The organism is Duganella sp. CF458, from assembly GCF_900113115.1.
Lineage (GTDB): Bacteria > Pseudomonadota > Gammaproteobacteria > Burkholderiales > Burkholderiaceae_D > Rugamonas.
The window spans coordinates 229,365-321,309 of sequence record NZ_FOOF01000007.1; the positions used below are offsets into that span (position 1 = coordinate 229,365).

General features: G+C 63.0%; 90 protein-coding genes and 1 other RNA gene (1 of these 91 running past the window's edge). 37 read left to right on the plus strand and 54 right to left on the minus strand.

What is annotated here, in order from left to right; translation table 11 throughout:
• Together xdhA and puuE are read right to left on the minus strand one after the other, a co-directional pair.
• Positions 1-1,140, minus strand: the 5' portion of a protein-coding gene (gene xdhA / locus BM269_RS12940) for a xanthine dehydrogenase small subunit (protein WP_090437423.1). 327 nt of this gene lie to the left of the window's left edge; the window shows 1,140 of its 1,467 coding nt (coding positions 1-1,140); it begins with the start codon at positions 1,138-1,140; its stop codon lies beyond the left edge, outside the window.
• Positions 1,141-1,218: 78 nt separating this feature from the next.
• Positions 1,219-2,169, minus strand: a complete 951-nt coding sequence (puuE, locus tag BM269_RS12945) for an allantoinase PuuE (protein WP_090437424.1) — start codon at positions 2,167-2,169, stop codon at positions 1,219-1,221.
• Positions 2,170-2,262: 93 nt separating this feature from the next.
• Between puuE and uraH the strand changes: the two genes are divergently transcribed.
• Positions 2,263-2,616, plus strand: coding sequence for a hydroxyisourate hydrolase (uraH, locus tag BM269_RS12950; RefSeq protein ID WP_090437516.1), 354 nt, complete (start codon positions 2,263-2,265; stop codon positions 2,614-2,616).
• A gap of 1 nt (position 2,617) precedes the next feature.
• Here uraH and BM269_RS12955 read toward each other — a convergent pair whose 3' ends face one another.
• Both BM269_RS12955 and BM269_RS12960 read right to left on the minus strand, forming a co-directional pair.
• Positions 2,618-3,106: a NuoB/complex I 20 kDa subunit family protein gene (locus BM269_RS12955; protein WP_090437425.1), complete on the minus strand. Its 489-nt coding sequence runs from the start codon at positions 3,104-3,106 to the stop codon at positions 2,618-2,620.
• A gap of 80 nt (positions 3,107-3,186) precedes the next feature.
• Positions 3,187-4,140, minus strand: a complete 954-nt coding sequence (locus tag BM269_RS12960; RefSeq protein ID WP_090437426.1) for a helix-turn-helix domain-containing protein — start codon at positions 4,138-4,140, stop codon at positions 3,187-3,189.
• A 37-nt stretch (positions 4,141-4,177) separates the two neighbouring features.
• Between BM269_RS12960 and BM269_RS12965 the strand changes: the two genes are divergently transcribed.
• The 7 genes from BM269_RS12965 to yacG all read left to right on the plus strand — a co-directional run bounded on the left by BM269_RS12965 (position 4,178) and on the right by yacG (position 10,985).
• Positions 4,178-5,458, plus strand: coding sequence for an HlyC/CorC family transporter (locus BM269_RS12965; RefSeq protein WP_090437427.1), 1,281 nt, complete (start codon positions 4,178-4,180; stop codon positions 5,456-5,458).
• 131 nt (positions 5,459-5,589) lie between these two features.
• Positions 5,590-7,281 carry a type IV-A pilus assembly ATPase PilB gene (gene pilB, locus BM269_RS12970; protein ID WP_229204629.1) on the plus strand — a complete coding sequence of 564 codons (1,692 nt, stop codon included), beginning with the start codon at positions 5,590-5,592 and terminating at the stop codon, positions 7,279-7,281.
• A gap of 11 nt (positions 7,282-7,292) precedes the next feature.
• Complete coding sequence (locus tag BM269_RS12975; RefSeq protein ID WP_090437429.1) at positions 7,293-8,504, plus strand: type II secretion system F family protein; 1,212 nt, start codon at positions 7,293-7,295, stop codon at positions 8,502-8,504.
• A gap of 5 nt (positions 8,505-8,509) precedes the next feature.
• Positions 8,510-9,379: a prepilin peptidase gene (locus BM269_RS12980; RefSeq protein WP_090437430.1), complete on the plus strand. Its 870-nt coding sequence runs from the start codon at positions 8,510-8,512 to the stop codon at positions 9,377-9,379.
• 1 nt (position 9,380) lies between these two features.
• Positions 9,381-9,983: a dephospho-CoA kinase gene (gene coaE / locus BM269_RS12985; protein ID WP_090437431.1), complete on the plus strand. Its 603-nt coding sequence runs from the start codon at positions 9,381-9,383 to the stop codon at positions 9,981-9,983.
• 61 nt (positions 9,984-10,044) lie between these two features.
• Positions 10,045-10,800, plus strand: coding sequence for a cell division protein ZapD (gene zapD / locus BM269_RS12990; RefSeq protein WP_090437432.1), 756 nt, complete (start codon positions 10,045-10,047; stop codon positions 10,798-10,800).
• A 5-nt stretch (positions 10,801-10,805) separates the two neighbouring features.
• The gene (gene yacG / locus BM269_RS12995) at positions 10,806-10,985 is read left to right on the plus strand and encodes a DNA gyrase inhibitor YacG (protein WP_090437433.1); all 180 of its coding nucleotides are present in this window, start codon (positions 10,806-10,808) and stop codon (positions 10,983-10,985) included.
• Between the two features lie 75 nt (positions 10,986-11,060).
• Here the strand turns inward: yacG and mutT are convergent, their stop codons facing one another.
• Genes mutT through argJ form a run of 3 tightly spaced genes read right to left on the minus strand, consistent with a single transcriptional unit; the run spans position 11,061 to position 13,562 of the window.
• Positions 11,061-11,456 carry an 8-oxo-dGTP diphosphatase MutT gene (mutT, locus tag BM269_RS13000; protein WP_090437434.1) on the minus strand — a complete coding sequence of 132 codons (396 nt, stop codon included), beginning with the start codon at positions 11,454-11,456 and terminating at the stop codon, positions 11,061-11,063.
• A complete protein-coding gene (locus tag BM269_RS13005; protein WP_090437435.1) occupies positions 11,453-12,319 on the minus strand; it encodes an ATP-binding protein in 867 nt (288 codons plus the stop codon). Before BM269_RS13005 ends, mutT begins: the two co-directional genes overlap by 4 nt.
• A 4-nt stretch (positions 12,320-12,323) precedes the next feature.
• Positions 12,324-13,562 (minus strand): bifunctional glutamate N-acetyltransferase/amino-acid acetyltransferase ArgJ, encoded by a 1,239-nt coding sequence (gene argJ / locus BM269_RS13010; protein WP_090437436.1) that lies wholly within the window; start codon positions 13,560-13,562, stop codon positions 12,324-12,326.
• Positions 13,563-13,823: 261 nt separating this feature from the next.
• Here argJ and BM269_RS13015 point away from each other — a divergent pair, with 261 nt between their 5' ends.
• From BM269_RS13015 to BM269_RS13025, 3 genes are all read left to right on the plus strand, one after another.
• On the plus strand, positions 13,824-15,056 hold the full coding sequence (locus BM269_RS13015) for a porin (RefSeq protein ID WP_090437437.1): 1,233 nt from the start codon (positions 13,824-13,826) through the stop codon (positions 15,054-15,056).
• A 12-nt stretch (positions 15,057-15,068) separates the two neighbouring features.
• The gene (locus BM269_RS13020; protein ID WP_090437517.1) at positions 15,069-15,476 is read left to right on the plus strand and encodes a type 2 periplasmic-binding domain-containing protein; all 408 of its coding nucleotides are present in this window, start codon (positions 15,069-15,071) and stop codon (positions 15,474-15,476) included.
• 180 nt (positions 15,477-15,656) lie between these two features.
• Positions 15,657-17,633 carry an ATP-binding protein gene (locus tag BM269_RS13025; protein ID WP_090437438.1) on the plus strand — a complete coding sequence of 659 codons (1,977 nt, stop codon included), beginning with the start codon at positions 15,657-15,659 and terminating at the stop codon, positions 17,631-17,633.
• A gap of 97 nt (positions 17,634-17,730) precedes the next feature.
• On the opposite strand, the gene secA is transcribed toward BM269_RS13025, so the two are convergent.
• On the minus strand, positions 17,731-20,493 hold the full coding sequence (gene secA / locus BM269_RS13030) for a preprotein translocase subunit SecA (protein ID WP_090437439.1): 2,763 nt from the start codon (positions 20,491-20,493) through the stop codon (positions 17,731-17,733).
• Between the two features lie 145 nt (positions 20,494-20,638).
• Between secA and BM269_RS13035 the strand changes: the two genes are divergently transcribed.
• Positions 20,639-21,109, plus strand: a complete 471-nt coding sequence (locus tag BM269_RS13035) for a DciA family protein (protein WP_090437440.1) — start codon at positions 20,639-20,641, stop codon at positions 21,107-21,109.
• 47 nt (positions 21,110-21,156) lie between these two features.
• Here BM269_RS13035 and lpxC read toward each other — a convergent pair whose 3' ends face one another.
• The 4 genes from lpxC to BM269_RS13055 all read right to left on the minus strand — a co-directional run bounded on the left by lpxC (position 21,157) and on the right by BM269_RS13055 (position 23,856).
• Positions 21,157-22,092, minus strand: a complete 936-nt coding sequence (gene lpxC / locus BM269_RS13040) for a UDP-3-O-acyl-N-acetylglucosamine deacetylase (protein WP_090437441.1) — start codon at positions 22,090-22,092, stop codon at positions 21,157-21,159.
• 33 nt (positions 22,093-22,125) lie between these two features.
• On the minus strand, positions 22,126-22,968 hold the full coding sequence (locus BM269_RS13045; RefSeq protein ID WP_090437518.1) for a DMT family transporter: 843 nt from the start codon (positions 22,966-22,968) through the stop codon (positions 22,126-22,128).
• Between the two features lie 112 nt (positions 22,969-23,080).
• Positions 23,081-23,461, minus strand: coding sequence for a hypothetical protein (locus BM269_RS13050; protein ID WP_139232727.1), 381 nt, complete (start codon positions 23,459-23,461; stop codon positions 23,081-23,083).
• Positions 23,440-23,856 carry a HEPN domain-containing protein gene (locus tag BM269_RS13055; RefSeq protein WP_090437443.1) on the minus strand — a complete coding sequence of 139 codons (417 nt, stop codon included), beginning with the start codon at positions 23,854-23,856 and terminating at the stop codon, positions 23,440-23,442. Before BM269_RS13055 ends, BM269_RS13050 begins: the two co-directional genes overlap by 22 nt.
• A gap of 105 nt (positions 23,857-23,961) precedes the next feature.
• Here BM269_RS13055 and BM269_RS13060 point away from each other — a divergent pair, with 105 nt between their 5' ends.
• Entirely contained in the window at positions 23,962-24,516 is a 555-nt protein-coding gene (locus BM269_RS13060) for an SET domain-containing protein (protein ID WP_090437444.1), read from the plus strand.
• 9 nt (positions 24,517-24,525) lie between these two features.
• Here the strand turns inward: BM269_RS13060 and BM269_RS13065 are convergent, their stop codons facing one another.
• From BM269_RS13065 to rnpB, 20 genes are all read right to left on the minus strand, one after another.
• Positions 24,526-25,029 carry a peroxiredoxin gene (locus tag BM269_RS13065; protein WP_090437445.1) on the minus strand — a complete coding sequence of 168 codons (504 nt, stop codon included), beginning with the start codon at positions 25,027-25,029 and terminating at the stop codon, positions 24,526-24,528.
• An 81-nt stretch (positions 25,030-25,110) separates the two neighbouring features.
• Entirely contained in the window at positions 25,111-26,331 is a 1,221-nt protein-coding gene (ftsZ, locus tag BM269_RS13070) for a cell division protein FtsZ (RefSeq protein WP_090437446.1), read from the minus strand.
• Between the two features lie 103 nt (positions 26,332-26,434).
• Entirely contained in the window at positions 26,435-27,667 is a 1,233-nt protein-coding gene (gene ftsA, locus BM269_RS13075; protein ID WP_055932698.1) for a cell division protein FtsA, read from the minus strand.
• Positions 27,668-27,682: 15 nt separating this feature from the next.
• The gene (locus BM269_RS13080) at positions 27,683-28,447 is read right to left on the minus strand and encodes a cell division protein FtsQ/DivIB (protein WP_090437447.1); all 765 of its coding nucleotides are present in this window, start codon (positions 28,445-28,447) and stop codon (positions 27,683-27,685) included.
• Positions 28,448-28,462: 15 nt separating this feature from the next.
• Positions 28,463-29,422: a D-alanine--D-alanine ligase gene (locus tag BM269_RS13085; RefSeq protein WP_090437448.1), complete on the minus strand. Its 960-nt coding sequence runs from the start codon at positions 29,420-29,422 to the stop codon at positions 28,463-28,465.
• A gap of 4 nt (positions 29,423-29,426) precedes the next feature.
• Complete coding sequence (gene murC, locus BM269_RS13090) at positions 29,427-30,815, minus strand: UDP-N-acetylmuramate--L-alanine ligase (RefSeq protein WP_090437449.1); 1,389 nt, start codon at positions 30,813-30,815, stop codon at positions 29,427-29,429.
• Complete coding sequence (gene murG / locus BM269_RS13095) at positions 30,812-31,882, minus strand: undecaprenyldiphospho-muramoylpentapeptide beta-N-acetylglucosaminyltransferase (protein WP_229204630.1); 1,071 nt, start codon at positions 31,880-31,882, stop codon at positions 30,812-30,814. Before murG ends, murC begins: the two co-directional genes overlap by 4 nt.
• Positions 31,879-33,090, minus strand: coding sequence for a putative lipid II flippase FtsW (ftsW, locus tag BM269_RS13100; protein ID WP_090437450.1), 1,212 nt, complete (start codon positions 33,088-33,090; stop codon positions 31,879-31,881). Before ftsW ends, murG begins: the two co-directional genes overlap by 4 nt.
• Positions 33,090-34,595 carry a UDP-N-acetylmuramoyl-L-alanine--D-glutamate ligase gene (murD, locus tag BM269_RS13105; protein ID WP_090437451.1) on the minus strand — a complete coding sequence of 502 codons (1,506 nt, stop codon included), beginning with the start codon at positions 34,593-34,595 and terminating at the stop codon, positions 33,090-33,092. The genes ftsW and murD overlap by 1 nt, the downstream gene beginning before the upstream one ends.
• Complete coding sequence (gene mraY, locus BM269_RS13110; protein ID WP_057261926.1) at positions 34,595-35,764, minus strand: phospho-N-acetylmuramoyl-pentapeptide-transferase; 1,170 nt, start codon at positions 35,762-35,764, stop codon at positions 34,595-34,597. Before mraY ends, murD begins: the two co-directional genes overlap by 1 nt.
• Before the next feature lie 2 nt (positions 35,765-35,766).
• A complete protein-coding gene (murF, locus tag BM269_RS13115) occupies positions 35,767-37,221 on the minus strand; it encodes a UDP-N-acetylmuramoyl-tripeptide--D-alanyl-D-alanine ligase (RefSeq protein WP_090437452.1) in 1,455 nt (484 codons plus the stop codon).
• Positions 37,221-38,765 (minus strand): UDP-N-acetylmuramoyl-L-alanyl-D-glutamate--2,6-diaminopimelate ligase, encoded by a 1,545-nt coding sequence (locus BM269_RS13120; protein ID WP_229204631.1) that lies wholly within the window; start codon positions 38,763-38,765, stop codon positions 37,221-37,223. The genes murF and BM269_RS13120 overlap by 1 nt, the downstream gene beginning before the upstream one ends.
• Positions 38,766-40,553 carry a peptidoglycan D,D-transpeptidase FtsI family protein gene (locus BM269_RS13125; RefSeq protein ID WP_090437453.1) on the minus strand — a complete coding sequence of 596 codons (1,788 nt, stop codon included), beginning with the start codon at positions 40,551-40,553 and terminating at the stop codon, positions 38,766-38,768.
• Positions 40,553-40,825 carry a cell division protein FtsL gene (gene ftsL, locus BM269_RS13130; RefSeq protein ID WP_090437454.1) on the minus strand — a complete coding sequence of 91 codons (273 nt, stop codon included), beginning with the start codon at positions 40,823-40,825 and terminating at the stop codon, positions 40,553-40,555. The genes BM269_RS13125 and ftsL overlap by 1 nt, the downstream gene beginning before the upstream one ends.
• Positions 40,822-41,814, minus strand: a complete 993-nt coding sequence (gene rsmH / locus BM269_RS13135; RefSeq protein ID WP_373994390.1) for a 16S rRNA (cytosine(1402)-N(4))-methyltransferase RsmH — start codon at positions 41,812-41,814, stop codon at positions 40,822-40,824. Before rsmH ends, ftsL begins: the two co-directional genes overlap by 4 nt.
• On the minus strand, positions 41,801-42,229 hold the full coding sequence (gene mraZ / locus BM269_RS13140) for a division/cell wall cluster transcriptional repressor MraZ (RefSeq protein ID WP_090437456.1): 429 nt from the start codon (positions 42,227-42,229) through the stop codon (positions 41,801-41,803). The genes rsmH and mraZ overlap by 14 nt, the downstream gene beginning before the upstream one ends.
• Before the next feature lie 477 nt (positions 42,230-42,706).
• Positions 42,707-44,932 (minus strand): M9 family metallopeptidase, encoded by a 2,226-nt coding sequence (locus BM269_RS13145; RefSeq protein WP_090437457.1) that lies wholly within the window; start codon positions 44,930-44,932, stop codon positions 42,707-42,709.
• A 97-nt stretch (positions 44,933-45,029) separates the two neighbouring features.
• Positions 45,030-45,803 (minus strand): AraC family transcriptional regulator, encoded by a 774-nt coding sequence (locus BM269_RS13150; protein ID WP_229204632.1) that lies wholly within the window; start codon positions 45,801-45,803, stop codon positions 45,030-45,032.
• A complete protein-coding gene (gene glpK / locus BM269_RS13155; protein WP_090437459.1) occupies positions 45,800-47,284 on the minus strand; it encodes a glycerol kinase GlpK in 1,485 nt (494 codons plus the stop codon). Before glpK ends, BM269_RS13150 begins: the two co-directional genes overlap by 4 nt.
• Before the next feature lie 12 nt (positions 47,285-47,296).
• Positions 47,297-47,628, minus strand: an RNA gene (gene rnpB / locus BM269_RS13160) — RNase P RNA component class A.
• Between the two features lie 134 nt (positions 47,629-47,762).
• On the opposite strand from rnpB, the gene BM269_RS13165 reads away from it, so the two are divergent.
• A complete protein-coding gene (locus BM269_RS13165; protein WP_090437460.1) occupies positions 47,763-49,460 on the plus strand; it encodes a thiamine pyrophosphate-binding protein in 1,698 nt (565 codons plus the stop codon).
• Here the strand turns inward: BM269_RS13165 and BM269_RS13170 are convergent, their stop codons facing one another.
• Both BM269_RS13170 and BM269_RS13175 read right to left on the minus strand, forming a co-directional pair.
• A complete protein-coding gene (locus BM269_RS13170) occupies positions 49,461-49,940 on the minus strand; it encodes a hypothetical protein (RefSeq protein ID WP_090437461.1) in 480 nt (159 codons plus the stop codon).
• 62 nt (positions 49,941-50,002) lie between these two features.
• Complete coding sequence (locus tag BM269_RS13175; RefSeq protein ID WP_090437521.1) at positions 50,003-51,079, minus strand: porin; 1,077 nt, start codon at positions 51,077-51,079, stop codon at positions 50,003-50,005.
• A gap of 674 nt (positions 51,080-51,753) precedes the next feature.
• On the opposite strand from BM269_RS13175, the gene ftsY reads away from it, so the two are divergent.
• The 7 genes from ftsY to ggt all read left to right on the plus strand — a co-directional run bounded on the left by ftsY (position 51,754) and on the right by ggt (position 58,742).
• Positions 51,754-52,806 (plus strand): signal recognition particle-docking protein FtsY, encoded by a 1,053-nt coding sequence (ftsY, locus tag BM269_RS13180; protein WP_090437462.1) that lies wholly within the window; start codon positions 51,754-51,756, stop codon positions 52,804-52,806.
• Positions 52,807-52,817: 11 nt separating this feature from the next.
• A complete protein-coding gene (locus BM269_RS13185; RefSeq protein ID WP_090437463.1) occupies positions 52,818-53,477 on the plus strand; it encodes a cell division ATP-binding protein FtsE in 660 nt (219 codons plus the stop codon).
• The gene (ftsX, locus tag BM269_RS13190; protein ID WP_090437464.1) at positions 53,474-54,388 is read left to right on the plus strand and encodes a permease-like cell division protein FtsX; all 915 of its coding nucleotides are present in this window, start codon (positions 53,474-53,476) and stop codon (positions 54,386-54,388) included. The genes BM269_RS13185 and ftsX overlap by 4 nt, the downstream gene beginning before the upstream one ends.
• Positions 54,389-54,713: 325 nt before the next feature.
• Complete coding sequence (rpoH, locus tag BM269_RS13195) at positions 54,714-55,604, plus strand: RNA polymerase sigma factor RpoH (protein WP_090437465.1); 891 nt, start codon at positions 54,714-54,716, stop codon at positions 55,602-55,604.
• Between the two features lie 195 nt (positions 55,605-55,799).
• On the plus strand, positions 55,800-56,396 hold the full coding sequence (locus BM269_RS29810; RefSeq protein ID WP_229204633.1) for a PEP-CTERM sorting domain-containing protein: 597 nt from the start codon (positions 55,800-55,802) through the stop codon (positions 56,394-56,396).
• A 126-nt stretch (positions 56,397-56,522) separates the two neighbouring features.
• The gene (locus BM269_RS13205) at positions 56,523-56,969 is read left to right on the plus strand and encodes a hypothetical protein (protein WP_090437467.1); all 447 of its coding nucleotides are present in this window, start codon (positions 56,523-56,525) and stop codon (positions 56,967-56,969) included.
• A gap of 6 nt (positions 56,970-56,975) precedes the next feature.
• Positions 56,976-58,742: a gamma-glutamyltransferase gene (gene ggt, locus BM269_RS13210; protein WP_090437468.1), complete on the plus strand. Its 1,767-nt coding sequence runs from the start codon at positions 56,976-56,978 to the stop codon at positions 58,740-58,742.
• On the opposite strand, the gene BM269_RS13215 is transcribed toward ggt, so the two are convergent.
• Together BM269_RS13215 and BM269_RS13220 are read right to left on the minus strand one after the other, a co-directional pair.
• Positions 58,743-59,087 carry an antibiotic biosynthesis monooxygenase family protein gene (locus BM269_RS13215; RefSeq protein WP_090437469.1) on the minus strand — a complete coding sequence of 115 codons (345 nt, stop codon included), beginning with the start codon at positions 59,085-59,087 and terminating at the stop codon, positions 58,743-58,745. It abuts the gene before it with no gap.
• On the minus strand, positions 59,084-60,064 hold the full coding sequence (locus tag BM269_RS13220) for a cytochrome P450 family protein (protein WP_090437470.1): 981 nt from the start codon (positions 60,062-60,064) through the stop codon (positions 59,084-59,086). The genes BM269_RS13215 and BM269_RS13220 overlap by 4 nt, the downstream gene beginning before the upstream one ends.
• A 75-nt stretch (positions 60,065-60,139) precedes the next feature.
• On the opposite strand from BM269_RS13220, the gene BM269_RS13225 reads away from it, so the two are divergent.
• From BM269_RS13225 to BM269_RS13240, 4 genes are read left to right on the plus strand one after another with little or no spacing between them, the layout of a single operon-like run.
• Positions 60,140-60,817 (plus strand): ArsR/SmtB family transcription factor, encoded by a 678-nt coding sequence (locus BM269_RS13225; RefSeq protein ID WP_090437471.1) that lies wholly within the window; start codon positions 60,140-60,142, stop codon positions 60,815-60,817.
• 50 nt (positions 60,818-60,867) lie between these two features.
• The gene (gene lepB, locus BM269_RS13230) at positions 60,868-61,539 is read left to right on the plus strand and encodes a signal peptidase I (protein WP_090437522.1); all 672 of its coding nucleotides are present in this window, start codon (positions 60,868-60,870) and stop codon (positions 61,537-61,539) included.
• On the plus strand, positions 61,536-62,270 hold the full coding sequence (locus tag BM269_RS13235; protein WP_090437472.1) for an ABC transporter ATP-binding protein: 735 nt from the start codon (positions 61,536-61,538) through the stop codon (positions 62,268-62,270). Before lepB ends, BM269_RS13235 begins: the two co-directional genes overlap by 4 nt.
• A complete protein-coding gene (locus tag BM269_RS13240) occupies positions 62,267-64,609 on the plus strand; it encodes a CPBP family intramembrane glutamic endopeptidase (protein WP_090437473.1) in 2,343 nt (780 codons plus the stop codon). Before BM269_RS13235 ends, BM269_RS13240 begins: the two co-directional genes overlap by 4 nt.
• On the opposite strand, the gene BM269_RS13245 is transcribed toward BM269_RS13240, so the two are convergent.
• The 3 genes from BM269_RS13245 to BM269_RS13255 all read right to left on the minus strand — a co-directional run bounded on the left by BM269_RS13245 (position 64,606) and on the right by BM269_RS13255 (position 67,548).
• A complete protein-coding gene (locus BM269_RS13245; protein WP_211482689.1) occupies positions 64,606-65,652 on the minus strand; it encodes an esterase-like activity of phytase family protein in 1,047 nt (348 codons plus the stop codon). The genes BM269_RS13240 and BM269_RS13245 overlap by 4 nt on opposite strands.
• A 152-nt stretch (positions 65,653-65,804) precedes the next feature.
• Positions 65,805-66,503 (minus strand): TIGR00266 family protein, encoded by a 699-nt coding sequence (locus tag BM269_RS13250; protein WP_090437474.1) that lies wholly within the window; start codon positions 66,501-66,503, stop codon positions 65,805-65,807.
• Positions 66,504-66,507: 4 nt separating this feature from the next.
• Positions 66,508-67,548 carry a DUF475 domain-containing protein gene (locus BM269_RS13255; RefSeq protein WP_090437475.1) on the minus strand — a complete coding sequence of 347 codons (1,041 nt, stop codon included), beginning with the start codon at positions 67,546-67,548 and terminating at the stop codon, positions 66,508-66,510.
• A gap of 100 nt (positions 67,549-67,648) precedes the next feature.
• Here BM269_RS13255 and nhaR point away from each other — a divergent pair, with 100 nt between their 5' ends.
• Positions 67,649-68,539 carry a transcriptional activator NhaR gene (nhaR, locus tag BM269_RS13260; RefSeq protein ID WP_090437476.1) on the plus strand — a complete coding sequence of 297 codons (891 nt, stop codon included), beginning with the start codon at positions 67,649-67,651 and terminating at the stop codon, positions 68,537-68,539.
• Here the strand turns inward: nhaR and BM269_RS13265 are convergent.
• Positions 68,493-69,170: a TetR/AcrR family transcriptional regulator gene (locus tag BM269_RS13265; RefSeq protein WP_170860363.1), complete on the minus strand. Its 678-nt coding sequence runs from the start codon at positions 69,168-69,170 to the stop codon at positions 68,493-68,495. The genes nhaR and BM269_RS13265 overlap by 47 nt on opposite strands.
• A 76-nt stretch (positions 69,171-69,246) precedes the next feature.
• Between BM269_RS13265 and BM269_RS13270 the strand changes: the two genes are divergently transcribed.
• From BM269_RS13270 to BM269_RS13300, 7 genes are all read left to right on the plus strand, one after another.
• The gene (locus tag BM269_RS13270; protein WP_090437478.1) at positions 69,247-70,242 is read left to right on the plus strand and encodes an HlyD family secretion protein; all 996 of its coding nucleotides are present in this window, start codon (positions 69,247-69,249) and stop codon (positions 70,240-70,242) included.
• 2 nt (positions 70,243-70,244) lie between these two features.
• Positions 70,245-72,032: an ATP-binding cassette domain-containing protein gene (locus tag BM269_RS13275; RefSeq protein ID WP_090437479.1), complete on the plus strand. Its 1,788-nt coding sequence runs from the start codon at positions 70,245-70,247 to the stop codon at positions 72,030-72,032.
• A complete protein-coding gene (locus BM269_RS13280; protein ID WP_090437480.1) occupies positions 72,029-73,171 on the plus strand; it encodes an ABC transporter permease in 1,143 nt (380 codons plus the stop codon). The genes BM269_RS13275 and BM269_RS13280 overlap by 4 nt, the downstream gene beginning before the upstream one ends.
• A 7-nt stretch (positions 73,172-73,178) precedes the next feature.
• On the plus strand, positions 73,179-74,297 hold the full coding sequence (locus BM269_RS13285; protein WP_090437481.1) for an ABC transporter permease: 1,119 nt from the start codon (positions 73,179-73,181) through the stop codon (positions 74,295-74,297).
• 12 nt (positions 74,298-74,309) lie between these two features.
• Positions 74,310-75,767: an efflux transporter outer membrane subunit gene (locus tag BM269_RS13290; RefSeq protein ID WP_090437482.1), complete on the plus strand. Its 1,458-nt coding sequence runs from the start codon at positions 74,310-74,312 to the stop codon at positions 75,765-75,767.
• Positions 75,768-75,854: 87 nt separating this feature from the next.
• Positions 75,855-77,192 carry a hemolysin family protein gene (locus tag BM269_RS13295; RefSeq protein ID WP_090437483.1) on the plus strand — a complete coding sequence of 446 codons (1,338 nt, stop codon included), beginning with the start codon at positions 75,855-75,857 and terminating at the stop codon, positions 77,190-77,192.
• Between the two features lies 1 nt (position 77,193).
• Positions 77,194-77,979 carry a substrate-binding periplasmic protein gene (locus tag BM269_RS13300; protein WP_090437484.1) on the plus strand — a complete coding sequence of 262 codons (786 nt, stop codon included), beginning with the start codon at positions 77,194-77,196 and terminating at the stop codon, positions 77,977-77,979.
• Here the strand turns inward: BM269_RS13300 and BM269_RS13305 are convergent.
• Genes BM269_RS13305 through BM269_RS13330 form a run of 6 tightly spaced genes read right to left on the minus strand, consistent with a single transcriptional unit; the run spans position 77,976 to position 82,965 of the window.
• A complete protein-coding gene (locus tag BM269_RS13305; protein WP_090437485.1) occupies positions 77,976-79,019 on the minus strand; it encodes an AI-2E family transporter in 1,044 nt (347 codons plus the stop codon). The genes BM269_RS13300 and BM269_RS13305 overlap by 4 nt on opposite strands.
• Positions 79,020-79,038: 19 nt before the next feature.
• Complete coding sequence (locus BM269_RS13310; RefSeq protein ID WP_090437486.1) at positions 79,039-79,617, minus strand: SCO family protein; 579 nt, start codon at positions 79,615-79,617, stop codon at positions 79,039-79,041.
• Between the two features lie 5 nt (positions 79,618-79,622).
• Complete coding sequence (gene cyoE, locus BM269_RS13315) at positions 79,623-80,498, minus strand: heme o synthase (protein WP_090437487.1); 876 nt, start codon at positions 80,496-80,498, stop codon at positions 79,623-79,625.
• Between the two features lie 2 nt (positions 80,499-80,500).
• Positions 80,501-81,640 (minus strand): COX15/CtaA family protein, encoded by a 1,140-nt coding sequence (locus BM269_RS13320; protein WP_229204634.1) that lies wholly within the window; start codon positions 81,638-81,640, stop codon positions 80,501-80,503.
• A 10-nt stretch (positions 81,641-81,650) separates the two neighbouring features.
• Positions 81,651-82,202, minus strand: a complete 552-nt coding sequence (locus BM269_RS13325) for an SCO family protein (protein WP_229204640.1) — start codon at positions 82,200-82,202, stop codon at positions 81,651-81,653.
• Between the two features lie 37 nt (positions 82,203-82,239).
• Positions 82,240-82,965, minus strand: a complete 726-nt coding sequence (locus BM269_RS13330; RefSeq protein ID WP_090437489.1) for an SURF1 family protein — start codon at positions 82,963-82,965, stop codon at positions 82,240-82,242.
• Between the two features lie 40 nt (positions 82,966-83,005).
• Here BM269_RS13330 and BM269_RS13335 point away from each other — a divergent pair, with 40 nt between their 5' ends.
• Positions 83,006-83,206 (plus strand): DUF2909 domain-containing protein, encoded by a 201-nt coding sequence (locus tag BM269_RS13335; RefSeq protein WP_090437490.1) that lies wholly within the window; start codon positions 83,006-83,008, stop codon positions 83,204-83,206.
• Between the two features lie 59 nt (positions 83,207-83,265).
• On the opposite strand, the gene BM269_RS13340 is transcribed toward BM269_RS13335, so the two are convergent.
• From BM269_RS13340 to BM269_RS13365, 7 genes are all read right to left on the minus strand, one after another.
• Positions 83,266-84,129: a cytochrome c oxidase subunit 3 gene (locus BM269_RS13340; RefSeq protein WP_090437491.1), complete on the minus strand. Its 864-nt coding sequence runs from the start codon at positions 84,127-84,129 to the stop codon at positions 83,266-83,268.
• Between the two features lie 27 nt (positions 84,130-84,156).
• Complete coding sequence (locus BM269_RS13345; RefSeq protein WP_090437492.1) at positions 84,157-84,342, minus strand: DUF2970 domain-containing protein; 186 nt, start codon at positions 84,340-84,342, stop codon at positions 84,157-84,159.
• Positions 84,343-84,351: 9 nt separating this feature from the next.
• The gene (locus tag BM269_RS13350) at positions 84,352-84,900 is read right to left on the minus strand and encodes a cytochrome c oxidase assembly protein (RefSeq protein ID WP_090437493.1); all 549 of its coding nucleotides are present in this window, start codon (positions 84,898-84,900) and stop codon (positions 84,352-84,354) included.
• A gap of 1 nt (position 84,901) precedes the next feature.
• Positions 84,902-85,015, minus strand: coding sequence for a cytochrome oxidase small assembly protein (locus BM269_RS29670; protein ID WP_211482690.1), 114 nt, complete (start codon positions 85,013-85,015; stop codon positions 84,902-84,904).
• 4 nt (positions 85,016-85,019) lie between these two features.
• Positions 85,020-86,618 (minus strand): cytochrome c oxidase subunit I, encoded by a 1,599-nt coding sequence (gene ctaD / locus BM269_RS13355; RefSeq protein WP_055932535.1) that lies wholly within the window; start codon positions 86,616-86,618, stop codon positions 85,020-85,022.
• A 13-nt stretch (positions 86,619-86,631) separates the two neighbouring features.
• Positions 86,632-87,858, minus strand: a complete 1,227-nt coding sequence (gene coxB / locus BM269_RS13360; RefSeq protein ID WP_090437494.1) for a cytochrome c oxidase subunit II — start codon at positions 87,856-87,858, stop codon at positions 86,632-86,634.
• Positions 87,859-88,193: 335 nt separating this feature from the next.
• Positions 88,194-89,117 carry a methyltransferase domain-containing protein gene (locus BM269_RS13365; RefSeq protein ID WP_090437495.1) on the minus strand — a complete coding sequence of 308 codons (924 nt, stop codon included), beginning with the start codon at positions 89,115-89,117 and terminating at the stop codon, positions 88,194-88,196.
• A 60-nt stretch (positions 89,118-89,177) separates the two neighbouring features.
• Here BM269_RS13365 and BM269_RS13370 point away from each other — a divergent pair, with 60 nt between their 5' ends.
• Both BM269_RS13370 and trmL read left to right on the plus strand, forming a co-directional pair.
• Complete coding sequence (locus BM269_RS13370) at positions 89,178-89,915, plus strand: ComF family protein (RefSeq protein ID WP_090437496.1); 738 nt, start codon at positions 89,178-89,180, stop codon at positions 89,913-89,915.
• Between the two features lie 9 nt (positions 89,916-89,924).
• Positions 89,925-90,395, plus strand: coding sequence for a tRNA (uridine(34)/cytosine(34)/5-carboxymethylaminomethyluridine(34)-2'-O)-methyltransferase TrmL (trmL, locus tag BM269_RS13375; RefSeq protein WP_090437497.1), 471 nt, complete (start codon positions 89,925-89,927; stop codon positions 90,393-90,395).
• Positions 90,396-90,408: 13 nt separating this feature from the next.
• On the opposite strand, the gene BM269_RS13380 is transcribed toward trmL, so the two are convergent.
• On the minus strand, positions 90,409-91,146 hold the full coding sequence (locus BM269_RS13380; RefSeq protein ID WP_090437498.1) for a hypothetical protein: 738 nt from the start codon (positions 91,144-91,146) through the stop codon (positions 90,409-90,411).
• A gap of 114 nt (positions 91,147-91,260) precedes the next feature.
• On the opposite strand from BM269_RS13380, the gene BM269_RS13385 reads away from it, so the two are divergent.
• The gene (locus tag BM269_RS13385) at positions 91,261-91,719 is read left to right on the plus strand and encodes a DUF421 domain-containing protein (protein ID WP_090437499.1); all 459 of its coding nucleotides are present in this window, start codon (positions 91,261-91,263) and stop codon (positions 91,717-91,719) included.
• The last annotated feature ends 226 nt before the right edge of the window (positions 91,720-91,945 follow it).

Here is a 91,945-nt window from a genome sequence, read left to right on the forward strand (position 1 = left end):
ATCCTGGTCGAAGCGCTTGGCCAGCTTGTAGGTGCGGAAGCGCACGTCTTCGCGTGGCAGCGGCACGCGCACAGCCTGCACGAATTCGCCCGGCTGCAAATCCTTCTTCATGTAATCGAGATAGAAGTCTTCCAGCGCCAGCACCCGTTCGCCCGCCGCGCCGCACAGCACCACTTGCGCGCCGAGAGCGATCAGCCACGGCATGGAATCGCCGATCGGCGAGCCGTTGGCGACGTTGCCGCCCAAGGTGCCCGCGTTGCGGATCGGCAGCGAGGCGAAACGCTGGCGCAGCTCGCCCAGTTCATCCGGGTAGTGCCGGCACAGCGCGTTGTAGGCATCTTCCAGCGACACGCCGGCGCCGATTTCGATGGCGCCGTCGGCCACGCGCAGCACTTTCAGCGCATCGACGTGGCCCAGGTAAATGATATCGCCCAGGTCGCGCATCTGTTTGGTGACCCACAGGCCAACGTCGGTGGAACCGGCCAGCAGCACGGCGGACGGATTGGCCGCGCGCAACTGGATCAGTTCATCAAGGGTGCGCGGGGCCAGGAAGGTCTGGCCATGGGCGCTGTAGACAGCCAGCGAATCGCGTTTCAGCGCTTCGAGCTGTTGGGCCACGCTGGCGGCGTCGAATGCGACTTTCGGCAGTTCGACCATGCGCTGGGCAGCGTCGATGATCGGGCGGTAGCCGGTGCAGCGGCACAGGTTGCCGGACAGGCAGTCGTCGATTTCCTTGCGCGAGGCGCACTCGCCTTCTTTTTTCAGGTACAAGCCCCACAGCGACATGGCAAAACCCGGCGTACAGAAGCCGCATTGCGAGCCATGGCATTCGACCAGCGCCTGCTGCACCGGGTGCAGCGCGCCGTCGGCCTGTTGCAGGTCTTCCACGGTAAACAGGGCCTTGCCGTCCAGCGTCGGGGTGAGCTGGATGCAGGAATTGACCGATTTCAGCGCCAACTTGCCGTCGACCACACTGCCGAGTACCACGGTGCAGGCGCCGCAGTCGCCTTCGGCGCAGCCTTCCTTGGTACCGGTGCAGTGCAAGTCTTCGCGCAGGTGCTGCAGCACAGTCTGCGTCGGGACGGCGTCTCGTACTTCATGTACGGCGCCGCGATAGTAAAAGCGGATCGGTTCTGACATCTTGTCCTCGCAGGTCTCCTAGCTTGCAAGATAACATTACCGCACCCCTACCTTATAAGAAATCTCTGATTTTGAATATCAGGCGTTTCGCATATAAGGATGATGCTTGTGCCAATGCTCGGCAATGTCGATGCGGCGCGTGATCCACACCTTGTCATGGCTTTGCACATAATCGAGGAAGCGCGCCAATGCGGCAGCGCGCGCCGGACGGCCGACCAGGCGGCAATGCAGGCCGATCGACAGCATTTTTGGCTGGTTCAGGCCATTCGGGTCCCCTTCCTTATAGAGTACGTCGAATGCGTCCTTGAGGTAATCGAAGAATTGGGTGCCACTGTTAAAGCCTTGCATGGCGGCAAAGCGCATATCGTTGGTGTCGAGCGTGTACGGCACGATCAGTTGCGGCGCGACGGCCGGCTTGCCGTCGGCACCGGTATGCGCCACTTCCTGCCAGAACGGCAAGTCGTCGCCGTAATAATCGGCGTCATAGCGGAATCCGCCGTGCTCGACCACCAGGCGCCGCGTATTGGGCGAGTCACGGCCGGTGTACCAGCCCAGCGGCGCGCTGCCGGTCAGCTCCTTGATGATCCGTACCGCCTCCCGCATCTGTGCGCGCTCGGTTTCCTCATCCATGTTCTGGTACGTGATCCAGCGCAGGCCGTGGCAGGCGATTTCGTGGCCCAGTTCCTGGAAAGCGGCCACCGCTTCCGGGTGACGCTGCAGTGCCATCGAGACGCCGAAGACGGTCAGCGGCAGCTTGCGCTCCTCGAACATGCGCAGCAGGCGCCACAGGCCGGCGCGCGAGCCGTATTCGTAAATCGACTCCATGCTCATGTGACGGTTGGGGAAGGCCGCAGCGCCGATGATCTCGGACAGGAAGGTCTCCGAGGCCTGATCGCCGTGCAGCACGCAGTTCTCGCCGCCCTCTTCGTAATTCAGCACGAATTGCAGGGCCACGCGGGCCTGGCCCGGCCATTGGGGATGGGGTGGATTGGGGCCGTAGCCGACGAGGTCGCGAGGGTAGTTGCTCATGATGGTCCGTGATCAAAGGTATACGCACAATAATATATTGGCGTTATGGCACCGGTATATGATCTGCCGGATAAGCAAAATAAGGAATACAAAATGGGAAAACTGAGCACGCACGTACTCGATACCGCCAACGGACGTCCTGCCGCCGGCGTGCACGTGGCGCTGTATGCGCTGGCCGGCAGCGGCCGCACGCTGTTAAAGGAAGACGTGACCAATGCCGATGGCCGCTGCGGCGCGCCGCTGCTGGAGGGCGCCACCATGCAGCCCGGCCGCTATGAACTGGTGTTCGGCGCCGGAGACTATTTCGCGGCGCTGGGCGTGGAATTGCCGACGCCGCGCTTCATCGACCAGGTGACGATCACCTTCGGCATCGCCCATGCCGACCAGAATTACCACGTGCCGCTGGTGGTGTCGCCGTGGGCGTATTCGACCTACCGCGGCAGCTAGCCTAGTCGCGCAACATGACGGCGCGCTCGCCGCGCCGGGCTTTCCGCTGCAGCTGCACCAGGCCATACAGCAAGGCTTCCGGCGTCGGCGGGCAACCCGGCACATAGACGTCGACCGGCACGATACGGTCGCAGCCGCGCACCACGGAATACGAATAGTGGTAATAGCCGCCGCCATTGGCGCAGGAGCCCATCGACACCACATAGCGCGGCTCGGCCATCTGGTCGTAGACCTTGCGCATGGCGCGCGCCATCTTGTTGGTCAGGGTGCCGGCCACGATCATCAGGTCGGCCTGGCGCGGCGATGGCCGTGGGCACATGCCGAAACGGTCCATGTCATAGCGCGCCGCAGCGGCTTGCATCATCTCCACCGCACAGCAGGCCAGGCCGAAGCTCAGGTACCACAGGCTGTCGGTGCGGACCGTTTCCATCAGCGCATCGAGCGAAGTGAGCACGTACCCGTCGCGCTCCAGAGTAGCTTCCAGTTCCATGTTATTCCCTTTTCAGTAGCGTCGCTACGATAGCGGGGAGTGGTCGAAAAACATTGTATGGACGCGACACGCACGGCGGTCTAGTAATCCTCGCGGGTGACGATGGCGCGCGAGGCATCGTCGTAGCGCAACAGGCGCAGGGCACCGCTGGCATCGCTGGCCGCCGCCATCAACGCCTTGGGCGCAAGACCTGTGAACAGCACGAAGTCGCGCACCATGTGGGCCTGGTCGTGGTAACCGCAATCGACCGCCAGCCGGGTCAACCCACCGTGGCGCAACGGCACGGCCACCATGCGCGACAAGGCGCGGATGTAGCGCATCATGCGGCGGCCGTCGCGGATGCTCTGGCCATAGCTGGCCATCACGCGCCGTTCGAGCTGGCGCACGCTGATGCCGAAGCGGCCAGCTATTTCATCGGTAGGCAGTGCCAGCAAAGCCGGCGGCAGCATGAACGGCGCCGGTCCACGTGCCAGCCGTTCCTCACGCGCCGCGAGACGCTGCAACAGCCAATCGCACATCAGCGCGACCCAGGCAGCACTATCGCCGCCGGCACGCAACTGGTCCTCCAACGCCGCCGCGCCGCGCCACTCGGGCGCCGCGTCGGCCAGCGGCACCACGACATCGCGCAACTCGCCCAGCGGGATGTCGAACAGGCGGCCGAACTGGCCCGATTCGATCAGCGCGCTGATGAAGGTGGTGCCGGGCTCCCACACGGCGGGAAAGTGCTGCGTCAGCGGACCGGTGACGAAGGGCGCGCCGTACAGCCGCTCGCGGCCATCGGCTTCCACGAAGCGCGAACCGCCGCGGATGAAGAAGGTGACCATGGGACAGGGTGAAGCGGGCACCAGTACGGCGCCCGGGCTAGACAGCTCGACATGGAAATAGCGCACCACGCCCGCCAGCCTGGGCGGCGGGGCTATGGCCAGGCGCATCGGCGCCAGAATCGCATCCACATCACGCATGGCCAGCATTATAGGAGGCTTCGATGGTGCGTGCTGGCGGCGGGCCGGCGGCGCGGCCGGCGGGGTCGCCATGGTAGAATCGCCCTCTTACTGACTCGTCTTTACGACCTTGGATACCGTTCCCTTGTGGGCGCAATTTGCCGCCCTCGCCTTCCTGATTCTCGCCTCGGCCTTCTTCGCCATGGCCGAAACCGCCCTGATGGCGGCCAATCGCTTCCGCCTGCGCCACCAGGCCAAACGCGGCAGCCGCCGCGCCATCGCCACCTTGTGGCTGCTCGAGCGCACCGAACAACTGCTGTCGCTGGTCCTGGTCGCCAACACCCTGATCAACGCCATGGCCATCGCCCTGGCGACCGCCATCGCCATCACCCAGTTCGGGCTGGAACAGCATGTGATCCTGCTGTCGACCGTGATCGTGGTATTCATCCTGATCGTGCTGGCCGAAATCTCGCCCAAGATCGTCGGCGCGCGCTACGCCGACCAGATCGTGCTGCCCGCCTCCTTCGTGCTGCGTCCGCTGCTCTCGGTTTCCAAGCCGCTGCTATGGTTCGTGCACCTGTTCGTCAACACCTTGCTGCGCCTGTTCCGCATCAAGCCCACCGGCCAGATCCACGAAGGCACGCTGTCGCCGGACGAATTGCGTTCGGTGCTGCTGGAGAACGGCAGCTTCATCCCGAAAAAACACAAGAGCATCCTGCTCAACCTGTTCGACCTCGACACCATCTCGGTGGAAGACATCATGACGCCGCGCGCCCACATCGAGGCGCTGGACCTGGCCATGCCGGTGGCGGACATCATGTCCCAGCTCACCACCTGCTTCCACAACAAGCTGCCGGTGTATGACGGCGAGATCAACCGGATTGTCGGCATCCTGCACGTGCGCAAGGCCATCGCCCTGCTGAACGAGCAAGACGAACTGACGGTGGAACACTTCCGCAAGCTGTTGTCCGAGCCCTTCTTCGTGCCGCAGGACACGCCGGCCTTCGCGGCCCTGCAGAACTTCCAGGAAAACAAGGAGCGCCTGGCGATTGTGGTCGACGAATACGGCGAGGTGCAGGGCCTGGTCACGCTGGACGACATCATCGAAGAAATGATTGGCGAATTCACCACCTCCACCCCGAGCGCGGCACGGGCCGACAGCTTTGGCTGGGACGGGCACGGCGAATGCCTGTTGGAGGGCAGCACGGCATTACGTGACATTAACAAGCGTCTGGGTTTAAACTTTCCTCTTGATGGGCCCAAAACCCTGAACGGCATGCTGCTGGAAGTTTTACAAGATATTCCCGACGCCCCCATTTCCGTCAAAGTGGGCAATTGCATCGTGGAAGTGGTACAAGCACAAGACCAGGCCATTAAAGTAGTGAAATTGCGACGTCCGGAGTTCCGCTAGGCAGAGTGAACCGTGCGGACCTTTACAAAAATGATGCCTACAGGCATCATCCGGAGACTCACTCTTTCTTAACATTCTGATAGTGCGCTCCTATGGCAGCAGTCCAACCCACCTCGGCGTCCGGTTCCCCTATGTCGGGACTGGCCCGGGCCCTGATGCAAGCGGGGCGTCTTACCCCGCCGCAAGCGGACGCGCTGAATAAAAAGGCTATTGCCGAAAAGTCAACGTTTATTGATGTGCTGCTGGCTGGCGGCACCATCAATGCGCGCGAACTGGCAGTCTTTTGCGCGGAAACCTTTGCTTACCCGCTGCTCGACCTGAGCGCCATCAACCCGGAAATCCTGCCGCCGAAGGCGATTGATACCCGCCTGATGGCCACCCAGCGGGTGATTCCGCTGGCCAAGCGCGGCAACAAGATGTCGGTGGCGCTGTCCGACCCGACCAATACCCAGGCCCTGGACCAGATCAAGTTCCAGGCCGAATCGACCGTCGAACCGGTGATCGTGCAGCACGACGTGCTGCTCAAGCTGCTCGAAACCCTGACCAAGAGCTCGACCCAGACCGTCCTCGAGATGACGGGCGACGAAGGCGACATCGAGTTCGCCGAAGAAGAAAGCCTCTCGCAGGCCCAGGGCGCGGCGGCCGAAGCCGAGGTGGAAGACGCGCCGATCGTGCGTTTCCTGAACAAGATGCTGATGGATGCGGTCAATATGGGCGCCTCCGACTTGCATTTTGAACCATACGAAAAGTTTTACCGCATCCGCTTCCGGGTGGACGGCAACCTGATGGAGCACGCCCAGCCGCCGACCTCGATCAAGGACAAGCTGGTGTCGCGCATCAAGGTGCTGTCCAAGCTCGATATTTCGGAAAAACGCGTGCCGCAGGACGGCCGCATGCGCCTGATCGTCTCCTCCACCAAGACCGTCGACCTGCGGGTGTCGACCCTGCCGACCCTGTTCGGCGAAAAGACCGTGATGCGTATCCTGGATGCGACCCAGGCGCAGATGGGCATCGATTCGCTCGGCTACGACCCGGACCAGAAGGAAATCCTGCTGGACGCCGTGCACCGCCCTTACGGCATGGTGCTGGTGACCGGCCCGACCGGCTCGGGCAAGACGGTGTCGCTGTATACCTGCCTGAACATCCTGAACAAGCCGGGCATCAATATCTCGACCGCGGAAGACCCGGCCGAGATCAACCTGCCCGGCGTAAACCAGGTCAACGTCAACGACCGCGCCGGCCTGACCTTCCCGGTGGCGCTGAAAGCCTTCCTGCGCCAGGATCCCGACATCATCATGGTCGGCGAGATCCGCGACCTGGAAACGGCGGACATCGCCATCAAGGCTGCGCAAACCGGCCACATGGTGTTCTCCACCCTGCACACCAATGACGCGCCGTCGACCCTGACGCGCCTGATGAATATGGGCGTCGCGCCCTTTAATATCGCCTCCTCGGTCATCCTGATCACGGCGCAGCGCCTGGCGCGCCGGCTGTGTACCTGCAAGAAGCCGATCGACATTGCGCCCGATCTGCTGCTGAAAGCCGGTTTCAAGGATGAAGACCTGGACGGCACATGGAAACCTTACGGCCCGGTGGGCTGTGAGCGCTGCAACGGCTCGGGCTATAAAGGCCGGGTCGGTATCTACCAGATCATGCCGATCACGCCCGCGATCGAAGCATTGATCCTGGCACACGGTAACGCGATGCAGATCGCGGCACAATCGGAAGCAGAGGGCGTCAAGTCCCTGCGCCAATCGGGCCTGGTCAAGGTCAAGAACGGACTGACCAGCCTGGAAGAAGTGCTGGGCTGCACCAACGAATAGGAAATTAGGATATGGCTACTGCGGGCACCGCAAAAGAACAGGTTTTCACGTGGGAAGGCAAGGACAAGACTGGCAAGACCGTGCGCGGCGAAATGCGCGCCGGCGGCGAGGCTGTGGTCAATGTGACCCTGCGCCGCCAAGGCATCATGGTCACCAAGATCAAGAAAAAGGTCTACCGCTCGGGCAAGAAGGTTACCGAGAAAGACCTGACCCTGTTTACCCGCCAGCTGGCGACCATGATGAAGGCCGGCGTGCCGCTGCTGCAGGCCTTCGACATCGTCGGCAAAGGCCACGCCAATCCTTCGGTATCGAAGCTGGTGCTGGACCTGCGCGCCGATATCGAGACCGGTACCAGCCTGAACATGGCGTTCCGTAAATACCCGCTGTATTTCGACCCGCTGTTCTGCAACCTGGTGGCAGCCGGCGAGCAAGCCGGTATCCTGGAAGACCTGCTGACCCGCCTCGCGATCTACAAGGAGAAGACGCTGGCCATCAAGGCCAAGATCAAGTCGGCCCTGACCTACCCGATCGCCGTTCTGGCGGTGGCGTTCATCGTGACCTCGGTCATCATGATCTGGGTGGTGCCGGCCTTTAAAGAGGTGTTCTCCAGCTTCGGTGCCGACTTGCCGGCGCCGACCCTGTTCGTGATGGCGATCTCGGAATACTTCGTCAAGTACTGGTACCTCATCTTCGGCACCCTGGGCGCCGGGCTGTACTTCTTCTTCCAGAGCTGGCGACGCTCCGAAAAGATGAAGGCCTCCATGGACCGCTTGCTGCTCAAGGTGCCGGTGTTCGGCGACGTGATCCGCAAAGCCACCGTGGCACGCTGGACCCGTACCCTGTCCACCATGTTCGCCGCCGGCGTGCCGCTGGTGGAATCGCTGGATTCGGTGGGCGGCGCGGCCGGCAACCACGTCTACATGGAAGCGACCAAGAAGATCCAGACCGAAGTGAGCACCGGTACCAGCCTGACGGTGGCGATGCAAAACGCGGACGTGTTCCCGAGCATGGTGACCCAGATGGTGGCGATTGGCGAAGAATCCGGTGCGCTCGATTCGATGCTGGGCAAGGTGGCCGACTTCTACGAAGAAGAAGTCGATGAGGCGGTGGCACAGCTTTCCAGCCTGATGGAACCGATGATCATGGTGATCCTGGGCGTGGTGATCGGCGGCCTGGTGGTTGCAATGTACCTGCCAATCTTCAAACTCGGTTCGGTGGTGTAATCAGCATGCAAGACGTATTCATGCTGTTCTCGCCGCCGGCAACGCTGGCCGCCGCCGTGGTGGCCGGCATCCTCGGCCTGCTGATCGGCAGTTTCCTGAACGTGGTGATCCACCGCGTGCCGGTCATGATGCAGCGCGAAGTGGACAGCGTATGCGCCTGCGAGCGCGACGAACCGGAACCGCATCCGGAACGCTACAACCTGGTGGTGCCGCGTTCGGCCTGCCCGCACTGCGGCCACCAGATCACGGCACTGGAAAACGTTCCGGTGATCAGCTGGCTGCTGCTGCGCGGCAAATGCAGCGCCTGCAAGGCGCCGATTTCGGCCCGCTATCCGGCCATCGAAGCGCTGAGCGCCCTGCTGTCGGCCGGCCTGGTGTGGCACTTCGGCTTCGGCTGGGCCGGCATGGCCGCCCTGGTATTCGGCTGGCTGTTGATCGCGATGACCTTCATCGACCTCGACACCCAGTTGCTGCCGGACGACCTGACCTTCCCGCTGCTTTGGCTGGGCCTGCTGGTCAACGTGAAAGGCCTGTTCGTCCCGCTGCAGGACGCGGTGCTGGGCGCGGCCGCCGGCTATATGGCGCTGTGGACCGTGTACTGGGTGTTCAAACTGGTGCGCGGCAAGGAAGGCATGGGCTACGGCGACTTCAAGCTGCTGGCGGCCCTGGGAGCCTGGATGGGCTGGCAGATGCTGCCGGCGATCATCCTGCTGTCCTCGGTGGTGGGTGCGCTGGTCGGCATCGGCATCGTCATCGCCTCGCGCATGGGCTTCGACCACAAGATCCCATTCGGCCCCTACCTGGCCGGCGCCGGCATGCTGGCCCTGCTGTGCGGTCAACAGATCACCGGTTTCCTATACGGAGTACCGGGCTGACATGCCGGCGCGTTTCGTGGTCGGCCTGACAGGCGGCATCGGCAGTGGAAAAAGCCTGATCGCCAATATGTTTGCCGACCGCGGCGCCAGCATCGTCGACACCGACCAGATTGCCCACTCCCTGACCGGGCCCAAGGGCGCCGCCATGCCCGACATCCTGGCCGAATTCGGCCCCCACATGGCCGACAGCCATGGCGCCATGGACCGCGCCAAGATGCGCGAACTGGTGTTCCGCGAGCCGCCTGCCAAGCGCCGGCTGGAAGCCATCCTCCACCCCATGATCCGCGACGCCACCCTGGCCGCCGCCGCCGATGCCAGCGGCGGCTATGTGATGCTGGCCATTCCCCTGCTGGTCGAATCCGGCGCCTGGAAGCAGCGCGTCAACCGCGTGCTGGTGATCGACTGCCCGGAAGAAATCCAGGTGGCGCGCGTCATGGCGCGCAACGGCCTGGCGGAAGACCAGGTGCGCGCCATCATGGCGACCCAGGTGCCGCGCGCCGTGCGGCTGGCGGCAGCCGACGATGTCATCGACAACGGCGGTCGGATCGAAGCATTAACCCCTCAAGTGGACCGTTTGCATGGTTTTTATCAGCAATATTTGTAATTTTGCTTCGCATAGTTCAGAATCACGAGATTATTAATAGGTCTTCCACACGAGGGATGCTTTGATCGTTTACGAATATCCTTTCAATGAGCGCATCCGCACCCTGTTGCGCCTGGAGGATCTATACGAGAAATTCAAGTTCTTCGTGCATCAGGAACACCCGATGCAGCATCACGTCGCACTGGCCACCATTTTCGACATGCTCGAAGTGGCCGGGCGCGCCGACCTCAAATCCGACCTGTTGCAGGAACTCGAGCGCCAGCGCCAGAGCCTGCTGGGCTACCGCTCCAATCCGAACGTCCAGGCAGAAATGCTGGACGCCATTCTCTCCGAACTCGACAGCGTTTCCAGCGCCCTGGTTGCCTCGCAAGGCAAGACCGGCCAGAACGTGCGCGACAACGAGTGGCTGATGAGTATCCGTGGCCGCACCATCATCCCGGGCGGCGCCTGCGAATTCGACCTGCCGTCCTATTACGCCTGGCAGAAGCAGCCGGCCGAGAAGCGTTTCAACGATATCGTCACCTGGTTCAATCCGCTGGCACCACTGTTCGACGCCCTGGCCCTGGTGCTGCGCCTGCTGCGCGATTCCGGCGCACCGGTGAAGATGATCGCCAATGCCGGTAGTTACCAGCAAATGCTGCAAGGCAAGGTCTACCAGATGCTGCGCCTGTCGGTCGACGCCTCGCTGGGCGCGATTCCCGAAATTTCGGCCAACAAATACATGCTATGGGTGCGCTTCACTTCCCAAGGCGGCGACCTGAAACCCAAGCCGCTGGAAGAAGATGTACCATTCGAGCTCACCCTCTGTAATTTCTAAGCACCATGCCTACTGTCGTTGAATGCCCCACCTGCCAAGCCAAGGTAGAGTGGACGGAAGCCAATAAATACCGTCCTTTCTGCAGCGAACGCTGCAAGATGATCGACCTGGGCGCCTGGGCCGAGGAAAAATACACCATCCCCGGCTCCCCCCCCACCGACCCGCTCGACGACGACAAGCAATAAGAAAGTCGGGGTCAGCTCTGGCAATCGGACATTTGCCTACGGCAAATGTCCGATTGCCAGAGCTGACCCCGACTTTTAATACCGTACTTTGTCGAGCCACTCCAGCAATGGAATCGTGGCGGGCAGCAGCGGCTCTACTCCCACAGTCCCCTGCCAGGCAAAGGCCTGGCCTTCCAGGCTTTGCGGCTCGCCAGTCCATTCTCGGCTGATGAAGAAGTGCAGCCGCACGTGGGCATGCGGGTAGACGTGCTCCACGCCGCACCATTCTTCCGCACTCTGGATCCGGATGCCGAGTTCCTCGACGAACTCGCGCTTGAGTGCTTCGAGGATGGTTTCGCCAGGGTCGACTTTCCCACCCGGGAATTCCCAGTAGCCGGCGTAAGGCTTGCCTTCCGGCCGCTGGCCCAGCAGGACGTCGCCGTTCGGCTGCATCAGGATGCCCACTGCGACATCGATCGGGCGCGCAGTCATTTCAGCCTCCCCGCGTAATCGCGCGCGAATTGCCAGGCCACGCGGCCGGAACGCGAGCCGCGCTGCAGCGCCCATTGCAGGGCTTCGGCGCGGGCGTCGGCGATCTGCGGCACGCTGCAGCCGAAGGCGGCCAGCCAGTGCGCCACGATGCCCAGGTAGTCGTCCTGCTTGAAGGGATAGAACGACAGCCACAGGCCGAAGCGCTCGGATAGCGAAATCTTTTCTTCCACCGTCTCGCCGGGATGCAGGTCGCCATCCTCGTCATGCTTGTAGGTGGCGTTGTCCGACATGCGCTCGGGCATCAGGTGGCGGCGGTTGGATGTGGCGTAGATCAGCACATTGTCGATCACCGCCGACACCGAACCATCCAGCGCCACTTTCAGCGCCTTGTAGCCGCTCTCCCCTTCCTCGAACGACAGGTCGTCGCAGAACACCACGAAGCGTTCCGGTCGCCCCGCCACCAGGTCCATGATATCGGGCAGGTCGCGCAGGTCGGCCTTGTCGACTTCGATCAGGCGCAAGCCTTGCGGGGCGAACGCCGCCAGGCAAGCCTTGATCAATGAAGACTTGCCGGTGCCGCGCGCACCGGTCAGCAGGACGTTGTTGGCTGGCCTGCCTTCCACGAACTGGCGGGTGTTCTGCTCGATCTGCGCCTTCTGGCGGCCGATGTGCTGCAAGTCGTCGAAAGCGATTTGGGCTGGACGCGGCACCGGCTGCAGAATGCCGGTGTGGCCACGCTTGCGCCAACGGAAGGCGGTGGAAGCCTGCCAGTCCGGCGTTGCGACCGCAGGCGGCAGGATGGCTTCCAAGCGCGCCAGCATCGCCTCGGCGCGCTTGAGGAATTGGTCGAGTTGGTTCGACATCCGCTCAGGAACGGTAGTCGGCGTTGATCGACACGTAGTCGTGCGACAGGTCGCAGGTGTAGACGGTGGAAGCGGCAGTGCCACGCGCCAGCTTCACGCGCACGGTGATTTCGCTTTGCTTCATCACGCGCTGGCCCTGTTCTTCCTTGTAGTCGGGATTGCGGCCGCCGTCCTTGGCCACCCACACGTCGTCCAGGTAGAGGTTGATCTTGCTGACGTCCAGGTCGTCCACGCCGGCATAACCGATGGCGGCCAGGATGCGGCCCAGGTTAGGGTCGGAGGCGAAGAAGGCGGTTTTCACCAGTGGCGAGTGGCCGATCGAGTAGGCGATCTTGCGGCATTCGTCGGTGTCCTTGCCATCTTCCACGGTGATGGTCATGAACTTGGTGGCGCCTTCGCCGTCGCGCACGATGGCTTGCGCCAGGAATACCGACAGCTCGGTGACGGCGGCGGCCAGTGCCTTGTATTCTGGCGAATCGACGGAATCGACCACCAGGGTGCCGGCGCCCGTGGCCACCAGCATGAAGGAATCGTTGGTCGAGGTGTCGCCGTCGATGGTGATGCAGTTGAAGGACTTGTCGGCCGCGTCCTTGACCAGCACGTCCAGCACCGGCTGCGCCACTTTGGCGTCAAAGGCCAGGTAACCCAGCATGGTTGCCATATTCGGCTTGATCATGCCGGCGCCTTTGGAAATGCCGGTCATGCTGACCTTGTGGCCGGCGACATCGACAGTGCGCGAACCCGCCTTCGGCTGGGTATCGGTGGTCATGATCGCTTCGGCGGCGTTGAACCAGTTATCCAGCTTCAGGTTCTGGATGGCTTTCGGCAGGCCGGCCACGATTTTTTCAACCGGCAGCGGCTCCAGGATCACGCCGGTGGAGAACGGCAGGATCTGCTGCGCGTCGCAACCGAGTTCCTTGGCCAGTGCGGCGCAGGTGGCGCGGGCGTTGGCCAGGCCGGATTCGCCGGTACCGGCGTTGGCATTGCCGGTGTTGATCATCAGCGCGCGGATAGGCTTGCCGCCCGCTTTCACTGCCGCCAGGTTTTCCTTGGAAATCTGCACCGGCGCGGCGCAGAAGCGGTTCAGCGTGAACACGCCGGACACGGTGGCGCCATCGGCCAGCTTCAGGACCAGCACGTCCTTGCGGCCCGGCTTCTTGATACCGGCTTCGGCGTAACCAAGCTCGATACCGGCAACCGGCTTGAGGTCAGCGGCGACAGGGATAGGGGAATTGACGGCCATGGTTTTCTTCTCAATCTTGATGGGGAACGAAGCTGTTATTTTAAACGCACGCGCCTCCCGCTGCGCAGTGCAATAACGCCAATCAATGCATCCAAAATCCCCACACTTTGTAGAAGCTGCTCTCTATTTGTGCAGGTTTCGATTCAATTCCAACCAATTTTAGTTTATCATGAGAAACTGTCATAAATAAAATGACATGACTTTGGTGCGCTGCACTATCAATAAAATAACACGCAAATAACACTCGATCGGATCACTTTCATGAAGAAACAGCTTCTCGCCGCCGCCATGCTGGCTGCTACCAGCATGATGGCTCAGGCCGGCACCCTGGGCGACGGCAACCTGAGTATCAGTGGCTTTGGCACCCTGGGTGTGGCCAAGACCAACTCCGATGACGCACAATTCGCACGCTATAACCAGGCTGCAGGTACCGGCGACTCGCCGCGCATCGGCCTCGATAGCAACCTGGGCCTGCAAGCCACCTACACTTTCAGCGACAGCCTGTCGGGCACCGTTCAGGTACTGACCCGCAAGAACACCAGCCAGCAGTTCACCACTGATTTCACCTGGGGCTTCCTGAAATACAAACTGAACGACGAGACCAATGTGCGCCTGGGCCGCGTCGTGCTGCCAGCCTTCCTGATCTCCGACTACCAGAACGTTGGCTACGCCAACACCATGATGCGTCCGCCGATCGAAATGTACGGCCAGGCTCCCATCGAAAACATGGATGGTGCTGACGTCAACTGGCAGCACGCCTTCGGCGACACCAACGTCACCGTGCAAGGCTTCGGCGGCGTGAGCCGCGGCAAGCTGTACATCCCGACCGGCGGCGGTTCCGTCGCCAAGCACCAGTCGCCGGTATTCGGCGCCGCCGTAACGGCCGAATACGGCCCGTTCACCGCCCGCGTCGCGCACGCCCGCGCCAAGATCGAAGTCAACAACCTGGCCCCGATCAACGCCCTGACCGACGGCCTGAACGCGACCAAAGTGCCTGCCGCGATCCAGCTCGCCGACGACCTGACCCTGAAGGGCGGCAAGAAGATGAGCTTCACCGAGATCGGCCTGACAATGGACTGGAAGAACATTGTCCTGCAAGCCGAATACGCCCAGCGCCGCGCCCACGAACCGGTCTACATCCCCGAGACCAATTCGGGCTACATCATGGCCGGCTACCGCTTCGGCAAAGTGCTGCCTTACTACGCCCACGCCTATTACAAGGACGCCGGCACTTCCGTGACCGTGCCGACCGTGCCTGCCGCCCACCCGCTGGCAGCGACCTTCGGCGCCGTGCGCGGCCTGCTGGCATCGCCTGAGCAGAAGTCCGACCTGATCGGGATGCGCTGGGACTTCGCCAAATCGCTGGCCCTGAAGGTGCAGATCGACCACGTCAAGCCACAGAAAAAAGGCGGCTCCCTGATCCTGCCTAGCGGCGTGATGACCTACAACAACAGCGTGAACGTCTATGCCGCCGGCATCGACTTCGTCTTCTAAGGAGATATGGCCATGAACAAAATCCTGACCGCCCTCCTCGCTTCGGCCCTGGCTGCCGCAGCCCTGCCGGCATCGGCCGAGATCGTCGTGATCGTCAACAAGGACAATCCGGCTTCGCGCATGTTCTCGGAACAGGCGTCCCAGTTCTTCCTCGGCAAATCGGCCATGTTCACTCCGGTGGACCAGTCGGAAGGCTCGAAGATCCGCACCGACTTCTACCAGAAGGTGGCCGAAAAAGACCCAGCCCAGGTGAAAGCCATCTGGTCCAAGCTGGTGTTTACCGGCAAGGCCACTCCGCCCAAGGAATTCAAGTCCAACGCCGACGTCAAGAAGGCCGTGGCGGACGATCCGAAAGCCATTGGCTACATCGACAAATCGGCTGTCGACGACAGCGTCAAGGTCATCCTGACCCTGCCGTAAGCCGAACCACCCTTACTGCGCCCGCTACGCGCCAACGCCGCCCCGCAACAGCCGGGCGGCGTTTTTTTTCGATTTCGGCAACTTTCACTAATGAAGCGATACAATGCTGTGATATTTAAACAATAAATGTCCACCTCGGGGTCAGGAAAGAAGTGGACAAATGTAGCTGGGGAGCACAAATTGAAGCTTTCGCTGCGCGCGAAATTCCTGCTGCTGAGCGCTTTCGTCCAAGCCATCGTGGTGGCCCTGCTGATCGGCAACAGCCTGCGCCTGATGACCAATGCCGTCAGCCGCAACGCCGACCGCGTCGCCCTCGAATATGCCGTCAACCTGAACCTGACCCTCACGCCCTACGCCAGCAGCGGCCGGCTTGGAGAATTGCGCAGCTACTGGTCCGAAATGCTGTCCGACCCGCGCGACAGCTTCCTGCGCTATATCGTGATCCTGGACTCTTCCGGCGACACAGTGCTGGAAGCCGGCGAACGGCCCCAATTCATGCCGGAAGCGCTGCGCCAGGCCCAGTTGGGCGGCGGCGTGCGCACCTCCGTCGTTGGCGAGCTGCTGCACGCGCAGGCGCCACTGCTGCTGAAAGACAACCAGGTGGGCATGCTGCACTTCGGCCTGTCCACCGTCGACCTGGTGACAGCGCGGGACGACGTGCTGCGCCAGGGTGGCCTGATCGCCCTGCTCGGCTTCGCGCTGGCCCTGCTGCTGTTCTACGCCATGACGCGCGGCGTCGGCAAGCGCCTTGGCGCCCTGGCGCGCCACGCCGAAAAACTGGCGGAAGGCCAGTTCAGCCAGTTGCCTGAAAGCGGCGGCGACGAATTGGAAGTAGTGACCCACTCGCTCAACCTGATGAGTGCAGCACTGCGCGAACGCATCGCCCAGCTCGAAGAATCGCAGCGCCGCCTGCGCGAATCGGAAGAACGCTTCCGCACCCTGTTCGACATGACGCCGTTGCCACTATCGGTATCCGACCAGGATGGCCGCATCATCGGCGCCAACCAGGCACTGGTGCGCACCTTCGGCACACCGCTGCACGAGCTGATTGGCAGGCGTTCGGACGAGGTGACGTTCTGGGCTTCGCCAAACGAGCGACAGCGGATCTGGAACGAATTCCGCCTGCACGGCGTGGTGCGCGGCGAGATGGCCGACGTGGTGCTGCCGGACGGCGGGCCGGGACAGGTGGCGATCTGGTCCTCCTCGCTGCTACTGGACGGCAAGCACGCCATCATCTGGGCCCTGCTCGACCTGACGCAGGAGATGCAGGCCAAGCAGCAATTGCGCGAATTGAACGATGCGCTGGAAACGCGGGTGCGCGAACGTTCGGCCGCGCTGGAACAAGTCAACCGCGACCTGTCGCATGCGCTGGAGACTTTGCAGCGCACGCAACATGACCTGATCGCGTCCGAAAAAATGGCATCGCTTGGCTCGCTGGTGGCCGGCATCGCGCACGAACTGAATACGCCGATCGGCAACAGCCTGCTTGCGTCGACCGCGCTGGACGACCGAGTCAAGGAGTTCAAACAGTCGGTCGCCGATGGCTCGGTACGACGCTCCACGCTGAATCATCATCTGGACGAAGTGCAGCTCGCCTGCGGCCTGATTTCCAGCTCGCTGGAAAAGGCGGCGGCCTTGATTGCCTCTTTCAAGCAGATCGCGGTCGACCAGACCAACGACCAGCGCCGCCGCTTCCGCCTGCAGGCGGTGGCTCTCGATACCGCCGCGACTTACATGCCGCGCCTGCGCCGCGGCGCGATCCAGATGGACGTTGACGTGCCGTATGAGCTGGAGCTGGATTCCTATCCTGGCAGCGTATACCAGGTCTTCAACAACCTGATCAACAACTCCCTGATGCACGCCTTCGAAGGCCGCACCAGCGGCCACCTGTGGCTGACCGCACGGGCCGTGGAAGGTGAGCAGGTCGAGGTCGTATTCCGCGACGACGGCGGCGGCATGTCGGACGAAGTCCAACGCAAAGTATTCGATCCCTTCTTTACCACCAAGATGGGGAATGGCGGCACTGGCCTGGGCATGAACATCGTCTACAACATCGTTACCGGCGTAATGGGCGGCCGCATCACCATCGATTCAGCGCCCGGCGATGGAACGACAGTGCGGATGATAATCCCGGGCATCTCGCCGCAACGCGAATAACAGGTCAACTTGCCATTGACTCACCTCAACCTTGTCAGCTGAAAAAAAACGGCCCGGGCGCTTGCGCGGCCGGGCCGTTTTATGGGGGCTTTAAGGCTTAAGCCAGCTTACCGTGGCAGGCCTTGAACTTCTTGCCACTGCCGCACGGGCATGGGTCGTTGCGGCCAACCTTGAAACCTTGGTTGATCGCCGCGTCCAGGTCGCCCGCCGGCATGGCGGTTGGCGCCAGCAGTTCTTCCGGCGCTGCGTTCGGATTGAAATCGGCGTGCTGGTAGTGAACGTTCTCGACGTGCGACTTGTTCATCTCGGCTTCTGCAGCTTCGACTTCTTCGCGCGACTGGATGCGAACCATCATCACCATGCGGATCACGTCGTTCTTGATCATGTCCAGCATGGTGCCGAACAGTTCGAACGCTTCGCGCTTGTATTCCTGCTTAGGATTCTTCTGCGCATAGCCGCGCAGGTGGATGCCCTGGCGCAGGTGGTCCAGCGCTGCCAGGTGCTCGCGCCAGTGGGTGTCCACCGACTGCAGCATGACGTTGCGCTCGAAGCCGCCGAACGCTTCCTTCGATACGATATCGACCTTGGCCTGGTACACGGCATCGGCTGCAGCGACCACGCGTTCGACGATATCTTCGTCGGTGATGCTGCTTTCCTTCTCCATCATCTCGACCAGCGGCACATCGATCATCCATTCCGCGGACAGGGTCTTCTGCAGGGCCGGGATGTCCCACTGCTCTTCCACCGATTCTTCCGGCACGTAGGTGCGCACCACGTCGGTGAACACGCCATGGCGCAGGTTCATGATGGTTTCGGAAATGTCGGTCGCTTCCAGCAGCTCGTTACGCTGCGAGTAGATCACCTTGCGCTGGTCGTTGGCGACGTCGTCGTATTCCAGCAGCTGCTTACGGATGTCGAAGTTGCGGGCTTCAACCTTGCGCTGTGCGGATTCGATGGAACGGGACACGATACCTGCTTCGATCGGTTCGCCTTCCGGCATCTTCAGGCGATCCATGATCGCGCGTACGCGGTCGCCGGCGAAGATGCGCAGGAGCGGGTCGTCCAGCGACAGGTAGAAGCGCGAGGAACCCGGGTCGCCCTGGCGGCCGGAACGGCCACGCAGCTGGTTGTCGACGCGACGGGATTCGTGACGCTCGGTACCCACGATGTGCAGGCCGCCGGCAGCCACCACCTGGTTGTGCAGCGACTGCCAGCCGCCGCGCAGGTGCTGCGCCTTGGCGGCTTTCTCTTCGTCGCTGAACTCAGGGTTGGCTTCGATGATCTGGATCTGCTTTTCGATGTTGCCGCCCAAAACGATGTCGGTACCACGGCCGGCCATATTGGTGGCGATGGTGATCGCTTTCGGGATGCCTGCCTGGGCGATGATTTCCGCTTCGCGGGCGTGCTGTTTTGCATTCAGCACGTTGTGCGGCAGCTTGGCCTTGTCCAGGATGCCGGACAGCAGTTCGGAGTTCTCGATCGAGGTGGTACCCACCAGCACCGGCTGGCCGCGCTCGTAGCAGTCGCGGATGTCGAGCATCATCGCGTTGTACTTTTCGGCGTTGGACTTATACACCTGGTCCTGGCGGTCCTTGCGCTGCGAAGGACGGTTCGGCGGGATCACCACCGTTTCCAGGCCGTAGATTTCCTGGAATTCGTAGGCTTCGGTGTCGGCGGTACCGGTCATGCCGGCCAGCTTGCCGTACATGCGGAAGTAGTTCTGGAAGGTGATCGAGGCCAGGGTCTGGTTCTCGTTCTGGATCTTGACGCCTTCCTTGGCTTCGACTGCCTGGTGCAGGCCGTCGGACCAGCGGCGGCCAGTCATCAGGCGGCCGGTGAATTCGTCGACGATCACCACTTCGTTGTTCTGCACGACGTAGTGCTGGTCCTTGAAGTACAGCACGTGCGCGCGCAGGGCGGCGTACAGGTGGTGCACCAGGGTGATGTTGGCGGAGTCGTACAGGGACGCGCCTTCCGGCAGCAGGCCCATCGAAGTCAGGATGCGCTCGGCTTTTTCGTGACCGGCTTCGGTCAGCAGCACCTGATGCGCTTTTTCATCCTTGGTATAGTCGCCCGGGACTTCGATCTTGCCCTTGCCATCCACGGTTTCCTCGCCGATTTGCAGGGTCAGTTGCGGCGGCACCAGGTTGATCTTGTGGTACAGGTCAGTGTGATTTTCGGCCTGGCCGGAAATGATCAGCGGGGTACGCGCTTCGTCGATCAGGATCGAGTCTACTTCATCGACGATGCCGAAATTCAGGGCGCGCTGCACGCGCTCGCTGGCTTCGAACACCATATTGTCGCGCAGGTAGTCGAAACCGAATTCGTTATTGGTGCCGTAGGTGATGTCGGACGCGTATGCGGCTTGCTTGTCGTCGTGTGGCATCTGCGACAGGTTCACGCCGCAGGACAGGCCCAGCCAACGGTACAGCTTGCCCATGGTCTCGGCGTCGCGCTGTGCCAGGTAATCGTTGACGGTCACGATGTGCACGCCTTTGCCGGACAATGCGTTCAGGTAGGCCGGCAGGGTCGCGGTCAGGGTCTTGCCTTCCCCGGTGCCCATTTCAGCAATTTTGCCGTAGTGCAATACCATGCCGCCGACCAGCTGGACGTCAAAGTGGCGCATCTTGAACACGCGCTTGGACGCTTCGCGGCAAACGGCGAAAGCTTCAGGCAGCAGGTCGTCCAGCGATTCGCCATTGGCAACGCGTTCCTTGAGGGCAGGCGTTTTCGCTTGCAGCTCGGCATCCGACAGCTTTTCAAACTCCGGCTCCAGGGCGTTAATCGCCTTTACCGTTTTTTGGTATTGCTTAAGCAGACGCTGGTTGCGGCTGCCGAAAATCTGGGTCAGTAAGGACATTTCTTAAATTCTTCCTCGGGTCCGCCAATGGCAAAAGTGCGTGATTTTATCATGCGTTCGTGGCAAGGTTGGGATCTTGGCCTATATAACAATAGGCTAGCGATGAAAAATTCACCGGTTGAGGCCGCCACTGTAAAATGGCGGCATGGGTTTCTCGTTCACAGATCGCAAGTACGCGCCGCAGGAAGCAACGGATTTCTTGCGGGGCAACGCTCGGCTGGCGGCTTTGCTGCCGGCAGTGCAGCGCATGGCGAAATTACAACGCGATTGTGCGGAAGTACTGCCTTCCGCCTTCAAAAGTTGCGAAATCTTTGCTTTCGACGGAGGGGAACTGACGCTGGCGGTGCCCAATACGGCGGTAGCGGCCAAGCTCAAGCAGCAAGTGCCAAAACTGCAGGAAAACTTGAATGAAAAAGGGTGGCAGATAAGCAACATCCGCTTCCGGGTGCAAATGCCGAAAGGGATTGCGCATGTCGGTCCGAGCGGGGAAGGCTTGAAATTGCCCGAAACAGCCGTCGATTCCTTCGACGAGCTAAGCCAGAAACTGGAACCGACCGCCGCCAATGAGCCGCTGATCGAAGCGATGCGGCGCCTGGTGGCCCGGCGCCGCAGCTAGGCAACAATTGTCCACTTGGTTCCTGACCCCGGGGGGACAATCTTTTCTTATAGGTAAGCCCACTCGCGCGACATCTGCTTGGCGTAGGAAGGCGGGGCGGTGTCGAGGGAGTCGAAGGTGACCAGTTCGTAGGAATCGGGGTCGGCCAGCATGGCGCGCAGTAACTGGTTGTTCAGGGCGTGGCCGGATTTGTGGGCTTCGTAGCTGGCGATGATCGGGTGGCCGACCATGTACAGGTCGCCGATCGCGTCGAGGATTTTGTGGCGCACAAATTCGTCGTCGTAGCGCAGGCCATCCTGGTTCAGGATGCGGTATTCGTCCATGACGATGGCGTTTTCCAGCGAGCCGCCGCGCGCCAGGCCAATCCCGCGCAGCATTTCCACGTCCTGCATGAAGCCGAAGGTCCGGGCGCGGGCAATCGCCTGGATATACGAAACGTCGCCGAAGTCCACGGTGGCGCGCTGCGCCGTGCCGTCTACCGCAGGGTGGTTGAATTCGATGAAGAAGTCCAGCTTGAAGCCATCGTGCGGGACCAGGCGCGCCCACTTTTCTGCGGCGCCCTTGCCTTCACGGATCTCGATCGGCTTTTTCACTTTGATAAACTTTTTCGGCGCTTCCTGCTCTTGCACGCCGCCCTGCTGCAGCAGGTAGACGAACGACGATGCCGAACCATCCATGATCGGGATTTCTTCCGCCGTTACGTCGACGTACAGGTTGTCGATGCCCAGGCCTGCGCAGGCCGACATCAGGTGCTCGACGGTCGAAACGCGGCCGCCGTCCTTCATCAGCACAGTTGCCATGCGGGTATCGCCCACGATGTCCGCCCTTGTCGGGAAGACAACCTGCGGGCTCAGGTCCACACGGCGGAATACGATGCCGGTATCAGGCTCAGCAGGGCGCAAGGTCAACTCGACCTTGGTGCCGGAGTGCAGGCCGACACCTGTGGTGCGGACGATTTCTTTGATGGTTCGTTGTTTCAGCATGCAAGAATTATAGCGCCCTGCGCCCTTCCCCGCTTACGGGTGCTCTGCCTCGGCGTGTTCGGTCTCGCGCCGCACCAGGTAGATGCCGGAGCCAATGATGATGGCTGCGCCCAGCAAAGTGTAGGCATCCGGCAGCGTGTGCCACATCAGCCAGTCGATACCAACGCCCCAGGCCAGTGCCGTGTACTCGAAGGGCGCCACGATGGAGGCTTTGCCCATGCTGAAAGCGCGCGTCAGCGCGAGCTGGCCGAAGAAACCGGTGACCGCCAGGGCTGCCATGGCCGGCCACAGCGACCAGTCGATCGGCACCCAGGCATTGATCGCCAGCGGAGCGACGCCAATGCCCATCAGGGTCAGTACCCAGAACATCACATGTTCCGGCGCGTCGGTCTTGGCCAGCACGCGGCCGGCAATCGCGGAAATGCCGTAGCAGACAGCCGATGCCAGCACGGCCAGTCCCGCGACCGAGACGAAATTGGTGCCGTCCGGGCGCAGCACTACCAGCACGCCGCCCAAGCCGACCAGGATTGCCAGCCATTGGCCCAGGCTGACTTTTTCGCCCAGGATGAATACGGCGAGGGCGGTCACCAGGGCCGGTGCGATGAAGAAAATGGCGTAGGTGTCGGCCAGTGGCAGCGTCTTCAACGCGAACGCAAACAGCGACAGCATGGCAATGCCGACCGCGCCGCGCAGCAAGTGCAGCGGCCAGCGCACATTGAAGATGCCGGTGAATTTGCCGCGGTAGGCCATGAAGGCGCACACCAGGGGCATCGAAAGCATGCATCGCAACGCAGTCACCTGTACCGCCGGATAGCGCGCGGCCAGCACTTTCATGGAAGCGTCCATGAGGGAGAACATGGCGACCGCGGCCACCATGGCGTAAATAGCTTGCAGGTTTTCTTTTTGTTGCGGAGTCACGATGGAAGGCCCAAATCCGTTGCCGGGTCGTCCATTGTACTGAAAGAAAGGGTTTGCTGCTGAGGCCGCGTCAGCTCAGGCGATAACAGTAGAAGTCCCGGTTTGCCCACTCGCGATCGCTCGCGCCTCGGCCATAAGGCATTCGCTGCCGTGACAACTTATAGCCGGGATCCATTGTCCCCCTCACGTCAAAGTAGTCAGGCCTCAACAGCTCCTTCACGTCGGGCAAGGCATCCAGCACCTTGAACACCCTGCGAAGAACCTTGAAGTTGTCCTCCATATCCATTTGTTGGATGATGACTTGGAGCAGCCATTCACGGCACTCTTCATCATATTCCCAATACATGGAAACCGGCTTTAGCCCTTCCTGGTCCAGTTGCTGAAGGAACTTGCGTCCACCAGCGATCATTTCTTGCGCCATTTGTCCCTCTACCAGTGCTTCTGTATCCATGGTAGTACTCCTTTCAGGTGGCCAGCGCATGCGACGTACATGCATCGCGCCGTTTGCGCAGGCACGTTGACTTCGTAGCGCGCGATCTCACTCCATTTGCGAACTACGGACCAATTTTCAGCGAACGCTGCACTGGAACGAATTTCCTCCTCGAGCTCGAGCTGCAATCCTGCCAATCTTACGAGCGTCCGCAAGTTGTGGGTATTGCATTCGTTTGCCAATCGCTTGTCGGGAAATTCGTTGCGCCCCTGCTGTTTCGCGATGGCGGCCTTCAGCCCACATTCGACCGCGTATCCCGACAAATAGTAACTGCCTGCATAGAGTTCCGCGTCCAGCAGGCTTTTACCTTCATTGATGCGCATCCGGGTCAGATCGTGGAGTTCAATGCGATTCATGTCAGCGCCTCAAAATGCAAAGACGATGAGACGAATCCGGGCTGGAATTGTTCCCGCTTTCCGAAAGAAATCACGAGTGATTTCGTGGCGGGTTATGATGGCGGGATGAATACAGAAGCGCTACTTGTCGAAGTGATTGAAGAGGCCGAACCACTCTACGTGGTGCATGAGTCGCCAGTGCACGGTCGCGGTGTTTTCGCGCGCCGGCTGATTCCAGCCGGCAGCCGCATCATCGAATACACCGGCGAAATCGTCGACTGGGAAGAATGCTGCCGCCGCACCGAGGAGAAAGGCGGCCCGATCGGGCACACCTTCTTCTTCAGCCTGAACAACGGCATGCTGATCGACGGCGGCTCCGGCGGCAACGAGGCGCGCTACATCAACCACTCCTGCGAGCCCAATTGCGAAGCCGAGGAAGACGACGAAGACCGCGTCTATATCTGCGCCCTGCGCGACATCGAAGAAGGCGAAGAGCTGAACTACAACTACGGCCTGATCTACGAAGCCCGGCACACCGCCAAGGTGAGAAAAGAATTTGCCTGCTATTGCGGCGCGCCATCCTGCACCGGCGTCATGCTGGCCCCGAAGAAGCGCAAGCCGCGTGCAACAACGAAAACAGAAACGCAAAACGGCGCCGAAGCGCCGTCTCAAGCGGAATAAATCCGGCGCTTACAGCTGGCCCAGCATGGTCTCGGCGTTCGACACTTCGAACTTGCCGCCTTGCTCGACGTTCAGTTGCTTGACCACGCCGTCTTCCACCAGCATCGAGTAACGCTGGGAGCGGGTGCCCATGCCGAACTTGGAGAAGTCTGCGTCCAGGCCCAGGGCCTTGGAGTAAGCAGCGTTGCCGTCAGCCATCATGCGGACGGTGCCGGTGGCTTTCTGGTCGCGGCCCCATGCGCCCATCACGAAGGCGTCGTTCACGGAAATGCACCAGATCTCATCCACGCCCTTGGCTTGCAGGTCGGCCGCGTGCTTGACGTAGCCTGGCACGTGCTGTGCGGAGCAGGTTGGGGTGTAGGCGCCTGGCAGGCCGAAGATCGCGATCTTCTTGCCTTTGGCGAGGTCCTGCACATTGAAGGTATTCGGGCCGAGAGAGCAGCCTTCGGTCTCGGTTTCGATGAATTCGGACAGCTGGCCTTCCGGCAGTTTGTCGCCGATCTTGATGGTCATTTCGGGTTCTCCTTCTTGTGAAAACCCAGAGTATAACTCCGCGCCGCCGGATGCGTGATCCGGCGGCGCGGCTGACCTTATTTAGTCAGCCTGCTTGCGCAGGAAGGCAGGAATGTCGTAGGTTTCCATGCCCGACTTGGCCAGTGCGTTGACCTGCTCGGTGGCCGACTCACGGCGCCATACGGCTGGCTGCTTCTGCACGTCGGACGACACGCCCGAGAAGCCTGCGTTGCCGAAACCGCCCACCGCTGCAGTTGCCGCACCGCCGCCCAGGCCTGCGTTGACGTTCAGCGGGTTGCCGCCGTGGGTGCCGGTGCGCAGTTGCTGCTGCGGTACCAGTTGCACGTGCTTCTTGGCTTTACCCAGGCCGGTGGCCACCACGGTCACGCGGATATCGTCGCCCATCGCGTCGTCGTAGGCGATGCCTTGTGCGATCGACGCATCCGGTGCGGCGAAGGCGCGTACGGCAGCCATGACTTCCTTGATTTCCTTACCTTTCAGGCCGCGCGATGCGGTGACGTTCACCAACACGCCGCGTGCGCCCGCCAGGTCGACGCCGTCCAGCAACGGGGATGCAACCGCCTGTTCGGCAGCCACGCGTGCGCGGTCCACGCCGGAAGCGGTGGCGGTACCCATCATCGCCTTGCCCTGCTCGCCCATGATGGTCTTCACGTCGTTGAAGTCGACGTTGATGTGGCCAGGCACGTTGATGATTTCGGCGATACCGGCAACGGCGTTGTTCAGGACGTCGTCGGCGTGCTGCAACCACTCGATCAGCGATTCGTCTTCGTAGATCTCTTCCAGCTTCTCGTTGCAGATCACGATCAGCGAATCGACGTTCTGCGACAGCGCGTCCAGGCCCGCCTCGGCGATGTCCAGGCATTTCTGGCCTTCGTGCGAGAACGGCTTGGAAACCACCGCCACGGTCAGCGCGCCCTGCTGCTTGGCGATTTCCGCCACGATCGGCGCTGCGCCGGTGCCGGTGCCGCCGCCCATGCCGGCGGCGATGAACACCATGTGCGCGCCGCGCAGCGCGTCTTCGATGCGGCTGCGCGATTCTTCCGCCAGCGCGCGGCCGACGTCAGGCTTCATGCCCGCGCCCAGGCCGCTCGCGCCGATCTGGATAATGTTGCTTGCCTTGGAGGCGGCCAGCGCTTGTGCGTCGGTATTGGCGGCGATGAATTCCACACCGCTCATGCCCTTGTTGATCATGTGCTGGACGGCATTGCCGCCTGCACCGCCAACGCCGACGACCTTGATGACCGTTCCCAGTGTTGCGTTATCAACCATATCAAACTCCATGATTTACTCCTATCTAGAATGCGGTTTTCAAGCGCCAGGCCTCATATGAATAGGAGAACTGGAGATTGAAAACTGCAGGGGTTTATTATTGAAAAATTAGTATTTAAAAGTTACCCAGGAACCATTCCTTCATGCGCTGCCACACTGCCTTTACCGATCCATCCTGGCGCGTCACGATGTGGCCGCGCAGATACTGCTTCTTAGCTTCCAACAACAGGCCCAACACGGTTGCATAGCGCGGGCTGCGCACCACGTCGGCCAACTGGCCGCGGTAGTCCGGCGTGCCCAGGCGCGCAGGCTTGAGGAAGATGTCTTCCGCCATCTCCACCATGCCCGGCATGATCGAGGTGCCGCCGGTCAGCACGATGCCCGACGAGAGCACGCCCTCGTAGCCGGACTCGCGCACCACCTGGTGCACCATCGCAAACAGTTCTTCCACGCGCGGTTCGATCACCGCGGCCAACGCCTGGCGCGACAGGTTGCGCGGACCGCGGTCGCCCAGGCCCGGCACTTCCAGGTGCTCGCCCGGATCGGCCAGCACCTGCTTGGCCACGCCGTAGCGGATCTTGATTTCCTCCGCTTCGCCGGTCGGGGTGCGCAGCGCCATCGCGATATCGTTGGTGATCTGGTCGCCCGCGATCGGGATCACGGCCGTATGGCGGATCGCACCGTCGCTGAACACCGCCACGTCGGTGGTGCCGCCGCCGATGTCGATCAACACCACGCCAAGTTCCTTCTCGTCGGTGGTCAGCACCGCATCGGCCGAAGCCATCGGCTGCAGGATCAGGTCCGACACTTCCAGGCCGCAGCGGCGCACGCACTTGACGATGTTCTGCACCGCGCTCACGGCGCCGGTCACGATGTGCACCTTCACTTCCAGGCGGATGCCGCTCATGCCGATCGGCTCGCGCACGTCGTCCTGCGAATCGACGATGAATTCCTGCGGCACGGTGTGCAGCAGCTGCTGGTCGGTCGGGATGTTGACCGCCTTGGCCGTTTCGATCACGCGCGCCACGTCGGTGGCGGTGACTTCCTTGTCCTTGATCGCCACCATGCCGCTGGAATTGAAGCTGCGGATATGGCTGCCCGCAATACCTGCATACACATTGCGGATCTTGCAGTCGGCCATCAGCTCCGCCTCTTCCAGCGCGCGCTGGATCGATTCGACGGTCGCTTCAATGTTCACCACTACGCCTTTTTTCAGGCCGCTGGATTCGTGCTGGCCCAGGCCAATCACCTCGTGGCGTCCATCGCCCATCACCTCGGCCACCACGGCCACCACTTTGGAGGTGCCGATGTCGAGGCCGACGATCAGGTTTTTAGCGTCTTTAGTCATCTCTATGCCCTGCTTTCAACGTTTCTTCGTATCCGACGGGATCTTCAATCCCGCTGCGCTCAAAGCCAGGCCGTTCTGGTAGCGCATATCAATCGTTTCAATATTCGGCACGCGGCTGGAAATCTGCGGCCAGATTCCGACCAGGCGCTGCACCCGCTGATGCAGGGTGTCATGCGTTGCCTCGCGTCCCAGCGCCACACTGGCGCCGTTGTCCAACTTCACCGTCCAGGCATAGCGTCCCGACAGGGCCACACCCTTCGGGATCAGGCTGGCCGGTGCAAACCAGTTCTTCAACTCGCCGTAGCGCGCCAATACTTCCTTCTCGCTGCCGTCCGGGCCGGAAAACTCCGGCAGCTCGTGATCCTCTTCCGCTTCGGCCAGGTTGGCGGTGAAGACATCGCCCTTCACCGACAGCAGCCGTCCGTCTTCGCCCCAGGTGCCGAGTGCCTCATGCTCCTCCAGCGACACGATCAGCTGGTTCGGCCACTCGCGCCGCACGCTGGCGCGGCGTACCCACGGTACCGACTCGAACACCTTGCGCACCTGTTCCAGGTCGGCGGTGAAGAAGTTGCCAAGCAGGCGGCCCTGGGTGCCGTTGCGCAGCGTCAGGTGGTTCACATGCTTGAACTCCGACTTGTCCATGGTTTCAACGCGGATGGCGCGCAAATCGAATACGGGACGATTTGCCACCCACCACACGCCGGCAACGACGCAAGCCAGCACCGACAGCGCGAACAGGCCGCTGGCGGATGCATTCAAGGCTTTGACGTCGTGCCACATAGCGTTTTCGGTCCTTTACTTCTTCAGCTTCAGTCGTGCGGTGCGCAGGATTTCCACGCACAGTTCTTCGTAGCTCACGCCGGTCGCGCGGGCAGCCATCGGCACCAGCGAGTGGCTGGTCATGCCTGGCGAGGTATTCACCTCCAGCAGGAACGGCTTGTTGTCTTTCGCGCGCAGCAGCACGTCGACCCGGCCCCAGCCTTCGCAACCGACGGCGCGGTAGGCCGCTACGGCCAGGCGCTGCATGTCGTCCTGCATCGCCTGGTCCAGCTGCGGCGGGCAGAAATACTTGGTGTCGTCGGTGAAGTATTTGTTCTGGTAGTCGTAGTTGCCTTGCGGAGCCACGATTTCAACGATCGGCAGCGCGCGCGCATCCTTGCCGGTGCCCAGCACGGCGACGGTGAACTCGCGCCCTTCCACGAATTCTTCGGCCAGCACGCAGTCGTCCATCGCCGCGGCGGCATCGTAGGCGGCTTTCAGGCCGGCCTTGTCGCTCACCTTGGTGATGCCGATGGTCGAACCTTCGTGCGGCGGCTTCATGATCAGCGGCAGGCCCAGGCGCGCAGCTTCCGCGTCCAGGTCGGAATCGGCGCCCAGCACCGCGTATTCCGGGGTCGGCAGGTTTTCGCGCAGCCACAGGATCTTGGTGGTGATCTTGTCCATGCCCACCGAGCTGGCCATCACGCCGGAGCCGGTGTACGGGATGCCCAGCAGTTCCAGCGCCCCCTGGATGCTGCCGTCCTCGCCGTAGCGGCCGTGCAGGGCAATGAACACGCGGTCGAATTCTTCGTCGGCCAGTTCGGCCAGCGAGCGTTGGCCCGGGTCGAAGGCATGGGCGTCCACACCCTGGCTTTGCAGGGCTGCCAGCACGCCGGTGCCGGACATGATGGACACGTCGCGCTCGGCGGATGTGCCGCCGAACAGCACGCCCACCTTGCCGAATGCTTGCGCTTCTTGTGCAGTCAGTTTCGTCATCGCGTCAAGCCTTCCAGTTCGTGAGTTTTGCAGGGACACCGCTGATCGAGCCCGCGCCCATCGTGAGCACGACGTCGCCGTCGCGCACCACGTTCATGATTGTTTCCGGCATGTCGGCGATGTTTTCGACGAATACCGGCTCTGCCTTGCCGCGCGCGCGGATCGCGTGCGCCAGCGCACGGCCGTCGGCGGCCACGATCGGCGCCTCGCCCGCCGCATACACATCGGACAGCACCAGCACGTCGACCGTGCTCAGGACCTTGGCGAAGTCTTCGAACAGGTCGCGCGTGCGGCTGTAGCGGTGCGGCTGGAAGGCCAGCAGCAGGCGGCGGCCAGGATAGGCGGCGCGCGCGGCGGCGGTGGTCACTTCCATTTCAATCGGGTGATGGCCGAAATCGTCCACCAGGGTGAAGCTGCCGCCCGCAGGGATGGCCACTTCGCCGTGTTTGGTGAAACGGCGGCCCACGCCGGCGAAACCTGCCAGGCCGGCTTGCGTTGCCGTATCCGGCACGCCGATCTCGCGCGCGATGGCGACCGCCGAGCAGGCGTTCTGCACGTTGTGCAAGCCGGGCTGGTTCAGCACGATGTCCAGGTCCGGGAAACCCTCCTGCAGCACGGTGAAGTGCATCTGGGTGCCGACTGCGCGCGCGTTCACGGCGCGCACTTCAGCGTCTTCCGCGAAGCCATAGGTGGTGACCGGCTTGGTCACCTGCGGGATGATGGCGCGCACGTGCGGGTCGTCGACGCACAGCATGGCGCGGCCGTAGAACGGCAGGCGGTGCGTGAAGTGCACGAAGGCTTGCTTGAGTTTTTCGAAATCGTGTTCGTAGGTCTCCATATGATCGGCATCGATGTTGGTGATGACTTCGATCATGGGGGTCAGGTTCAGGAACGACGCATCGGATTCGTCCGCCTCGGCCACCAGGTATTCGCCGGAGCCGAGCTTGGCGTTGGCGCCGGCTGCGGTCAGGCGGCCGCCGATCACGAACGTCGGGTCCAGGCCGCCCTCGGCCAGCACCGACGCCACCAGGCTGGTGGTGGTGGTCTTGCCGTGGGTGCCGGCAATGGCGATGCCGCGTTTCAGGCGCATCAGTTCACCGAGCATCACGGCACGCGGCACGATAGGAATCTTGCGCGCGCGCGCGGCAAGCACTTCCGGGTTGTCGGCCTTGACGGCGGTCGAGGTAACCACCGCGTCCGCGTTGCCGATGAAGGCTGCGTCGTGGCCCTGGTGCACGATAGCGCCCATGTCGACCAGGCGCTGGGTCACGGCATTCGAGCCGAGGTCCGAGCCGGAGACGTTGTAGCCCAGCGTCACCAGCACTTCGGCGATGCCGCTCATGCCGCTGCCGCCGATGCCGACGAAGTGAATGTTCTTTACTTTATGTTTCATGCTAGTGCTTCCAATTCTTGTGCGATGGCGTCATTCGCATCGCGCTTGCCCACTGCAAGCGCCGCGGCCGCCATCTTCTGGCAGGTGCTGCGGTTCAACGTCTGCAGCAGCGCTGCCAGGCTTTCCGGATTCAGTTCCGTCTGCGGCATGTGGATGGACGCGCCCTGCTTGGCCATCCATTGCGCGTTATCGCGCTGGTGGCTGGTGGTCGAGACCACCAGGGGAACCAGCACGCTGGCGACGCCGGCGGCAGTCAGTTCCGACACGGTGATGGCACCGGCGCGGCAGATCACCACGTCCGCCTGCGCATATGCGCTTGCCATGTCGTCGATGAAATCGACCACGTTTGCTTCCACATGCGCCTGCGCGTAAGCCGCGCGCAGGGCTTCAATATTCTTTTTGCCCGACTGGTGGGTCACCAGCGGGCGCTGTTCCGGCGCGATCAGCGCCAGTGCGGCCGGCAGCGCTTCATTGAGCGCCTTGGCGCCCAGGCTGCCGCCCACCACCAGGATGCGCAGCACGCCTTCCCGGCCCGCGAAGCGCAGTCCGGGCGCCGGCAGCGCCAGGATTTCCTTGCGCACCGGATTGCCGGTGACGACTGCCTTGCCGGCCACCGCGCCGAAATCGGCCGTGAAGCCGAAGAAGACCTTCTTCGCCATCGGCGCCAGCGTCTTGTTCGACAGCAGCAGGCCCGCGTCGGCGTTCACCAGGGCCAGCGGCACGCCGCGCAGCCTGGCCATCACGCCGCCCGGCACGCAGACATAGCCGCCCATGCCCAGCACCACATCGGGCTTGCGCTTGCCGATGAAGCGGAAGCAGTCAATGAAGGCGCCAATCATCTTGAATGCACCGCCAATGGTGTGCGCCAGGCCCTTGCCGCGCATGCCGCTGAAATGGACCACGTCCATGTCGACGTTATGCTTGGGCACCAGTTCCGTTTCCATGCCGTGCGAGGTGCCGAGCCAGGAAACTTCCCAGCCGCGGGCACGCATGGCCTGGGCGATTGCCAGGCCGGGGAAAATGTGGCCGCCAGTGCCGGCCGCCATGATCATCAGGCGCTTGGTCATACGCGCCCTCCCCGCATCATCTGGCGATTCTCGAAGTCGATGCGCAGCAGGATCGCCAGGCCCACGCAGTTGATGATGATGCCGGTGCCGCCATAACTCATGAGCGGCAGGGTCAGGCCTTTGGTTGGCAGCAAGCCGAGATTCACGCCCATATTGATGAAAGTCTGTACGCCGATCCAGATGCCGATGCCTTTTGCGGCCAAGCCGGCGAAAGTCTGGTCCATGGCAATAGCCTGGCGGCCGATGTCGAAAGCACGCTTGACGATCCAGTAGAACATGCCGATGGTGACCAGCACCCCGATCATGCCCAGCTCTTCGCCGATCACCGCCAGCAGGAAGTCGGTATGCGCTTCCGGCAGGTAGTGCAGTTTTTCCACGCTGGCGCCCAAGCCCACGCCGCCGATCTCGCCGCGGCCGAAAGCAATCAGCGAGTGCGTCAGCTGGTAGGACTTGTTCAGGGCGTTCTCTTCTTCCCACGGATTGAGGTAGGCGAACAGGCGCGCGCGGCGGAATGGCGAGAGCCAGATGATGGCAACGAAGATCGTCACCAGCATGCCGGCAATGCCGCCGAACCAGACCGCGTTGACGCCGCCCAGGAACAGGATGCCCATGGCGATGCAGACGATCACGCCGAACGCGCCCAGGTCGGGTTCCAGCAGCAGCAGCAGGCCGACAAACGCCACCGCCAGCGCCATCGGCGCGAAGCCCTTGGACAGGCGGTGCATGAATTCCTGCTTGCGCACGGTGTAGTCTGCCGCATACAGCACGATGAAGAGCTTCATCAGCTCGGACGGCTGGAACTGGAATAGCTTGAGGTTCAGCCAGCGACGGCCGCCGTTCACGTTGACGCCCAGGCCGGGCACCAGCACCAGCACCAGCGCCACCAGCGTGGCAATGAACAGGTAGGGCGCGGCTTTCTGCCAGATTTCCACGCGCACGCGGAAGGCGACAGCTGCCGCCACCATGGCGATGGCAATGAAGATCGCCTGGCGCTGCACGAAGAAGTGATTCTTGTAGGCGGCGAACTTGGGCGAATCCGGCAGCGCGATCGAGGCGGAATACACCATAACCATCCCGAACAGCATGAGCAGCAGCACCGACCAGACCAGCGGCTGGTCGTATTCCATCATCTTCGAATGGCGTGCGCGTCCATCCAGCGGAGCTGGAGACTCGGAGCCACCGAAGCGGAATGGAAGCTGGATTGCCATCAGATCTCCTGCCCCGCATCCAGTGCGATCCCGCGCACGGTGTCGATAAACACCTGCGCGCGGTGCGCATAGTTCTTGAACATGTCCAGGCTGGCGCAAGCCGGCGACAGCAGCACGGCATCGCCGGCGTCGGCCAAGGCTGCGGCGCGCCTGGTCGCTTCTTCCAGCGTTGCGAAGTCTTCCATCTTCACGCCGGTCGGCTCCAAGGCCGTACGGATGGCCGGGGCATCGCGGCCGATCAGCACCACGGCGCGCACGAAGCGGCGCACCGGGCCGGCCAGGGGATCGAATTCCTGGCCCTTGCCGTCGCCGCCGGCAATCACGACCAGCTTTTGCTCGCTCCCTCCGAAGGATTGGCCCAGGCCCACCAGCGCGGCGACAGTCGCGCCCACATTGGTGCCCTTGGAATCGTCGTAGTAATCAACACCGTTGATCGAGGCCACCAGTTCCACGCGGTGCGGCTGGCCTTTGTATTCGCGCAGGCCGTGCAACAGCGGCGCAAACGGCAGGCCGATGGCGCGGCAAAGCGCCAGCGCGGCCAGCGCGTTGGACGCGTTATGGGTGCCGCGGATCTGCAGCGCATCGGCCGGCATCAGCTTCTTGGTGTAGCACTCCACCGGCGGTGGCGGCGGGTCGTTTTTCTTGCGGCGCTTCGGCGGCTCGGCGTCGTCGGTCGGTTCGGCGGTGGCGAGCCAGTACACGCCGCGCTCATTGACCAGGCCGAAGCTGTGCGCCAACTCCGGCGCATCGGTGCCGAAGGTGACGTTTTCGCCGACCGGGTTGGCCATCGCCATGGTCCACTTGTCGTCGCGGTTCAGCACGCGCACGGTGTCGTCGCCGAAGATGCGCTTCTTGTCGTCGGCATAGGCCTGCATGCTGCCGTGCCAGTCCAGGTGGTCCTGGGTGACGTTCAGCACGGTGGCCGCGTCCGCGTTCAGGCTGTAGGTGGTGTGCAACTGGAAGCTGGACAGCTCGAGCACCCAGGCTTGCGGCAGGGTATCGTTCTCCATCACTTCACGCAGCACGTCCAGCGCGGCCGGGCTGATATTGCCGGCCACGCGTACCGACATGCCGGCGCGTTCGCACAGCTGGCCGGTCAGGCTGGTGACAGTGGTCTTGCCGTTCGTGCCGGTGATGGCGATGACTTTCGGCGCGTAGGCACGGTCGTCCTTCAGCCATTTCAGCGCCTGGGCGAACAGCTCAATTTCGCCCCAGACGGGAATGCCCTTCTCGGCCGCAGCCGGAATGATCTCGGCCAGTTCCTTGTTCGGCCCCAGGCCCGGGCTGGCGCAGACAAAGTCCACGCCGTCCAGCAGCGCCGCGTTGAACGGGCCGGAAATGAACTGCGTGCCGGGCAGTTGCTCGCGCAGCAGCGGCAGGCGATCCGGCACCGGGCGCGTGTCGGCAACGCGCAGCAGCGCGCCGCAGCGCGCCAGCCAGTGCGCCATCGCCAGGCCCGATTCGCCGAGCCCCAGTACCAGTGCAATTTTGCCGTTGTAGATCATCAGCGCAGCTTCAGGGTAGACAGGCCAACCAGCACCAGCATCATCGTGATGATCCAGAAGCGCACGACGACCTGGGTCTCTTTCCAGCCCTTCTGTTCAAAGTGGTGGTGCAAAGGCGCCATCAGGAACACGCGGCGGCCGACGCCGTAGCGCTTCTTGGTGTACTTGAACCAGCCGACCTGGATGATCACCGACAGCGTCTCCGCCACGAAGATGCCGCCCATGATGAACAGGACGATTTCCTGCCGCACAATCACCGCGATGGTACCCAGCGCACCGCCCAGCGCCAGTGCGCCGACGTCGCCCATGAACACTTGCGCAGGGTGCGCGTTATACCAGAGGAAGGCCAGGCCGGCCCCCGCCATCGCACCGCAGAAGATGATCAGCTCACCGGCGCCTGGGATGTGGGGGATGAACAGGTACTTCGAATAGGTTGCCGAACCGGTCAGGTAGGCGAACAGGCCCAGGGCCGAACCCACCATCACGGTCGGCATGATGGCCAGGCCGTCCAGGCCGTCGGTGAAGTTCACCGCGTTCGAGGTGCCGACGATCACGCAATAGGTCAGCGCGATGAAGCCCCATACGCCCAGCGGGTAGCTGATGGTCTTCACGAACGGTACGATCAGGTCGGCCTTCGGCGGCAGGTCCATCGAGAAGCCCGACTGTACCCACTGGAAGAACAGCTCGAACACCTTGGCCGGCGTCGGCGCCGACACCGAGAAGGCCAGGTACAGCGCGGCGGCGATGCCGACCAGCGACTGCCAGAAGTATTTCTCAGCCGAACGCATGCCTTCCGGGTCCTGGCGCACCACCTTGCGGTAATCGTCCACCCAGCCCACGGCGCCGAAGCCCATGGTCACGATCATCACCGGCCAGATCAGGCGGTTCGACCAGTCGCACCACAACACGGTGGCGATGCCGACGGCGATCAAGAGCAGCACGCCGCCCATGGTCGGGGTGCCGTGCTTCTTCAGGTGGGTCTGCGGGCCGTCGGTGCGCACCGCCTGGCCGTACTTCATGACAGTCAGTTTGCGGATCACGGCGGGACCGGCGATCAGGCCGATCAGCAGGGCCGTGATGGTAGCCATCACAGCGCGGAAGGTGATGTAGTTAAAGAGGCGGAAAGCCCCGATGTCGTCCTGCAGGATTTGTGCCAGCCAGAGCAGCATGATTAGTGTGTTTCCTTTGTAGCGTGTTGCGATCCAATCAAATGCTGCACGACCCGTTCCATCTTCATGAAGCGGGAGCCCTTGATCAATACGGTTGCATCCGGCGTTACTGCGGCGCTTACGGCCTGCAGCAGCGCGTCGAATTCCTGGTGGTGCTCGGCATGAGGCGCCATGTGGGAGGCCAGCGTGCCGGTGGCGAAGAAGTGCTCGATGCCTTTCGTCGCAGCATAGGCGGCGACTTCTTCGTGAAACTCCTTGCCTTGCGTGCCGACTTCACCCATGTCGCCCAGCACCAGCACGCGCGGCGCCCTGGCCTTGGCCAGCACGTCGATGGCGGCGCGCACCGAGTCCGGGTTGGCGTTGTAAGTGTCATCGATCAGCAGCGCGCCGTTGGCGGCCTGCTTCTTCTGCAGGCGGCCGTTCACTGGCGCGAACGCTTCCAGCCCTGTGCGGATGGTGGAAGTGTCGATGCCGGCTGCATAGGTGCAGGCAATCGCGGCCAGCGCATTGCGGACATTGTGGTCGCCGGCGGCCTGCAGCGAAACGCTGAAGTGGCGCTGCACCGCGTCCGGCGCGGAGAACGACGCGGCGGCGCCATGGCCTGCGGCGTGCGCGTTGGCTGCCGGGCGCACGGTCACTTCCAGCCCGGAGCCGAAGTCGCCGGCGGTGTAGGTGCAACTCACGTTGGCGGCCGCATCGAGCCCGAAGGTCAGCACGCGCCGGCCGACGGACAGCTCGCGCCAGATCGGAGTGAATTCGTCGCCATGCGGGAATACGGCCACGCCGTCGCCCGGCAATGCCGTCAACACACTGCCGTTCTCGCGCGCCACCGCTTCCACGGTGTGCATGAATTCCTGGTGCTCACGCTGGGCGTTGTTCACCATGCCGATGGTCGGCGCGGCAATGGCGCTCAGGCGGCCGATCTCGCCCGGATGGTTCATGCCCAGCTCCACCACGGCGGAACGGTGCGCAGCATTCAGGCGGAACAGCGTCAGCGGCACGCCGATCTCGTTGTTCAGGTTGCCGCGCGTTGCCAGCCGTCCCTCTTCGCCATGGGCGGCAGCCAGGATGGAGGCGATCATTTCCTTGACGGTGGTCTTGCCGTTGGAGCCGGTTACGCCGATCACCGGCAGCGCGAACTGATTGCGCCAGTAGTTGGCGATCTGGCCCAGCGCCAACAGGGTGTCCGGCACCACGATGGCCGGCAGGGTCCAGCCCTCAGGCAGCTTTTCGACGACAACCGCAGCCACGCCCTTGGCGACCACCTGCTGCAGGAAATCGTGGGCATCGAACACTTCACCGCGCAGGGCGACAAACAGTTGGCCGGGGCCGACCGTGCGGGTGTCGGTCGACACGCCGTCGAAGTCCAGCGCCAGCGCGGCGTCATTGGACAGCACGCCGTGATGCAGCCGGGCGCCGCTCAGCGCAGGCAGGATATGGGCGATAGTGCTGCGCATCAGTGCGGCCTCATCATGGTAAGGCGTGCCGACAACGCAAGCTGGGCGTGCTCGGCGTCCGAGAACGGCATCTTGCGGCCCTTGATTTCCTGGTAAGGCTCATGGCCTTTCCCTGCCAGCAGGATCACGTCCGCCTTGCCGGCATTGCGCACTGCGGACAGGATGGCGGCGGCGCGGTCTTCCACCGTCAGGAATTCCGAATTCGGATGTTGCGGGTCCATGCCTGCCGTGATCTGGCGAATGATTTCAGCAGGATCCTCGCTGCGCGGATTGTCGCTGGTGACCAGCACATGTTCCGCCATCTGCGAAATCCGGCCCATCTGCGGACGCTTGCCCGGATCGCGGTCGCCGCCGCAGCCGAACACGCACCACAGGTGGCCGCCGCGGTCGGCCGCCACGGAACGCAGCGCTTCCAGCGTCTTTTCCAGCGCATCCGGCGTATGGGCGTAGTCGATCACCACCATCGGCGCTTCCTGGCCGCCGATCTGCTGCATGCGGCCCGGGGCCGGCTGCAGCGATTCGATGCCGTCGATGGCGGTGCGGAAGGCGATCCCCTTCGCCAGCAACGCGGCCAGCACGGCCAGCGCATTGCTCACGTTGAACGGGCCGACCAGTTGGGTACGCACATGGGCATGGCCGAAGGTCGAATCGAGGTTGAACTCCGTGCCCAGGTTGCGGCTGCGCAGCGCGCTGGCGCGCAGCATCGAAATACCCGGCACATTCGGTTGCGCCTTGATGTCTTTCAGCGTGTAGCCGATGATGACCGGCTTGCGCGCCGCCTTGGAAGCCTTGATGTGCGCCACCAGGCGGTGGCCCATCGGGTCGTCCAGGTTCAGCACGGCATGCTTCAGGCCCGGCCAATCGAACAGGATGGTCTTGGCGGCCTCGTAGTTCGCTTCGTCGCCATGATAGTCCAGGTGGTCGCGGGTCAGGTTGGTGAAGATCGCCACGTCGAAATGCATGCCTTCGGTGCGGCCCTGGTGCAGGCCGATGGACGAGGCTTCGATGGCCAGCGCGGCGGCGCCGTCGGCCTGTACATCCTTCAGCTTGCGCGCCAGCAGCACGGCGTCCGGCGTGGTGTAGCCGGTTTCGTCGAATTCCACTTCGCCGCGCGCGCGGAACATGCCGACACCCAGCGTGCCGATGACGGCGGTGGTTTCGCCGACCTTGGCCAACGCCTGGCCGGTCCACACCGCGCAGGAAGTCTTGCCGTTGGTGCCGGTGACGGCGACAGTGAACATGCCCGCATCGGGCTGGCCGTACCAGGCGTGCGCAATCGGGCCGGCCTGCTGCTTCAGGCCGGGTACGGCGAGGCGCGGCACAGCGTGAGCGCCGTCCCAGGCGTAGCCGGTGTCGTCGTAGACCACGGCGGCGGCGCCGTTGGCGATGGCGGCCGCGATAAAGGTGCGGCCATCCTTGGCGTCGCCAGGATAGGCAAAGAACACGTCGCCGGCCTTGATGCGGCGCGAGTCGGACGCCAGTTGCGCGCTTGGCGCAGCTTCGCGCATCCAGCTGATAATTTCTTGATGGTTCATCGTCGTCATTTACATGGCCTCCGATCCGCTATCCGCCGGCACCACGATTTCGGTGACGTTGGAGTCAGGAGGCACATTGGAGGCGCGCAAAGCATTGATTGCGACTGCCGCGAAAGTTGGTGCTGCGACCGTAGCGCCGAAGTGGCCATTCTGGGTCGGTTCGTCGATCATGACTGCAATGATGAAGCGCGGCGCCGACATCGGCACGATGCCGACGAAGGAGCCGATGTATTTGCGCGGCATCGCGTAGCGGCCGTTCTCCGCCTTGTAGGCGGTGCCGGTCTTGCCGCCCACGCGATAGCCCGGGATCTGCGCCTTGCGCGCGGTGCCTTCCTTGCCGGACACCACGGTCTCCAGCATCTCGCGCATCTGCGCGGCGGTCTGCGGCTTGATAATCTGCTGGCCCAGCGGCTCTTTTTCGACCTTCTCAAACGACAAAGGAATGGTGTCACCATTCCGGGCAAACATCATGTAAGAGCGCGCCAGCTGTATCAGCGACACCGAGATACCGTTACCGTAACTCATGGTCGCCTGTTCGATCGGCCGCCATGATTTATAAGGCCGCACCCTCCCTGCCACCGCCCCGGGGAAACCCCACTTCGGCTGCTGGCCGAAGCCGACCTTGGTGAACATTTCCCACATATCCTGGGCCGGCATGCTGAGTGCAATTTTTGAAGTACCGATATTGGACGACGTTTCGATGATCTGCCCCACATTGATCACGCCGTGCGCCTTGGTATCGGAGATCGTGCGGTCGGCGATGGTCAGCTTGCCGCCGCCGGTATCGATGAAGGTAGTCGGCTTGACGCGGCCGCTGTCCAGCGCCAGCGCCACCGTGATCGGTTTCAGCGTGGAACCGGGCTCGAAGGTGTCGGTCATCACCCGGTTGCGCAGCTGCGCACCGGTCAGTTTGCGGCGGTCGTTCGGGTCGTAGCTTGGATAGTTGGCCAGCGCCAGCACCTCGCCGGTATGCACGTCCAGCACCACGGCGCCACCGGCCTTGGCCCCGAAATGCTCCACGGCCGATTTCAACTGGGTGTAGGCGATGTACTGGATCTTGCTGTCCACCGACAACACCACGTCCTTGCCGTTGTGCGGCTCCACCTTGCCGCCGATGTCTTCGACAATGCGGCCACGGCCATCCTTGATGACGCGGCGCGAGCCCGGCTTGCCGACCAGGTTGTTTTGCTGCGCCAGCTCCATCGACTCCTGCCCCTTGTCGTCGACGTTGGTGAAGCCCACCAAATGGGTCATCACCTCGCCTTGCGGGTAGAAGCGCTTGTATTCAGGGCGGATGTCCATGCCGTCCAGGTCCAGCGCCTTGATCTTGTCGGCGGTTTCCACCTCGACCTGGCGTTTCAGGTAGACCAGGTTGCGGTCGGAATCGAGCTTCTTGCGCAGTTCGGCCTCGCTCATCTCCAGCAAGCCGGCCAGGGCGCGGATTTTATCCTTCGGCGCCGCCAACACTTCCTCCGGCGCAGCCCAGATGGCGCGCACGGGAATGGACGAAGCCAGCACCTGGCCGTTGCGGTCGGTGATCTTGCCGCGCACGGCCGGCAATTCCTGCATGCGCTGGTAGCGGTTGGCGCCTTCCTTCTGCAGGAATTGCTGCTGGCTCGAGGTGCCCTGCAACCAGACCGCACGCGCCGCCAGCGCGCCGAAGGCGATGAACATCCCGAACAGCACCACGCGCGAACGCCAGCTTGGCAGTCGCACCGCCAATACCGGGCTCTTGGAGAAAGCCACGCCTTGCGAGCGTGCCACGCGCGCCGTTCCGTTTCCGCCGTTGGAGCGCATCACTTTTCGCCCTCCGTCAGGTATTGGGTACGGTTCGGGGTGAGCTGGGTCATATTCAGTTCACGGCGTGCGATTTCTTCGATGCGGGCGTGCTTGCCCAGCGTCGACTGGTCGAGCTGGAGCTGGGCCCACTCGGTATCGAGCTGGCGCGCTTGCGTTTCCGCACGCTCCTGTTGCACGAACAGGTGGCGCGCCTGGTATTGCGCGTTAACGGCCGAAAGGCCGCAAGCGACCAAGAGTGCCGTCAACACGATATTGATCTTGTTGCTCATGGCAGGCCTCCGGCCGGAGGCAGGCGCATGGCAACGCGCATCACGGCCGATCGGGCGCGCGGGTTTTCATCCACCTCCTTGTCGGACGGCTTGATGCGGGCCAGCAGCTTCAGCTCCGGCTGCGGCAGGTCGACCGCCCTGATCGGCAGGCGCCGGTCCGGCTGCTCCACTTTGGCCTTGGAAGCGAGGAACTGCTTGACCATGCGGTCTTCCAGCGAGTGGAAGCTGATGATGGCCAGGATGCCGCCCGGCTTCAGGGCGTCGAAAGCCTGGCTCAGGGCCGATTCGAGGTCCTCAAGCTCCTTATTGACGAAAATCCGGATAGCCTGAAAGGTGCGGGTGGCCGGATCTTTGCCCTTCTCGCGAGTCTTGACCGCGCCTGCCACGATACCGGCAAGCTGTCGTGTGCTTGAAATTGGCTCGACTGCCCGGCGAGCAACAATCGCCTTTGCAATCTGAAAAGCAAACCGTTCTTCCCCATAATCCCTTATCACCTTTTCCAGTGTTTTTTCTGATTCCGTGGCCAGCCACTCGGCAGCGGAGATACCGCGCGTGGTATCCATGCGCATGTCGAGCGGGCCATCGTTGCGGAAGCTGAAGCCGCGCGCAGCATCGTCCACTTGTGGTGACGAGATGCCGAGGTCCAGCAAGATGCCGTCGACGGCTGGAATGCCGCGTTCGGCCAGCGCATCCGCCATGGTGGCGAAGCTGTCGTGCACGATGGTGAAACGCTTGTCGCCGATGGTTTCGGCGTTGGCGATAGCTTGCAGGTCTTTGTCGAAGGCGATCAGGCGGGCTTCCGGGCCCAGGCGGGACAGGATCAGGCGGCTATGGCCGCCGCGGCCGAAGGTGCCGTCTATATAAATGCCGTTGGCGCGCGCGCCGGCCAGGTCGAGCGCATCCACCGCTTCATCTAACAGCACCGTACGATGCTGGAACTCTGGCACCGAGGTCGTCGTCATAGTGAACCGGGCCTCAGAAGGAGAAATCGGACAGGGTATCGGGCATGCCCACCTCGATGGTGGCTTGCTCGTTTGCGGCGCGCTTGACCGGATCCCAGATCTCGAAGTGGGTCAGCATGCCGGACAGCACGACGTCGCGGCCAAGACCGACGGCGTCGCGCAGTTCAGGGGCAACCAGGATGCGGCCGGCCGAATCCATCTCGACGTCGGCGGCATTGCCCAGCAGGATGCGCTGCCAGCCGCGGGCCGACATCGGCCACCCGGCGATCTGGTCGCGCTTGGCTTCCCAGACGTGGCGCGGATACATCAACAGGCAGCCATCCGGGTGTTTGGTAAGCGTGAGCCGTCCTTCGCACTGGATCACCAGTGCGTCACGATGCTTGGCCGGAATGGACATCCTGCCTTTCGCATCTAATGTGATCGCGGACGCGCCTTGGAACACGACTTAACCTTCTCTAAAAAATCCCACAAAACTACACTTTTTCACACTATCGCCCACTTTAGAGGAAGCGCACAAGGTGGTCAAGCGAATTTCCCAAGCGAAAACAGCGATTTGTCCAATGAAATTAAGGACTTAGCGGCATTCCTTGAGAAATAGCCGAAGTAAAAACCATTGAGAAATTAGGGACTTATGAAAGATACTGAAAGTGCTACTTCACGTGCAGGGCTGGCCAAATGCGGTAAAAATGACTAGAAATAAATTTGCAAAACCGCAGTTGGTTGCCTGAAGACAACGACACTTTAGCAAATTAGCAACAAGTGCCGCAGACCGGAATCACCGGAGAATCACTGCTTGTCGCGCTTGGCGCGCGCTCTTTACCCTCGAAAAAACATGCCGCCCAGTGTGGACTGGGCGGCAACTTGTATAGACAAATGGCGCTAGCGCCGCTTGCCTACATTATACGGCTTGCGATACTTCTCACTCGTAAGTCACACCTACCGTCACGCCGCTGAACGGCTGCTTGGCTTCCAGGGTGAGGTAATACCACTGGTTGGCCGCCGGGCTCGCGATGCTGATCGTTTCAGCATTGCCGGCATTGGTCGACGCGACATCATAGGACGAGGTGCTCGGGTAGCGGTTCAGGGCCAGGTACATGTCCATATTGCCGCTGCCGCCCGCGCTCATGATCTTCACGTTCTTGGCGCCAGCCGGCACGATCAGGTGCAGGTAGGTGCGCGTGCCGGAAGACAGGCTGCGGATCGCGCAGTTCTTGCCAAGGTAGGTTGGCGAAGCCTGGCCGCTGCAGGTCGGCAGGTTCGACACGCTGTCCGGCAGCGGTGGCTCGCCGGCGGTGGTGGCCGCATCGGCCCAAGCCGCGAACTCGTTGTCATAGCGGGTCCCGATGTCGCGCATGAAGTCGTTGTAGCGCGCATAGTCGCCGACGCGGAACTTGGCCAGCACCTGGTCCACATCGGCACGGTGGCGCTCCATCATGAAGCGGGTCGCCATATAGCCCCAGCGGTAGGCGCGGTCCTGGTAGTCCGACATCGAGTAGGTATTGCCGAAGATGTCGCTCAGGCGGTACTTGCGGCTGCGCGCCATGTCGATGGCCGGCTGGTTATTGTTCTTCAGCGACAGGTATTCCCCGATCCCCTCGATCCACCACACGGTCGGCACGGAAGTGCCCAGGCTGAAATTGCCGTACATGTCGTAACGGCCGTCCAGGTAGTGCACGTATTCATGCTCCAGGTTCCACACCTTGAAGGTCGGGCGCAGCCACGAAGCCTCGTGGGCGATAAAGCGCGCCTGGTTGCCCACCACCGAAGGATCGCCTTCCAGGTACATGCCGCCGTTATTGGTGTCGATGCCGTAGATCACGCTGGCGTACTTGCTGTAGTTGGTGTAGTCGTCAAACACCACCAGTTCCAGCGCTGTGTTGTTGTCATGCGCGACCGGGGTGCGGTTGGTCTGCAGCATGGTGTGGGCATAACCCTCTTCGGCCGCCAGTGCGGAGCAGATTTCCTGCACCTGCGCCTGCGTCACGTCCTGGGCGCGCAGGCGCAGGGTCGGGCTGCAGTTATAGCTGGTTTTCAGCACCACATTGGCCAACTGGTCTTCGTAATTGCACACGCCATACTGCGCGCAATTGCCGTTGTCGTAGTACTTCACGGCCGACGCTGCCGCCAGCCACATGCCGCTGTCGGCGCCCAGCATGGTGCTGTTGTTCAGCGTGTTCTGCACCATCGGCTTGACTTGCGCCTTCAGGCCGGCGTACTGCATGAAGCGGAAGGTCTCGTTCGATGCATCGGTCAGCTGGTAGGCGGCATTGCTGTTCAGCAGGGCGGTCTTGTTGTTGGTGATGAACTTGTACAGTGCGTTGGCATAGGAAATGTCGTTCGACATGGCCGTGCCCACGTCCGGCATGGTGTGGGCGCGGAACAGCACGGTCAGCGCACCGGTCATGCCCGCGCCGGCGCTGTCCTGCTTCAACAGTTCCGCCGGCCCCGGCACCGACGGCGAGCTATTGGTGAAACGGGCCACGGTCGCTTTCGCATCGGGCAGGAACTGCACTTCGTCGTGCATATTGGTGACCAGCTTCCAGGTCTCGCCGGCGGTGGTCGGCGCAACGGTGTTGTTGGCGTACAGGCCGCTGCCCTGGGTCAGGCCGTGCAGTGCGGTGCGCAGCGGTGCGCGCACCGACTCGGTCAGGGCCGGAATGGTGCCGCCGCTGGCCTGGTAATAGCCGGCGCGCAGGTACAGCACCAGGTTCACCAGCTTCATATTCGTGCCGTTGTAGCTGGACGCCTCGCTGGCCAGGCGGCTGGCGACGGCGCTCACGTTGGCGCTGGAATAGATACTGGTGGCCAGCGACGGCGCGGCGGAGAACAGCGGATAGGTGCACTCGTAATCCGGCAGGTTGGCCACGTATTCCGCCAATGCCGCACCGCTGTAGCTTGCCAGGACGTTCATGTCCTTGCACTGCGGCGTTGCCGCCATGGCCGCCATGCTGGTCTTCAGGCTGCGCGGCATCAGGTCATTGCGCGGCTTGCGCGTTGGCGCCAGGTCGTACTTGCTCTGCTCGACCGACGGCGGCAGGGTTTGCCGCTGGTGCGGCGCCGGCGGCTGGTGCAGCTTGTTACCGCTATCCGCTTGGGCTTGCGCGGCGAGCAGCAGGGCTGCTGCACCGATTGCTTTCAACATCATGTCTCCACCTCTTCTGTTATGTAATGGGAGCGCCCATGCTAACGAGGAGAGGTGACGCGAATTCAAGCGTGCGCGCCGTTATGGTGATTTCTCTAATTCAAGCAACGTGAACTGCACAGGCGATGGGCGAAAAAGCCACAGGTGGACGCGAGCCGGAGCCGGTGCGGAACTGGCTTGGCGTATATCCGGTCATCGCCTTGAACTGGCGGCTGAAGGCACTGTGGTCGGTGTAACCGCATTCGCGCGCGATATCGGCGATGCTGCGCCCCGGGTGGGCTTCGATCAGCGCCAGCGCCCCTTCCAGCCGCGATTGCAGCAGCAGCTGGCGCGGACTGTAGTGGAAAACCTTCTGGAACAGGCGTTCCACACGCGCCAGCGACAAACCCTCTTCGCGCGCCAGGTCCGCCAGGTTCAGTTGCATGTGGAAGTTGTCGCGGATGCGCTGCGCAATGCGGGCCACCTGGCGGTACACAGGATGCTGCTCATCGACCAGGCCCAGGTCGTGCGAGGTGCCGACCAGGCCGACGATATCGCCTTGCTCGTTGCGCAGCGGGGCCTTATGGGTCAGGCACCAGCCGCGGCGCCGGTTCGGGTACAGGTGCAGTTCCAGGTGCTTCTCGATGGTGGCGCCCAACTCGATCACCTGCCGGTCCTGTGCCTCATAGGCCGCTGCCAGCGGGCGCGGATGCACGTCCATCACGGTCTTGCCGAGGATATCGGACTTGCTGCGCAGGCCGCAGCGGCGGGCCAGCGTGTTGTTGACGGCCACATAACGGCCATCGCGATCCTTCACGAAGAAGGCTACTTCGGTCATCGCGTCGAACAGTTTCTCGATCGCGTCCAGCTCCACGTTCCAAGGACGGTCCGTCATAAAGGTGTCTCCCATGCTTTGGCGCGCTCTGTGGCGCGATTCCATTTTGCCAGCAACTCGGCCCGCTGGTCATCCCCCATCGACGGGGTGAAGCGGCGCTCGCAGGCCCACTGCGTGGCGACTTCTTCCTGCGATTCCCAAAAGCCGACGGCCAGGCCGGCCAGGTAAGCCGCGCCCAGTGCCGTGGTTTCGGTGACCTTCGGGCGTAGCACGGGAACGCCGAGAAGGTCGGATTGAAACTGCATCAGCATGTCGTTGCGGGCGGCGCCGCCGTCGGCGCGCACCTCGGTCACCGGCATTGCCGCATCTTTCTGCATCGCAGCCAGCAGTTCGGCGCTCTGGTAGGCGATCGATTCCACTGCGGCGCGCGCGATGTGCGCCTTGTTGCTGCCGCGCGTCAGGCCGACGATGGTGCCGCGCGCATACGGGTCCCAATGCGGCGCGCCAAGGCCGACGAAGGCCGGCACCAGGAATACGCCGCCACTGTCAGGCACGCTGTTGGCCAATGCTTCCACATCGCTCGATTGCTGGATGATGCCAAGGCCGTCGCGCAGCCATTGCACGGTGGCGCCGCCCATGAAGACCGAACCTTCCAGCATGTACTCGGTGGCGCCGTCGACGCGCCAGCCCACGGTCGACAGCAGGCGGTTGTGCGAGGTGCGCGGGTGGCGGCCGGCGTGCATCAGCATGAAGCATCCGGTGCCGTAGGTATTCTTCACCATGCCCGGCTGGTGGCAAGCCTGGCCGAAGGTGGCAGCCTGCTGGTCGCCTGCGATGCCGGCGACCGGGATCGCATGGCCGAACAAGGCTTCGCGCGTGCTGCCGACTTCTTCGCTGGAAGAGACCACTTGCGGCAGCATTTCTTCCGGGATGTCGAACAGCTGCAGCAGGTCCGAATCCCAGCGCATCAGGTGGATATTGAACAGCATGGTGCGCGAGGCGTTCGACACGTCGGTCACGTGCACCCCGCACAGCTTCCAGGCCAGCCAGGAGTCGATGGTGCCGAAGCACAGCGCCCCTTTGCGCGCACGTTCGCGCGCGCCGGGCACGTGGTCCAGGATCCATTTGAGCTTGGTGGCGGAGAAGTAGGCGTCCAGCTCAAGGCCGGTCGCGTCGCAGATCATTTTCGCCTTGCCGGCGGCGCGCAGCTCTTCACAGTAATCGGCGGTGCGGCGGTCCTGCCACACGATGGCCGGCGCGATCGGCTCGCCGGTCTTGCGGTCCCACACCACGGTGGTTTCACGCTGGTTGGTGATGCCGATGGCACGCACCTTCTTGATATCAAAGTCCTGCAGCACCTTGCGGGCCACGGTGATCTGGCTGTTCCAGATTTCGTTGGGGTCGTGCTCAACCCAGCCTGGCTGGGGGAAATGCTGGGGAAATTCCTGCGCCGCGCATCCTGCGATCTTGCCCTCATGGTCGAACAGGATGGCGCGTGAACTGGTGGTGCCCTGGTCCAGGGCGAGGATGTATTGAGTCATCTCTCAAGAATTAGTTGAAGCAAGCCGATAGGCCGGATTTTGTTACGGCACCCGAAGGTGCTATGACAGCCATTCCTCTAGGCGACGGATTACTCCGCCGCTCAAGCTTTCTACCCGCACGCTCCGCGAGCAACATCATCGCGTGCCTATTTGAAATTGCACCAGGTGGAGGTTACCGCGTTTCACCGTAACTTAATACGCTCGTCTCTGTGGCCCTATTCCTCGCCTTATACCATTGCTGGCTTTCAGCGGACGGCCGTTAACCGTCACCCCGCTCTGTGGAGTCCGGACCTTCCTCCCGCCCATGTCTTGCAACATGGGCCAGCGGCTGTCTGGCTTGCTTCGGGCGATATTCTACCAGCTTTGCCCCCGGGGTCAGGACCTGACCCCGCCCATATAATTTAGTGTCGCAAAACCGAAAGCCAATTCCCTATAGCAGGCATAGAATGCCAAATCCATGTATAAGAAGGCAAGTACCATGACGCAAACTCCTCGTTCCGGCGGCCAGATCCTGGTCGACGCGCTGAAAGTCCACGGCACCGATACCGCCTTCGGCGTGCCCGGCGAAAGCTACCTGGACGTGCTGGACGCCCTGCACGAATCCGGCATCCGCTTCATCATCAACCGCCAGGAAGGCGGCGCAGCCTTCATGGCCGACGCTTACGGCAAGATGACCGGCAAGCCAGGCATCTGCTTCGTGACCCGCGGCCCGGGCGCCACCAATGCTTCGATCGGCGTGCACACCGCCTTCCAGGATTCGACCCCGATGATCCTGTTCATCGGCCAGGTCGGCAGCGATTTCATGGACCGCGAAGCCTTCCAGGAAGTCGATTACCGCCGCATGTTCGGCCAGATGGCGAAATGGGTGGCCCAGATCGACCGCGCCGACCGCATTCCTGAATATATCGCCCGCGCCTATCAAGTGGCCACCAGCGGCCGTCCGGGCCCGGTGGTGCTGGCCCTGCCGGAAGACATGCTGACCCATCAGGCCAGCGTGGCCGACACCCGCGCCTACGTGCCGACCCAGGGCGCCCCTTCCGCCCCGCAAATCGCGCAGCTGCGCCAGATGCTGGCCGAAGCCAAGCGTCCGATGCTGTTGCTGGGCGGCGGCGGCTGGAACGAGCAAGCCGCTGCCGACATCCGCAGGTTCGCCGAAGCGAACCACTTGCCGGTCGGCTGCGCCTTCCGCTTCCAGGACCTGCTGGACAACGCACACCCGAACTACATCGGCGACGTCGGCATCGGCATCAACCCCAAGCTGGCTGCGCGCGTGAAAGCAGCCGACGTGCTGATCGCCATCGGCCCGCGCCTCGGCGAAATGACCACCAGCGGCTACTCCATCATCGCCTCGCCGGTGCCGCAACAGCGCCTGGTGCATATCCACGCCAGCCCGGAAGAACTGGGCAGCGTGTATCAGGCTGAAATGATGATCGCCTCCGGCATGCCGCAAGCCGCAGCCATGCTGGCCGCAATGGAGCCGGTGGATGCGGGCCCATGGCGCGACAGCGTCGAGCAGGCGCGCGCCGAGTACAACGCCTGGCAGCAGCAGCCAACCATCTTCAAGGACAACAACGCCCCATTGAACCTATGGCAGGTGGTGCAGGAACTGAAGGCCCAGTGCCCGGCCGACACCATCATCACCAACGGCGCCGGCAACTACGCCACATGGGCGCACCGCTACTGGCCTTACGGCGGCATGCGCACCCAGCTCGCGCCGACCAGCGGCGCCATGGGCTACTCGGTACCATCCGGCGTAGCCGCCAAGATCATCGACCCGGCGCGCACCGTCGTGACGTTCGCAGGCGACGGCGAATACCTGATGAACGGCCAGGAACTGGCCACCGCCGTGCAATACAAGGCGGGCGTGGTCATTATCGTGTTCAACAACCAGATGTTCGGCACCATCCGCATGCACCAGGAGCGCGAATATCCTGGCCGTGTTTCAGGCACCACGCTGCACAACCCGGACTTCGCCGCGGTGGCGCGCGCCTTTGGCGGCCATGGCGAAACCGTTGCGGCCACTGAGGAATTCGCGCCTGCCCTGCAGCGCGCCCTTGCCTTCACCCGCGAGCAGAACCTGCCGGCCATCATCGAACTGCGCTACGACGGCAACCTGATCACGCCAGGCGCCACCCTCGACACCATCCGCCAGCAGGCGGTCGCGGCCGGCAAGTAATCACTCCATGCCCCGCTGCTTCGGCGCGGGGCAGGCCTGGCAGGCTTTGGCAGCGCGACTGAAGTCGCGCACTTTCGACAGTACCATCGGCTGCGACTGGTCGTCGCAATAGCCGCCATCCAGGGTCAGGGTTTCGCCGCCGGGCGAGAACTTGCCGCTGATGGTGCGCTCCTCCTCGCCTTCCTGCACAGTGAAGTACATCATCTTGCCGCGCGGGTCGACATTCACGTCGGTCGCCACCAGCGGCCAACTCAGGCCGCCCGCCGTGTATTCGTAAATCACCGTATCGACTTCGGCAAAACGCTGCAGCGTAATGCGCTGGCCGCCATATTCGCCGCTGCCTTGGTGCACGCACAGGTCGGAGTAGACCACCATGCCGTGGCGCGGCAGGCCGCCGGCCTTGTTGGCCGCCAGCGCGGCAGGCAAGGCGGTGACTGAAGCGAGCAGCAGCGCGCTGCCGATGCGGTGTGAAGTATTCATATCGACATTGTAAAAAAAAACGGCTGCGCGAGGCAGCCGTTTTGACCTTGGAACGACAGGTATTAGAAGGTGTGACGGATGCCTACGTTGTAAGCGGAGTCACCGGAGCCGGATTCAGCGTTGTTGCCAACGGTGAAGGAAGCGCCGTTACGGTTCTTGATTTTGCCGTAGGACATGTAGCTGGTGGTACGTGGCGACAGCTTGTGCAGGTAGCCGATGGCGAACTGGTTGGCATCGCGGTTGGCGACATCACGGTCATCCGCGCGGGCGACCGAAGCCACCAGGGAGCCAGCAGCCGATACCGGCACGGTCGCGCCCAGCAGGTAGTTGCGGCTGTCGGTCGAAGGAGCCACTGCAGCTGCGGTGTAAGCGGTGCCGTTAGGGTATGCAACGCTGTTCAGGCCTTTGTTGATACCGAACATACCGAAGGCTTTAACCACTTTGAAGTCGTAGTTCACGGCCAGCAGGGTGTTGCGGCCAATGTCACGACCGGTCACAACGTTGCCTGCAACGACGTCGTTATTACGGTTGTTGTAAGCCAGGCGGGCGTTGAAGTCGCCGTTCTGGTAGCCGATCGACGCGCCCAGTTGACGGCCGGTCGAGGATTCTTTCTGCTCGCCGGCAGCGTAGAACACTTCAGCGGTGACGCCCATCAGGTCTGGCGACTTGTAGGACACGGAGTTGCTGTTGCGTACGTTGATGCCGTTCGCTGGGAAGATGTTCTTAGCCGAACCGGACAGGCCAGCCTGGAACGGATCGCCAACTTGTACGAAGGCGTTGTACCAAGGGGTGTACTGGCGGCCCAGGGTCAGGGAACCAGCCGATTTGGACACCAGGCCTACGTACGCCTGACGCTGGAATACGGAACCGGACACGTCGGATTCACCGGTGTCGCCTTTGATGCCGCCTTCCAGCAGGAACACTGCGGACAGGCCGCCACCCAGGTCTTCGGTGCCTTTGAAGCCGATGCGCGATGCATTGGCGACGCCGGACGACACTTTGGTCACGTTACCGTTCTTGCCACCGTGTTCGGACACGATGCCGGCATCCATGATACCGAAGATGGTTACGTTCGATTGGGCATATGCGCTACCGGATGCTGCTGCCAGGACTGCCAGGGAAATCAGGGTTTTCTTCATGATGTGCTTCTTCCTTTTCTTTGCTTTGTTATCGATCACCAGGGCTCTTCGGCACTGATCGCCCGCTATTTTATATGATCTCAATATTTCCTGCTATTCACGTAGTAATACGTATTGCAAGATGACGGCTTTTACTGGTGTAAACCGAATAAAATTTTTACAACTTGAAACATTTTTGCTCAGGACCTATTCCGTTCCCTCACGGCTGGTGGGGGCCACGGGAAGCGTCCAGATGGTGTCCTGGGCCAGCGCGCTGGCCCCTGTTTCCCAATGAAACTAAGCTACATCACAGGCAACTTTGTGTCTGACTGAAGCCTTGGAATGCAAGGTCGCGTAGTAATGGGAACGCTGTCGACGAATGAACGCGAGGGCGATTTCTGTAACTTCTGTAAATTTTGTAACAATTCCCTCCAGAATCGGCTACGTGGAACCGGGCACCGCTCTTGCGCGACACGTTCGGAGAGCGAGTCTATCCAAGCGAACAAGCGATTAAATTGAGATTGATCAAGAAGTTGATTGATCTGGGAGCTCGTCCCGGCAAGGTCATCGGTTATTCCACCGCTGAATTACAAGCCGCCTGCCATCGGCGCATGGCGGCAGCGCCAACGGCAAGCCCTCGGCTAGCCTCTGGTAGAATACGCGGTTCGATTGAAGGACCCTCTGCCAACCTGTCCATGTTCAGTTTTTTCAAGAAGAAACCGGTCGCGCCGGAAGCCGCGCCCGCAGCACCGGCCGCTACGCCCGCGGCCCCTGCTCCTTCCGCGCCGGCCAGCACCGAGACTGCGGCGCCGCTGGCGTTTGAAGTCGACACCGCCGCCAAGCCCGAACCCAAGCAAAGCTGGATGAGCCGCCTGAAGGCCGGCTTGTCGAAAACTTCCGCCAACCTGTCCATCCTGTTCGTCGGCGCCAAGATCGACGACGACTTGTATGACGAGCTGGAAGCGGCGCTGTTGATGTCCGATGCCGGCGTCGACGCCACCCAGTACCTGCTCGATGCGCTGAAGCGCAAGGTCAAGGAAGACAAGCTGCTCGACGGCGCCCAGGTCAAGGAAGCGCTCAAGCGTTTGATGATCGACCTGCTCCAGCCCTTGCAAAGGCCATTCGAGCTGGGCCGCCACCAGCCACTGGTGATGATGATTTCCGGCGTCAATGGCGCCGGCAAGACCACCACCATCGGCAAGCTGGCCAAGCATATGCAGGCCCACGGCCAGTCGGTGCTGTTGGCTGCCGGCGATACCTTCCGCGCGGCCGCCCGCGAACAGTTGATGGTGTGGGGCGAGCGCAATAATGTCACCGTGATTTCCCAGGAATCGGGCGACCCGGCTGCCGTCTCCTTCGACGCAGTGCAGTCCGGCAAGGCGCGCGGCACCAATGTGGTCATGATCGATACTGCCGGCCGCCTGCCAACCCAGCTGCACCTGATGGAAGAGCTGAAAAAGGTCAAGCGCGTGATCGGCAAAGGCATGGAAGGCGCGCCGCACGAAACCTTGCTTGTGATTGACGGCAATACCGGCCAGAATGCCCTGGCCCAGGTGAAGGCTTTCGACGATGCGCTGCAACTGTCCGGCCTGATCATTACCAAGCTCGACGGCACTGCGAAAGGCGGCATCCTGGCCGCCATCGCCCGCGTACGCCCGGTTCCGGTGTACTTCATCGGTATCGGCGAAAAGATTGAAGACCTGCAGCCGTTCAATGCGGCTGAATTTGTTGAAGCACTGCTCGCTTAACATCGGCCTACATGATCGAATTCCAGCACGTCAGCAAACAGTACTCTCCCGACGGTGTCGCCCTGCGCGACATTTCCCTGACCATTGCCAAAGGCGAGCTGGTCTACCTGGCCGGCCCTTCCGGCGCCGGCAAGTCGACCCTGCTGAAGATGATTGCCGCCATGGAGCGGCCGACGTCCGGCAAGGTGCTGGTGAATGGCCAGGACATCGGCACCCTGAAACCGGCCGGCATTCCTTTCCTGCGCCGCAACCTGGGCCTGATCTTCCAGGCACAGCGCCTGCTGAACGACCGCAGCGTGCTGGCCAATGTCATGATGCCGTTGCTGGTGACCGGTTCACCGCGCTCGGCCGCGGAACAGCGCGCCCGCGCCGCGCTCGACAAAGTCGGCCTGCTGGAGCGCGCCGATGCCCAGCCGCTGGCCCTGTCCGGCGGCGAGCAGCAGCGCGTGTCGATTGCACGCGCCATCGTCAACCGTCCGCAAATCATCCTGGCCGACGAGCCGACCGCCAACCTCGACCGCGCCAGCGCCAGCAAGGTGATCGATGCCCTGCACGCCTTCCACTCGGTTGGCGTGACTTGCCTGATTTCTTCCCACGATGAACAGATCCTGGACGCGGCGGCGCGCGTGATCCATCTCGAGCGCGGCGCACTGATGAAGGAAGCCGCATGAGCACCTGGCTGCGCCACCACTTGTTCGCCCTGGGTGCCGCGCTGGTGCATGTGCGCCGGGCGCCTGGCTCTTTCCTGTTCAATATCCTGGTGGTCGCGATTGCGCTGGCCCTGCCCTTCATGGGCCTGACCTTGCTCGACAATGTGCGGCCGATGTCCGGCCACATGGGGGTGGAACCGGAACTGAGCGTCTTCATCAAGGCCGACACGCCGCGCGAGCAGGCCGCCGGCCTGGCGTCCTCGCTGCGCGGCATCACGCCGCAGGCCAAGATCATCTTCAAGACACGCGAAGCCGCGCTGGAAGAATTGAATGCCAAGAACGGCCTGTCCGACGTGGTGGCAACCCTGGGCGAAAACCCGCTGCCGGACAGCTACGTCATCAAGCTGAATGCCTTCCAGAATGCGGCGGAAGGCGCCCAGATCGACACCTTTGCCGAGCAGATGCGCGCCTTGCCGGGGGTGGAGTCGGTGCAGGTCGATTCGGCCTGGGTCATGCGCCTGGCGGCCATCCTGGGCGTGGTTCGCCAAGCTCTGCTGCTGCTGGCGGTGACGCTGGGCACGGTGGTGGTGGCGGTGGTGTTCAATACGATTCGCCTGCAGGTGATGACCCAGCGCGAAGAAATCCTGGTTTCCAAGCTGATCGGCGCTTCCGACAGCTTCATCCACCGCCCCTTCTATTACACCGGCGCCATGCTCGGCCTGTGTGCCGGCGGCGTGGCCCTCGGCGGCGTCGCACTGGCCCTGCAGCCGCTGAACCGCACCATTGCCGACTTAGCAAGACTTTATGCTTCCGAATTCCAGCTCGTTCCGCTCGATCCGCTGACCACCGCAGGCCTGCTGGCCCTGTCCGCCAGCCTCGGCCTGGTGGGCGCCCTGCTGTCCGTCCAACGCCACCTGTCGCGCCTGAATTGAAAGTCGGGGTCAGCTCTGGCAACAAGACATTTTGCGCGCAAAATGTCCTGTTGCCAGCAGACCCCAACTTTCAATTTCTCCGTGCGTACCCGCACCGAGCAAGCCCCCGTCCCCGCCGTATCCTGGCTTTGATCCAACGCAAGGAATAGCGCTGCGATGATAGTGTTTTTGCTATCAGAGCCATAAAATCCCAGCGATTGGCACTCACCAAGGGAGAGTGCTAATATATGTTCAGAACGGCATGATAGAGGTTAAGAATCATTTAAGTTCTGTCGTGCATGCTGGTAACTCTGAAAAGCATTCCCTTCAAGCGAGGATAGATAAGATGACCGCAACAAACGCACTGGTACCTGCCGGCAGCAACGCGCTGACCCTTGGCTTCAGCGGGAGCCTGGGCAATCTGGACGCTTATATCTCTGCTGTCAATCGCCTGCCTATGCTGACCCACGAAGAAGAAGTGGCGCTTGGCAAGAGCTTGAAGGAAAACAACGATATCAAGGCTGCGGAAACGCTGGTGACTTCCCACCTGCGCCTGGTGGTGTCGATCGCGCGCGGCTACCTGGGCTATGGCCTGCCGCACGGCGACCTGATCCAGGAAGGCAATATCGGCCTGATGAAGGCAGTCAAGCGCTTCGATCCTGACCAGGGCGTGCGCCTGGTGTCTTACGCCATGCATTGGATCAAGGCGGAAATCCACGAGTACATCCTGAAGAACTGGCGCCTGGTCAAAGTGGCCACCACCAAGGCCCAGCGCAAGCTGTTCTTCAACCTGCGCAGCCACAAGCAGGGCCTGGACGCCATGTCGCCGGCACAGATCGACGAACTGGCCAAGACCCTGGACGTCAAGCGCGAGGATGTGATCGAGATGGAAACCCGCCTGAGCGGCCGCGACATCGCGCTGGAAGCGCCTTCCGACGACGAAGACGACAAGTTTTCGCCAATCGCCTACCTGTCCTCCGACAATATGGAGCCGACCAAGGTGCTGGAAGCGGAACAGGTGGTGCGCCTGCAGTCGGAAGGCCTGGAAACTGCCCTGTCCAAGCTCGATGCCCGTTCGCGCCGCATCGTGGAAGCGCGCTGGCTGGCCAACGACGACGGCTCCGGCGCTACGCTGCACACGCTGGCTGAGGAGTTCGGCGTCTCGGCCGAGCGCATCCGCCAGATCGAAGCCGCCGCCTTGAAGAAAATGAAGGGCTCGCTGGCCGCCTATATGTAACTAGCTTATCCAATTGAAAAGCACCGATGCCGCAAGGATCGGTGCTTTTTTTCTTTGTGATCAGATTTTTTAATGTCGGGAATTTTTACATTCCTATATGCAACACATACTAAGTCTTTGATATCCATCATTTTTGGTTTCTGGCATAGCGATTGCTACATGACTCTTGAGCCCAATCCACTGAAGGAGTCATCCATGTTTAACAAGCTCGCACTGTCTGTAATTTGCGCCCTGGCAGCAAGCACCGCAGTTGCGGGCCCGACGAAAGATGGCCAGACTTATGGTAAGCCGTTACTGTTGTCGACCGATACCACGCTCAGCGCCAGCTGGAATCCCGACGGGGAATCCGTCTGGACCTTTGCCGACTGGCTGCATATCAAGGACCAGGATGTGCTGTACGTCAAGGTCAATGCCGATACCGCCTTCGACTTCGGCATCAACCCGCCAAATGGCGGCGCGGTGCAGGAATTCGACTTCGACTTCCTGCTCGACAATGCCTCGGTTGCCAAGACCAAACCCGCCGGCTATTCGGCGTATTGGGACGACATCACACTGCTGGCCGGAGTGGTGTACACCTTTAAGCTGAACTCGCTGAACATCCACGACAACAACACCAACGTTTCGTTCAAGGTGATGGCAGGCAGCAGCAACACCCCTGCCGACCCAACCGACCCAACCGATCCGACCGATCCCCCACTGACACCGCAGGCGATTCCAGAACCTGCTTCCCTGGCACTGCTTGGCGTCGGGCTGATGGGCCTGGGGGTGGCCCGCCGGCGCCGCACAAAATAAGTGGTGAAAAACCAACTATAAAAACTGGCGCCCTTCGGGGCGCTTTTTTTATTGTTGAGTGGACTCAACAGTGCAACACGGTAGTTTGCGATTTGCTAAGCTGTACCCAGGCCAGAGGAGAACATCATGCAAGCTAGACTGATCTGTCTGGGCATGGCGGGCCTGGTCCTCGCCATTGCCGCCGCCTGCGGCTCAACCCGCAGTACTGCCGAGGAGGCCGCCAGCCGTCCGGCACCGCGCACCAGCGCCAGCTATGTCCTGGCACCGGGGGAACTCATCACGCTGGCCCCTGCCGTCACGCTCAAGCTTGAGCGCGTCAATGACAGCCGTTGTAAACAAGGCGCAGTATGCGTCTGGGCCGGCTATGTCAGCTACAGCTTCGTGCTGACCGACCAGAAAGGCAACAGCAGCTTCGTGCTGGCGGAGGACATGCCGGGCGCCAGCAAGACCGTGACGCGCAACGGACTGACCTTCACGCTGCTGGGGATGGAGCCAGCCGAACCGCCGTCGCTGAAGGCACCAGCGCCGGATTATCGGGTAAGCTTGCGGGTAAATATTTCCCAGCCCACATAGCTGCCCATGACGCCAAACGCCCTGCCCCGACGACTGACCTCCACCATCATCATTGCGCTGGCCTTCGGCGCCCCAGCCTGGGCCAAGACCCCGGTTGCCAGCGGCACCGGGGGCGCCGTGGCGACCATCAGCGAGCCGGCCTCGCAAGCGGCGCTGGCGATCCTGGATAGGGGCGGCAACGCGGTCGACGCGGCCGTTGCGGCGGCGGCCACGCTGGGCGTGACCGATCCGTTCAGCTGCGGCGTCGGCGGCGGCGGCTTCATGGTGATTTACCTGGCCAAGGAAAACCGCGTCATCACGCTTGACCATCGCGAGGTGGCGCCGGCCGCGTTCCGCTCCAACGCTTTCGCGCCGGACGGCAAGGCAATCGACTTCGACACGGCGGTCGCCAGCGGCATGGCGGTGGGCGTGCCCGGCACGGTGCGCGGCTGGCACGATGCGCTGGAGCGCTACGGCACCATGTCGTTCAAGCAGGTGCTGGCGCCGGCCATCAAGGTGGCGCAGGATGGTTTCAAGCTGAACGACAACTTCGTCGCCCTGGTCACCGAAAACGAGAAAAAGTTCGCGCTGTTCCCGGAGACTGCGGCGCGCTATATGCGGGACGGCAAGGCGCTGCCGGCCGGCACCTTGCTGCGCAACCCCGACCTGGCCAACACTTACCGGCTGTTGTCCAGCGGCGGCGTGAAGGCCTTCTATTCGGGCAAACTGGCGCAGGCGATCATCGACTCGGTCAACCGCCCGCCCGTCGCCGCGGGCATTTCAGTCCGTCCGGGCCAGATGGCGCTGGCCGACCTGGCCAATTACGAGGCGCGCTGGCGCCAGCCGGTGCGCAGCACCTACCGCGGCTATGAGCTGGTCGGCATGCCATTGCCAAGCAGCGGCGGCGTGGCGATCGCCGAAGCGCTGAATATCCTGGAGGGCTTCGACCTGAAATCGATGCCGCGCGAGAAAGCCGAGCACCTGTACATGGAGGCTGCGCGGCTGGCCTTTGCCGACCGCAATGCCTACCTGGCCGATCCCGAATACGTCGATGCGCCGGTCGCGGGCCTGGTCAGCAAGGAGTACGCTGCACGCCGCCGTGAGCTGATCGATCCTACGCAAGCGCGCCATCACGCCCAGCCTGGCGATCCTTACCTGTTCCAGCAAGACCCGAGCGTGCCGCTGCGCCCGGCCGCCGCCGCCAAGGCCCGCTTGCTTTCCGAAAGCGCGCACACCACCCACCTGGCGGTGTCGGACAAGGACGGCAATATCGTGGCCTACACCTTCACCATCGAGTCATGGGGCGGCAGCGGCATCACGGTGCCGGGCTATGGTTTCATCCTGAACAACGAGATGACGGACTTCGATTTCAGCGGCCCGCATCCGAACGTGCCCGAAGCGGGCAAGCGTCCGCGCAGCAGCATGTCGCCCACCATCGCCTTCCGCAACGGCAAGCCGGCCTTCACTATCGGCAGCCCTGGCGGTGCCACCATCGTGACGACGGTGCTGCAGACCATCTTCAACCATATCGACCTGGGCATGGACATGCCGTCGGCACTGAATGCGCCGCGCATCTCGGAGCGCAACGGCCAGGCCACGTCCATCGAGCCGGGTTTTGCCGGCAGCGTGCAAGCGAAGGCCCTCGAGCGCTTCGGCCAGCGCTGGGACGCATCGGCCGAGGAGATCGGCGCTGCCAACGCAATTGTCTTCAATCCCGATGGCACTGTGACCGCGGTCAGCGAAGGCAAGCGCCATGGCGTGGGCAGCGCCCTGGTGCAAAAACGCGGGCACTGATCATCCGTGCCGCTCGCGGCTGTCGGCTGGCGCCTCGGCGCGCTCATGGAGGCCATAGTCGCGCACCACGCTGGCGATGCGCAACCGGTAATCCGCAAACAGGCGTTCGCGCCCGGCGTGCTGGGCGGCGCGATGGGCTTCCAGCCGGCGCCACTCCTGCACTGCTGCTTCATCGCGGAAGAACGAAAGCGACAGCATCCTCCCGGGATTGGCCAGGCTCTGGAAGCGTTCGACACTGATGAAGCCATCGATCTGCTCCAGCGTCGGCTTGAGCCGCGCGGCGATATCCAGGTAGGCGTCCTTGCGGCCTTCGGCCGGCGTCACTTCAAAAATCACTGCAATCATTGGTGGAACTCCGGTATGCGCGCGTTGACCGATGCGCGGTAAGTCCAGGTCAGCTGCGGCAGCGGTTTGCTGCGCAGCGCTTCGATACAGCCGGCGGCAATTTGCTGCGCAAGCTGTTGGCCGGGGCAGGCATGGCGGCCGTGGCCAAAGCCGCGCTTTGCCGCGCCGAGCATGACCAGTATCGCCTGCCCTGCTTCGACTGTCACGCCGCCAACCGCGCAGCGCTCGGCGGCGAAACGACGGGTGTTGATGATCGGTGGATCCGTCGCCATGACATGCGCGACCAGCGCGCCGGCGTCGACGCTGGCGGCGCCTTGCTGGATGGCGACCAGGCTGTTGCCAAGCAGGCCGGCAGTTGCTTCGTAAGTTTGCGACAGCAGGCCGACCAGGTTGGCAAGGATGGCGTGGTCGTTGCGCCAGCCCGCGGCGGCGGCTTCCTGCGCGACGCTGGCAGCCAGCGAATCTTGCGGCGCGGCTTGCAGCAGCTCGCGCATGGCCGCCAGCAGGCGCAGGCTCGCCGCGTGTGCCTGTTCGATCTGTTCCGCACTGCTCAACGGCGACAGGCAGGCAACGAAATCGCCCATCCAGCGCGCCACTGCGGGCAACTGCTCGTCTGCGAAGCCAAGCAGGCTCGCAACCGTAGCGACAGGTGCTTCAAAAGCCCAGGCGCCGATCGAACGCCCTTCCGCAAGCAGATGCGCCGCCACGGTGTGGGCGCGCTGCCGGGCGGCGTCGCCGGCGGCCGAGACAGCCAGCGCCCGCTGCAAGGCCAGCTTGGGCGCGATGTGGCGCTCGCCATCGTTCATGCGCACCAGCGCGCCAAACACCTGGCCGGCGCAACCGCCTGCGATGGCAGCCGGCACCGGCTCGGCCAAGGGGCGCACGCGTAGCGCAGGATGGCTGAGCACTTGTTCCACCAGCACGGCGCTGTCCGCGACCCACCATCCCCGCCCGGCATCCCATTCCAGGTTCTTCATTTCAATCTCCGGCAACGTTCAAGAAATTGCAGTATCCTGAAAAAAGCACAACGACAATTCGTCCTATAGCGAAATATGGATTCCAAGCTTGCCAACATTGCCGGCGCCATCGCCGAACCCGCCCGCGCCCGCATCCTGTGCTCGCTGCTGGACGGCCACGCACGCACCGCAACGGAGCTGTCGGTGGTGGCCGAAGTGAGCCCGTCCACCGCCAGCGCCCATCTTGCGCGCCTGAAGGACGAGCAATTGCTGGTGCAACTGGCGCAAGGCAAGCATCGCTACTACCAGCTCGCCAGCCAGGAGGTCGCCAGCGCACTGGAAGCCTTGCTGGTGGTTGCGGGCCTGCCACGCGGCGAATTCAAGCCGAACACGCCCGATCGCCTGCGCAACGCGCGCACCTGCTACGACCACATGGCGGGCACGGTCGCGGTCAGGCTGCATGATCACTTCGCGGCCCAGGGATGGCTGGCCGACGCCAGCGGCGGTTACGACTTGAGCGCGGCGGGCGAACAGCAGTTCGCGCAGCTTGGGCTGGATGTGCCGGCCCTGCGCAAGCTGCGGCGGCGCTTCGCCTGCCCTTGCCTGGACTGGAGCGAGCGCAAGCCGCACCTCGGCGGAGCGCTCGGTGCCGCCCTGCTGCAATTGGCCCTGAAACGCGGCTGGGTCGAGCAGGATCTCGACAGCCGCGCACTGCAAGTTCCGCCGCAAGGGCAACGCCGGATGCTGGCTGCCTTCGGTCTAAGCGGCGCTTAAGGTTTTGATAAGATGATGCAGTTTCCTGAACCCAGATGGAGACTCCGGTCGTGAAAAAACTCATTCGTGAAAACAAGGGCTTCATCGTCTTCCTGCTGACGCTGGGCGTGTTCCGTAGCGCCATCGCCGACTGGAACCCGATTCCGTCCGCTTCCATGCACCCCAACCTGCTGGAAGGCGACGTGGTCTTCGTCAACCGCATCGCCTACGACCTGAAAGTCCCGCTGACCGACTACTCCCTCGGCCACCTGGGCGAACCGCAGCGCGGCGACGTGGTCACCTTCTTCTCGCCGGAAGACCGCACCCGCCTGATCAAGCGTATCACGGCCTTGCCGGGCGACCGGGTGGAAATCCGCGGCGAACACCTGATCATCAACGGCAAGACTTCCGAATACGCAGTGCTGGGCAATGCCACCGAACATATCGACCAGGTCGGCGACCTGCAGGCACTGCAACTACAGGAACACAATGCCAGCGCCAGCTACAGCATCCAGGTGCTGCCGCAAGTCGATGCCAAGCGCGACTTCGGTCCGGTCACCGTGCCAGCCGACAGCTACCTGATGCTGGGCGATAACCGCAACAACAGCCGCGATTCGCGCTTCATCGGCTTCGTGCCGCGCAAGCTGCTGATCGGCCGCGCCGAACGCGTGCTGGTATCCGCCGACATCCTGGGCAACTGGGCGCCACGCACGGAACGCATCGGCATGAGCCTGCGGCCATGATCGATTTCCAGGGATTGGCCAAGCATTACGGCGAGTTCCCCGCCGTGCAGCCGCTGACGTTGGCGGTGCAGCGCGGCGAAGTGTTTGGCTTCCTTGGACCGAACGGCGCAGGCAAGACCACCACCATTCGCATGATGATGGGCATCCTGGTGCCCAGCGCAGGCCGCGTGCTGGTCGATGGCCTGGATTGCCAGGCCGATGCCGCCGAGGTCAAGCGGCATGTCGGCTACCTGCCGGACAACCCGATCTTCTACGACTTCCTGCGCGGGCGCGAGATCCTGCAATTCGTCGCTGAAATGCACGGCATGCAGCGCAAGGCCGCCGTCGTGCGCGCCGCGCAGTTGCTGGACGAATTCGGCCTGCAGGACGTGAGCGAGGAATTCGCCGTCAACTACTCGATGGGCATGAAGAAAAAACTGGGTCTGGCTTGCGCCCTGGTGCACGATCCGGCCGTGCTGGTCCTGGACGAACCGATCAACGGCCTCGATCCGCGCGCGGCACGCGAAGTACAGGACCGCCTGATTGCCAGCGCTGCCGCCGGCAAGACCATTTTCGTTTCCACTCACCTGCTCGACATGGCGCAGCGCATGTGCAACCGCGTCGGCATCATCAACCGCGGCGCCCTGGTCGCCACCGGCTCGCTGGAGGAACTGCGTGGCGCCAGCAGCGATAACAGCACGCTGGAAGAGCTGTTCCTCAAATTCACCGACGAAGACAGCCTGGCCGCATGATGGACCTGCCCAGCGCCCCCCGTGCATTCTGGCTGCTTGCACGGCTGCGGCTGTTGCGGCTCCTGAACATCGGCAATGCGCTGCGCTTTCGCAAGGGGCGGCCCGGCACCAGCCGCGCGCCGACACGCGGCAAGAAGAACGCGCGCTGGCTGGTCACCTTCGTGCTGTCGGCCTTCATGCTGGTCGCCTTCCTGAATACTGCCAGCACTTCGCTGCTGAACATGCAATGCCGCCTGCCCACCGGCAGCCAGTGCGTCGCAGCCGACTCGGACGCCGCGCCGCGCGCGGCCATGCGCAAGGCCCGCAAGGAGTTGCAGGCAGCGCCGTTCCAGCCCGTCCTGATGCAGGCTGCCGTGATGCAGGCCAGCCTGCTGTTCGGCATTGCCTTCCTGCTGCCGCTGGGGAGCAGGGAACTGGCGCAACCGGATTGGGACCTGGAATGGCTGGTCACGCTGCCGCTTGAGCGCCATACCTTGCTGCTGGCGCGCATCGCGGAACGCACCTTGGCCAATCCATCCGGCATCCTCGCGCTATGGCCGATGTGCATGGCCGTGGCCTGGCATTCCGGCTACCGCTGGAGCACGCCGTTCCTGGCCGCCGCATGCACCCTGCCCTTGCTGGCTTGTGCCGCCACGCTGCGCACCGTGGCCGATACCGGCCTGCGCCTGCGCCTCGCACCATCGCAGCTGCGCAACCTGCAAGCGATTGCCTCGGTGGCCAGCATGCCGCTGATGTACCTGGCCATGTCGCTCGCCATGCCGACCGCCACCCTGACGCTGGGCTGGGCCGCGCAATTCCCGGCCTGGACCTTGTGGACACCACCCGGCCTGGCGCTGCAGGCGCTCAATGCCCGCGACGCAATGCTCGGCCTGGGCTACGGCGCCCTGCTGGCAGCGCAAGCCGCGTGTGTCCTATGGCTTGGCCTGCGGCTGCTGAACGCCTTGCTGGCCGATGGCGTGGTGGCTACCGGTTCGCGCGAAGCGGGACGCAGCGCCAGATCGCGTTCCGCCTTCGCCGGCTGGGCGCCCGGCACGCCGCTGCAACGACGCGAACTGAGGCTGCTTAGCCGCGACCGCAACTTCCTGGTGCAAAGCCTGCTGATCCCCTTGATCATCTTCGGCAGCCAGTTGGTTCTCAACGGCCAGGTAAAAAACATGCACCAGTTCATCAGCGATCCGGCGCTGCTGTCGTCCGTCGCCTTCGGCCTGGGCGCCTATGTGCTGATGCTGTCGGCCTTCCAGACCATCAACACCGAGGGCCATGCACTGTGGCTGCTCTACACCTATCCGAAGAGCATCGGCAGCATGCTGGCGGAGAAGGCGCAGCTATGGTCGGTGCTGGCGTTGATCTACCCGTTGACAGTCTTCGCAATGGGCCTGTGGTTCGGCGTACCCGCCAATGGGCGCCTGCTGTCGCAACTGGTGCTGGTGGTGGCCGGCATCCCGATTTTTGCGACGATCGCCGTGGCGCTGGGCGTGTGGGCTTGCGATCCGCTGGCGCAGGACCTGCACGCCCGAGTGCGCCCCACTTTCGCCTATGCCTACCTGATCCTTTCGTCGCTCTACACCTATGCGCTGAACACCAGTGAATGGCATGTGCGGCTGGCGGCCATCGTGCTGCTGGCATCCCTTGCCCTTTCGCTGTGGCAGCGCGCCCGCGACTCGCTGCCCTACCTGCTCGACCCCATTGCCTCGCCGCCGCCGCGCGTCTCCGCCTCGGACGGCATCATGGCAGCCATCCTGTTCTTCCTGCTGCAATTGCTGGTCGCAGGCGCGCTGTACATGGCCGGCAAGCCGGTCACCCTGCCGACTGTGACGCTGTCTTTCGCCATTGCCGGCGCCATGGTCTACGGGCTGGCGCGCACGCTGTATTGGCGCAGCGCGACCAGCGGTGTGCCGCGCCTGTGGCACGGTTCGTGGAGCGCTGCCTGGCGCAGCGCCATCGGATGGGGGGTGCTGATGGCATTGCCCGCGCTGGCGGGCGGCTTCCTGTGGCTGGCCATCCTGCGCCACGCTGGCGTCATGCCAGGCGCCCCGCCCCCGGTCGCGCTGGCGTGGCTGGCGCCACTCGCCGTGCTGGCCGCGCCCGTCTTCGAAGAGTTCATCTTCCGCGGCCAGGTTTTCGGCGGCCTGCGGCGCTCGCTGCCGGCATGGCAGGCCATGGCCGCCAGCGCAGCACTATTTGCGGTCATCCATCCACCGCTGGCCATGGCGCCGGTATTCGTGCTGGGCCTGTGCACCGCCATCGCGGCCGAACGCAGCAAATCGCTGCTGGCCCCGATGCTGGCGCATGCGCTCTATAACGCAGGCATGCTCGCTTTGCAGCTTTACAGCCATTAGAACTGCGGCCCACAGGAAATCGTCCCGCGGCGCAGCGCGTGCTTGTTATCCTCGCCATCATCGGCCCAGATGAATGTCTTCAGCTTGTTGGTGCATTCCGATTCAGGAGCAATCGCAATACCCTCGTTATTCAAGTTGGACATCGAGCCCGGACGATTGTAGCCTTTGCGCACCACGAACTTGCCTTGCGTTGGAGAGCCCGCCGTGGTATCGACAGACAGCAGGGTCGTTTTGCCGCTGCAGTTGTTGTCGCAGGCAGCCCACAGGATGTTGTTGTCCCGATCAAACGACAAATCCATGATCTGCGACTGGCCGCTCGCGACAGTTGCGACGCGCACATAGCTGGAGCCGGACTGGTTGAGCGCATAGGCATAAATCTGTCCGTTCGCTTCCAGTCCGACCAAGAACAGGCCTGTGCCGTGTGACGGGTAATTCGCCGGATCGTAGGGCAGGCGCGTGTTTTCGTCGATGAACTGGCTGGCCTGCAGGTAGCTGTCCGGCACCCAGGTAATCGATTCCAGGCCGGCGTTGGAATCGACCTTAGGCAGGTCCGCCGTCAGGTTCCACTCGTTGCTCGCTTTCAGGGTGCTGCCGGTCGCACCGGTGTCATAGCGCAGGATGCTCAGGCGGCTTGCACCACTGCCATCGCGCTCGGACGCCACATAGACCGCAGTCGAATCCAATTCAGCCATGGTCACGCCTTCGGCATCCGGCGCGCCGCTTCCGTTCGGAAAACGCAAGGTCTTGCCATTGCCCCAGCTATTCGTGGTGTTCTTTACGTAGTTGGCGCCGTTCCATGTCAGTCTGTACAGCTTGGAGGGCGAGTTCTGCACGGCCCACAACACGGCCGCATTCGATGCCGCGGCGGGCTGGTAGAACAGACCGCTTAAATTTTCACCGAAGGTGCTGGACTGGTCGGCCGTTGCCACCGTGGCAGTGGTCGGCCATGCGGCAAAGCTGACCGCCGTCGCTTGGGTAGTCAGCAAACCGAAGGCGCAGCCCAGGAACGATTTGACGATCCTGGGTGAAGTAGGTTTTTGCATGGGATTGATCTCCGTGTGTGGGGGCGTTGCACACCGTAGCAATCGAATATGAATTGGCGATGACAGGCGAAAAAAAGCGGTGGCCCGTTTCCGGGACCACCGCAAGGAAGAACGCCATGGGGGCGTTAACGGAGTTGATCGAGTTGATCGTATTAACGGGACTGGTGCGACATCATCCAGGCCACGAATGCTTCACGGTTGCGCGAGCAGATCAGCACTTTGCCGCGGCCGGAGAAGCGCAGCACCATGCCTTCGCCGCTGGTTACCGAATTGACCAGGTTGCCGAACAGGCCGCCGCCCGAGCGGGTTGCCACCGCCAGGTCGTACCGCAGGGCGCTATCCCAGGCCACCACGTGGGCGTTGTCGATCACGACTTCCTTGCCCGGCTCGACCTCGACTTCATGCAAGGCGCCGAAGCCCGACACCACCAGTTGGCCGGAGCCACTCGATTCGGTGATGAAAAAGCCGCCGCTCTGGCCAAACAGCGCGTTGCCGACGTTCTGGGTACGTACCCGCAGGTCGATGCCGCTGCTGGCCGCGACAAAGGCGCCGTCGCTGATCAGGTACTGGCGCTCGCCGACCTCCAGCACGCGCATGGCGCCCGGCAGGTTCGGCGACAGCAGGCAGTTGCCGTCGCCGCCAGTCGCTTCGATGTTCTGCTGGAAGAAGGATTCGCCGTTGGCCAGGGAGCGCATCAGGGCGCCGCCCAGGCCGCCGCGCATCTTGCCTTTCAGCTCGAGCGTGGCATCCATCATCACCATCGCATTCGATTCGCAGAAGATGCGCTCGCCCTGCCGCAGCGACACCTGCAGGAAGGGATCGATATCCCCGCTTACCTTAAAAGTCGTCATGATCTCAAGCTCCCTTCAATTCAAGCTTCTTGTGGCGGATCGAAGACCACAACGATGCCACGATAAATGCCACGCCAATCAGGCCGGTAAGCACTTCCGGAACATGGAACTTCATGCTCGCCAACATGATCACAGCCAGGATACCGATCGCGTAGTGCGCGCCGTGCTCCAGGTAGACATACTCTTCGAGCGTGCCCTTGTGCACCAGGTAGACGGTCATCGAGCGTACGAACATCGCGCCGATGGCCAGGCCCAGCATGATGATCACCACGTCGCTGGTGATGGCGAAGGCGCCGATCACACCGTCGAAGGAGAACGAAGCATCCAGCACTTCCAGGTACAGGAAACCGCCGACACCACCGCGCTTGACCAGCTCACCGGCATTTACGCCGCCTTCTTCACCCTTCTCCATCCAGGTGGACAGCGCATCCACGGCGACGTAAGTCAGCAAGCCCCACATGCCTGCCACCAGCACAATGAACTTCTGCGACTCTTCCACGATGCCCAGGCTGCCCAGCAGCACGCCCATCGAAATCATGATGGCGATCGAAGACACCTTGCCCAGTGCACCGAGCTTGCGCTCCACATTGCCCAGCCAGTGCATCTGCTTCTCATGGTCGAAGATGAAGTTCAGGAACACCATCAACAGGAACATGCCGCCAAATGCCGCCACTTCAGCGTGGTGGTTGGTCAGGTGGGTCGAGAAGGCTTTCGGGTCATTCAGCGCCAGCGTCCACACGTCAGGGATGCTGAGGTCTGCCGCCACTGCCACGATCACCAGCGGGAATACCAGGCGCATGCCGAAGACCGCGATGATGATGCCGATGCCAAGGAACAGCTTTTGCCAGAATTCGTCCCAGTTTTTCAGCACGGAAGCATTGACTACCGCATTGTCGAAGGAGAGCGAGACTTCCATCACGCTCAGAATAAAGGCGATCCACAAGGCCGCCAAGGCGCCGCTGACGCCTGTTTGTTGGTACCCCCACCAGCCTGCCACAGCAAGACAGATGAAGGAGACCAGGAATGACATCCTGAAGTGCTTCATCGGTTGACCCTTTCTCGTTGATAAGTCCGGCCAGTCTAAGGGCGGGACGGTTTTTTAAAAATAGAAGATAATCGAAGCATTACTTCGTAAAAAGCGAACCATGAAAACCACGGGCCTGAACTTCCGCCATCTCTATTTCTTCCGCATGGTCGCCGCCGAGGGCAGCGTGACGCGAGCCGCCGACCGGATGGGCTTGGCCATCCAGACGGTCAGCACGCAAATTGCCGCGCTCGAGCAATCAATCGGCAAGTCACTGCTGACCCAGCAGGGCCGCCGCCTGGTGCCCACCGAAGCGGGCCGGGTGGCGCTGACCTATGCCGAGCAGATTTTCCAGCTTGGCGACCGGATGCAGGAGGCGCTGCAGGAAGTCGATGCCGGCAAGATCCGGCTGACAGTGGGTATTTCCGACTCCATGCCCAAGCTGATCGCGGCGCACTACCTGCAAGCCGCGCTGCCACCGGAGACGCCGGTGCGCCTGGTATGCACCGAGGGTGAGTTCGATGCCCTGCTGGCCGAACTGGCGCTGCACAAGCTGGACGTGGTGCTGACCGACCGCCCGGTGCGCGCCAGCGCGTCCCTGAAAGTGTTCAGCCACCTGCTGGGCGAAAGCGAAATGCAATTGTTCGGCGTGCGGACTTTGGCGCGCAAATACGCCAAGGACTTCCCCGACAGCCTGAACGGCGCCCCGCTCCTGCTGCCGACGCGGAACACGGCATTGCGCGGCCGCATCGACGCCTGGCTGCTGGAACAGGGCGTGCGCCCCGACGTGGTGGGAGAATTCGAAGATAGCGCGATGCTGAATACCTTCGGCCGCAGCGGCATGGGACTGTTCTTTGCCCCGGCGGCGCTGGCGGACGATATGCTGGAGCAGTTTGGCGCGGTGCCGGTGGGGCCGGCGTCCGAACTGCAGGAACAGTTCTATGCCATTTCCAGCGAGCGGCGCATCAGCCACCCTGTGGTCGAGGCGATGCTGAATATTTCGCAGCGATAGCGTCAAGGCCGGCGCCGGCGTAAGTCATCATGTCGTCGACCAGGCCCTCGGCATCGTCACCCAGCGCGGGAAACAGCTTGCTGCGCATTTCACGGGGGGCGACCAGCAGCGCCAGGCAGGGCGACATCAACAGGAACAGGGCGCGCTGCAGGCCGGGCGTGGCCGGCGGCAGCCCGATCATCTCACACACCAGACCCAGCATGACCATGGCCTTGGGCGCGATCGCTTTATGCACCAGTGCCGGCGCGTGTTCGGTCGGCGACATCAGTTCACGGATCACCACCCGTGCGCCCCAATGGGCATCCGGCCCGGTGGCGCGCAGTACGATGCCGCGCAAGATCACCCGCAGCTTGTCGCGCGGCGCCAGGTCGCGCGCCGTGATTTCCTGCATATCCTCAAGCTTGAGCAAATGATGGTGCGCTTCCACCAGCACCGCTTCGTATAGCGCGCCGCGGCTGCCGAAGTGATAATTGACGGCAGCGATATTGGTACCGGCGCGGGCGCAGATTTCCTTGCTGGTGGCGTCGGCAAAGCCGCGTTCGGCGAACACCTGTCCCGCTACGTCCAACAGGGCTTGGCGGGTGGCGTCGCCGTCCTGGCGGTTGGCACGGATTGCTGTCTTTTTTTGCATGGTTGACATTTTACGTCGAAAATAAATTCAAATCCAAATTTGAATTTGATGTAGAATTTCCGCAGGAGGTTCTGCCATGAACAAGAAGTTTGTTGGAATTACCATCGTGCTGGCGGCGGCCATGGCGGCTGGCGCCTGGTACTGGAGCCGTCCTGTCGCGAACGACACGGAGCTGGTCCTGTACGGGAATGTCGACCTGCGGCAGGTGGCACTCGCCTTCCCGGCCAGCGAACGCGTTGTGCGCGTGCTGGCGGAGGAAGGCCAGAAAGTGCAGGCCGGCCAGGTCCTGGCCGAACTCGATACGCGCGGCCTGCGCTTGCGTTTGGCCGAAGCCGAAGCCCAGGCGGCCGCCCAGCAGCAGGTTCTGGCGCGCCTCAAGGCCGGCACCCGGGTGGAGGAAGTGGCGCAAGCGCGCGCCAGGACCGGCGCCGCGCAGGCGGATGCCGAACTGGCGCGCCAGCAAATGGAGCGTGCGCTGGCAGTGCAGCAGGACAGCAATGGCCGCGCGATCAGCCAGCAGGATGTCGATGCGGCCCGTGCCCGCGCCACATCGGCGCAAGCGGCGCTGGAACAGGCACGCCAGGGACAGCAATTGGCCCAGCACGGAGCGCGCCGTGAAGACATCGCCCAGGCGCAGGCGCAACTCGATGCCGCCCATGCGGCCATCGCACTGCTGCAATACCAGCTCGGCGAAGCTGCCTTGAAAGCCCCGGTCGACGCCGTGGTGCGTGCACGCCTGATGGAGGCCGGCGATATGGCTTCGCCACAGCGTCCGGTCTATACGCTGGCGATGGCCGACCCGAAGTGGGTTCGAACCTATGTGCGCGAAGCTGACCTGGGGCGCATCAAGCCGGGCATGGCTGCCAGCATTTCCATCGACAGCCAGCCGGGCAGGACGCTGGCAGGCAAGGTTGGCTATATTTCCTCGGTCGCCGAGTTTACGCCGAAGACGGTGCAGACCGAGGAGCTGCGCACGGCACTGGTGTACGAGGTGCGCGTGCTGGCCGAGGACAAGGCCGATGTGCTGCGCATGGGCATGCCGGCCACCGTGCGGATCGCGGCCGGGCGCTGATCATGGCTTCAACAGTCCTCAGCGGACGTGGCCTGTCCCGTCACTTCAACATCAAAGATGCAGCTGCGCCTGTGCAGGCGGTGCGCGACGTGTCGCTGGAAGTGGCCGGCGGTGCGTTGACGGCGCTGGTGGGGCCGGACGGCGCGGGCAAGACGACATTGCTGCGCATGGCCGCAGGCTTGCTGGCGCCCAGCAGCGGAAGCCTGTCGGTGCTCGGCGTCGACGTCGCGGCCCGCCCGCAGGAGGTGCAGGACCGTATCAGCTATATGCCGCAGCGCTTTGGCTTGTATGAGGACTTGAGCGTGCAGGAAAACATGGACCTGTATGCGGACTTGCACGGCGTGCCGGCCGACGTGCGGCGCGAGCGCTTCGCGCGATTGCTGCATATGACGGACCTGGCCCGGTTCACGTCGCGGCCGGCGGGCAAGCTGTCCGGCGGGATGAAGCAGAAGCTCGGCCTGGCCTGCACGCTGGTGCGCTTGCCGGAGTTGCTGCTGCTTGATGAACCGACGGTCGGCGTCGATCCCTTGTCGCGGCGCGAGCTGTGGCAGATCGTGCAGCAGTTGGTGGAGGAAGAACAGCTGTCGGTCATCGTCAGCACTTCATATATGGACGAGGCGGAGCGCTGCCGGCAGGTGTTTGTCATGCATGAGGGACGCTTGTTGGCCTCTGGAACGCCGCACCAGTTGCGTACTCGTGCCGACGGCTTGAGCTTTACCGCCATGCCGCGCGCCGGCGAGTCGGCGCGCACGCTGCAGGCGCGCTTGATCGATGCGCGCGAGCTCGTGGTCGATGCCGTGCCGGAGGGAGGGCATGTGCGGTTCATCCGGCGGGCGGAAGCTTCGGATGACGCGCTGGCGCAACTTCTGCATGGCGCGCCGGCCAAGCCTGTGCCGGCGCGGCTGGAAGACGGATTCATGATGCTGCTGCGCGCCGCCCCGCCAGCGCCCGCCGCGGCCCATGACGCCGCAGCCCATGACGCCGCGGCGGACGGGGCGCCAGGCGATGGCGCGCGTGGCGCAGAAGCAGGAGCAGGAGCAGGCGGCGAAACAATGATCGAGGTGCGCGACCTGGTGCGCAAGTTCGGCGACTTCACGGCTGTGGCAAGCACCAGCTTCAGCGTCGCGCGCGGCGAGATATTCGGCTTGCTGGGGCCAAACGGCGCCGGCAAGACCACCACCTTCCGCATGTTGTGCGGGCTGCTTCCCGCCAGCTCCGGATTCCTGCAAGTGGCGGGCGTCAACCTGCGCCACGCCCGCGCGGAAGCCCGTGCCAAAGTCGGCTACGTGGCGCAAAAGTTCGCCCTGTACGGCAACCTGACGGTGCAGGAAAACCTCGACTTCTTCGGCGGCGCCTACGGCCTGTACGGCAAGCGCCTGAAACAGCGCATCAACCAGGTGCTGGACGAATTCCAGCTGCGCGGACAAGAGCAGATGTCCAGCGGCCAACTGCCGGGCGGCTTCAAGCAACGCCTCGCCATGGCGACCGGACTGCTGCACCAGCCGGAAGTGCTGTTCCTGGACGAGCCAACCAGCGGCGCCGATCCGCTGGCGCGGCGCGAATTCTGGCGCCGCATCACCACGCTATCGGAGCAAGGCGTCACCATCGTGGTGACTACGCACTTCATGGAGGAAGCCGAGTACTGCGACCGCATCGTCATCCAGGACGCCGGCAAGCTGCTCGCCATCGGCACCCCGCGCGAAGTCCGCAAGCAGGCGGGTGAAGCAGGCAATATGGAAGACGCTTTCATTGCCATCGTCGAGAAGAACCGCAGCGGAGCCACGCCATGAGCAGCGCCTTCCGTTCCCGCCTGACCGCCCTGGTGCGCAAGGAATTCCGCCAGCTCCTGCGTGACGCATCGAACCTGGCCATCGGCATTGCCCTGCCGATCGTGCTGATCCTGATCTTCGGCTACGGCCTGTCGCTGGACGTAAAGAATGCCCCGATCGCCATCGTGCTGGAAGACAGCTCCCCGACCGCACAGGAAGCAACGGCCGGATTCGGCCTGTCGCCATCCTTCGCCGCGCTCCCGGTGGCCTCGATGCACGACGCGGAAGCGCTGATGCGCGAGCGCCGCGTGGACGCCATCGTCCGCATCCCCGCCACCTTCACGCGCGATGTCGCCGCCGGCGCCGCCGCCGTGCAAATCATCGTGCACGGCGCGGAAGCCAACCGCGCCGGCATCATTCTGAACTACGCCGGCGGGGCGCTACAGCAATGGAACGCGCGCCGCGCCGAACGCCTTGGCAGCGCCGCCCGTGGCGGCGCCCTCCCCGCCAACGGCGCCGTGCGCGTCGAGCAACGCATGTGGTACAACAGCGCCAACACCAGTACCTGGTACCTGGTGCCGGGCCTGATAGTGCTGATCATGACGCTGGTGGGGGCCTTCCTCACCGCCCTGGTGATGGCGCGCGAATGGGAGCGCGGCACGCTGGAAGCGCTGTTCGTGACGCCGGTGCGGCCAGTCGAAATCCTGCTGGCCAAAGTGATTCCCTACTTCTGCGTCGGCATGATGGGCCTCTTCCTGTGCCTGGCCGCGGCACGCTTGCTGTTCAAGGTGCCGATGCAGGGATCCCTGCTGGTCATCATCTTCGCCTCCATGCTGTACCTGGTGGTGGCGGTCGGCATGGGCCTGTTGATTTCATCCGCGACCAAGAACCAGTTCCTGGCCAGCCAGTTGGCCCTGGTCAGCAGCTTCATGCCCTCGTTGATGCTGTCCGGCTTCCTGTTCGACCTGCACAACGTGCCGGTAGCGGTGCAGGTGGTCGGCCGCATCCTGCCCGCCACCTATTTCATGGAACTGGTCAAGACGCTTTTCCTGGCCGGGAACGTGTGGCCGCTGGTGCTGCGCAATTGCGCCATCCTCGCCGCCTACGCCGTGCTGTTACTGGGCATCGCCCGCGCGGTGACCCGTAAACGATTGGACTGAGGCCGACATGATCAATTTCCTCCGCCGCATTGCCGTCATCGTCCGCAAGGAATTCCTGGCCGTGCTCAAGGACCCGAAGAGCCGCTTCATCCTGGTGGTGCCGGCCATTGTGCAAAGCCTGCTGTTCGGCTACGCGGCGACGTATGACCTGAGCTACGTGCCCTATGCCCTGAACGATGCCAGCCATAGCGCCGCCTCCGCCGAACTGCTGGCCAAGCTCGATGCCAGCGGCACCTTCCGCCGCACGCTCACCTTCGAGACCCAGGAAGCGCTGCGTGATGCGATCGACAGCGGCAAGGCGCTGCTGGCGATCAGCATTCCTGTTGACTTCGAGCGCCGCCTGTATGCGGGCGATGCGGCGCCCCTGCAGATCGTGCTGGATGGACGCAACTCCAATACTGCCGGTTCGGCCGCGGCCTATGCCGGCGCGGTGGTGGCGGACTTCAACCGCCAGTGGCGCGATAAGCATGGCGGCGCCCAGCCCGCACTGCGGATCGAATCACGCGCCTGGTTCAACCCGAACCTGGAAACGCGCTGGTACCTGATGCCGGGCATGATCGCGGCCTTGAGCATGCTGCAAACCCTGCTGCTGACCGCCCTGTCGGTGGCGCGCGAGCGCGAGCAAGGCACGTTCGACCAGTTGCTCGTCACGCCGCTGACGCCAATCGACATCATGATCGGCAAGGCGCTGCCGCCCATCATGATCGGGCTGCTGCAGTCGACCCTGATCCTGCTGGTCACAAGACTATGGTTCGGCGTGCCGATGGCCGGGTCGCTGCTCTCCATCTATGCCGGGCTGACGCTGTTCACGGTTGCCAGCGTTGGCGTCGGCCTGTCGATATCGGCCGTGTCGTTGAATATGCAGCAAGCCATGCTGTACACCTTCGTGCTGGTGATGCCGATGATGTTGCTGTCCGGGCTCACCACGCCGGTACGGAACATGCCGCAAGTGCTGCAGGTCGTCATCATGGCCAATCCCCTGCGCTTTGCCATCGACATGGTTCAGCGGGTCTATCTCGAAGGCGCAGGCCTCGCTACCTTGTGGCCGAATATGCTGCCGCTCCTGCTGATTGCCGCCATTACGCTGCCCTTGGCGGCCTGGCTGTTCCGCCACCGCCTTGCCTGAACTGGAAATATCATGAAACAGCTCACCATCCCCCTGCTTTGCCTGTCGCTGGCCGCTTGCGCGGTCGGGCCGGATTACCATGCACCGGCCGTGCCGGCCCCTGCGGCATACGGCGACTGGCACGGCGGCTCGCCGGCCCTGCGCGAGACGGGATTGGCCGCCGGCGCGGAGCAAGCGTTTGCCCGCTTCGACGATCCGGTACTGGCCGGTTTGCAGAAGCAGGCGCTGGCCGCCAGCCACGACGTGCAAACAGCCGCGTTGCGCTTCGCCCAGAGCCGGATGGCGCGCAACGCGGCGGCCGGGGCCCAAGGACCGCAGCTCACGGCCCACGCCGGCGCCAGCCGGCAACGCCAGTCGGAATCCGGCGCGGGAACGCGCATGGTCGATGCAATCGCGCCGGCCAACCGCGCGGTGCTGATCGAGAAGCTGAGCGATCCATTCGCGCTGTACCAGGCGGGCTTTGACGCCTCCTGGGAGCTCGACCTGTGGGGCCGTGTGCGGCGCAGCGTGCAAGCGGCGGATGCCGGCATGGCGGAGGCCAGCTCGGTCCTGCGTGCGGTGCGGATCGCGGTGCAGCTCGAGGTGGCGCGCAATTACTACGAGTTGCGTGCTGCCCACCGCCAGCAGGCATTGCTGCAGGAAGACCTGAGCGCGGCGCGCGACATGGCCGCGCTGGTGGCGGCACGCCAGCACGGCGGGCTCGCCAGCGGGCTGGACGTCGAGCAGCAGCAGGCGGCCCTGGCCGAACTGGTAGGCCGCGCCCCGGCACTGCTGGAGCAGGAAGCCGCCGCCGCCAACCGGCTGACCATGCTGTTGGCGCTGCCACCCGGCGCGCTGCGCGGGCAGTTGGCGGCCCGCTTGGGAGCGGCCGCGCCGCGCGGGCCTGACCTGGCGCTGGGCGTGCCGGGAGAAGTCATGCGGCACCGCCCGGACATCCAGGCGGCCGAAGCGCGCCTGCAGGGGGCAACCGCCAGGATCGGCGTCGCGCTGGCCGACCTGTATCCCCGCATCACACTCGGCCTGTCGTTCGGCGTCGAAGCGCTGGAAGCGGGCAAGTTCGGCGACTGGGGCAGCCGCCAATGGTCGCTTGGCCCCAGCCTGCAACTGCCGCTTTTCGACAACGGCCGCCGCCGCGCGACAGTCGAATTGCGAAAACTCGAAGAACAGGAGGCCGCCGTCAACTTCCAGAAAACCGTGCTGAACGCCTGGCATGAAATGGATGACGCGCTGTCCGCCTATGCGGCGGCGCGCCAGCGTCAGCAAGCGCTCACCACCAAGGCGGCCAGCGCCCGCGCCGCACTGGAACTGGCCGCCACCCGCGCGCGGCGCGGCATGAGCGACCAGCTGCCGGTACTGCAAGCGCGGCGCGCCCTGCTCGCCATCGAGCGCGAGCGCGCAGCCGGCGACAGCGAGCTGGCCCTGCGCCTGCTGGCCGTCTGCAAGGCCAGCGGCCTCGCCCCGCAAGCATAGATTTCCTCCAAGAAATTATGAGAATTGCGCGAGACAAGCCCCGGGTCGGCTAAGATAGAGGTTTCGACTTTCCGCCTTAGGGCGCATATGGACAACCTTTTACTAGTCATCTTCGCACTCTTCCTCGTAGCACTGAACGGCTTCTACGTCGCCGCCGAATTCAGCATCGTCACCCTGCGCCGCACCCGCGTACGGGCCATCGAAAAGACCCAGGGCCTGCGCGGCCGCATCCTGGCCAAGGTCCACGGCCAGCTCGATGCCTACCTGTCCGCCTGCCAATTGGGCATTACGCTTGCCTCGCTCGGCCTGGGCTGGGTCGGCGAACCCGCATTTGCCGGCCTGCTGGAACCCCTGCTCACATTCATCGGCATCAACTCGCCCGAGATCGTGCACGGCATTTCCTTCGTGTTCGCCTTCGTCACCATCTCCTTCCTGCACATCGTGGTGGGCGAGCTGGCGCCGAAATCGCTTGCGATCCGTCTTCCTGAAGCGGTCGCGCTGTGGAGCGCCATTCCGCTGTACGCCTTCTACTGGGCCATGTACCCGGCCATCTGGCTGCTGAACCAGAGCGCCAACGCGGTGCTGCGCCTGGCCGGCCTGGGCGATGCCGGCGGCCACGAATCGCACTATTCGAACGAAGAGCTGAAACTGATCCTGCGTACCAGCCAGCCCGGCGAATCGTTCAACAAGGATGAACGCAATATCCTGGCCAATTCGCTGGACTTCTCGCAACTGCGCGTGGCCGACCTGATGCGCCCGATCAATGAAGTGATCGCGCTGCACGCCGGCCGCCCGATGGACGAAAACCTCGACACCGTGGTGCGCAACCGCTTCAGCCGCTACCCCTACTTCGATGAAGAAGGCGACACCGTGCTGGGCGTGGTGCACCTGAAGGACCTGTTCTTCGCCCTGCAGTCGCGCAAGGAACTGAAGAACCTGTCGGGCTTCCTGCGCCCGGTGGAGACCATCTCGGCCCGCACCCCGGCCCTGGAACTGTTCCGCCGCTTCAAGGACGGCGCGCCGCACTTCGCCCTGATCGGCGAAAAAGGCAAGCGCCCGGTCGGCTTCCTCACGCTGGACAACCTGCTGGGCGCCATGGTCGGCGAAATCCACGACGAATTCCGCCTCAACGAAAACGACTGGCTCAAACTTCCCGACGGTTCGCTGATCGGCAAAGCCAGCCTGCCGATCTTCTCGCTGGAACGCATCCTCGGCGTCGATGTCGAGAACGAGGAACTGGGCCTGGGCGAAGTGGAATCGGTCGGTGGCCTGATCATGCTGAAGCTCGGCGATATCCCAAAACAGGGCCAGCGCGTCGAATTCGACGCCTTTGACCTGGTCGTGAAAAAGATGAACGGCCCGCGTATACTGTTGGTAAAGGTCATCCCGCGCCACCTGCCGCCGGATTCCGACGAACAGGATTGATATGCAGCTGCGCCGTATCCTGCTTGCCCTGGCGGCCTGCCTGGCCGGCAGCACCGCAGCGGCGTCCTGCGGTCCGTACACGGTGGCCATGTATGAACACGGCGCCTTGTACTACCGCAGCGGCGAGCAATGGGCCGGCATCGACAAGGACATCGTCGACGAGCTGGCGCGCCGCACCGGCTGTGCGCTGCGCATGACGCGCGACTCGCGCATCCGGATCTGGACCATGCTGAAGGATGGCGCGCTGGACATGACCATGTCCGGCATTGCCACGCCCGAGCGCGAAGGTTTCGCCCGCTTCACGCCCTACCTGCAATCGCGCAATATGCTCCTGGTGCGCAATGAGGCGGCGCGGCATGCCACCACGCTGGAGCAATTCGCGGCGCAGCCGGAGTTGAAGGTCGCCGTCATCAAAGGCTTCAAGCATGGCGCCACGTACGACGCCTGGCTGGACCGGCTGCGCAAGCAGGGCCGCGTGCATGACACACCCGATTACAGCACGCTGCTGCGGCTGTTCCAGTACGGCCGCGTGCACGCCATCCTCCAGTTAAGCAGCAACGTTGACGCCTTGTACCGGGATGCCCAGGTGCGCGGACAATTCCGGGTACTGGACCTGGTGCCGCGCGAGAACGTGCAGGGCGCGCTGGTGATTTCCCGCCTGGTTGCCGACGACTCGGCCGCCAGGCTGGAACAGGCGCTGCGCGCCATGCGCGAGGACGGCACCGTCAAAACCATCATGGAACGGCATACCAGCCCCGAACGGGCGCTGGCGATGGTGCTGCGCTAAACGATCGGCTTGACCTGGGTCCAGTTCCTGAGCAGGCCCAGCGCCACTGCCAGCAGGGTCGGGCCGATGAACAGGCCGACGAAGCCGAAGGCCAGCACGCCGCCCATCACGCCAAGCAGCACCAGCGCGAAAGGCAGGCTGGAGCCGCGCGAGATCAGGATCGGCTTGACCACATTATCCACGCCGCTGATGACAACCGTGCCGTAGATGAGCATGAAGATGCCCCAGCCGGTCATCCCTTGCGAGAACAGCCAGATCGATGCGCCGCCCCAGATCAGCGGCGGCCCCACCGGCACCAGCGAGAAGACGAAAGTGGCCACCGACAGCAAGGCCACCGCCGGCACGCCGGCGATCAGGAAACCCACCGCCGCCACGGCAGCTTGCGCCAGCGCGGTGCCCAGCATGCCGTACATGACGCCGGTCACCGTGCGGCTGACCGTTTCCGCGACTTCCACCGCATGTTCGCCCATGATCTTGTCCATGCCCACTTCCAGCGCGGCCACGATGTTGTGGCCGTCGCGGTACAGGAAGAAGGAGACAAAAGCGGCCAGGCTGACCTGCGCCACACCGGCGCCCAGCACGATACCGCTGTTCAGCAGGATAGTGCGGGCCGGTTCCACGTACTTCTTGGCGACGGACAGCAACTCTTCCTTGCTGCTCAGGATCTGCCGCAGGTAGGAGTCGACTGCCTCGCCCACCAGCGGCAACTGGCGCAGCCAGGCCGGCGGTTCGAAGCCGCCGGCATCGAGCGCCTCGCGCGCGCCGTGGTAGAAGTGGCTCACGCTGTCGGCGATATTCCAGGTCACCAGCGTCAGCGGCAAGACGATGATCAGCGCCAGCGATACCGTCATCACCGCCGCGGCCAGGGTCCGGCGGCCTTTCAGGCGCGCCAGCAGGCGTTGGTACAGGGGCCAGGATGAAATGGCAATGGCGGCGGCAAACAGGATGCCGGCCAGGAAGGGACGCAGGACGTAAAGGCAGCCGATGACGAGAAAGACAATGGCTGCCAGGCGGCTATAGGGCTGAAATCGTTGTTCCATGCCCTTAGCTTATCAGGAATCAGTTGGCGACGAGAAGCTTCAGGTCGTGCACGACCGGCGCTGGGCCGCCGCCGTGGCGCAGGAACAGGCGCAGCTTGCCGCTCTTGTCGAACACATAGCTGCCCGCCGTATGGTCGATGGTGTAGCTGTCGGCAGTCTTGCCCGGCACCTTCTGGTAGAACACCTTGAACTCCTTGGCGGTGGCGGCAACCTGCTCCGGCGTGCCGTACAGGCCAACGAAACGCGCGTCGAAGCCCGGCACGTATTGCGACAGCAGCTCCTTGCTATCGCGTTCAGGATCGAGGGTGGCGAACAGCACCTGCACCTTGTCGGCGTCCGGGCCCAGTTCCTTCATCACGGCCGACATTTCGGCCATGGTGGTCGGGCACACGTCCGGGCAATGGGTGAAACCGAAGAACAGCACCACCACCTTGCCTTTATAAGACTCCAGCGTCACCGGCTTGCCGGTGTGGTCGTTCAGCGAAAAGCCCTTGCCGTAACCAAGGCCGGTCAGGTCGGTGTTTTCGAACTTGAGCTGCTGCTCGCCGCAAGCGGCCAGCGCGAGCAGCATGAACAGCGCCGCAAACAGTTTTTTCATGGTGTTCAGAACTTGAAGTAGTGGTCGACCAGCAGCGCCGCAAACAGCAGCGACAAATAGATGATGGACCAGGTGAAAGCCTTGCGCGCTACGATGTCGCTGTAATGCTTGTAGATGCGCCAGCCGTAGTACAAGAATACCGCGTTCAGGGCAATCGCGCTGAACAGGTAGATCAGGCCGCTCATCTTCACGGCAAACGGCAGCAGCGTGGTGGCCGCCAGGATGATCGAATACAGCCAGACATGGAAGGCGGTGAAGCCCATGCCGTGGGTGACCGGCAGCATCGGCAGGCCGGAACGTTCGTAGTCGGCCTTGCGGTACATCGCCAGCGCCCAGAAGTGCGGCGGGGTCCAGACGAAGATGATCAGCACCAGCAGCCAGGCCTGCATCGGCACGTCGTTGGCGATGGCGGCCCAGCCCAGGGCCGGCGGCATCGCGCCGGACAGGCCGCCGATCACGATGTTCTGCGGCGTGGCCGGCTTCAGGATCATGGTGTAGATCACGGCGTAGCCGACAAAGGTGACAAAGGTCAGCCACATGGTCAACGGATTGACCAGCTGGTGCAGGATCCACATGCCGGCGCCGCCGATCACCGCGGCGAAGACCACGGTCTCGGGCACGCTGATGTCGCCCATCGCCATCGGGCGGCGCGCGGTTCGCGCCATGCGGGCATCGATCTCGCGCTCGGCCAGGCAGTTGACGGCAAACGCCGCGCCGGACAGCAGCCAGATGCCGGCCGTCGCCGCAATCACCACGTGCCAGTCGGGCATGCCTTCGCTCGCCAGGAACATGCCGATGACGGCGCAAAATACGGCCAACTGCGTCACGCGCGGCTTGGTCAGAGCCCAGAACTGGGCTATGCGGGAGGTCGAGGATTTCATTGTTATTGGTAGGCGGGGGCAGCCAGATACTTAGCCCTGTAGTTTATCATGGTCAGCAACAGCACCAGGGCCGCCGCGCCCGCGTTATGGGCCACGGCAATGGCCAGCGGGAAGTTGAAATAGATGGTCGCCACGCCGGTAAATGCCTGCAGTGCCAGCACCGCCGTCATCCAGCGCGCATGGCTGCCCAGGCCGTCGACGCGCCAGGCCTGCCAGGCGGTCGCGCCCAGCACCAGCAGCACCACGGCGGCGAAGTTGCGGTGCACCCAATGGATCGCCGTCAGCGCCTCGAACGGCAGGTAGTGGCCGGCGGCAGTCTTGCCCAGCTCGCGCCACAGGTGGAAGCCGTGGTCGAAATCCATCGGCGGCACCCAGGCGCCGCCGCAGGTCGGGAATTCGCTGCAGGCCAGGGTCGCGTAGTTGGAACTGACCCAGGCGCCCAGCGCCAGTTGCGCCAGCAGCACCACGCCGGACAGTGCGGCCAGCAGGCGGATGCGGCCCAGGCGCGCCATCTGCGAGCCGGCGGCGCGCGGCAACGGCGCGTGCAGCTGGTCTTCGCGGCCGCCGAACCAGCCCAGCAATGCCAGCAAGGACATGCCCAGCACCAGGTGTCCGGTGACGAAGATCGGCTGCAGCTTCTGTGTCACGGTCCAGGCGCCGAACGCGCCTTGCAGCAGGATGAAGAAGAACAGGAAAGTCGGGTAGCCCGGCGGAATGCGGCGCGCCATGCCGGCGCCTGCGCCGGCGCGGCCCCGCCCCGTCGAACGCCACCAGGCCACGCCCATCATGGCGACAATCAGCACGCCGATGCCCATGGCCAGGTAGCGGTGGATCATCTCGATCCAGGCCTTCATCATGGTGACCGGGCCGGTCGGCATCAGCGTTTCGGCGGCGCGGATCTGTTCATGCGCGATGAAAGGATTGGCTTCGCCGTAGCAGCCGGGCCAGTCCGGGCAACCCAGGCCGGAATCGGTCAGGCGCGTGAAGGCACCGAACACGATCAGGTCGAAGGTCAGGAATACCGCGATCCAGACCAGCTTGCGGTACTTGTTGCTGTCCTTGGAGATCCAGACGACGGACAGCGGCAGCGACGCCACCAGCAGCGCCGTGATCGCCATATGGGCAAAGGAGTTGTGGTCCATTGCGTCCGCCCTAGCCGATGGCCGAAGCCTTGAGCACCTTGCCCAGGTCCTTCTTCACCTTGGCCGGATCGGCGTCCTTCGGGAAGCGCATCATCAGGTGGCCCATCGGGTCGATCAGGTAGATATGCTCCTCCACCTTGCCGCCCTGCTCCAGCGGCAGCCACTTGCCCACCACGTCGGCCGGCGCGCGCAGGAAGCGCGTGCCGTCGTTCACCCGCAGCATGAAGGTCTCCAGCGGCTCCTGGTCGGTGATCAGCCAGACGCGCTCGATGCGGTCGGCTTCCTTGCCCTGCATGGTGCGCAGCTGGCGCATCATGAACAGCATGTCCTGGCACTTCTGGTCGCAGGCGGAACCGCCCACCTTGACCATCAGCCACTTGCCCTTGAAATCGGCCAGCGTCTGCGGCTTGCCGTCGACCGTGGTGCTGGCCATGGCCGGGATCGGGTGCATGCGCGGGTCGAGCAGGTCGCCGTAATTGGTGCGCCCTTCCGGCTTGATGAAGAAGTACGTGATGTAGGAGGCAATGATCGGTGCGGCGCAAACCAGCAGCACCGCGAACATGCTCCAGCGGCCGCGGCGGCGCTGGTTCTCGTCTTGTTTAGCGTTTTCCACTTTTTCTCAATCCGGTGAATACAAAGAAAAGACCTGCCATTGCCGCCAGTGCGTACCACTGGAAGGCATAAGCTTTATGCTTGTCGGCGCCCATGGCCGGCGCTGGCCAGTCGCGCTGCAGCGCTTCGCCAGTGGCGGCCGTGCCATCCGGCGTGGTCTGCTCGACCAGCAGCGGCTGGAATTTCCAGCCTGTCGCGGTGGCCACTGCCGCCGCATCGGCGTTCTGCACGATGGCGCCCGGCGCCAGCCTGGGTGCCTCGCCCAATTGCATGACATGGCCCGGTGCCAGGCGCGCAATGCCCTCCACCACCACCTGGCCCGCCGGCGTGGCATACGACGGCAGCTTGTTGCGGTCGGCCATATCGCGCGGTAGCCAGCCGCGCGCCACCAGCACGTGCATATCGCTGCCGGCCAGGCGCAAAGGCATCAACAGGTAGAAGCCCGGTTTTCCCGCATGGGGACGGTTGTCGAGATAGAGCGGCCAACCTGCCACCCATTCGCCCTGCAAGCGCACGCGGCGGAATTCCACCCCGGCCGCGGCCACCGGCGCCGCACCCAGCACCAACGGCGCGGCGGCATTGCCCGCCGCCAGGCGCGCTTCCAGCGCCAGCTTCTGTGCGGCACGGCCATCCTGCCAGCGGCCGGCGGATACGCCGATGGCCACCAGCACCAGGGTGGCCAGGAAAGGGATCCAGCGGAAGCGGAATGCCATACAATAAAACCTTATCTTCCTTAGTTAGTGCTTAACAACCATGAAATACTTCGTCGCCGCAGCCTTCGTGCTGATCATCGGCAGCCTGGCGTCGGCCTTCATCAGCATGATGCGCAGCAAGTCGGCCAACCCGAAGATGGTGCGCGCTTTTGCGCTGCGTGTCGGCTTCTCCATCGCGCTGTTCATCACCATTCTCGTATTGGCCAAGCTGGGATACATCAAACCAACCGGCATACGATAAATGAAAAAAGCCGCAGCAAGCGCTGCGGCTTTTTTTTGCGGGTAAATTATACCCGTCCCTTACATCCAGTACACGACCACGTACAGGCCGAGCCAGACCACGTCGACGAAGTGCCAGTACCAGGCCGCGCCTTCAAAGGCGAAGTGGTGTTCCGCGCTCATGTCGCCGCGGATCAGGCGGTACAGCACAACGGCCAGCATGATCGCGCCCATGGTCACGTGGAAGCCGTGGAAGCCGGTCAGCATGAAGAAGGTGGAGCCGTAGATGCCGGAGGTCAGCTTCAGGTTCAGTTCGCTATACGCGTGGATGTATTCATACGCCTGGAAGCCCATGAAGGTTGCGCCCAGCAGCACGGTCGCAGCCAGCCAGAAGATCGCCTTGGAGCGGTTGGCAGCTTGCAGGGCGTGGTGCGAGATGGTCAGGGTCATGCCCGACGCCAGCAGCAACGCGGTGTTGATGGTCGGGATCGGGAACGGGCCCATCGGGGTGTAGTTGTCGACGGTGCCGGCAGGACCCACGCTGCCGTTCCAGTTGGCGGCGAAGTCAGGCCAGATCACCTTGTGATCCAGGTCGGCCAGCCACGGCATGGTGATCTGGCGCGCGTAGTACAGCGCGCCGAAGAAGGCACCGAAGAACATCACTTCGGAGAAAATGAACCAGCCCATCGACCAGCGATAGGACAGGTCGATGCGCTGGGAGTACAGGCCCTTTTCCGACTCGGAGATCGCATCGCCGAACCAGCAGTAGAGCACGGCCAGGGTCATGGCGATGCCGGCCAGGCAGACCGCCATGCCCCACGAGGCATCGTTGACCCAGGCGGAAGCACCGGTCATGGTCACCAGCAGGGAAATACCTGCCAGCATCGGCCACTTGGAAGGACCAGGCACGAAGTAGTACGGTGCCGCGGCGTTATTAGAGCTCATCTTGTTCTCCCTAAAATCCTGTAATAGTTACTTTGAAACCACGAGTTTGACGATCGAAACCAGCAAGCCGATGAACAGGGCCGCGCCCAGCAGTCCGGCGACGATGACGTGGACCGGCTTGATCTTCTCCTGGTCCTGCTCAAAATCGCTGTTGCGGCGCAGGCCGAAGAACGACCAGATCACTGCTTTCATCGAATACAAAAACGATCCCATCTGCCTTCCTTAGTTGGCCGCGGTCTGGTTGCCCAGGCCGCCCGCCTCGATAAAGGTGTACGACAGGGTGACGGTCTTCACACTCTTCGGCACCGCCGGATCGATGAAGAACACCACGGGCATCTGCCGCGCTTCCTTCGGCTTCAGCGTCTGCTCCTTGAAGCAGAAGCACTCCACCTTCTTGAAATGCGGCGTCACTTCCATCGGCGTGTAGCTCGGCACGGCTTGCGCCTTGACCGTGCGGTCCACGCTGTTGACTACCTCGTACACCACGGTGGTCATTTCGCCAGGGTGTACGGTCACACTATTCTGGGTGGCGCGGAAACGCAAGGTGCCCTGCACATTGCTCACCAGCTCCACCGTGATTTCACGGCTGCTGTCGACCTGGGTGTTCTTGGCAACTTCCTGCGGCTTGCCATCGATCAGGTTCAGGCCCAGCACCTCGCACAGGTGCTTGTATACCGGAATCAGCGCGTAGCCAAAGCCGAACATCATCACGGCAATGACTACCAGCTTGCCGAGCAGCTTGCGGTTGCTGCCGCTGTCCCCGTCGCTCATCTCAGTGGCCCAGTATCCATTGCTTGCCGATCACGGAAACAAAGAACACGACGGCGACCGACAACAGGATCAGGGCCAGGCGCAGGTTGCTGTTCGGCTTCTTCTGGTCAGACATATGCTTACTTGACAGTCGGCGGCGTTTCAAAGGTATGGAACGGCGCCGGCGACGGCACGGTCCACTCCAGGCCTTCCGCGCCATCCCACGGCTTGGCTTCCGCCTGCTTGCCGCCACGGATGGTCGGCAGCACCACGCAGAACAGGAAGAACACCTGGCTCAGGCCGAAACCGAAGGCGCCAATCGAGGCGATCGAGTTGAAGTCGGTGAACTGCGCCTGGTAGTCGGCGTAACGGCGCGGCATGCCGGCCAGCCCCAGGAAGTGCATCGGGAAGAAGGTCACGTTGAAGGTGATCAGCGACAGCCAGAAGTGGGCCTTGCCCATGGTCTCGTTGTACATGTGGCCGGTCCACTTCGGTACCCAGTAGTAGAAGCCTGCGAACAGCGCGAACAGGGAACCTGCCACCAGCACGTAGTGGAAGTGCGCCACCACGTAGTAGGTATCCTGCAGCTGGATGTCGACCGGGGTCACCGCCAGCATCAGGCCGGTGAAGCCGCCCATGGTGAACACGAAGATGAAGCCGACCGAGAACAGCATCGGGGTTTCAAAGGTCATCGAGCCTTTCCACATGGTCGCGATCCAGTTGAAGACCTTCACGCCGGTCGGCACGGAGATCAGCATGGTGGCGTACATGAAGAACAGCTGCGAGGTCACCGGCATGCCGGTGGTGAACATGTGGTGGGCCCAGACGATGAACGACAGGATCGCGATCGACGCGGTGGCGTACACCATCGACGCGTAGCCGAACAACTGCTTGCGGGCGAAGGCCGGGATGATCTGCGACACGATGCCGAAGGCCGGCAGGATCATGATGTACACCTCCGGGTGACCGAAGAACCAGAAGATGTGCTGGTACATCACCGGGTCGCCGCCGCCGGCGGCGTTGAAGAAGGAGGTGCCGAAGTGACGGTCGGTCAGGGTCATGGTGATGGCGCCTGCCAGGACCGGCATCACGGCGATCAGCAGGTAGGCGGTGATCAGCCAGGTCCAGCAGAACATCGGCATCTTCATCAGGGTCATGCCGGGAGCGCGCATGTTCAGGATGGTGACGATGATGTTGATCGAGCCCATGATGGACGACGCGCCCATGATGTGCATGGCGAAGATACCCATGTCCATGCCGATACCCATCTGGGTCGACAGCGGAGCGTACAGGGTCCAGCCAGCGGCGGTCGCGCCGCCCGGCACGAAGAACGAACCAGCCAGCAGGATCGCCGCAGGCGGCAGCAGCCAGAACGAGAAGTTGTTCATGCGCGCGAACGCCATGTCGGAGGCGCCGATCTGCAGCGGGATCATCCAGTTGGCGAAGCCGACGAAGGCCGGCATGATGGCGCCGAACACCATCACCAGGCCGTGCATGGTGGTCAGCTGGTTGAAGAATTCAGGCTGGAAGAACTGCAGGCCAGGCTTGAACAGTTCGGTACGGATCATCAGTGCCAGCACGCCGCCGGACAGCAGCATGATGAACGAGAACCACATGTACAGGGTACCGATGTCCTTGTGGTTGGTCGCGAACAGCCAACGGCTCAGGCCGTGTGGGTGATCGTGTGCGTGATCGTGGTCGCCGTGGGCGTGATCGTGTGCGTGATCGATAGTGCTCATGTAATGCTCCTAATTACTTGGCGCGGGCAGCCACAACTTCGGCTGGCTGAACGATGTTTTCCGCTGGCTTATTCGACCAGTTGTTGCGGGTGTAGGTGATCACAGCCGCGATATCGGTATCCGACAGTTGCTTCCAGGCCGGCATTTCGGACGGGAACTTGCCCGATTTCTGGCCGTGCAGCAGGACCTTGATCTGTTCCGCTTTCGGTCCGTTCACCACGGCGGAGCCGTCCAGGGCAGCGAAGGCGCCAGGCACGCCCTTGCCGTTCGCCTGGTGGCACACGGCGCAATTGGCGGTGTAGACTTTTTCGCCCTTGGTCTTCAGTTCGTCGATGGTCCAGGTCTTGTTCGGATCGTCCGCCAGGGCAGCCATTTCCTTCTTCTTGCCGTTGACCCAGGCGGTGTACTCTTCGGCCGTTACGACCTTGACCACGATCGGCATGAACGCGTGCTCTTTACCGCACAGCTCGGCGCAGTTGCCGCGGAAGGTGCCGGTGTATTCAGCCTTGAACCAGGTGTCGCGCACGAAGCCGGGAATCGCATCCTGCTTGACGCCGAAGGCCGGGATCATCCAGGCGTGGATCACGTCGTTGGCGGTGGTGACGATGCGGATCTTTTTGCCAACCGGCACGACCACTTCGTTGTCCACTTCCATCAGGTAGTTTTCGTTGCGCTTGCCGGTGTATTGCTCGCCCGGGTTGCCCACTTGCTCGCGCGGGGTGGACAGGTTGGAGAGGAAGGAAATGCCTTCGCCTTCGCCTTTCAGGTAGTCATAGCCCCATTTCCACTGCATGCCGGTGGCCTTGATGGTGATGTCGGCGTTGGAGGTGTCTTTCATCGCCACCACGGTCTTGGTGGCTGGCAGTGCCATGCCGATCACGATCAGGAAAGGCACGACGGTCCAGGCGATTTCCACGGCGGTCGATTCGTGGAAGGTGGCGGCTTTGTGGCCGAGCGACTTGCGGTGCTTGAAGATGGAGTAGAACATCACGCCGAACACGGCGACGAAGATCACCATAATGATCCACATCATCATGGTGTGCAGGTCATAGATGTTTTCAGCGATCTTTGTTGCAGGAGCCTGCAGGTTCAACTGATTGGCTATCGGACCGCCGGTGCCACCAGTCTTTGCCGTGTAGTCGCCGGCCGCTGTCGCCGCAGGCTCGGCCCACGCCGGCATTGCTGCGGCGGTGACGGCCAAGCCGAGCATCAACGATTGAAGTCGCTTCGCAAGTTTCATGTTTTCCCCAACCACCCAAAAATAAAGAAGATTTTTGTGCGCCAGGCCGGCTTAGCCGGCATCCCGCCACACGCTAAACACCTAAAGGCTCCGAGCCAAGCCAGCGCGAAAAACTTCGCGAGCGGACTGTGCTGGAACCTTGAAAAACACTCCCGATGACCACACATCACCAGTAGCTTTGTTGCCATGTTTGCCGTGCCTGGACCGCCTTGTTGCGCTCGGCTGGGCGAAGTGCTGGCAAAATTAGCTAATGATTATACTCAGTGAACATGTCCTGCATCAAGGGCAGCACACCCCTGGCTGTGGTATACGCAAGTCACTGCGGCCTTTCCTGCCTATTTTTTAGGCTTCCTTGGCAAGTCAAAACGGACGATCGCTTCGCCGCTACTGGTGACCCGTGGCGCCGGGCGGAAGGCATGGCCGTAGATCACTTCGAAGGTCAGCGCCAGCTTGCCGTCCGCGCGGCGCTGACGTTCCAGGCCCTGCAGCATGCGCTGGTATGCTTGTTTTCCGAGCAGCCCCTTGCGGCGCGTCTGCAGCGGGTTGCCGCCCAGCGCGCGGGCATCGGCCAGCAGCTTGTCGGCGCTGTCGTAGGTGACCGTGATCTTTTCCATATCCATCACCGGCTCGGCAAAGCCGGCTTCCACCAGCTGGTCGCCGAAATCGTGCATGTCGACGAAGGGCAGCGTATGCGGCGCCAGGTCGGCTTCGGCGAAGGCGCTGCGCAGCTCCTGCAGGGTATCCGGCCCGAAGCAGGAAAACATCAGCAGGCCGCCCACCTTCAGCACCCGATGCCACTCCGCAAACACGCGGTCCGGCTGCGGGTGCCAGTGCAGCGCAAGATTAGACCAGACCAGGTCGGCGTTGTGGCGCGCCAGCGGCAAGTCGGCCATATCGGCGCACAGGTAGTCAATGCCGGACTTTGCTGGTAGCAATTTGCCAATCAACTGGCTCAGGCCCGATTTGCCGGCCTGGCCCCGTGCGGCGGCAAGCATGGCGGCGGACGTGTCGACGCCGAGGATCTGGGCGGCCGGATAGCTCTTTTGCAAGACCGGCAAATCCGGGCCGGTGCCGCAGCCGGCATCGACCACGCGCAACGGGTTCACTTTGACCAATTGCAGGCGCTCGTGCATGCGGCTGGCGATCTCGCGCCGCAGGAAATCGGATTCCGCCACGCGGGCCGGGTCGGCAAACAAGGCGCGGACACGATCCAGGTCAATCGGAGCGCTCAATTTCGGCGGTTTTGCTGGGACTTGCATATTTGATACGGTTCTTTAATGGGATAATCCGGGCAGTTTACTCGTTCGCGGGGATTTGCGATGGCTGCTGCGCTTGCCCATGGCCTGCTGGCCGCCCTGTTGCCCTGTAATTGCGTGCTGTGCGGCGCCAGCGGCCCGGGCCTGCTATGCGCCGGTTGCCACCAGCAGTTTTTCAGCGCCGCCACCCTCCGCTGCCCGGTCTGCGCCAATCCGCTGCCGCCTGCACCCCAGACGGTGCAAGCGCTGCCCTGTGGCCGCTGCCAGGCCGAGCGCCCCGCCTTCGACGCCACTGTGGCCGCGGCCGGCTACGCCCTGCCGGTAGACCGCCTCGTGCTTCAGTTAAAATTCGCCCGCCAGCTTGCGCTGGCGCGCCTGTTTGCCGGCTTGCTGGCCGATGCGGTGCAGCGTGCCGGCAGCGATAGCGCTCAGCGCCCCGCCCTGCTGTGCCCTGTGCCGCTCGGCCTGCAGCGCCTGTCGGAGCGCGGCTTCAACCAGGCGCTGGAGATCGCCCGCCCACTGGGCAAGGCCCTCGGCATCGCGGTCCATGCCAAACTCGCGGTACGCGTGCGCGACACGCTGGCCCAAAGCAGCACGCCGCACGGCGCGCGCCACGCCAACATCGCGCAAGCCTTTGCGATCCCGGACCGGGTACTGGTCGAAGGCCGGCATATCGGCGTAGTCGATGATGTGATGAGCAGCGGACAGACGCTGCAGGAATTAGCCGCGACGCTCAAGCGCCACGGCGCCGCGCGCGTGACGAATTACGTCTTCGCCCGCACGCCCCCGAACACGAATTAGGAGAACAACTTGTTTCATGTAGTGCTGGTCAACCCGGAAATCCCCCCCAACACGGGCAATGTGATCCGCCTGTGCGCGAACACCGGTGCGCAATTGCACCTGATCGAGCCGCTCGGCTTCCCGCTGGATGACGCCAAGATGCGGCGCGCCGGGCTCGATTACCACGAGTACGCGCAGATGAAGGTGCACCGGGATTGGGCCGCCTTCCTGGCCGACGTCCAGCCCGACAGCAGCCGCTTGTTCGCGATGACCACGCATGGCTCGCGCCCGTTCGCCGAACTGGCCTTCCAGCCCGGCGACGTATTCGTGTTCGGCAGCGAAACGCGCGGCCTGGCGCCCGAGTTCCGCGAGTCGTTCCCGACCGGACAGCGCATCCGCCTGCCAATGATGCCCGGTAACCGTAGCCTCAACCTCTCCAACACGGTGGCGGTGGTGGTGTTTGAAGCCTGGCGCCAGCACGGTTACGCCGGCGGCGCCTGAGCGATAGCCGGCCTTACGGCTTGTAGGCTGCGACGATTTTCTTCAGGTCCGGCGCCACCGCCTCGAACACCTGGTGGGCGCGCGGGGCGTAGGCTTGGGACACCGTGCCGAACGCCTGCCGCACGGATTTGCCCAGCTCCGCCCCCAGCTTTTCCGCTTTGGCGGCCTGGTCTTTGGGCAGCAGGTTGAATTCCAGCTCCATCGTCATCTTGCGCAGGCCAATGCCGGTGGCCAGCGCCTCCAGGCGATACTTGTCCGCTCCTGGCGGCAGTGGGTGGGGCGGCTGCGCGCTTAGCGCGATCATGGCTTCGCACATTGCGCCATCCATCATCGTGTCCCAGTAGAGGCGGCCCCCTTTCTGCGTCAGGAAGGCCTGGAATTCCACACGCTGGGCCGGCGTCCAGCCAGCCACCATGGTGCGCAGCAGGGGGTGCAAGCCGGCCTCAATCAAGGGCCCATTGCTCAGTTCATCATCCTGGAACGCCATTTCCAGCATATCGCGCGCCTGGCGGTAGTTTTCATTGCCTGGTCCCCAAGCCTGGCCCAGCTTCTCGAATTCACGCGTCCTATCGAGCACCAGGTCCGGCAGCACGCGGCGCAGATGGTTGTTCGAAATGACGAGCGCCTCATCGAGGCATTGCAAGGGAGCTTCCTTCAACAGCTTGTCAGTGATGCGGTCCACATCGTCGGCCTGTGCCAGCGCCGGCAACAGGCTACTGCCCAGGCACAAAACAGCAATCGCTTTTTTCATCGAGAATATTTCCGTAAAACAAGATTATATACAGGTCAAAGCGGCATTGACGCAAGGAAGCGTGTGGCCGGGCACGGGAGAATCGTCGTATAACCGGGCAGCAAGGAGGCTGCAATGTTCGACCTTGATTTGCCTTGGTGGGAATATGTCGTGCGCGGCGTCGCGATCTATGGCGCGCTGCTGGTCATGATGCGCCTGAGCGGCAAGCGCACCATCGGCCAGTTCACCCCATTTGACCTGCTGGTGGTAATGCTGCTCAGCGAATCGGTATCGCCCGGCCTGACCGGCGGCGACGACTCGGTCGCCGCCGGCTTGATCGTGGTGGTCACCCTGGTTGCGCTGAACGTCGCCATCGCCTTCATTACCGCCCGCAGCAGAAAAGCCGCCGACCTGGTCGAGGGCACCGCCGTGCTGTTGGGCCGTGATGGCAAGATCTTCAAGGAAGCGCTGCGCCGCAACCACGTCGCGGAGAGCGACCTGGAGCAGTCACTTCGCGAAGCCGATTGTCCACGCGAAAAAATGAAGTACGCCTTCCTCGAGGCGGACGGCAAGATCACCATCCTGCAACACTAATCTGTAGCAACTCGAATTTGACCTGACAGAACGCGTCCGGCCGCCGACAACTTTCGCCCCATAAGCGCTTCTCACGCACATGCGTTAATCCATACCCTCTATAGAGAAAAATTCCCACCCCTGTCTACTTCGTAAGCGTAAAGCCAGCGCCGTCTGGACGTAAGAATCGCTCCCAGCCATGATCGAATTTTGGCACAGCAGTTGTGCCCACAAATTCAATTATGGA

Excerpts from the sequence above, each read along its gene's own strand:
- murF (WP_090437452.1), bottom strand. The coding sequence starts at position 37,221 with ATGCGCAGCACTATCGCCCATATCCTGCCTGCGCTGAGCGGCGCCCGG.
- BM269_RS13220 (WP_090437470.1), bottom strand. The coding sequence starts at position 60,064 with ATGAAGAACCTGGAATGGGATGCCGGGCGGGGATGGTGGGTCGCGGAC.
- BM269_RS13275 (WP_090437479.1), top strand. The coding sequence starts at position 70,245 with ATGGCTTCAACAGTCCTCAGCGGACGTGGCCTGTCCCGTCACTTCAAC.
- BM269_RS13240 (WP_090437473.1), top strand. The coding sequence starts at position 62,267 with ATGATGGACCTGCCCAGCGCCCCCCGTGCATTCTGGCTGCTTGCACGG.
- ggt (WP_090437468.1), top strand. The coding sequence starts at position 56,976 with ATGACGCCAAACGCCCTGCCCCGACGACTGACCTCCACCATCATCATT.
- lpxC (WP_090437441.1), bottom strand. The coding sequence starts at position 22,092 with ATGCTGAAACAACGAACCATCAAAGAAATCGTCCGCACCACAGGTGTC.
- BM269_RS13205 (WP_090437467.1), top strand. The coding sequence starts at position 56,523 with ATGCAAGCTAGACTGATCTGTCTGGGCATGGCGGGCCTGGTCCTCGCC.
- BM269_RS13165 (WP_090437460.1), top strand. The coding sequence starts at position 47,763 with ATGACGCAAACTCCTCGTTCCGGCGGCCAGATCCTGGTCGACGCGCTG.
- BM269_RS13020 (WP_090437517.1), top strand. The coding sequence starts at position 15,069 with ATGAACAAAATCCTGACCGCCCTCCTCGCTTCGGCCCTGGCTGCCGCA.
- BM269_RS13015 (WP_090437437.1), top strand. The coding sequence starts at position 13,824 with ATGAAGAAACAGCTTCTCGCCGCCGCCATGCTGGCTGCTACCAGCATG.
- ftsZ (WP_090437446.1), bottom strand. The coding sequence starts at position 26,331 with ATGGAGTTTGATATGGTTGATAACGCAACACTGGGAACGGTCATCAAG.
- mraY (WP_057261926.1), bottom strand. The coding sequence starts at position 35,764 with ATGCTGCTCTGGCTGGCACAAATCCTGCAGGACGACATCGGGGCTTTC.
- BM269_RS13035 (WP_090437440.1), top strand. The coding sequence starts at position 20,639 with ATGGGTTTCTCGTTCACAGATCGCAAGTACGCGCCGCAGGAAGCAACG.
- BM269_RS13310 (WP_090437486.1), bottom strand. The coding sequence starts at position 79,617 with ATGAAAAAACTGTTTGCGGCGCTGTTCATGCTGCTCGCGCTGGCCGCT.
- cyoE (WP_090437487.1), bottom strand. The coding sequence starts at position 80,498 with ATGAAATCCTCGACCTCCCGCATAGCCCAGTTCTGGGCTCTGACCAAG.
- BM269_RS12955 (WP_090437425.1), bottom strand. The coding sequence starts at position 3,106 with ATGGAACTGGAAGCTACTCTGGAGCGCGACGGGTACGTGCTCACTTCG.
- BM269_RS13305 (WP_090437485.1), bottom strand. The coding sequence starts at position 79,019 with ATGGAACAACGATTTCAGCCCTATAGCCGCCTGGCAGCCATTGTCTTT.
- ftsW (WP_090437450.1), bottom strand. The coding sequence starts at position 33,090 with ATGGCAATCCAGCTTCCATTCCGCTTCGGTGGCTCCGAGTCTCCAGCT.
- BM269_RS13255 (WP_090437475.1), bottom strand. The coding sequence starts at position 67,548 with ATGAAGCACTTCAGGATGTCATTCCTGGTCTCCTTCATCTGTCTTGCT.
- BM269_RS13300 (WP_090437484.1), top strand. The coding sequence starts at position 77,194 with ATGCAGCTGCGCCGTATCCTGCTTGCCCTGGCGGCCTGCCTGGCCGGC.
- BM269_RS12975 (WP_090437429.1), top strand. The coding sequence starts at position 7,293 with ATGGCTACTGCGGGCACCGCAAAAGAACAGGTTTTCACGTGGGAAGGC.
- mutT (WP_090437434.1), bottom strand. The coding sequence starts at position 11,456 with ATGACTGCGCGCCCGATCGATGTCGCAGTGGGCATCCTGATGCAGCCG.
- BM269_RS29670 (WP_211482690.1), bottom strand. The coding sequence starts at position 85,015 with ATGTCTGACCAGAAGAAGCCGAACAGCAACCTGCGCCTGGCCCTGATC.
- BM269_RS13080 (WP_090437447.1), bottom strand. The coding sequence starts at position 28,447 with ATGTGGCACGACGTCAAAGCCTTGAATGCATCCGCCAGCGGCCTGTTC.
- BM269_RS13045 (WP_090437518.1), bottom strand. The coding sequence starts at position 22,968 with ATGGTGGCCGCGGTCGCCATGTTCTCCCTCATGGACGCTTCCATGAAA.
- BM269_RS13385 (WP_090437499.1), top strand. The coding sequence starts at position 91,261 with ATGTTCGACCTTGATTTGCCTTGGTGGGAATATGTCGTGCGCGGCGTC.
- BM269_RS13005 (WP_090437435.1), bottom strand. The coding sequence starts at position 12,319 with ATGTCGAACCAACTCGACCAATTCCTCAAGCGCGCCGAGGCGATGCTG.
- BM269_RS13295 (WP_090437483.1), top strand. The coding sequence starts at position 75,855 with ATGGACAACCTTTTACTAGTCATCTTCGCACTCTTCCTCGTAGCACTG.
- pilB (WP_229204629.1), top strand. The coding sequence starts at position 5,590 with ATGTCGGGACTGGCCCGGGCCCTGATGCAAGCGGGGCGTCTTACCCCG.
- BM269_RS13225 (WP_090437471.1), top strand. The coding sequence starts at position 60,140 with ATGGATTCCAAGCTTGCCAACATTGCCGGCGCCATCGCCGAACCCGCC.
- BM269_RS13235 (WP_090437472.1), top strand. The coding sequence starts at position 61,536 with ATGATCGATTTCCAGGGATTGGCCAAGCATTACGGCGAGTTCCCCGCC.
- BM269_RS13175 (WP_090437521.1), bottom strand. The coding sequence starts at position 51,079 with ATGAAGAAAACCCTGATTTCCCTGGCAGTCCTGGCAGCAGCATCCGGT.
- BM269_RS13065 (WP_090437445.1), bottom strand. The coding sequence starts at position 25,029 with ATGACCATCAAGATCGGCGACAAACTGCCGGAAGGCCAGCTGTCCGAA.
- yacG (WP_090437433.1), top strand. The coding sequence starts at position 10,806 with ATGCCTACTGTCGTTGAATGCCCCACCTGCCAAGCCAAGGTAGAGTGG.
- BM269_RS13120 (WP_229204631.1), bottom strand. The coding sequence starts at position 38,765 with ATGACGACGATGAACCATCAAGAAATTATCAGCTGGATGCGCGAAGCT.
- BM269_RS13270 (WP_090437478.1), top strand. The coding sequence starts at position 69,247 with ATGAACAAGAAGTTTGTTGGAATTACCATCGTGCTGGCGGCGGCCATG.
- BM269_RS13350 (WP_090437493.1), bottom strand. The coding sequence starts at position 84,900 with ATGAGCGACGGGGACAGCGGCAGCAACCGCAAGCTGCTCGGCAAGCTG.
- BM269_RS13185 (WP_090437463.1), top strand. The coding sequence starts at position 52,818 with ATGATCGAATTCCAGCACGTCAGCAAACAGTACTCTCCCGACGGTGTC.
- BM269_RS13335 (WP_090437490.1), top strand. The coding sequence starts at position 83,006 with ATGAAATACTTCGTCGCCGCAGCCTTCGTGCTGATCATCGGCAGCCTG.
- BM269_RS13380 (WP_090437498.1), bottom strand. The coding sequence starts at position 91,146 with ATGAAAAAAGCGATTGCTGTTTTGTGCCTGGGCAGTAGCCTGTTGCCG.
- ftsX (WP_090437464.1), top strand. The coding sequence starts at position 53,474 with ATGAGCACCTGGCTGCGCCACCACTTGTTCGCCCTGGGTGCCGCGCTG.
- rpoH (WP_090437465.1), top strand. The coding sequence starts at position 54,714 with ATGACCGCAACAAACGCACTGGTACCTGCCGGCAGCAACGCGCTGACC.
- murC (WP_090437449.1), bottom strand. The coding sequence starts at position 30,815 with ATGAAACATAAAGTAAAGAACATTCACTTCGTCGGCATCGGCGGCAGC.
- BM269_RS29810 (WP_229204633.1), top strand. The coding sequence starts at position 55,800 with ATGTTTAACAAGCTCGCACTGTCTGTAATTTGCGCCCTGGCAGCAAGC.
- nhaR (WP_090437476.1), top strand. The coding sequence starts at position 67,649 with ATGAAAACCACGGGCCTGAACTTCCGCCATCTCTATTTCTTCCGCATG.
- BM269_RS13145 (WP_090437457.1), bottom strand. The coding sequence starts at position 44,932 with ATGATGTTGAAAGCAATCGGTGCAGCAGCCCTGCTGCTCGCCGCGCAA.
- BM269_RS13250 (WP_090437474.1), bottom strand. The coding sequence starts at position 66,503 with ATGACGACTTTTAAGGTAAGCGGGGATATCGATCCCTTCCTGCAGGTG.
- BM269_RS13330 (WP_090437489.1), bottom strand. The coding sequence starts at position 82,965 with ATGGCATTCCGCTTCCGCTGGATCCCTTTCCTGGCCACCCTGGTGCTG.
- BM269_RS13325 (WP_229204640.1), bottom strand. The coding sequence starts at position 82,202 with ATGTTCGCGGTGCTGCTGGTTTGCGCCGCACCGATCATTGCCTCCTAC.
- BM269_RS13125 (WP_090437453.1), bottom strand. The coding sequence starts at position 40,553 with ATGCGCTCCAACGGCGGAAACGGAACGGCGCGCGTGGCACGCTCGCAA.
- BM269_RS13245 (WP_211482689.1), bottom strand. The coding sequence starts at position 65,652 with ATGCAAAAACCTACTTCACCCAGGATCGTCAAATCGTTCCTGGGCTGC.
- BM269_RS13320 (WP_229204634.1), bottom strand. The coding sequence starts at position 81,640 with ATGGACCACAACTCCTTTGCCCATATGGCGATCACGGCGCTGCTGGTG.
- BM269_RS13280 (WP_090437480.1), top strand. The coding sequence starts at position 72,029 with ATGAGCAGCGCCTTCCGTTCCCGCCTGACCGCCCTGGTGCGCAAGGAA.
- BM269_RS13060 (WP_090437444.1), top strand. The coding sequence starts at position 23,962 with ATGAATACAGAAGCGCTACTTGTCGAAGTGATTGAAGAGGCCGAACCA.
- BM269_RS13085 (WP_090437448.1), bottom strand. The coding sequence starts at position 29,422 with ATGACGAAACTGACTGCACAAGAAGCGCAAGCATTCGGCAAGGTGGGC.
- ftsA (WP_055932698.1), bottom strand. The coding sequence starts at position 27,667 with ATGACTAAAGACGCTAAAAACCTGATCGTCGGCCTCGACATCGGCACC.
- argJ (WP_090437436.1), bottom strand. The coding sequence starts at position 13,562 with ATGGCCGTCAATTCCCCTATCCCTGTCGCCGCTGACCTCAAGCCGGTT.
- ftsL (WP_090437454.1), bottom strand. The coding sequence starts at position 40,825 with ATGAGCAACAAGATCAATATCGTGTTGACGGCACTCTTGGTCGCTTGC.
- coxB (WP_090437494.1), bottom strand. The coding sequence starts at position 87,858 with ATGAAACTTGCGAAGCGACTTCAATCGTTGATGCTCGGCTTGGCCGTC.
- BM269_RS13285 (WP_090437481.1), top strand. The coding sequence starts at position 73,179 with ATGATCAATTTCCTCCGCCGCATTGCCGTCATCGTCCGCAAGGAATTC.
- BM269_RS13365 (WP_090437495.1), bottom strand. The coding sequence starts at position 89,117 with ATGCAAGTCCCAGCAAAACCGCCGAAATTGAGCGCTCCGATTGACCTG.
- puuE (WP_090437424.1), bottom strand. The coding sequence starts at position 2,169 with ATGAGCAACTACCCTCGCGACCTCGTCGGCTACGGCCCCAATCCACCC.
- murG (WP_229204630.1), bottom strand. The coding sequence starts at position 31,882 with ATGACCAAGCGCCTGATGATCATGGCGGCCGGCACTGGCGGCCACATT.
- murD (WP_090437451.1), bottom strand. The coding sequence starts at position 34,595 with ATGATCTACAACGGCAAAATTGCACTGGTACTGGGGCTCGGCGAATCG.
- ctaD (WP_055932535.1), bottom strand. The coding sequence starts at position 86,618 with ATGAGCACTATCGATCACGCACACGATCACGCCCACGGCGACCACGAT.
- coaE (WP_090437431.1), top strand. The coding sequence starts at position 9,381 with ATGCCGGCGCGTTTCGTGGTCGGCCTGACAGGCGGCATCGGCAGTGGA.
- BM269_RS12980 (WP_090437430.1), top strand. The coding sequence starts at position 8,510 with ATGCAAGACGTATTCATGCTGTTCTCGCCGCCGGCAACGCTGGCCGCC.
- uraH (WP_090437516.1), top strand. The coding sequence starts at position 2,263 with ATGGGAAAACTGAGCACGCACGTACTCGATACCGCCAACGGACGTCCT.
- BM269_RS13265 (WP_170860363.1), bottom strand. The coding sequence starts at position 69,170 with ATGCAAAAAAAGACAGCAATCCGTGCCAACCGCCAGGACGGCGACGCC.
- glpK (WP_090437459.1), bottom strand. The coding sequence starts at position 47,284 with ATGACTCAATACATCCTCGCCCTGGACCAGGGCACCACCAGTTCACGC.
- BM269_RS13055 (WP_090437443.1), bottom strand. The coding sequence starts at position 23,856 with ATGAATCGCATTGAACTCCACGATCTGACCCGGATGCGCATCAATGAA.
- BM269_RS13340 (WP_090437491.1), bottom strand. The coding sequence starts at position 84,129 with ATGAGCTCTAATAACGCCGCGGCACCGTACTACTTCGTGCCTGGTCCT.
- BM269_RS13345 (WP_090437492.1), bottom strand. The coding sequence starts at position 84,342 with ATGGGATCGTTTTTGTATTCGATGAAAGCAGTGATCTGGTCGTTCTTC.
- BM269_RS13290 (WP_090437482.1), top strand. The coding sequence starts at position 74,310 with ATGAAACAGCTCACCATCCCCCTGCTTTGCCTGTCGCTGGCCGCTTGC.
- BM269_RS13370 (WP_090437496.1), top strand. The coding sequence starts at position 89,178 with ATGGCTGCTGCGCTTGCCCATGGCCTGCTGGCCGCCCTGTTGCCCTGT.
- ftsY (WP_090437462.1), top strand. The coding sequence starts at position 51,754 with ATGTTCAGTTTTTTCAAGAAGAAACCGGTCGCGCCGGAAGCCGCGCCC.
- BM269_RS13215 (WP_090437469.1), bottom strand. The coding sequence starts at position 59,087 with ATGATTGCAGTGATTTTTGAAGTGACGCCGGCCGAAGGCCGCAAGGAC.
- BM269_RS12960 (WP_090437426.1), bottom strand. The coding sequence starts at position 4,140 with ATGGCGACCCCGCCGGCCGCGCCGCCGGCCCGCCGCCAGCACGCACCA.
- BM269_RS13150 (WP_229204632.1), bottom strand. The coding sequence starts at position 45,803 with ATGACGGACCGTCCTTGGAACGTGGAGCTGGACGCGATCGAGAAACTG.
- BM269_RS13170 (WP_090437461.1), bottom strand. The coding sequence starts at position 49,940 with ATGAATACTTCACACCGCATCGGCAGCGCGCTGCTGCTCGCTTCAGTC.
- secA (WP_090437439.1), bottom strand. The coding sequence starts at position 20,493 with ATGTCCTTACTGACCCAGATTTTCGGCAGCCGCAACCAGCGTCTGCTT.
- BM269_RS13050 (WP_139232727.1), bottom strand. The coding sequence starts at position 23,461 with ATGGATACAGAAGCACTGGTAGAGGGACAAATGGCGCAAGAAATGATC.